The organism is Telluria sp. ZB4P36 (assembly GCF_059685865.1).
On record NZ_JCASIE010000004.1, the window covers coordinates 1 to 112,989 of the forward strand.

The 112,989-nt window shown below is 65.2% G+C and carries 103 protein-coding genes and 2 tRNA genes (1 of these 105 only partly in view); 44 read left to right on the forward strand and 61 right to left on the reverse strand.

Translation table 11 applies throughout. The features are described 5' to 3' along the window. Positions 1–441: 441 nt before the first annotated feature. Positions 442–1,443, reverse strand: a complete 1,002-nt coding sequence (locus AC56LK_RS07585) for a TRAP transporter substrate-binding protein (RefSeq protein ID WP_497183955.1) — start codon at positions 1,441–1,443, stop codon at positions 442–444. Positions 1,444–1,502: 59 nt separating this feature from the next. Here AC56LK_RS07585 and AC56LK_RS07590 point away from each other — a divergent pair, with 59 nt between their 5' ends. From AC56LK_RS07590 to AC56LK_RS07600, 3 genes are all read left to right on the forward strand, one after another. After that, complete coding sequence (locus tag AC56LK_RS07590; protein WP_497183956.1) at positions 1,503–3,506, forward strand: two-component system sensor histidine kinase NtrB; 2,004 nt, start codon at positions 1,503–1,505, stop codon at positions 3,504–3,506. 41 nt (positions 3,507–3,547) lie between these two features. Continuing rightward, a complete protein-coding gene (locus AC56LK_RS07595; RefSeq protein ID WP_497183957.1) occupies positions 3,548–4,138 on the forward strand; it encodes a response regulator transcription factor in 591 nt (196 codons plus the stop codon). Positions 4,139–4,311: 173 nt separating this feature from the next. After that, on the forward strand, positions 4,312–4,638 hold the full coding sequence (locus AC56LK_RS07600; protein WP_497183958.1) for a DUF3052 family protein: 327 nt from the start codon (positions 4,312–4,314) through the stop codon (positions 4,636–4,638). Here the strand turns inward: AC56LK_RS07600 and queG are convergent. Continuing rightward, complete coding sequence (queG, locus tag AC56LK_RS07605) at positions 4,609–5,724, reverse strand: tRNA epoxyqueuosine(34) reductase QueG (protein ID WP_497183959.1); 1,116 nt, start codon at positions 5,722–5,724, stop codon at positions 4,609–4,611. The genes AC56LK_RS07600 and queG overlap by 30 nt on opposite strands. A 51-nt stretch (positions 5,725–5,775) precedes the next feature. Between queG and tsaE the strand changes: the two genes are divergently transcribed. From tsaE to AC56LK_RS07620, 3 genes are read left to right on the forward strand one after another with little or no spacing between them, the layout of a single operon-like run. Beyond that, entirely contained in the window at positions 5,776–6,261 is a 486-nt protein-coding gene (gene tsaE / locus AC56LK_RS07610; RefSeq protein ID WP_497184269.1) for a tRNA (adenosine(37)-N6)-threonylcarbamoyltransferase complex ATPase subunit type 1 TsaE, read from the forward strand. Continuing rightward, on the forward strand, positions 6,225–7,640 hold the full coding sequence (locus tag AC56LK_RS07615) for an N-acetylmuramoyl-L-alanine amidase (RefSeq protein ID WP_497183960.1): 1,416 nt from the start codon (positions 6,225–6,227) through the stop codon (positions 7,638–7,640). The genes tsaE and AC56LK_RS07615 overlap by 37 nt, the downstream gene beginning before the upstream one ends. 2 nt (positions 7,641–7,642) lie before the next feature. Then, positions 7,643–8,437, forward strand: a complete 795-nt coding sequence (locus tag AC56LK_RS07620) for a D-hexose-6-phosphate mutarotase (RefSeq protein ID WP_497183961.1) — start codon at positions 7,643–7,645, stop codon at positions 8,435–8,437. Positions 8,438–8,468: 31 nt separating this feature from the next. Here the strand turns inward: AC56LK_RS07620 and AC56LK_RS07625 are convergent, their stop codons facing one another. From AC56LK_RS07625 to AC56LK_RS07635, 3 genes are all read right to left on the reverse strand, one after another. Then, positions 8,469–9,548 (reverse strand): carbonic anhydrase, encoded by a 1,080-nt coding sequence (locus tag AC56LK_RS07625; protein ID WP_497183962.1) that lies wholly within the window; start codon positions 9,546–9,548, stop codon positions 8,469–8,471. A 122-nt stretch (positions 9,549–9,670) separates the two neighbouring features. After that, positions 9,671–10,315, reverse strand: coding sequence for a VTT domain-containing protein (locus AC56LK_RS07630; protein WP_497183963.1), 645 nt, complete (start codon positions 10,313–10,315; stop codon positions 9,671–9,673). Positions 10,316–10,438: 123 nt separating this feature from the next. After that, positions 10,439–10,729, reverse strand: a complete 291-nt coding sequence (locus tag AC56LK_RS07635; RefSeq protein WP_497184270.1) for a hypothetical protein — start codon at positions 10,727–10,729, stop codon at positions 10,439–10,441. Between AC56LK_RS07635 and AC56LK_RS07640 the strand changes: the two genes are divergently transcribed. The 5 genes from AC56LK_RS07640 (at position 10,625) to AC56LK_RS07660 (ending at position 14,513) form a co-directional block, all read left to right on the forward strand. Next, a complete protein-coding gene (locus AC56LK_RS07640) occupies positions 10,625–11,350 on the forward strand; it encodes a peptidylprolyl isomerase (RefSeq protein WP_497184271.1) in 726 nt (241 codons plus the stop codon). The genes AC56LK_RS07635 and AC56LK_RS07640 overlap by 105 nt on opposite strands. A 7-nt stretch (positions 11,351–11,357) precedes the next feature. Beyond that, the gene (gene mutL, locus AC56LK_RS07645) at positions 11,358–13,262 is read left to right on the forward strand and encodes a DNA mismatch repair endonuclease MutL (RefSeq protein WP_497183964.1); all 1,905 of its coding nucleotides are present in this window, start codon (positions 11,358–11,360) and stop codon (positions 13,260–13,262) included. 23 nt (positions 13,263–13,285) lie between these two features. Beyond that, on the forward strand, positions 13,286–14,218 hold the full coding sequence (gene miaA / locus AC56LK_RS07650; RefSeq protein WP_497183965.1) for a tRNA (adenosine(37)-N6)-dimethylallyltransferase MiaA: 933 nt from the start codon (positions 13,286–13,288) through the stop codon (positions 14,216–14,218). An 82-nt stretch (positions 14,219–14,300) separates the two neighbouring features. After that, a tRNA-Met gene (locus AC56LK_RS07655) sits at positions 14,301–14,377 on the forward strand. Positions 14,378–14,436: 59 nt separating this feature from the next. Beyond that, a tRNA-Met gene (locus AC56LK_RS07660) sits at positions 14,437–14,513 on the forward strand. Positions 14,514–14,570: 57 nt separating this feature from the next. Here the strand turns inward: AC56LK_RS07660 and AC56LK_RS07665 are convergent. The 6 genes from AC56LK_RS07665 to AC56LK_RS07690 all read right to left on the reverse strand — a co-directional run bounded on the left by AC56LK_RS07665 (position 14,571) and on the right by AC56LK_RS07690 (position 19,952). Next, positions 14,571–14,729: a hypothetical protein gene (locus AC56LK_RS07665; RefSeq protein WP_177207840.1), complete on the reverse strand. Its 159-nt coding sequence runs from the start codon at positions 14,727–14,729 to the stop codon at positions 14,571–14,573. Between the two features lie 67 nt (positions 14,730–14,796). After that, a complete protein-coding gene (locus AC56LK_RS07670) occupies positions 14,797–15,111 on the reverse strand; it encodes a putative signal transducing protein (protein WP_497183966.1) in 315 nt (104 codons plus the stop codon). 30 nt (positions 15,112–15,141) lie between these two features. Continuing rightward, positions 15,142–16,410, reverse strand: coding sequence for a DUF445 domain-containing protein (locus AC56LK_RS07675; protein ID WP_497183967.1), 1,269 nt, complete (start codon positions 16,408–16,410; stop codon positions 15,142–15,144). A gap of 38 nt (positions 16,411–16,448) precedes the next feature. Further along, positions 16,449–17,600 carry a CaiB/BaiF CoA transferase family protein gene (locus tag AC56LK_RS07680; RefSeq protein ID WP_497183968.1) on the reverse strand — a complete coding sequence of 384 codons (1,152 nt, stop codon included), beginning with the start codon at positions 17,598–17,600 and terminating at the stop codon, positions 16,449–16,451. Between the two features lie 16 nt (positions 17,601–17,616). Next, the gene (locus AC56LK_RS07685; protein ID WP_497183969.1) at positions 17,617–18,759 is read right to left on the reverse strand and encodes an acyl-CoA dehydrogenase family protein; all 1,143 of its coding nucleotides are present in this window, start codon (positions 18,757–18,759) and stop codon (positions 17,617–17,619) included. Positions 18,760–18,770: 11 nt separating this feature from the next. After that, positions 18,771–19,952: a lipid-transfer protein gene (locus tag AC56LK_RS07690; RefSeq protein ID WP_497183970.1), complete on the reverse strand. Its 1,182-nt coding sequence runs from the start codon at positions 19,950–19,952 to the stop codon at positions 18,771–18,773. 96 nt (positions 19,953–20,048) lie between these two features. On the opposite strand from AC56LK_RS07690, the gene AC56LK_RS07695 reads away from it, so the two are divergent. The 3 genes from AC56LK_RS07695 to AC56LK_RS07705 all read left to right on the forward strand — a co-directional run bounded on the left by AC56LK_RS07695 (position 20,049) and on the right by AC56LK_RS07705 (position 23,510). Beyond that, positions 20,049–20,696 (forward strand): TetR/AcrR family transcriptional regulator, encoded by a 648-nt coding sequence (locus AC56LK_RS07695; RefSeq protein ID WP_497183971.1) that lies wholly within the window; start codon positions 20,049–20,051, stop codon positions 20,694–20,696. A 101-nt stretch (positions 20,697–20,797) separates the two neighbouring features. Further along, positions 20,798–22,492, forward strand: a complete 1,695-nt coding sequence (locus AC56LK_RS07700; protein ID WP_497183972.1) for a cation:proton antiporter domain-containing protein — start codon at positions 20,798–20,800, stop codon at positions 22,490–22,492. A 142-nt stretch (positions 22,493–22,634) separates the two neighbouring features. Continuing rightward, positions 22,635–23,510: a choice-of-anchor L domain-containing protein gene (locus tag AC56LK_RS07705; protein WP_497183973.1), complete on the forward strand. Its 876-nt coding sequence runs from the start codon at positions 22,635–22,637 to the stop codon at positions 23,508–23,510. A 55-nt stretch (positions 23,511–23,565) separates the two neighbouring features. Here the strand turns inward: AC56LK_RS07705 and AC56LK_RS07710 are convergent, their stop codons facing one another. Next, positions 23,566–25,533, reverse strand: a complete 1,968-nt coding sequence (locus AC56LK_RS07710) for an AAA family ATPase (RefSeq protein ID WP_497183974.1) — start codon at positions 25,531–25,533, stop codon at positions 23,566–23,568. 589 nt (positions 25,534–26,122) lie between these two features. On the opposite strand from AC56LK_RS07710, the gene AC56LK_RS07715 reads away from it, so the two are divergent. Further along, positions 26,123–26,392, forward strand: a complete 270-nt coding sequence (locus AC56LK_RS07715; RefSeq protein WP_436104336.1) for a hypothetical protein — start codon at positions 26,123–26,125, stop codon at positions 26,390–26,392. 125 nt (positions 26,393–26,517) lie between these two features. Here the strand turns inward: AC56LK_RS07715 and AC56LK_RS07720 are convergent, their stop codons facing one another. Continuing rightward, a complete protein-coding gene (locus AC56LK_RS07720) occupies positions 26,518–27,063 on the reverse strand; it encodes a DUF1697 domain-containing protein (protein WP_497183975.1) in 546 nt (181 codons plus the stop codon). A 169-nt stretch (positions 27,064–27,232) separates the two neighbouring features. On the opposite strand from AC56LK_RS07720, the gene AC56LK_RS07725 reads away from it, so the two are divergent. Next, positions 27,233–27,562, forward strand: coding sequence for a hypothetical protein (locus AC56LK_RS07725; protein ID WP_497183976.1), 330 nt, complete (start codon positions 27,233–27,235; stop codon positions 27,560–27,562). Continuing rightward, positions 27,559–28,395, forward strand: a complete 837-nt coding sequence (locus AC56LK_RS07730; protein ID WP_497183977.1) for an HDOD domain-containing protein — start codon at positions 27,559–27,561, stop codon at positions 28,393–28,395. The genes AC56LK_RS07725 and AC56LK_RS07730 overlap by 4 nt, the downstream gene beginning before the upstream one ends. A gap of 140 nt (positions 28,396–28,535) precedes the next feature. On the opposite strand, the gene AC56LK_RS07735 is transcribed toward AC56LK_RS07730, so the two are convergent. Then, positions 28,536–28,937 (reverse strand): hypothetical protein, encoded by a 402-nt coding sequence (locus AC56LK_RS07735; RefSeq protein ID WP_497183978.1) that lies wholly within the window; start codon positions 28,935–28,937, stop codon positions 28,536–28,538. A 624-nt stretch (positions 28,938–29,561) separates the two neighbouring features. Between AC56LK_RS07735 and miaB the strand changes: the two genes are divergently transcribed. From miaB to AC56LK_RS07785, 10 genes are all read left to right on the forward strand, one after another. Beyond that, complete coding sequence (miaB, locus tag AC56LK_RS07740) at positions 29,562–30,923, forward strand: tRNA (N6-isopentenyl adenosine(37)-C2)-methylthiotransferase MiaB (RefSeq protein WP_497183979.1); 1,362 nt, start codon at positions 29,562–29,564, stop codon at positions 30,921–30,923. Further along, positions 30,920–32,005 carry a PhoH family protein gene (locus AC56LK_RS07745; RefSeq protein ID WP_497183980.1) on the forward strand — a complete coding sequence of 362 codons (1,086 nt, stop codon included), beginning with the start codon at positions 30,920–30,922 and terminating at the stop codon, positions 32,003–32,005. Before miaB ends, AC56LK_RS07745 begins: the two co-directional genes overlap by 4 nt. Further along, positions 31,986–32,453, forward strand: coding sequence for an rRNA maturation RNase YbeY (gene ybeY, locus AC56LK_RS07750; protein ID WP_497183981.1), 468 nt, complete (start codon positions 31,986–31,988; stop codon positions 32,451–32,453). The genes AC56LK_RS07745 and ybeY overlap by 20 nt, the downstream gene beginning before the upstream one ends. Positions 32,454–32,578: 125 nt before the next feature. After that, positions 32,579–33,457 carry a CorC family transporter gene (locus tag AC56LK_RS07755; RefSeq protein WP_497183982.1) on the forward strand — a complete coding sequence of 293 codons (879 nt, stop codon included), beginning with the start codon at positions 32,579–32,581 and terminating at the stop codon, positions 33,455–33,457. Beyond that, positions 33,457–35,031, forward strand: coding sequence for an apolipoprotein N-acyltransferase (lnt, locus tag AC56LK_RS07760; protein WP_497183983.1), 1,575 nt, complete (start codon positions 33,457–33,459; stop codon positions 35,029–35,031). Before AC56LK_RS07755 ends, lnt begins: the two co-directional genes overlap by 1 nt. 95 nt (positions 35,032–35,126) lie before the next feature. Further along, positions 35,127–36,041: a glycine--tRNA ligase subunit alpha gene (glyQ, locus tag AC56LK_RS07765; protein WP_211528261.1), complete on the forward strand. Its 915-nt coding sequence runs from the start codon at positions 35,127–35,129 to the stop codon at positions 36,039–36,041. Positions 36,042–36,058: 17 nt separating this feature from the next. After that, a complete protein-coding gene (gene glyS / locus AC56LK_RS07770; protein ID WP_497183984.1) occupies positions 36,059–38,155 on the forward strand; it encodes a glycine--tRNA ligase subunit beta in 2,097 nt (698 codons plus the stop codon). A 16-nt stretch (positions 38,156–38,171) separates the two neighbouring features. After that, on the forward strand, positions 38,172–38,726 hold the full coding sequence (gene gmhB, locus AC56LK_RS07775; RefSeq protein ID WP_497183985.1) for a D-glycero-beta-D-manno-heptose 1,7-bisphosphate 7-phosphatase: 555 nt from the start codon (positions 38,172–38,174) through the stop codon (positions 38,724–38,726). A 40-nt stretch (positions 38,727–38,766) separates the two neighbouring features. Beyond that, the gene (locus AC56LK_RS07780) at positions 38,767–39,507 is read left to right on the forward strand and encodes a lysophospholipid acyltransferase family protein (protein WP_497183986.1); all 741 of its coding nucleotides are present in this window, start codon (positions 38,767–38,769) and stop codon (positions 39,505–39,507) included. Between the two features lie 44 nt (positions 39,508–39,551). Beyond that, entirely contained in the window at positions 39,552–40,454 is a 903-nt protein-coding gene (locus AC56LK_RS07785) for a M48 family metallopeptidase (protein WP_497183987.1), read from the forward strand. Here AC56LK_RS07785 and AC56LK_RS07790 read toward each other — a convergent pair whose 3' ends face one another. From AC56LK_RS07790 to AC56LK_RS07815, 6 genes are all read right to left on the reverse strand, one after another. Beyond that, positions 40,455–41,003: a YcxB family protein gene (locus AC56LK_RS07790; protein ID WP_497183988.1), complete on the reverse strand. Its 549-nt coding sequence runs from the start codon at positions 41,001–41,003 to the stop codon at positions 40,455–40,457. A 50-nt stretch (positions 41,004–41,053) separates the two neighbouring features. Beyond that, positions 41,054–42,322: a lipid IV(A) 3-deoxy-D-manno-octulosonic acid transferase gene (gene waaA / locus AC56LK_RS07795; RefSeq protein WP_497183989.1), complete on the reverse strand. Its 1,269-nt coding sequence runs from the start codon at positions 42,320–42,322 to the stop codon at positions 41,054–41,056. Further along, positions 42,319–43,299, reverse strand: a complete 981-nt coding sequence (waaC, locus tag AC56LK_RS07800; RefSeq protein WP_497183990.1) for a lipopolysaccharide heptosyltransferase I — start codon at positions 43,297–43,299, stop codon at positions 42,319–42,321. Before waaC ends, waaA begins: the two co-directional genes overlap by 4 nt. An 11-nt stretch (positions 43,300–43,310) precedes the next feature. Further along, positions 43,311–44,693, reverse strand: a complete 1,383-nt coding sequence (locus AC56LK_RS07805; protein ID WP_497183991.1) for a phosphomannomutase/phosphoglucomutase — start codon at positions 44,691–44,693, stop codon at positions 43,311–43,313. A gap of 221 nt (positions 44,694–44,914) precedes the next feature. Then, on the reverse strand, positions 44,915–45,244 hold the full coding sequence (locus AC56LK_RS07810; protein WP_497183992.1) for an H-NS histone family protein: 330 nt from the start codon (positions 45,242–45,244) through the stop codon (positions 44,915–44,917). A gap of 156 nt (positions 45,245–45,400) precedes the next feature. After that, on the reverse strand, positions 45,401–46,501 hold the full coding sequence (locus tag AC56LK_RS07815) for an MraY family glycosyltransferase (RefSeq protein WP_497183993.1): 1,101 nt from the start codon (positions 46,499–46,501) through the stop codon (positions 45,401–45,403). Between the two features lie 257 nt (positions 46,502–46,758). Between AC56LK_RS07815 and AC56LK_RS07820 the strand changes: the two genes are divergently transcribed. Further along, positions 46,759–47,616, forward strand: a complete 858-nt coding sequence (locus tag AC56LK_RS07820) for a symmetrical bis(5'-nucleosyl)-tetraphosphatase (RefSeq protein WP_497183994.1) — start codon at positions 46,759–46,761, stop codon at positions 47,614–47,616. A 28-nt stretch (positions 47,617–47,644) separates the two neighbouring features. Here AC56LK_RS07820 and ilvD read toward each other — a convergent pair whose 3' ends face one another. The 7 genes from ilvD to AC56LK_RS07855 form a co-directional block, all read right to left on the reverse strand. After that, entirely contained in the window at positions 47,645–49,519 is a 1,875-nt protein-coding gene (ilvD, locus tag AC56LK_RS07825) for a dihydroxy-acid dehydratase (RefSeq protein ID WP_497183995.1), read from the reverse strand. Positions 49,520–49,612: 93 nt separating this feature from the next. Further along, on the reverse strand, positions 49,613–50,350 hold the full coding sequence (locus tag AC56LK_RS07830; protein WP_497183996.1) for a lysophospholipid acyltransferase family protein: 738 nt from the start codon (positions 50,348–50,350) through the stop codon (positions 49,613–49,615). A 21-nt stretch (positions 50,351–50,371) separates the two neighbouring features. Next, positions 50,372–51,652 (reverse strand): dihydroorotase, encoded by a 1,281-nt coding sequence (locus AC56LK_RS07835; RefSeq protein ID WP_497183997.1) that lies wholly within the window; start codon positions 51,650–51,652, stop codon positions 50,372–50,374. Continuing rightward, entirely contained in the window at positions 51,649–52,626 is a 978-nt protein-coding gene (locus AC56LK_RS07840) for an aspartate carbamoyltransferase catalytic subunit (protein WP_497183998.1), read from the reverse strand. Before AC56LK_RS07840 ends, AC56LK_RS07835 begins: the two co-directional genes overlap by 4 nt. After that, positions 52,610–53,152: a bifunctional pyr operon transcriptional regulator/uracil phosphoribosyltransferase PyrR gene (gene pyrR / locus AC56LK_RS07845; protein WP_497183999.1), complete on the reverse strand. Its 543-nt coding sequence runs from the start codon at positions 53,150–53,152 to the stop codon at positions 52,610–52,612. Before pyrR ends, AC56LK_RS07840 begins: the two co-directional genes overlap by 17 nt. Positions 53,153–53,157: 5 nt before the next feature. Further along, the gene (gene ruvX, locus AC56LK_RS07850; protein WP_497184000.1) at positions 53,158–53,541 is read right to left on the reverse strand and encodes a Holliday junction resolvase RuvX; all 384 of its coding nucleotides are present in this window, start codon (positions 53,539–53,541) and stop codon (positions 53,158–53,160) included. A 15-nt stretch (positions 53,542–53,556) separates the two neighbouring features. Further along, positions 53,557–54,171 carry a YqgE/AlgH family protein gene (locus AC56LK_RS07855; RefSeq protein ID WP_497184272.1) on the reverse strand — a complete coding sequence of 205 codons (615 nt, stop codon included), beginning with the start codon at positions 54,169–54,171 and terminating at the stop codon, positions 53,557–53,559. Between the two features lie 251 nt (positions 54,172–54,422). Here AC56LK_RS07855 and AC56LK_RS07860 point away from each other — a divergent pair, with 251 nt between their 5' ends. Further along, entirely contained in the window at positions 54,423–55,877 is a 1,455-nt protein-coding gene (locus tag AC56LK_RS07860; RefSeq protein ID WP_497184001.1) for a cryptochrome/photolyase family protein, read from the forward strand. Between the two features lie 12 nt (positions 55,878–55,889). Here the strand turns inward: AC56LK_RS07860 and AC56LK_RS07865 are convergent, their stop codons facing one another. The 6 genes from AC56LK_RS07865 to AC56LK_RS07890 form a co-directional block, all read right to left on the reverse strand. Continuing rightward, the gene (locus tag AC56LK_RS07865; protein WP_497184002.1) at positions 55,890–61,010 is read right to left on the reverse strand and encodes an Hpt domain-containing protein; all 5,121 of its coding nucleotides are present in this window, start codon (positions 61,008–61,010) and stop codon (positions 55,890–55,892) included. A gap of 19 nt (positions 61,011–61,029) precedes the next feature. Then, positions 61,030–63,273, reverse strand: a complete 2,244-nt coding sequence (locus tag AC56LK_RS07870; RefSeq protein WP_497184003.1) for a methyl-accepting chemotaxis protein — start codon at positions 63,271–63,273, stop codon at positions 61,030–61,032. 49 nt (positions 63,274–63,322) lie between these two features. Beyond that, a complete protein-coding gene (locus tag AC56LK_RS07875; protein WP_497184004.1) occupies positions 63,323–63,865 on the reverse strand; it encodes a chemotaxis protein CheW in 543 nt (180 codons plus the stop codon). Then, entirely contained in the window at positions 63,862–64,248 is a 387-nt protein-coding gene (locus AC56LK_RS07880; protein WP_497184005.1) for a response regulator transcription factor, read from the reverse strand. Before AC56LK_RS07880 ends, AC56LK_RS07875 begins: the two co-directional genes overlap by 4 nt. Positions 64,249–64,287: 39 nt before the next feature. After that, entirely contained in the window at positions 64,288–64,683 is a 396-nt protein-coding gene (locus AC56LK_RS07885) for a response regulator (RefSeq protein ID WP_497184006.1), read from the reverse strand. A gap of 134 nt (positions 64,684–64,817) precedes the next feature. Further along, positions 64,818–64,970, reverse strand: coding sequence for a rubredoxin (locus AC56LK_RS07890; protein WP_029755924.1), 153 nt, complete (start codon positions 64,968–64,970; stop codon positions 64,818–64,820). A 92-nt stretch (positions 64,971–65,062) separates the two neighbouring features. Here AC56LK_RS07890 and thiD point away from each other — a divergent pair, with 92 nt between their 5' ends. The 3 genes from thiD (at position 65,063) to AC56LK_RS07905 (ending at position 67,972) form a co-directional block, all read left to right on the forward strand. Then, positions 65,063–65,884, forward strand: coding sequence for a bifunctional hydroxymethylpyrimidine kinase/phosphomethylpyrimidine kinase (thiD, locus tag AC56LK_RS07895; RefSeq protein ID WP_497184007.1), 822 nt, complete (start codon positions 65,063–65,065; stop codon positions 65,882–65,884). 17 nt (positions 65,885–65,901) lie between these two features. Further along, entirely contained in the window at positions 65,902–67,197 is a 1,296-nt protein-coding gene (hemL, locus tag AC56LK_RS07900) for a glutamate-1-semialdehyde 2,1-aminomutase (RefSeq protein ID WP_497184008.1), read from the forward strand. Between the two features lie 127 nt (positions 67,198–67,324). Further along, on the forward strand, positions 67,325–67,972 hold the full coding sequence (locus tag AC56LK_RS07905; RefSeq protein WP_497184009.1) for a PA4824 family protein: 648 nt from the start codon (positions 67,325–67,327) through the stop codon (positions 67,970–67,972). Positions 67,973–68,053: 81 nt separating this feature from the next. Here the strand turns inward: AC56LK_RS07905 and corA are convergent, their stop codons facing one another. From corA to mpl, 8 genes are all read right to left on the reverse strand, one after another. Continuing rightward, a complete protein-coding gene (gene corA, locus AC56LK_RS07910; RefSeq protein WP_497184010.1) occupies positions 68,054–69,019 on the reverse strand; it encodes a magnesium/cobalt transporter CorA in 966 nt (321 codons plus the stop codon). Positions 69,020–69,127: 108 nt separating this feature from the next. Next, on the reverse strand, positions 69,128–69,847 hold the full coding sequence (gene mtgA, locus AC56LK_RS07915; RefSeq protein WP_497184273.1) for a monofunctional biosynthetic peptidoglycan transglycosylase: 720 nt from the start codon (positions 69,845–69,847) through the stop codon (positions 69,128–69,130). A 17-nt stretch (positions 69,848–69,864) separates the two neighbouring features. Continuing rightward, a complete protein-coding gene (aroE, locus tag AC56LK_RS07920; RefSeq protein ID WP_497184011.1) occupies positions 69,865–70,674 on the reverse strand; it encodes a shikimate dehydrogenase in 810 nt (269 codons plus the stop codon). Continuing rightward, positions 70,671–71,525 (reverse strand): TonB family protein, encoded by an 855-nt coding sequence (locus AC56LK_RS07925; RefSeq protein WP_497184274.1) that lies wholly within the window; start codon positions 71,523–71,525, stop codon positions 70,671–70,673. Before AC56LK_RS07925 ends, aroE begins: the two co-directional genes overlap by 4 nt. Before the next feature lie 76 nt (positions 71,526–71,601). Then, positions 71,602–73,674, reverse strand: a complete 2,073-nt coding sequence (locus AC56LK_RS07930; RefSeq protein WP_497184012.1) for a ribonuclease catalytic domain-containing protein — start codon at positions 73,672–73,674, stop codon at positions 71,602–71,604. Position 73,675: 1 nt separating this feature from the next. Then, positions 73,676–74,257, reverse strand: a complete 582-nt coding sequence (locus AC56LK_RS07935) for a chorismate--pyruvate lyase family protein (protein ID WP_497184013.1) — start codon at positions 74,255–74,257, stop codon at positions 73,676–73,678. Next, positions 74,254–74,835 carry a YqiA/YcfP family alpha/beta fold hydrolase gene (locus tag AC56LK_RS07940; RefSeq protein WP_497184014.1) on the reverse strand — a complete coding sequence of 194 codons (582 nt, stop codon included), beginning with the start codon at positions 74,833–74,835 and terminating at the stop codon, positions 74,254–74,256. The genes AC56LK_RS07935 and AC56LK_RS07940 overlap by 4 nt, the downstream gene beginning before the upstream one ends. Then, positions 74,832–76,214 (reverse strand): UDP-N-acetylmuramate:L-alanyl-gamma-D-glutamyl-meso-diaminopimelate ligase, encoded by a 1,383-nt coding sequence (gene mpl, locus AC56LK_RS07945; RefSeq protein WP_497184015.1) that lies wholly within the window; start codon positions 76,212–76,214, stop codon positions 74,832–74,834. Before mpl ends, AC56LK_RS07940 begins: the two co-directional genes overlap by 4 nt. A 92-nt stretch (positions 76,215–76,306) precedes the next feature. On the opposite strand from mpl, the gene AC56LK_RS07950 reads away from it, so the two are divergent. The 8 genes from AC56LK_RS07950 to AC56LK_RS07985 all read left to right on the forward strand — a co-directional run bounded on the left by AC56LK_RS07950 (position 76,307) and on the right by AC56LK_RS07985 (position 83,259). Next, positions 76,307–76,936, forward strand: a complete 630-nt coding sequence (locus tag AC56LK_RS07950; protein WP_497184016.1) for a hypothetical protein — start codon at positions 76,307–76,309, stop codon at positions 76,934–76,936. Next, a complete protein-coding gene (locus AC56LK_RS07955; protein WP_497184017.1) occupies positions 76,933–77,493 on the forward strand; it encodes a TlpA family protein disulfide reductase in 561 nt (186 codons plus the stop codon). The genes AC56LK_RS07950 and AC56LK_RS07955 overlap by 4 nt, the downstream gene beginning before the upstream one ends. Positions 77,494–77,615: 122 nt before the next feature. Then, complete coding sequence (gene aroQ, locus AC56LK_RS07960) at positions 77,616–78,053, forward strand: type II 3-dehydroquinate dehydratase (protein ID WP_497184018.1); 438 nt, start codon at positions 77,616–77,618, stop codon at positions 78,051–78,053. 90 nt (positions 78,054–78,143) lie between these two features. After that, the gene (gene accB / locus AC56LK_RS07965; RefSeq protein WP_436104290.1) at positions 78,144–78,611 is read left to right on the forward strand and encodes an acetyl-CoA carboxylase biotin carboxyl carrier protein; all 468 of its coding nucleotides are present in this window, start codon (positions 78,144–78,146) and stop codon (positions 78,609–78,611) included. A 102-nt stretch (positions 78,612–78,713) separates the two neighbouring features. Next, positions 78,714–80,114 carry an acetyl-CoA carboxylase biotin carboxylase subunit gene (accC, locus tag AC56LK_RS07970; RefSeq protein WP_497184019.1) on the forward strand — a complete coding sequence of 467 codons (1,401 nt, stop codon included), beginning with the start codon at positions 78,714–78,716 and terminating at the stop codon, positions 80,112–80,114. Then, positions 80,111–81,067: a 50S ribosomal protein L11 methyltransferase gene (gene prmA, locus AC56LK_RS07975; RefSeq protein ID WP_497184020.1), complete on the forward strand. Its 957-nt coding sequence runs from the start codon at positions 80,111–80,113 to the stop codon at positions 81,065–81,067. The genes accC and prmA overlap by 4 nt, the downstream gene beginning before the upstream one ends. 13 nt (positions 81,068–81,080) lie before the next feature. Further along, the gene (locus AC56LK_RS07980) at positions 81,081–82,298 is read left to right on the forward strand and encodes a DUF3426 domain-containing protein (protein ID WP_497184021.1); all 1,218 of its coding nucleotides are present in this window, start codon (positions 81,081–81,083) and stop codon (positions 82,296–82,298) included. A 19-nt stretch (positions 82,299–82,317) separates the two neighbouring features. Continuing rightward, a complete protein-coding gene (locus AC56LK_RS07985) occupies positions 82,318–83,259 on the forward strand; it encodes a carbohydrate kinase family protein (RefSeq protein ID WP_497184022.1) in 942 nt (313 codons plus the stop codon). Positions 83,260–83,338: 79 nt separating this feature from the next. On the opposite strand, the gene AC56LK_RS07990 is transcribed toward AC56LK_RS07985, so the two are convergent. The 3 genes from AC56LK_RS07990 to AC56LK_RS08000 all read right to left on the reverse strand — a co-directional run bounded on the left by AC56LK_RS07990 (position 83,339) and on the right by AC56LK_RS08000 (position 86,618). Next, a complete protein-coding gene (locus tag AC56LK_RS07990) occupies positions 83,339–83,866 on the reverse strand; it encodes a YggT family protein (protein ID WP_436104285.1) in 528 nt (175 codons plus the stop codon). Positions 83,867–83,954: 88 nt separating this feature from the next. After that, positions 83,955–85,223: a transcriptional regulator gene (locus AC56LK_RS07995; RefSeq protein WP_497184023.1), complete on the reverse strand. Its 1,269-nt coding sequence runs from the start codon at positions 85,221–85,223 to the stop codon at positions 83,955–83,957. Between the two features lie 495 nt (positions 85,224–85,718). Then, positions 85,719–86,618, reverse strand: coding sequence for a LysR family transcriptional regulator (locus tag AC56LK_RS08000; protein ID WP_497184024.1), 900 nt, complete (start codon positions 86,616–86,618; stop codon positions 85,719–85,721). Positions 86,619–86,753: 135 nt separating this feature from the next. Between AC56LK_RS08000 and AC56LK_RS08005 the strand changes: the two genes are divergently transcribed. Further along, entirely contained in the window at positions 86,754–87,185 is a 432-nt protein-coding gene (locus tag AC56LK_RS08005) for a DoxX family protein (RefSeq protein ID WP_497184025.1), read from the forward strand. Positions 87,186–87,194: 9 nt separating this feature from the next. On the opposite strand, the gene AC56LK_RS08010 is transcribed toward AC56LK_RS08005, so the two are convergent. Then, positions 87,195–88,841, reverse strand: coding sequence for a glycosyltransferase family 4 protein (locus AC56LK_RS08010; protein WP_497184026.1), 1,647 nt, complete (start codon positions 88,839–88,841; stop codon positions 87,195–87,197). A gap of 160 nt (positions 88,842–89,001) precedes the next feature. On the opposite strand from AC56LK_RS08010, the gene AC56LK_RS08015 reads away from it, so the two are divergent. Beyond that, positions 89,002–89,403 carry a response regulator gene (locus AC56LK_RS08015; RefSeq protein WP_497184027.1) on the forward strand — a complete coding sequence of 134 codons (402 nt, stop codon included), beginning with the start codon at positions 89,002–89,004 and terminating at the stop codon, positions 89,401–89,403. Here the strand turns inward: AC56LK_RS08015 and AC56LK_RS08020 are convergent. The 13 genes from AC56LK_RS08020 to AC56LK_RS08080 form a co-directional block, all read right to left on the reverse strand. Further along, entirely contained in the window at positions 89,396–90,052 is a 657-nt protein-coding gene (locus AC56LK_RS08020) for a hypothetical protein (RefSeq protein ID WP_497184028.1), read from the reverse strand. The genes AC56LK_RS08015 and AC56LK_RS08020 overlap by 8 nt on opposite strands. Positions 90,053–90,164: 112 nt before the next feature. Continuing rightward, positions 90,165–91,868, reverse strand: coding sequence for a PQQ-dependent sugar dehydrogenase (locus AC56LK_RS08025; RefSeq protein ID WP_497184029.1), 1,704 nt, complete (start codon positions 91,866–91,868; stop codon positions 90,165–90,167). A gap of 75 nt (positions 91,869–91,943) precedes the next feature. Beyond that, positions 91,944–92,489 (reverse strand): DUF4256 domain-containing protein, encoded by a 546-nt coding sequence (locus AC56LK_RS08030; RefSeq protein ID WP_497184030.1) that lies wholly within the window; start codon positions 92,487–92,489, stop codon positions 91,944–91,946. A gap of 276 nt (positions 92,490–92,765) precedes the next feature. Further along, positions 92,766–95,837 carry a DEAD/DEAH box helicase gene (locus AC56LK_RS08035; protein WP_497184031.1) on the reverse strand — a complete coding sequence of 1,024 codons (3,072 nt, stop codon included), beginning with the start codon at positions 95,835–95,837 and terminating at the stop codon, positions 92,766–92,768. A 206-nt stretch (positions 95,838–96,043) separates the two neighbouring features. Next, positions 96,044–97,153 (reverse strand): ribonucleotide-diphosphate reductase subunit beta, encoded by a 1,110-nt coding sequence (locus AC56LK_RS08040; RefSeq protein WP_497184032.1) that lies wholly within the window; start codon positions 97,151–97,153, stop codon positions 96,044–96,046. 222 nt (positions 97,154–97,375) lie between these two features. After that, a complete protein-coding gene (locus AC56LK_RS08045) occupies positions 97,376–100,294 on the reverse strand; it encodes a ribonucleoside-diphosphate reductase subunit alpha (RefSeq protein WP_497184033.1) in 2,919 nt (972 codons plus the stop codon). A 475-nt stretch (positions 100,295–100,769) separates the two neighbouring features. Continuing rightward, positions 100,770–102,221 (reverse strand): sigma-54-dependent transcriptional regulator, encoded by a 1,452-nt coding sequence (locus tag AC56LK_RS08050; protein WP_497184034.1) that lies wholly within the window; start codon positions 102,219–102,221, stop codon positions 100,770–100,772. A gap of 42 nt (positions 102,222–102,263) precedes the next feature. Continuing rightward, positions 102,264–103,913 (reverse strand): sensor histidine kinase, encoded by a 1,650-nt coding sequence (locus AC56LK_RS08055; protein WP_497184035.1) that lies wholly within the window; start codon positions 103,911–103,913, stop codon positions 102,264–102,266. An 8-nt stretch (positions 103,914–103,921) separates the two neighbouring features. Further along, a complete protein-coding gene (locus AC56LK_RS08060) occupies positions 103,922–104,173 on the reverse strand; it encodes a PP0621 family protein (RefSeq protein ID WP_497184036.1) in 252 nt (83 codons plus the stop codon). Further along, positions 104,170–104,973: a cytochrome C assembly family protein gene (locus tag AC56LK_RS08065; RefSeq protein WP_497184037.1), complete on the reverse strand. Its 804-nt coding sequence runs from the start codon at positions 104,971–104,973 to the stop codon at positions 104,170–104,172. Before AC56LK_RS08065 ends, AC56LK_RS08060 begins: the two co-directional genes overlap by 4 nt. Positions 104,974–105,022: 49 nt before the next feature. Then, complete coding sequence (locus tag AC56LK_RS08070; RefSeq protein ID WP_497184038.1) at positions 105,023–105,841, reverse strand: ABC transporter ATP-binding protein; 819 nt, start codon at positions 105,839–105,841, stop codon at positions 105,023–105,025. Between the two features lies 1 nt (position 105,842). After that, positions 105,843–106,691, reverse strand: a complete 849-nt coding sequence (locus tag AC56LK_RS08075; protein WP_497184039.1) for an ABC transporter permease — start codon at positions 106,689–106,691, stop codon at positions 105,843–105,845. A gap of 10 nt (positions 106,692–106,701) precedes the next feature. After that, the gene (locus AC56LK_RS08080; protein ID WP_497184040.1) at positions 106,702–107,673 is read right to left on the reverse strand and encodes an ABC transporter substrate-binding protein; all 972 of its coding nucleotides are present in this window, start codon (positions 107,671–107,673) and stop codon (positions 106,702–106,704) included. 266 nt (positions 107,674–107,939) lie between these two features. Here AC56LK_RS08080 and ffh point away from each other — a divergent pair, with 266 nt between their 5' ends. Both ffh and AC56LK_RS08090 read left to right on the forward strand, forming a co-directional pair. Further along, positions 107,940–109,307 carry a signal recognition particle protein gene (ffh, locus tag AC56LK_RS08085; protein WP_497184041.1) on the forward strand — a complete coding sequence of 456 codons (1,368 nt, stop codon included), beginning with the start codon at positions 107,940–107,942 and terminating at the stop codon, positions 109,305–109,307. A gap of 232 nt (positions 109,308–109,539) precedes the next feature. Continuing rightward, positions 109,540–109,920 (forward strand): SWIB/MDM2 domain-containing protein, encoded by a 381-nt coding sequence (locus AC56LK_RS08090; RefSeq protein ID WP_436104262.1) that lies wholly within the window; start codon positions 109,540–109,542, stop codon positions 109,918–109,920. Positions 109,921–109,997: 77 nt separating this feature from the next. Here the strand turns inward: AC56LK_RS08090 and AC56LK_RS08095 are convergent, their stop codons facing one another. The 3 genes from AC56LK_RS08095 to AC56LK_RS08105 form a co-directional block, all read right to left on the reverse strand. Next, positions 109,998–111,368: an alkaline phosphatase gene (locus tag AC56LK_RS08095; RefSeq protein WP_497184042.1), complete on the reverse strand. Its 1,371-nt coding sequence runs from the start codon at positions 111,366–111,368 to the stop codon at positions 109,998–110,000. 10 nt (positions 111,369–111,378) lie between these two features. Beyond that, on the reverse strand, positions 111,379–112,839 hold the full coding sequence (locus AC56LK_RS08100) for an alkaline phosphatase (RefSeq protein ID WP_497184043.1): 1,461 nt from the start codon (positions 112,837–112,839) through the stop codon (positions 111,379–111,381). Between the two features lie 83 nt (positions 112,840–112,922). After that, on the reverse strand, positions 112,923–112,989 hold the 3' portion of the coding sequence (locus AC56LK_RS08105) for a lytic transglycosylase domain-containing protein (RefSeq protein WP_497184044.1). Its footprint extends 560 nt past the window's final position; the window shows 67 of its 627 coding nt (coding positions 561–627); its start codon lies off the right edge, out of view — the gene reads right to left on this strand; it ends in the stop codon at positions 112,923–112,925.

Consider the following 112,989-nt stretch of genomic DNA (forward strand, 5'->3'; position numbering starts at 1 on the left):
GCGGTGGTTTGACAGACTGATTTGTTTGGCGACTATCAATCTACCAACATCAAACCTCCGCCACCACCTCCCGCTCAGTTCGTCAATCCCGTCTTCCCCCATTTCCCGCGAAGAACCAAAAAAAAGCGCACCCTCGGGTGCGCTCCAATTTCGGGTCACGTTTCCGGCCGTTTAGCTGTGCTAACGGCTTCTGTAAAACGTGTGTCTCCTCAATGTGTCTCCGGTATGGATTACCGTGATTTTTATCTATGCTCCCCAAAACCGTGTGTGTTCTGTTCGCGTACGCACCATGTGAGTGCGAGAAGGCCCCATCATAACGCAAGGTTTTCTACGCAAGCGTATCTTTTTGACCACATTACAAAAATTATTTTAGTTATGAAGAAAACGCATGACCGTTCGCGCGCCTGTCATGCCGGTGTCATGCGGCCCTATGAATGGTTCTCAGCGCGCTACTTCGCGGCGGATCGCCTGCACCACGTCTTTGCCGATGCGATCTTCCATCTGTGCATATACCGGCTGCATGGCGCGCCGCCATTCGGTTTGCTGCTGCGGGCTGAGCGTATGGATGGTGGTGGTGCCGGCCTGCCGGATCGATTCCAGCGCCGCGTCATTGGTGCGCTGGGCAATGGTCTTCTCATAGGCGGTGGCGTCGAGCATGGCCCGTTCCAGCTGTTTGCGGATGGCGCCCGGCAGGCCGTCCCAGAACTTCTTGTTGACGATGACGGCATAGCCCAGGTAGCCGTGGTTCGACACCGTCAGGTGCTTCTGCGACTCGTGCATGCGCTGCGTAAACATGTTCGAGGGTGTGTTTTCAGTGCCTTCCACCACGCCGTCGCGCAGCGCCGGCGTGGTTTCCGAGAAGGCCAGCGCCACCGGCTGGGCGCCGAGCGTGCGCATCTGGACGTCCAGCACTTTCGAGGCCTGGATGCGCATGCGCAGGCCGCGGAAATCGGCGGGTTTCAACAGCGGCTTGTTGGCCGACATCACCTTGAAGCCGTTGTCCCAGTAGGCCAGGCCGGTGATGCCCTTCGATTCGAGCTTGCGCAGCAGGCCGCGGCCGATGCGGCCCTCGGTCACCGCGTACAGCGCCTGCTTGGACGGGAAGATATACGGCAGGTCGAAGGCCTCGAATTCCTTCACGCCCAGCGGCGAGAACTTGGCCAGCGAGGGCGCCAGCATCTGCACCGCGCCCAGCTGCAGGGCTTCGAGTTCCTCGCGGTCCTTGTAGAGCTGGCTGTTCGGGTAGACTTGCACCTTCACCCGGCCGCCGGTCATCTGCTCGGCCAGGGCCTTGAAGCGTTCGGCGGCACGCCCCTTCGGGGTATCCGGCGCGACTACGTGGCTGAACTTGATGACGATCGGCGCCTGCGCCCACGCGGCGCTGCCTGCGCAGGCAAGCAGTACGGCGGCCAGGGCTCGGATCGGGAAGGCGGTTCGGTTCATCCTGTAACGACGAGAATATTCCACAATAGCCGCACAGTGTAACGAATTACGGAGTCTTGATGAAATTTCCGTTCGCCCAGCAGCCGGCGCCATCCAGCGCCAACGAGCGCGCGCGCTCCTGGCGCTGGCTGGTGCCGGTGCTGCTGGTGCTGCTGTTCCTGGCAGTGCTGATCTGGCTGCCATGGCAGGCGCGCCAGATGGAAGCCACCGAACGCCAGGAACAGCTGATCGCCGATACGCTCTGGGTCGAGCAGACCCTGCGTTTCGAACTGGCGCGCAGCGAAGAGGCGCTGGCCGGGCTGGGTGCCGACCTGGTGGCGCGTCCGCCCTCCCCACAAGCCCTGCAGGCGCGCTTCAAGCAGATGTTCAACAACGGCCACGAGCTGGTGCGCATCGTCTGGTACGGCCCGGACGGCGGCATCCTTGCCAGCCACGGCCTCGACGTGCCGGCCGTCCTGCCCGCTCCCACCCGGCTGGCATCCGAGGTGGCCGGCGCCACCAGGCGCGGCCGCTACAGCGAAGCCTACGGCGCGACCAAGGCCTCGCCCGGCCTGCTCGACTACTACCTGCCTTTATATGCGGGCGGCAAACCCGCCGGCAGCCTGGTCGCCACCTACAGCCTGCAGGTACTGCTCGACGAGACCGTGCCCTGGTGGTTCGCCCAGGACAATGCCCTCACCCTGCTCGACCGCGACGATCGTGCCGTGGCGCGGCGCGCGGCCGGCGGCCCGGGACGCGGCGTCTACACGCACCGGCGCGAACTCGACCTGCCGGGTGCGCTGGTGGTGCTGTCCACCGACAGCGTCAAGCGTGCGCCCCAGCTGCTGCCGAACTTGCTGGTGGGCTCGGTCATCGTGCTGGCCCTCGGCCTGGTGCTGAGCCTGGGTTCGCTGTGGCGCCACATCTCGCGCACCCTGGCGGCCGAACGGGCGCTGCGCCAGCAGATGGCCTTCCGCACCGCGATGGAGAACTCCCTGATCACCGGCCTGCGCGCGCGCGACCTCGAGGGCCGCGTCACCTATGTCAACCGCGCCTTCTGCGAAATCGTCGGCTTGGGGCCGGAAGAACTGGTCGGCAAGAAGCCGCCGATGCCCTACTGGGCGCCGGAAGTCATGGCCGAGTACGAAGAGCGCTTCGCCGGCGTCCTGTCGGGGAACATCACGCCGCAGTTCGAGACCGTGTTCCAGCGCCCCGACGGCGTGCGCGTGCCGGTGCTGGTGTACGAGGCGCCGCTGGTGGATGCCGACGGCCGCCAGACCGGATGGATGAGTTCGGTCCAGGACATCACCGACCGCAAGCGCGCGGAGGAACTCAACCGCCAGCAGCAGGAAAAGCTGGAAACCAGCGCGCGCCTGGCGACCATGGGCGAGATGTCCTCGATGCTGGCGCACGAGCTGAACCAGCCGCTGGCGGCGATCTCCAGCTATACCGCCGGCGCGCTGAACGTGCTGGAGCGCACCGGGAAGTCGGGCGAGGCCGTCAACTCAGGCATGCTCAGGCATGCACTGGAACAGGCGCGCCAGCAGGCCCAGCGGGCCGGCCAGATCATCCGCAGCGTGCACGAGTTCGTGAAGAAGCGCGAGCCGCGCCGCGAGCCGGTCACGATCCACAGCGTGGTCGAGGGCGTGCGTGCGCTGGTCGAACTGCAGGCGCGCCAGGCCGCGGCGACCCTGCGCGTCGAGCTGCCGCCGCGGCTGCCCCCGGTACTGGCCGACCGCGTGATGCTGGAACAGGTGCTGCTCAACCTCACCCGCAACGCGATCGAAGCCATGGTCGATACCCCGCTGGAACAGCGCGTGCTGCGCATCGCCGCCACGCTTGACGCCGGCATGGTGTCGGTATCGGTGATCGACCGCGGCCACGGCATCCCGGCGGAAGTGGCCGCCGGACTGTTCTCGCCCTTCTTCTCGACCAAGGCGGAAGGCATGGGCATGGGCCTGTCGATCTGCCGCACCGCGATCGAGTTCCACGGCGGGACGCTGAGCCATGCGCCGAACCCGGACGGGGGCACCATCTTCAGCTTCTCGCTGCCGGCCCAAGCGGCGAGCGGGGCGCTGGGCTAAAATCCGTCTAGATAACAACACGCACGACCGGAGACCACCCTATGCTGCACATCGTCGACGATGAAGACGTCATTCGCGACGCCCTCGCCTGGCTGGCGCAATCGCGCGGCCTGCAAGCGCGCGGCTATGCGAGCGGCGAGGAATTCCTCGACGCGGTCAAGCTCCCCGGTGCGACCGGCACCGATGGCGACTGCGTGCTGCTGGACGTGCGCATGCCCGGCATGAACGGCATCGCGGTGTTCGACCAGCTGGTCAAGAACGGCCTGAGCGCGCGCCTGCCCGTGATCTTCCTGACCGGCCACGGCGACGTGCCGATGGCGGTCGATTCGCTCAAGCGCGGCGCCTTCGACTTCTTCGAGAAGCCCTTCAACGACAACGTGCTGATGGACCGGGTCGAGGAAGCGCTGGCGGCGTCGCGCAAGGCGCTTGATGCCGCCGTGGTGCAGGCGCGCCTGGCGACCCTGTCGGCGCGCGAACGCGAAGTGCTGGACCTGATCCTGGCCGGCATGATGAACAAGGTCGTGGCCGACAAGCTCGGCATCAGCATGCGGACGGTCGAGGTGCACCGTGCACATATCTTCGACAAGATGCAGGTCAAGACGGCCGTGGAACTGGCTGGCCTGCTCAAATAAACCGCTTATTCGCTTTCTTTGCACGCGGCAAGCGTCCCTGCGGTTTGGAGGAAGCCTTGTAAAATGAATCGGAACGCGAGGCGGCAGCCCGCGTTGCGGAGCTATTGCATTTAGGAATTCTCATGAGCGAAAAAACAGTTGCTGACAAGATGTTCCTGAGGACGGCGAAATCGATGCTGATCCTTAATGGGCAGGCCAACCCCGGCGTCGCGGCGCAGATGCCCGCCGACATCGTCAAGGAAGGCGACGGCCCCTTCGACGTGATCCTGACGTTCGCCCTCAACCGCAAGGAGCTCGAGCAATACCTGCCCGTGGCCAAGGAAAAGCTGGGTGAAAAAGGCTCGCTGTGGATCGCCTACCTCAAGCAGACCGCATCGAAGGCCACCGACATCAACCGCGATTCGATCAATGCCTATGCCAAGGAAAACGGCATCACCGCGGTGGCGATGATCTCGATCGACGGCGACTGGTCAGGCCTGCGCCTGAAGCGCATCGAATAGCACGCCATGCTGGGCCAGCGCCCAGGCCACATGCTCGCGCACCAGGCTTGAAGGATGGGCGGCACGCGCCTGCAAGGCAACCACGATCGCCGCATCACCCTTCATGTCGCCGGCCGCATTCCCCAGTCCCACCGCCAGGTTGCGCAGCCAGCGCTCGTGGCCGATACGCCGGATCGGGCTGCCTTCCATCCGGCGATTGAACTCCTCTTCTTCCCACCCGAACAGTTCGACCATGCCGGAATTGCCGAGGCTATTGCGTTCATCGAAGTCGGGCAGCGCCGCGCGCTGCGCGAACTTGTTCCACGGGCAGGCCAGCTGGCAATCGTCGCAGCCGTAGATGCGGTTGCCGATCAGCGGGCGCAGTTCTTCCGGAATGCTGCCCTTCAGCTCGATGGTCAGGTAGGAAATGCAGCGCCGCGCGTCCAGGCGTCCCGGACCGAGGATGGCCTGGGTCGGGCAGACCTCGATGCAGGCCTGGCAGCCTCCGCAATGGGCGCCGGTGGGCGGGTCGACCGGGAGCGGCAGGTCGACCAGGATTTCGCCGATGAAGAAGGTCGAGCCGGCCGCGCGCGACAGCAGCAGCGTGTGCTTGCCGCGCCAGCCCAGGCCGGCCTTTTCGGCCAGCGGCAGCTCCATCAGCGGCGCCGAGTCGGTGAAGACCCGGTAACCCAGCTCACCGACGGCCGCCTTGAGCTTCTCGGCCAGGGCCTGCAGACGGTTGCGCAGTACCTTGTGGTAGTCGCGGCCGCGCGCATACACCGAGACCACGGCGGCGCCGGGCTCGAGCTGGCGTGCATGCTCTTCGGCGCGCCAGTTGTCGCCGCGCGACATCGGCAGGTAGTCCATGCGCGCGACGATGGCGCGCACCGTGCCCGGCACCAGTTCGCTAGGGCGCGCACGCTTCATGCCATGGCTTGCCATATAATCCATCTCGCCATGGCAGCCGGCCTCCAGCCAGGCCTGCAAGCCCGCTTCCGCATGCGCCAGGTCGACGTCCGCGATGCGCACGTCGGCGAAACCGAGTTCCGCGCCCCAGGTCTTAATGGTGCGGGCGAGCTCGTACAGGTCGGGTGGGGATGGCAACATGGCAGGATGGAACAAGGGCGCGGTGCGCTAATCAACCCGGTATTTTATTCGATGCAGTCCTTCAAAGCCTATTTGCCCGACGAATCCGCCACCGCCGCATTGGGCCAGGCGCTGGCCAGGGCCGTCCAGCCCGGACTGGTGATCTACCTGCACGGCGACCTCGGCGCCGGCAAGACGGCGCTCACGCGTGCCCTCATCCAGGCGGCCGGGCACAAGGGCACGGTCAAGAGCCCGACGTACACGCTGTCCGAGCCCTACCGGGTCGAGCTGGATGGCCAGGCCGTCAACATCATCCATTACGACCTGTACCGGATGTCCAGCCCCGAGGAATTCCTCGACGCGGGCTTCCGCGAGGACTTCGACGGCCGGAACATCTGCATCGTCGAATGGCCCGAAAAGGGCGAGCCGGTGTTGCCGGCACCCGACGTCCGTGTGTTGCTCAACGTCAGCCGACTCGGGCGTGAGGTAGAATTGCAGGCGTTGTCTCCTTTAGGCCTGCTATGCCTCGACCATCTCGCCTACGCCCCGCCCTCTTGACCCCTGACGCCCCGCGCCGCCGTACCCTGCTCAAGGCCGGCGGCACGCTGCTGCTGTCCGTGATCGCCCCGCTGCCCGCCAGTGCCGCGCAGATCCTGGCCGTCCGTGTCTGGCCCGCGCCCGACTACACCCGCGTGACGCTGGAAAACGACAGCGAACTCAAGACCTCGCACTTCCTCGTGCCCGACCCGCCGCGGCTGGTCGTCGACATCGACGGACTGGGCCTGAGCGCGACCCTGAAGAGCCTGGTCGCCAAGATCGAGCCGAACGACCCCTACATCAAGCAGGTGCGGGTCGGCCAGAACCGCCCGAACGTGGTGCGCCTGGTGTTCGACCTGAAGGAAGAGATCAAGCCGCAAGTGTTCACGCTGGAGCCGGTGGCCGGCTACCAGCACCGCCTGATCTTCGACCTCTACCCGAACAAGCCGGTGGACCCGATCGCCGCGCTGATCGACAAGGGCGAGTGGACCACCGCCCCCTCGGCGGCCGCGGACAGCGCCAACCCGGCCTCGCCGCTGCCGGCGCCGCCGCCGGCCCAGACCGAAGCCGCGCCCGATGCGATCGCCAAGCTCGAAGCCGAGATGTCGGCGCTGAACGGCACCCCGCCGCCGCAGGCGGTGCAGCCGACGCCGTCGACGAGCATCGCCAAGGCGCCGCCGCAGAAGGTGGTGCGCATGGTGACGATCGCGCTCGACCCGGGCCACGGCGGCGAAGACCCCGGCGCGATCGGCGCCAACGGCAGCCGCGAGAAGGACATCGTGCTGGCCGTGGCCAAGCGCCTCAAGGCCAAGCTGGAAGGGCTGCCCAACACCCGCGTCATGCTGACCCGCGACGGCGACTATTTCGTCCCGCTCGGCCAGCGCGTGCAGAAGGCGCGCAAGGTGCAGGCCGACCTGTTCGTGTCGATCCACGCGGACGCCTGGATCTCGCCGACCGCGCGCGGCTCGTCGGTGTTCGTGCTGTCCGAAAAAGGCGCCAGCTCGAGCGCGGCGCGCTGGCTGGCGAACGACCAGAACAAGGCCGACCTGGTCGGCGGCGCCAATTTCGCGGTGCAGGACAAGCAGATCGCGAGCGTGCTGTTCGACCTGTCGACCACGGCCCAGATCAACGACAGCCTCAAGCTCGGCAAGGCCGTGCTGACCGAAATCGGGGGCATCAACCGCCTGCACAAGGCCTCGGTCGAGCAGGCCGGCTTCGCCGTGCTGAAGGCGCCTGACATCCCCTCGATTCTGGTGGAAACTGCATTCATCTCGAACCCCGACGAAGAAGCCCGGTTGCGCGACGACGGCTACCAGAACCAGCTGGCCGACGCCATCACCAAGGGCATCAAGCGCTACTTCGCCGACAACCCGCCGATGGCCAAGAGCCGCCAGACCTGATCATGACCCTAGCGATCCATACCAATGCCGGGCAACTGCCCGCAATCCGGATTCAAGCGCCGGACGGCGCCGAAGCCACCATTACCCTGTACGGCGCCCACCTGGTCTCGTGGAAGGGCGCGGACGGCAGGGAACGCATGTTCCTGAGCGAAAAATCGGTCCTCGACGGCAGCAAGGCGATCCGCGGCGGCGTGCCGGTGATCTTCCCCCAGTTCGCGGAACGCGGCAACGGCATGCGCCACGGCTTCGCGCGCGTGAGCACCTGGCGCCTGGAAGACAGCGGCGTGGAGGACGGCGCGGCCTGGGCCTGCTTCGACCTGGCCGCGGGCGACCTGAGCAACAGCGTGGCCGACGCCTGGCCGCACAGCTTCGCCCTGTCGCTGCGCGTGGCGGTACGCGCCAACGAACTGCGCATGGTACTCACCGTACGCAACATCGGCGCCGCGCCCTTCGCCTTCTCGGCGGCGCTGCATACCTACCACCTGGTGCCGGACGTGTGCGAAGTGCGCATCGAGGGCATCTCGTCGGACGAGATCTCGATCCTCGACAAGCTGGACGAGGTGTACCCGCACGTGACCGGACGCGCCCAGCTGGCGACGAGCGAGGGCACGCTGCTGCTGGAGCAGAACGGCTTCACGGATGCGGTGGTGTGGAATCCGGGCGCGGTCGATGCGGCGGGGCTGGCGGACATGGCGCGGGACGAGTACAAGCGCTTCGTGTGCATCGAGCCGGCGCTGCTGGAGCCGCACACCCTGGAAGCCGGCGAGTCCTGGACCGGACACTACCGCATCAGTTGAAACGGAAAGCCCCGCACTGCGGGGCTTTCTTTCAGTTCGATTCCTTGATCATCCTGCCGTTATTCTGCTGCACCGGCCGCGCATTCAGCGGATACAGCCGCGAGAACAGCGCCATCTGCGCCGGCGAAGCCTGCATGGTCTGCTTCATGACGATCCACAGCACGTCCTCGGTGCAGGGCGGCTCGGTCAGCGAACCCATGTAGGTGAAGTAGTCACGCTTCTCCGGCAGCGCCTCGCTCGGGTCGAGCAGGATGGATGGCGACACGCTCTGCTGCTTTTCCAGCGGCAGGTTGTTCCACACGGTCTGGATCATCGGGTTGGCCTGGCCGCGCTCGAGCAGCACGGCCAGCACCAGCAGCCTGCCTTCGAAGCTGCGGTGCACCATGTGGATCACCATCTCGGTGCCCCTGCCGTTGATACGCTCTTCCGACGGGCGGTGGAAGTGGAACTGCTGCAGCTCGTAGGCCGTGTTGCCGACCGTGAGGAAGTTGCCGCCGCCGACAGTCACCTGGATGGTGTGGCCATTGTCGATCTCGCTGAACGAGCTGGGACGGTAGTCGAAGGCGATCTGTTCGAGGTCGACCTTGATGCCGTCGCGCAGGTCGATCGGCGACTGGCGCTTGCCGGTATTGCACTTGGCCCAGCTCGCATTGATGTTCGACCAGTTGGCCGGGCCGTACTCGCCCTCATACGACCAATGGGTGCCGTTCTTCGGCTTGTTGGCGGCGGCGATCGCGGCCTCGGCTTCCTTGCGGCGCTTCGCCTCGAGCGCCTTCTTCGCCCTGGCGGCGGCAGCGGCGCGCGTGGCCTGCTGCTCGCGCAGCTGGGCCAGGCGTTCGGCAATACGGGCTGAGAGGTCGACTTCGGACTGTTCTTCGTCCGCGGCTGCGGGGCGGGCAGGCGCCGAGGCAGCCGTGCGCGCGTCCGCGGCAGCGGCCAGGGCCTTGATGTCCGGCTTGACCGAGCCGACGCTCGGTTTGCCTTCGAGGATGGCTTTGACGTTGGCCGTCTTGCCGTCGGCCTTGTCGGCGGACGGCTTCGGAGCGGGGTCGCTCGCGCTTGCGGAAGCCATGACAAGGCTGCAAGCTAACAGGGCGATGAGGTGGCGCATGAGAATCCAGAGAGTGGTCTGTCCTCATGCTTATCGGCAATAAGCGGGTGAAACTTGAGTGCGCTGGAACAAGAACGCCCCGAAAAAATCGGGGCGCTGCCAGGATGGCAAGGGGAGGCTGCTTAACGGCTGAGCATGTTGCGGCCGAATTTGACCAGGGCGGCGATCGCCAGCGGCACCATCGCCGCCGAAATACCGACCAGCACGATCTCGGTCAGGTGCTCCTTGACCACGGGGACATTGCCGAACAGGTAGCCGGCGGTGACGAGGCTGGCCACCCACAGCACCGCGCCGGTCACGTTGAACATCTGGAAGCGCGCCAGCGTCATCTCGGACACCCCGGCGACCAGGGGCGCGAAGCTGCGCACCACCGGCACGAAGCGCGCAACGATGATGGTCTTGCCGCCGTGCTTCTCGAAGAAATCATGGGTACGCTGCAGCGCGCCCTTGTTGATCCAGCGGTAGTTATGCGTAAACACCCGGTGGCCGATGGCCCGCCCGACATAGTAGTTCACGGTATTGCCCGTGACCGCCGCCGTGATCAGGAGCGCCGTTAGGAGCGGGAAATTCATCTGGCCGGTGGCGCAGAAGGCGCCCGCGATGAACAGCAGGGTGTCGCCGGGAAGGAAGAAGAACAGCACCAGTCCGGTCTCGCAAAACACGATCGCGAACAGCACGATATATACATAGGTTCCGTACTGGGCCAGGAGGGTACCCAGCGTTTTATCGACGTGCAGGAGCATGTCGAATAACTGCATCAGATCCATAATCTTCCTAAAGGTAGCCGCGCATCATACCACCTGGGCGGCCTTTACCTTCCGACCACATTGCCGCACAATCGGCTGGATAATCACATCCCTGGAGACCGCATGACCGCTTCGTTCACCGTTTCACGACGGGCCATTGCCGCATTGGCGCTGCTTTCGGGCGCCGCCGCATTTGCCGCGCCTGCCAAACAAGACAAGGAACTGCCGCCGAAACCCTCGGTGGCCGACGTGCTCAAGGCCTCCAAACCGGCCGACTGGCGCCCGCTCGATCCCGCCAACACCCTGTACATGGACCTGCCGACCGGCCGTGTGATCATCGAGCTGGCGCCCGCATTTGCCCCGAACACGGCCGCCAACATCCGCGCCCTGGTGCGCGAGAAGTATTTCGACGACCTGTTCATCATCCGCTCGCAGGACGGCTTCGTGGTGCAGTGGGGCGACCCGGACGAGGAAAACCCGAAGCCCTTCAAGGCCGCCAAGACCATCAAGGCCGAGTTCACCGCACCGATCAAGTCGGCCGGCGGCTTCACCCGCCTGAAGGATGGCGACGTCTACGCGCCCCAGGTCGGCCACGTGGGCGGTTTCCCGGCCGCGCGCGACCCGGCCAGCGGCCAGACCTGGCTGGTCCACTGCCCCGCGATGGTGGGCGTGGCGCGCGATACCGGGGCCGACAGCGGCAACGGTTCGCAGCTGTACGTGGTCACCGGCCACTCCCCGCGCCACCTCGACCGCAACATCACCGTGGTGGGCCGCGTCGTGCAGGGCATGCCGCTGCTGTCGGTGCAGCCGCGCGGCACCGCTGCCGCCGGTTTCTACGAGAAGCCGGAACAGCGCATGCCGCTCAAGCTGGTGCGCATGGCGGCCGACGTGCCGGAAGCCGAGCGCAGCAAGTTCGAAGTGATGCGCACCGACAGCGCCACCTACCAGGCGGTGGTCGAGGCCCAGCGCACGCGCGGCGGCCCCTGGGCCAAGTTCGCGGTCGGCAAGGTCGACCTGTGCAACGCCACGATCCCGGTGCGCGAGCAGAAGATATAATCGGAGAATGAACGCGCCCGCCCCCACCCACCGCCCGATCCAGCAGCTTCCCGATCAGCTCATCTCGCAAATCGCCGCAGGCGAGGTCGTCGAGCGGCCGTCCGCGGTGGTCAAGGAGCTGCTCGAGAACGCCCTCGATGCCGGCGCCACCCAGATCACCGTGCGCCTCGAAGAAGGCGGCGTCAAGCGCATCGCCATCACCGACAACGGCCGCGGCATCGAGCCCGAGCAGCTGCCGCTGGCGCTGGCCCGCCACGCCACCTCCAAGATCGCCTCGCTGCATGACCTGGAACACGTCGGCACCCTGGGCTTCCGCGGCGAGGCGCTGGCCTCGATCGCCTCGGTGGCCGCGGTGCGCATCACGTCGCGTACGCCGGGCGCGGCCCACGCCTTCGAGATCGTCGGCTCGCACGAAGGCACGGTGGCGCCCTCCTCCGGCGCTTTCGGCACCACCATCGACGTGCAGGACCTGTATTTCAACACCCCGGCGCGACGCAAGTTCCTGAAGTCGGAACAAACCGAGTACGGCCACTGCGCCGAAGTCGTGCGGCGCATCGCGCTGGCGCGCCCGGATGTCTCGTTCAGCCTGACGCACAACGGCCGCACCATCGACCACTGGAACGTGAGCGAGGCGGCCAAGCGCAGCGCCCAGATCCTCGGCAACGACTTCGCCGACGCCCGCCTGGCGCTCGACGAAGCCGCCGGTCCGCTGCGCCTGCACGGCTACGTCGGCCTGCCGACCGCCTCCAAGGCGCGCGCCGACGGCCAGTTCTTCTACGTGAACGGGCGCTTCGTGCGCGACAAACTGCTGGTGCACGCGGTGCGCGCAGCCTACCAGGACGTGCTGCACGGCGACCGTTTCCCCTGCTACGTGCTGTCGCTCGACCTCGATCCGGCCCTGGTCGACGTCAACGTCCACCCGTCCAAGATCGAAGTGCGCTTCCGCGACAGCCGCGCGGTGCACCAGTTCGTGTTCCATGCGGTGCAGCGCACGCTGGCCCAGACCTCGGCCACCGCGTACGGCAGCGCGCCGGCGCCGATCTCGGCCGCCGAGGTAAAACCGAGCGGCACGCCGGTGTGGGCGCAGCGCCCGCACGAGCAGACGTCCTTCGGTGCGCAGCTGGCGCCGAGCTTCTCGCCTTCGCCCTTCGCGCCGGGCAGCCGCTGGGACGATGCGCGGCCCCAGCCTTCCACCGGCGGCGTGGCCCAGAGCACCGCGGCCTACGGCGCGCTGTTCGCATCGAACGAGCCGGCGAAGACGGCGGCGCCCATGGGTGTGCCGCTGTCCGCCTCCGAACGCCCGCTGTCGAACGAGGATTTCCCGCTCGGCTTCGCGCTGGCCCAGCTGCACGGCATCTACATCCTGGCCCAGAACACCAAGGGCCTGGTGCTGGTCGACATGCACGCGGCCCACGAGCGCATCCTCTACGAGCAGATCAAGAACGCGCTCGACGCCCGCGCCGAGGGCGAGGAACTGCAGGTGCAGCAGCTCCTGATCCCGGTGACTTTCTACGCCGACGCGATCGAGGTGGCGACCGCCCAGGACCACGGCGAGACCCTGAAGACGCTCGGCTTCGACATCGCCGCGCTGTCGCCGACCACACTGGCGGTGCGCACCGTGCCGACCCTGCTGAAGAACGCCGATGCGCAAACCCTGGCGCGCGACGTGCTGCGCGACGTGCGCGAATTCGGCGGCTCGCGCGTGCTGATCGAACGCCGCAACGAGCTGCTCGGCACCCTCGCCTGCCACACGGCGGTGCGCGCCAACCGCATCCTCTCGATCCAGGAGATGAATGCGCTGCTGCGCCAGATGGAGATCACCGAACGCTCCGACCAGTGCAACCACGGCCGCCCGACCTGGGTCCAGCTCGAGATCGCCGCGCTCGACAAGCTTTTCCTGCGCGGTCAGTGATGGCGGCGGATCGCAAGAAACCGATGGCCGTGGCCATCATGGGCCCGACCGCCTCGGGCAAGACCGCGGCCGCGCTGGCGATCGCCAGGACGCGCCCGGTCGAAATCATCTCGGTCGATTCAGCCCTGGTCTACCGCGGCATGGACATCGGCACCGCCAAGCCGAGCGCGGAAGAACTGGCCAGCGTGCCGCACCACCTGATCGACATCATCGACCCGCTCGAGGCCTATTCGGTGATGCAGTTCCGCGAAGATGCGATCCGCCTGGTGGGCGAGATCAGCGCCCGCGGCGCGCTGCCGCTACTGGTGGGCGGCACCATGATGTACTTCAAGGGGCTGACCGACAGCCTGGACGACCTGCCGACCGCCGATCAGGCGCTGCGGGCAAGCATCGAAGCAGAGGCGGCGCAGATCGGCTGGCCCGCCATGCACGCCAGGCTGCGCACGCTCGACCCGGTCACGGCCGAGCGCCTGAAACCCAATGACGCGCAGCGCATCAACCGCGCGCTCGAGATCATCGCCCTGACCGGCAAGCCGATGTCCGAGCTGCTGGGATTGCGCGAGAAGCCCGAGCTGCCCTTCGAGTTGATTTCATTTGCGCTGGAACCGTCCGACCGCGCGGTCCTGCACAAACGGATCGCGCTGCGCTTCGACCAGATGCTGGGCGAGCGCGACGACGAGGGGCTGGTGGCGGAAGTGGCGCGCCTGCGCGCACGGGGCGATTTGTCGCCGTCGCTGCCCTCGATACGCTGCGTCGGCTACCGCCAGACCTGGGACTACCTGGACGGCAAGATCGACCGCGCCGAGCTGCGCGAACTGGGCATCATCGCCACCCGCCAGCTGGCCAAGCGCCAGATCACCTGGCTGCGCGCGATGCCGGAGCGGATCGTGATAGACTGCCTCGGTACGGACCCGACGGGCGAGCTGATGGAGCGCCTGGCTCAGTTGGAAAAATGACATTGGCGCGAGATTTTTGCGCCACGGAAGGTCGGCCGGCCTTGACAGGTGGCGCGGCGCCCCCGATAATGCCTGCCGTTGCGGTGATATAGCTCAGTTGGTTAGAGCACAGCACTCATAATGCTGGGGTCGGTGGTTCAAGTCCACCTATCACCACCACAGAATTCCATACGGATGGCCTGGCTCTCGCAGTCAGGCCATTTTGTTTTACCCCTTTTGGTGATATAGCTCAGTTGGTTAGAGCACAGCACTCATAATGCTGGGGTCGGTGGTTCAAGTCCACCTATCACCACCAGACAAGAAAACGGCCCGGTTCTCGCGAACCGGGCCGTTTTACTTTCCAGACCTGGAATCAGTGCTTCTTGCCGCCACCCGAGATCTTGTTCTCGGTGGCCCAGGCGCGCCGCTTCGCTTCATCCTTCGACACCCCCTTCTTCTCATAGCCTTGCTCGATGTGCTTGGCCTGGCGTTTCTGCTTGTCCGTGTAGGACGATTTATCACCTTGAGGCATGATGGTTCTCCGCTCAATGGTGGGATGGTCCACGTGATAAGTTCGCTACCTCACGCAAGAACGCGATCTACTCATCCGTAAACGACGCGTCCAGCGCATAGTCGCCGCGCGCCAGGCCCGCCAGGACCGCGCCGGCCTGCTGCAGGTATTCGGAGGGCACCAGGATGCGCACCCCGCCCAGCGCCGGCGCCAGCAGCAGGTCGGTCTGCATCAGGTGGGCATCCGCCAGCACGGCCGGGATGCCCGCCGCGACCAGGCAGCCCTGGGCCAGGGTCGCTTCCATCGGGACCAGGTACTTGGCGATGACGAACAGGTCGCGCCCCGGTATCTGCACGACGTCCGGATTCGCGGCCAGCCACGCATTCAGTGCGAGTTGCTCCATGTGCCCTCCCTTGATGAGGCTATCTTACGCTTACTGCAACAATGCCGGCACCTGCGACAGCAGGTAGAGCGTGACACCGATCAGCCCGCCCACGATGGTGCCGTTGATGCGGATGTACTGGAGGTCCTTGCCGATGTTGAGTTCGATCTGTTCCGACATTTCGCGGTCGTCCCACTGCTTCACCGTATCGGCGATGTGCCGGCTGAGGAAAGATGCGAACTCGGGCGCGACGCCGCGCACGGCCGATTCCAGGTTCTCGCCCAGCGACGCGCGCAGCTGCGGGTCTTCGGCCAGCACCTTGCCGACCCAGGCGCCGGTTGCCACCAGCCGGCGCCGCAGGCTCGAGTCCTCGCTGTGCAGGTCGTTCTTGAGCCAGCCCTTCAGCTCGGCCCACAGGGTCGCCAGGTAGCCGTTGAGCGTTTCGTCACCCAGCAGGTAGGCCTTGATCTCCTCGGCCTTCTCGGTCAACGACGGATCCGCCTTCAGGCGCTCGATGAACTCCAGGGTGAAGCTGTCGAAGCGCTGGCGCAGCGGGTGGCGCGGGTCGGCCGCCACCTTGTTCAGGATGCCCGAGGCCAGGCGCACCGCCAGGCCGGCGCCCTTGCGCCCGATGAGCTCGGACGGCAGCATGCTTTCGATGAAGGCGTAGTCCTCCTTGAGCCAGTCGACGATGCCCTGCGAGATCGTGGCCTGGGTGTCGGCATTGTCGAGCAGCCGCGCCAGCTGGGTGACGCCCTCGTTGAGCAGTTCCTGGTGGCGCCCGTCGCGGGTCAGGCTCTCGAGGATGGTGCCGGCCGACTTCGACAGGTCGACGCTGTTGACCATCGCGTGCACGGCGCGCCGGATGAAGCCCTGCACCGCCGCGTCCTCGATGAAGTCGAGCATCCAGGCGCCGACCCTCACCAGGTGCTGGCCCAGCAGTTCGGTGTTGGCCGGCTTGACCAGCCAGTCGGCCACCTTCTGCACCGGGTCGTGGCGCTGGATCAGGCGGATGATCGAGTCGGTGTCGAGGAACTTCTCGTGCACGAACAGCGCCAGGTTGTCGGCGATGCGTTCCTTGTTCTTCGGGATGATCTCCGTATGGCGCGAAACGATGGGAATCGGCACGCGCTTGAACAGGGCCACCACCGCAAACCAGTCGGCCAGCGCGCCCACCATCGCCGCTTCGGAGAAGGCGCGCAGCAGGCCGGTCCACCAGTTCTGCGGCAGGAACAGGGTCAGCACGAACAAGCAGGCCGCGCCCGCGAAAAACGCGAGCGCGAGCATTTTCGATTGCCGCAGTTCGGCTTCCTTGGTCATGCGCCGGGCCTCCTCCCCTGAAGAGCTACGGCGCCATGCTATATGACTTCGCCCGCCTTCAGCGTTTCGATTGACTGCCGCGTGAAGCCCCAGTCGGCCAGGATGGCGTCGCTGTCCGCGCCGGGACTGCTGGTCGGGCCCGGTGTCGGCGGCGCGCTGCGGCTGAAACGCGGCGCCGGCGCCGGCTGGGTGACGCCGTCGATCTCGACGAAGGTCTGGCGCGCCGCATTGTGCGGGTGGCGCGGCGCTTCTTCCAGGTCGAGCACGGGTGCGAAGCACACGTCGCTGCCTTCGAGCAGGCGGCACCATTCGTCGCGGGTTTTGGTGGCGAACAGCGCCGCGAAGCGCTCCTTCAACTCGGGCCAGTGCGTCTTGTTCCAGCGTTTGGTGAATATCGGATCGTTCTGGCCGGTCAGGGTCAGCAGGGTGGCGAAGAACTGCGGCTCGATGGCGCCGACCGAAATGAACTTGCCGTCGCTGCAGGCATAGGTGTCGTAGAAAGGCGCGCCGCCGTCCAGCAGGTTGCCTTCGCGCTGGCCGCTCCAGGCGCCGAAGCCGCGCAGGCCGTACATCATGGCGCCCAGCAGGGCGGCGCCGTCGGTCATGGCCGCATCGACCACCTGGCCCTGGCCCGACTTGCGCGCCTCCAGCACCGCGCAGACGACGCCGAAGGCCAGCATCATGCCGCCGCCGCCGAAGTCGCCCACCAGGTTCAGGGGCGGCGGCGGCGGGCTGTCGGCGCGTCCCGTCGAGTACAGCATGCCCGACAGGGCCACGTAGTTGATGTCGTGGCCGGCCGCCTGCGCCAGCGGGCCGTTCTGGCCCCAGCCGGTGACGCGCCCGTACACCAGTTTCGGATTGCGTTCCAGGCAGGCCTCCGGTCCCAGCCCGAGGCGCTCCATCACGCCTGGGCGGAAACCTTCGAGCAGGACGTCGGCGCTTTCCAGCAGCCGCAGCATGGTGCTGCGTCCGGCCGCCTTCTTGAGGTCGAGCGCCAGCGAGCGGCGCCCGCGCGCCATGACGTCGTGGCGGGTGCCGAGCATGGGATAGGGATTGTCCTCCCCCGTCCTGGCCTTGCGGTCGATGCGGATCACCTCCGCCCCCATATCCGCGAGCATCATCGCGGCGAAGGGGCAAGGGCCGATGCCCACCATCTCGATGACCCGCACCCCTGCCAACGGTCCTGCCATGGTCGAATCCTCCTCCTCAGAGCGAACGCGCAATGATCTCTTTCATGATCTCGTTGGCGCCGCCGTAGATGCGCTGCACGCGGGCGTCCACGTACATCTGGGCGATCGGGTACTCCAGCATGTAGCCGTAGCCGCCGAACAGCTGCACGCACTGGTCCACCACCTTGCATTGCAGGTCGGAGATCCAGTACTTCGCCATCGAGGCGCGCACGGTGTCCATGCGCCCGGCCAGCATGTCTTCGATACAGCGGTCGATGAAGATGCGCGCGACCGTGGCCTCGGTCTTGATCTCGGCCAGCACGAAGCGGGTGTTCTGCATCTCGATCAGCGCCTGGCCGAAGGCCTTGCGCTCGCGCGTATGCTCGACGGTGAGCTGCAGGGCGCGCTCGATGGCGGCCACGCCGCATACGCCGAGGATGGTGCGCTCGTAGGGCAGCTCGGTCATCAGCTGGGCGAAGCCCCTGCCCTCCTCGCCGCCCAGCACGTTCGCGAGCGGGACGTGGGCCTCGTCGAAGAACAGCTCGCAGGTGTCCTGGCCCTTCTGGCCGACCTTCTCGAGGATGCGGCCGACGCGAAAGCCGGGGTTGTCCCTGGTTTCCAGCAGCAGCAGCGACACGCCCCTGGCGCCCGCGGCCGGGTCGGTCTTGGCCACCACCAGGACCAGGTCGGCCATGTAGCCGTTCGAGATGAAGGTCTTGGATCCGCTCACACGGTAGCCGTCGGGACCGCGCACCGCCATGGTGCGGATGCCCTTCAGGTCGGAACCTGCGCCCGGCTCGCTCATGGCGATGGCCGCGATCATCTCGCCGCTGGCCAGCAGGGGCAGGTACTTGCGCTTCTGCTCCTCGGTGCCCTGGTTCAGCAGGTAGTGCGCGACGATGGCGTGGACGTGGATGCCGAAGGACGTGTCGCCACCGTACGAGAGCTCTTCGAACACCACCGCCATGTGGGCGAAGCTGCCGCCGGCGCCGCCGTATTCGTCGGGGATGTCGGCCAGCAGCAGGCCCATCTCGCCGGCCTTGCGCCACAGTGCGCGGTCGACGTGCTGCTGCTTGCGCCAGGTGTCCTGGTGCGGGGTGATCTCGCCGGCCACGAAGCGGCGCACGGCGTCGCGGAAGGCCGCCAGTTCATCGTTCATCCAGGGAGACGTCATATCCATGCGCTTCCCCTTCAGCCGTTGCGGTACATGGTGACGACGCAGGCGCCGCCCAGGCCCAGGTTGTGCTGCAGCGCCACGCGCGCGCCCTCGACCTGGCGCGCCTCCGCGCTGCCGCGCAGCTGGTGGGTCAGCTCGTAGCACTGGGCCAGGCCGGTGGCGCCGAGCGGATGGCCTTTCGAGAGCAGGCCGCCGGACGGATTGGTGACCACCATGCCGCCATAGGTGTTGTCGCCATCGCGGATGAACTTGTCGGCGCCGCCCTCCGGGCACAGGCCCAGGGCTTCATAGGTGATCAGCTCGTTGTGCGCGAAGCAGTCGTGCAGCTCGACCACGTCGAGGTCTTGCGGACCGAGGCCGGACTGCTCGTAAACTTGCTGGGCGGCGGCCCGGCTCATGTCATAGCCGACCAGGCGCATCATGTCGCCGGACTCGAAGGTGGCGGGGCGGTCGGTGGTCATGGCCTGGGCGGCGATGTGGACGTCGTGGCGCAAGCCGTGGCGCAGCGCGAATTCGCCCGACACCAGCAGGGCCGCGGCCGCGCCGCAGGTCGGCGGGCAGGCCATCAGGCGCGTCATCACGCCGGGCCAGATTGCGGGCGCATCGAGCACGTCCTGCACCGTGACTTCCTTGCGGAACAGCGCCAGCGGATTGTTCGCAGCATGGCGGCTGGCCTTGGCGCGGATGCGGGCAAAGGCCTCCATTGGCGTGCCGTACTTGTCCATGTGGGCCAGGCCGGCGCCGCCGAAGTAGCGCAGCGCCAAGGGGATCTCGGGCTTGCCGACCAGGCGGTCGGTCACCGCGTCGAAGGCGTCGAAGGGGGTCGGGCGGTCGGTGAAGACCGAGCCGAGCGCGCCGGGGCTCATCTGCTCGAAGCCGAGCACCAGCACGCATTCGGCGGCGCCGCTGGCGATCGCCTGGCGGCCCAGGAACAGCGCGGTCGAGCCGGTCGAGCAGTTGTTGTTGACGTTGACGATCGGGATGCCGCTCATGCCCACCGCATACAAGGCCTTCTGGCCGCTGGTCGAGTCGCCGTAGACGTAGCCCGCATAGGCCTGCTCGACCAGGTCGTAGACCACACCGGCATCTTCCAAGGCGGCGCGGGCCGCCTGCGCGCCCATCTCGTGATACGGGCTGCTCGCGCCCGGCTTGGCGAAGGGAATCATCCCGACGCCGCTGACATATACCTTCCTCATTCCGTCTCCCGATTCTTGATTAGGTCGCACGACCTACTATTAATCGATTATAGGTCAGTCGTACTATTTAATGTATGCCTCTGCGATAATCGTGCAATGGCCCTCATTTCCGACAGCTCCATCGACAATGCCCTGCGCAACAAGGCCTCGACGACCACCGAAAAAGGCTTCGGGCGCGCAGTCGAGATCCTGCTGGTCGCGCGCCGCCTGCTGGTCTCCGATGGCTATGCCGGGCTGTCGATGCGGCGCGTGGCGGTCGAGGCGGGAATGAGCCTGTCGAACCTGCAGCACTACTACAGCAGCAAGGAGCAGCTGCTCGAAGCCCTGCTGCTCACGACGATGGACGAGTTCCAGGCCAAGATGGACCGGATCGCGGTGGTAATGGCCGGACGGCCGCAGGTGGAACGCTTCCTGACCACGGTCGACATGTTCCTCGACGAGATCACGGATCCGGTCATGCATGCGATCTTCTTCGAGATCTGGGCGCTGGCCTCGCGCCACCCCTTCGCCTCCAGCCTGATGGGCAGGATGATGGGGCGCGAGCGCAAGGCCGTGTATGGCCTGATCCATGGCCTGAATCCGGCCATCGGCGACGAATTGTGCATGGAGCGGGCGGTCCTGATCGTGGCCCAGATCCAGGGCCTGATGCTGTTCCGCCTGGACCGCCATGCGCGTCCGGAGCAATACGAGACCATGCGCGCCTCGCTGCACAAGGTCATTCTATCGCTCGCAACCGTGCTGTGAATATCACGTAATTTGCGCGAAATCGGCGATAAAAATGCCGATGAGCATGCATCTGTCGCTTATACTCGTGGCGTTAACAACCTGCCACGGAGGCCGCACGGATGCACCATGAACTCAGCCTGATCACCACCATTGCCGCCGCACTCGGCTTCGGCCTCCTGTTCGGCATGCTCGCCATCCGCCTCAAGCTGCCCGCGCTGGTCGGCTACCTCGCCGCCGGCGTCCTGATCGGCCCCGCCACGCCGGGCTTCGTCGCCGATGTGCAGCTGGCTTCCCAATTGGCGGAGATCGGGGTGATGCTGCTGATGTTCGGCGTCGGCCTGCACTTCTCGCTGGGCGACCTGCTCGACGTGAAGAAGATCGCCCTGCCGGGCGCGCTGCTGCAGATCGGGGTGGCCACGGTGATGGGCATGGGACTGGCGCATTGGTGGGGCTGGAGCCTGGGTGCGGGACTGGTGTTCGGCCTGGCGCTGTCGGTGGCCAGCACCGTGGTGCTGCTGCGGGCGCTGGAGGCGCGCGGCGTGCTCGATTCCATGAACGGGCGCATCGCGGTGGGCTGGCTGGTGGTGGAAGACCTGGTGATGGTGCTGGTGCTGGTGATGCTGCCGGCGCTGGCCGGTCCGCTCGGCGGCAAGGGCGACGCCGGCGCGGAGCTGTGGCCGGCGCTGGGCAAGACCCTGCTGCAGGTCGGCGCCTTTGTCGCCTTCATGCTGATCGTGGGCCGCAAGCTGTTCCCGTGGTTTCTCTGGAAGGTCGCCAAGACCAATTCGCGTGAACTGTTCACGCTGTCCGTCATCGCCGCGGCGGTCGGCATCGCCTTCGCATCGTCGGCGCTGTTCGGCGTCTCCTTCGCGCTGGGCGCCTTCTTCGCGGGCATGGTGCTGCGCGAGTCGGAACTGAGCCACCGCGCGGCGGAAGAATCGCTGCCGCTGCGCGACGCCTTCTCGGTGCTGTTCTTCGTCTCGGTCGGCATGCTGTTCGACCCGATGGTGCTGGTCCAGTATCCGCTGGAGGTGCTGGCGACCGTGGCCATCATCCTGTTCGGCAAATCGATCGCGGCCTTCGTGCTGGTGCTGGCGCTGCGCTACCCGATCAACACGGCCGTGACGGTCTCGGCCAGCCTGGCGCAGATCGGCGAATTCTCGTTCATCCTGGCGGCGCTGGGCATGCAGCTCGAACTGCTGCCGGCGCTGGGCCAGAACCTGATCCTGGCCGGCGCCATCATCTCGATCGCGGTCAATCCGCTGATGTTCAGCCTTGCCACGCCGCTGGAAAAATGGCTGCGCTCCAGGCCGGAACTGGCGCGCAAGCTGGAACGCCCGGCCGACCCGCTGGCCGAGCTGCCGATGGAAACGGCGCACGAAAAGCTCAGCGGACAGGTGGTGCTGGTCGGTTTCGGGCGCGTCGGCCGCCGCATCGCGGACGACCTGGCCGCACACGGCGTGCACTTCGTGGTGGCCGAACAGAACCGCGAGACCGTGGAACAGCTGCGCGCGCGCGGCATCCCGGCGGTGGCAGGCAATGCGGCCGAGCCGGCGGTGCTGATCCAGGCCCACATCACCCATGCGGCCCTGCTGGTGATCGCGACGCCGGATACCTTCGACGTGCGCAGGATGGTGGAGATCGCGTGCATGCTCAACCCCTCGATCAGGGTGGTGGCGCGCACGCATAACGACAGCGAAGCCGCCTTGCTGCGCGAGGATACCGGCGGCAAGGTGTTCGTCGGCGAGCAGGAACTGGCGGCGAGCATGACGCGCCATGTGGTGCAAACGCTCAAGGAGCGGGCGGCGCACTGAGTGTCGGGATTTTTTACACCAGCCACATGAGGGCGGAGGCCTGCTGTCGTAAACGACTGAATACACACGCATTTTCCGCACGGAATTTATTGGCGCGTTTCTTGCTTACAGGAATGTATTCGCGCCCTTACCTGTCAAGATCATGCATACCTCAGTCAAACTCGGCCTCGCACTCGGCCTGGCATCGCTGTCCTTCAGCGCCTCCGCACTGACCATCAATGCCATCAGCGCGGGCGCGGGTGCTGGCTCCCAACTGACCGGCGCCCTGCTGGCGCCGGACAGCGGCATCACCGTCCTCGGCAATGCCAGCTACCGCGGCACCAACGACGGCAGCCTGCAGCAAAGCGGCACCTACAGCGGCTTCACGCTGGTGCCGGCCGATGGCGCCGCACCTACGCTGGCCATGGGCGACGGCATCCTGCTGACCACCGGCTCCGCCAATGTGGGGCGCAACAACACGCAGAACAACTTCGGCGCCCTCAGCTACAGCGGTGGCGATGACAGCCTTGCCGCCTTGCATGGCAGCAGCGTCTTCGATGCCAACCTGCTCGGCTTTTCCTTCTCGGTCGGCGCCGGCATGACGTCCGTTTCCGCACAGTTCGTGTTCGGCTCGGAAGAATTTCCGACCCAGCAGGTTCCCGACGTCTTCGGCTTCTTCGTCGATGGCGTGAACTACGCGGTCTTTGCGGACGGCAGCAGGATCTCGAATAACGGCGACAGTGCCAACTTCGTCGCCAATCCGGTCGACGGCGGCCGCTACGGCGTCGAATACAACGGCCTGACCAAGGTGTACACGGTCACCGGGCTGCTGAACAGCGGCCTGGCCAGCCACACGATCAGCATCGGCATCGCCGATACCTGGGACGGCAGTTTCGACAGCGGCGTGTTCCTTTCCTCGCTGAAAGCGGGCACCGCCAGCCTGGGCGGCATCGGCAATGATGTGCCGGAACCGGCGAGCTTGTCCCTGTTGGGCCTTGGCCTGGCAGGCCTGGCGGCATTGCGCCGCCGCCGGGCGTAAAAAAACCCGCCGGCTTGCGCACGGCGGGTCGAATAACAGCAAGGAACAACAAGACTTACGCGGCAACCTCTTCGACGCACAGCTTGAGGTTGGCATGGCGGCCGTGCAGTTGCGAGTGGATCAGCTCGCTGCGCTCTTCCAGCAGCGCGAACACCGCATCCTTCGACAGCACGTATTCGTCCATCAGGGTGTCCTTGAGCGATTCGATCACCAGCTTGTAGTCGCGGATCGCGTCCAGGGTGTAGCTGTACAGCTCGTCGGCCTTTTCTTCCACCATGCGCAGCGTGTGCTCGCCGCCCACTTCTTTCGACAGCTGGCTGTAGTCCAGCTTCGAGCGCGAGTACATCGACAGGCGGCTGACCATCAGGTTGAGCATCTTGGTGATCTTCTCGATGTCGTTCTGGCTGCCCACCGAGATGCCGCGTGCGCCGTAGAACAGCTCTTCCGCCGCCACGCCGCCGTACAGGCCGATGACGTCGCGCTCCAGCTCTTCCAGGGTACGCAGCGACATGTCTTCGCCCGACTGCAGGACGTAGCCCAGGGCGCCGATCTTCGACACCGCCTCGGTGCTGATCTTCAGCAGGTGCGACTTTTCCTTCACTTCGGCCAGGCTCATGCCTTGACGCAGGTAGGGATCGATCTGCATGAAGAAGTGACCCAGCTCGTGCAGGGCGATGCGCTCGCGCTGCTTGGTCTTTTCAGCCGTGGTGGCGCGGTCGGTCAGGCCGATGGTGGCGCGCTCGTAGGCACGGAACAGCAGGTCGGTATCGATGATCGCCTTTTCCTGGATCGAGATCATGCTGGCACGCTCGACCACGGTCTCCAGCAGCGCCGGACTCAGGTTCTGGGTGATTTCCGCCACCTGGTCCAGGTTCAGGTTGTTCCAGTCCACCAGGCCATCCTTCTTGCGCGACAGGAAGCTGCGCAGCAGTTCCTTGCGCTCGAGCTTGTTCGGCAGGCGGAAGTTGATCTTCACCGAGAAGCGGCGCAGCATCGCTTCGTCCATCTCGGTCGAGGAATCGTCGAAGTTCGACGCCACCACCCAGATCACGCCCTGGCCCTTGTCGCTCTTCACGCCGTCCAGCAGGCCCAGCAGGGTGTTGGCGGTGTCGTCTTCCCATTTCTTTTCGCTGCGGCCGCGCGGCATGAACAGGCTCTGGGCTTCATCCAGGAAGATGATGCACTTGCCCTTGGCGCAAGCCTTGCGGTACAGCGCGTTCAGCGCCTTCGATCCGCCGCCCACGTAGCCCGACTCCAGTGCCGACCCCGAGGCCGAGATCAGCGGCATGTTCAGGCGCTTGGCCAGGTAGCCGACCAGCTTGGTCTTGCCGGTACCGGCCGGACCGGTCAGCATCACGTTGAAGGGCTTGTCGATGTTGTGCGACTGGTATTCGTCGCGGTTGCGGATCATGTCTTCCAGGTGCAGGACTTCCTGCTTGATGTCGTCCATGCCGATCAGGTCGTCCATGCTGCCCTTGAGCTTGTCCGGGGTGATGACCGAGGCGCCGGCGCCCATGCCCGGGATGCCGAACTTCAGCAGGTAGAGCACCAGCAGCACGATGGCGATGTTCAGGCCGTAATTCTTGAAGAAGGTACCGGTCTTTTCCAGCGCGGTGGCGCCGTCGTCCATCACGGCCTCGTGGCTGGCCAGGTAGTCGTCCTTGGCGATCGAGTATGGAATCGCGTTCTTCAGCAGCACTTCACGCTCGAGCGACAGGTGAGAGGTGCTCGGCAGCTTGACCACGTGGATCGCGGCCGCGTCCTTGAATTTATAGACGTAGCGCGGCGATTCCGACAGCGGCTTGGCGATCAGGAGGTAATCCAGGCGGCCCTTTTGCGTGGCCAGCTCGGTGATCTCTGCAATATTTTGCGAATGCACGACAGGATTCGGATCCTGGGGCACATTCGATTTCCAGACTGCCACAGCCGCGATCATGCCGAGCAGCGCCGCGAGGGCGATGCGCACGGCCGTGCTCTTGAACGCGTTTTTGAAGGCAAGCTGAAGTTGGGCGAAATTCGGCATCGATTGATCTCTAAAGGTTGAGTCGGACAGCGGTGCTTCTGGGTGCCGTGCCGGCGTGGTCTCTCGCGGGATCGGCTGCGGCGCAGGGGCCGCTCTCGGGTCCAAACGTGTACGTTTGGTATTGTTTTGATGCCCGAAGGCAATGGGATAAGGAGACTATACCTGCAAAAAAAACCGAGGTGTATACCGTGCAGCGAAAAAAATGACGATCGCAACGATAGTGAATAAATAGATAAGCAAAAATATTGGCAGATGATTAGCAAAGATTATCGAACATTTAAAAATGCCCGATATCTTTGCTAAAACAGCATTACAAACCGATCATCGCATTGCAATACTGTCAGGATGGGTGCGAGGTTAATTTGCGACACTGCCGATTCTTTGATTGAGCGCAACATGTGCTCATCTGCCAGCATCCTGATGACTTCTTTACGCAACTCAGCAATTCAATTGGGCGCGGCAATTCATCTGTTTTTGATATGCTGATTTCAGGATGTTGCGACCCTCCTTATATAGGGTCGCCTGGGCTCGGCTGCAAGCCGTGCCCGCCACGTCGGAACGAGCAACAGGAAAAGTAAGAGGAACGGCTATGAACAGATATGCACTTGCAGCAGCATTGGCGATCTGCCTCGGCAGTCCCGCGCAAGCTGCCGTGATCGATCTCGCTGGCGCCAACCATGCCGTCGTACGGGTGCAGCAACCGGTACGCAACCTGTCGGTCACCCAGCGCCAGGACATCGTTGCCCCGCCGGCCAACATGTCGGAACTGCCTGAACCGGAAGTGTTCGCGATGATGCTGCTGGGGCTGATCCTGATCGGCTACAAGGCGGGCCGCGACAGCAGCGAGAAATTTAAGTGATGCGTCAAGTGATGCAGCATCGCCTCGTGCATCGGCATTGATGTCATGTGCGGCCGGGCAAGCTGTCCGGCCGCTGCTGAAGTTCCCGGCAGCCCTGCGTCCTCCGCAAAGGCGATGCCGGCCCTTCACGCCTCCCTGCACAGGGCCTGCAGCTTCATCAGGGTGTTCCAGTTCCGGGACGTGCTCCCATCCCCCAGCAGTTTCCCCAAAGACGTCGCCGCTGCGCTGTCCAGCATCCCTTCCGGACACCAGACATAGGCCGCGCGTTCGCCCAGCGCGAGCTGTTCGCAGCCCCAGTCGCGGCTGTCGAGTTCGGCCAGCTTCTCGCGCTGCGCCGTTTCACCCAGCAGGAAGACGATCAGGCGGGAATGGTCGGTCGCCACGCCGAGCAGCGGATTGCCATCGATGACGGCGTCCAGTTCCCCGTGCTCGAGCACGAACACGCGCGCCGCCACACCGAGCTTGAGCACCAACGCTTCCTCGATCGCGGCGGCGGCCTCTTGCGCGCTGGTGCCGGCGGCCCGGAACACCACGTTACCGCTGTTGAGCACGCTGCGCACGCCGGTATAGCCCAGGCCCTCGACCAGTACGCGCAGGTCGGCCATGGCAATCCGCTTGGCGCGCCCGACGTTGATTCCTCGCAGGAATGCGATGTAGCACTGGCTGGTCATGGGCGCGATCCTACCCGAGGCCGTGCCGGCGTGGCGCATTGCTCACACAGTTTCATAGTTTCCTTTCCAGATGGCTTGCAAGCGTACAACATTCGTCGCTTCGATGCGCCAGGACGGGCCCGCCTGAACACACGGGTGATAAGATCGTCTGGAATTAACAGGAGGAAAAATGAGCGATAGCTACGAACTGGTGCCGCTGGCGCACCTGTATCCGGGCATGGTGCTCGCCGATGCGCTGCTCGATGCGCATGGCCACGTGCTGCTGGCCGAGGGCGCCGTGCTGAGCGAGGCGACGATCCTGTCCCTGTCCCGCCATGGCGTCGGCGCGGCACCGATCGTGCGCGCCGTCGCGCTCGCCCAGCCCGATCCGGACGCGGTCCAGAAGCGCCTCGACCGTCTGTTCCGCCACAACGACCGCGACGACCACGCCGACTGGGCCACCGGCCTGCTGCGCCGCTACGTCGAGGATTACCGCCTGCAGCGCGAGGTGGCGCCATGAATCCCGCTGCAGACTTGCTTGGCGACGTAGACGACCTGCCCTCGTTGCCCGCCGTCGTGATGGAACTGCTCGGCAGCATCGATCAGGAAGACATCGACATGTCCGTGCTGGCCAGGAAGGTATCGAACGACCCGGCGCTGACCGCCAAGACCCTGCGCCTGGCCAACTCCTCGGCCTTCGGCCTGCAGGTCAAGGCAACCACCATCCAGCAGGCCATGACCTTCCTCGGCTTCCAGGCCACCCGTAAGCTGATCACCGCGGCGGCACTGACCGGCTGCTTCCCGGCCGGCCGCTGCCCCGGCTTCAACGACAAGGCCTTCTGGCGCCACTCGATCGCCAGCGCCGCCTGCGCCCGTGCGCTGGCGCGGCGCGTGCGCTTCAATGCGGATGTCGCCTTCACCGCCGGCCTGCTGCACGACATCGGCCGGCTGGTGCTGGTGTCGCGCTTCCCGGAGCGCTACCAGGCGGTGCTGTCGCTGCGCGACAAGAATGACAGCGAGCTGATCGATGCCGAACGCGCCCTGCTGGGCCTGGACCACGTCGACGCCGGCGTGGCGCTGGCCGTGCACTGGCAGTTTTCCGACACCCTGCGCCAGGCGATCGCCTTCCACCACACGCCGGAAGCGCCGGGCGCGGGCTTCCTGGCGACCATCGTGCACGTGGCCAGCGCGGTCGTGCATGCACTGGACCTGGCCGGCAATCCGGACGAGCTGGTGCCGCACGTGTCCTCGGTCGCCTGGACGGCGCTGGGCATGCCGGAAGACGCCTGGCTGCAGGTGTTCCACGAAACCGAACTGCAGTACGAGGAAATGTCGGCCATCTTGATGGCCTGAGGAAAAAAGCGCAGGGGATCAGCTGAACAGCGCTGCGCAGGAGGGATGCGGCCGAGCCGGCGCGGCACTGCGCTTAGCGCGCGGTGCCGCAGCCCGCTGGCGCCGAAGGCATGACAGGTGCGGCTGTCATGCCGACGGCATCAGTGGGCATAATTGCCGGTCGACGGGTTTGCTTCGTTAGCTTGCTGCTGTTGCGGCTGCTGTTGCTGCTGCGCTGCCGCTGCGGCGGCTGCCTGGGCTGCCTTCTCTTCTGGCTTCGGGCGGCCCTGGGCATCCGACAGGCGGTATTTGGTGCGGCGGTCGCCCATCAGGTCGCGCAGGTCACGGATGCTCATCCCCGTCACTTCGTGCATGCGGATCAGCAGCGATGCACCGACCGGCAGGCGGTGGTGGCGGATCTTGCTGATCACTGGCGGCGCAACTTCGAGCATGCGCGACAGCGCGGCGTCGTTCTTCAGCTGCATCTTTCCCAGCAGGATATCCAGCAGGTGGTTCGGGTTGTAGCTTTCTTGCGAAGACAGAGCATGATGCTGTTGTGCCATGATGTTTACCTCTTTAGTTTGGTTAAAATAGTTCCTTCACGAACTTTTGTTAAAGACCACTTCGTCAACATAAGTTCCCGGACAACCTTTCGGAAATTAAACAGGTCGCGCCTGAAGAACTCCTTAAGAAACGGTCCGGATTGCATGCCCCCGCGTACCCTCTCCGCATGCGCACTTGTCTTTCAAACAAATTATCAGGCTCATACGTCCACAGTACATCCGAGCGGCGCATGTGACTCCTTGTCAGAAATCAAGCTATCGTGCGGAAAGCTTGTCACATAGGCATTTCAGCACATGGGGATTATTTGTGGCGCACGCAAGAGATTTCCGGAATAAATTTTCCTACTTAGAAGTTACACCGAACTCGTTGATTCACAAGAAGAAAGAATCGAATCTGGCATGACATTTTTCAATGGATTTGATGCTTTTCTTAGTCAGCTTTTATTTAACAATCTGAACAGCCTGGCAACGACTTTAGGTTAAGAAACTTATAGTTCCAAACAGCATGAGAATTTCGTCCATGCCAGACCCGGTTTCGTCTCTTGCGGGGCCGGACGGGGATTTACGGTAAACTGAACACCTCTTTTGCCCAGGCATCAGCTCTCTCCTTTCATACAGCACTCCATGCAGAAAAAAGTATTCATCAAGACCTTCGGCTGCCAGATGAACGAATACGATTCGGACAAGATGGCGGACGTCCTCGGCGCTGCCGAAGGACTGGTCCGGACCGACTCGCCCGAAGATGCCGACGTCATCCTGCTGAACACCTGCTCGGTGCGCGAAAAGGCGCAAGAGAAAGTGTTCTCCGACCTGGGCCGCTTCAAGGCGCTCAAGCGCGACAAGCCTGACCTGGTGATCGGCGTGGGCGGCTGCGTGGCCTCGCAGGAAGGGCAAGCCATCGTCAGGCGCGCGCCGCACGTGGACGTGGTGTTCGGTCCACAAACCCTGCACCGCCTGCCGCAACTGATCCGCGAACGCCGCAGCAGCGGCACGGCCCAGGTCGACATCAGCTTCCCGGAAATCGAAAAGTTCGACCACTTGCCGCCAGCCAAGGTGGAAGGCCCGGTCGCCTATGTCTCGATCATGGAAGGCTGCAGTAAATATTGCAGCTACTGCGTGGTGCCCTATACCCGCGGCGAGGAAGTCTCGCGTCCCTTCGAGGACGTGCTGACCGAGTGCGCCGGTCTGGCCGCCCAGGGCGTGAAAGAAATCATGCTGCTGGGCCAGAACGTGAATGCCTACCGGGGCACGATGGAAGGCGGCGAAGTCGCGGACTTTGCCCTGCTGCTGGAATACATTGCCGACCTCCCCGGCATCGCGCGCCTGCGCTACGTCACCAGCCACCCGAAGGAATTCACCCAACGCCTGATCGACGCCTACGCGCGCATCCCGCAGCTGGTGAACCATATTTACCTGCCGGTGCAGCACGGTTCCGACCGCGTGCTCGGCGCCATGAAGCGCGGCTATACCGCCCTCGAATACAAGTCGATCATCCGCCGCATCCGCGCGCTGCGTCCGGACATGAGCTTCTCGTCCGACTTCATCGTCGGCTTCCCCGGCGAAACCGATGCCGACTTCGAGGCCATGATGAAACTGGTCGAGGACGTCGGCTTCGACAACAGCTTCAGCTTCATCTTCAGCAAGCGCCCGGGCACCCCGGCCGCCAATCTCGAGGACGACACGCCGCATGAAGTGAAGCTGGCGCGCCTGCAGCGTTTGCAGGCCCTGATCGACGCGAATACCCGCAAGTACAGCGCCGCCATGGTCGGCAGCGTCCAGCGCGTGCTGGTCGAGGGTCCGCCGAAGAAAGACCCGGGCCTGCTGCAGGGCCGTGCCGAGAACAACCGGGCAGTCATTTTCGAACCCGGCATGGCGGGCGACTCCCTGGTCGGCCAACTGGTCGACGTCCGGATCACTGCCAGCCATGACTACTTCCTCCGCGGCGAACTCGTCGCCAACTCAGATACGATTGCCAAAGCCAGTTGAAAAACACACCTACCCAGCCTTCGTACTTCATCCCCGAGCCGCTCGACAACTCGCGGCTTGCCCATCTGTGCGGCCCGCTCGACGAGAACCTGCGCCAGATCTCGGCCGCGCTTGACGTCACCATCTTCCGGCGCGGCGAGAAATTCATCGTCAGCGGCAGCAATGCCGAGCGCGCCGTCGAACTGCTGGAACGCTTCTACGCGGTGGCCAACAAGGTCGTGCCGATCGAGGAAGTGCAGCTGGCCCTGGTGGAGCAGCGTTCCGGCCTGAAGCCGCGCATGCCCGGCGAGGCCGATGCGCAGGAGCCGGCCGCCAAGGAAGTGAAGGAGGACGACACCGAAGGCGAGGAAGCCTCCGAGCTGGTGAGTCCCACCCTGAAGACCCGCCGCAGCGACCTGCGCGGCCGCACCCCGCACCAGATCCAGTACCTGAAGGCCGCGCTCGAGCACGACATCAGCTTCGGCGTCGGCCCGGCCGGCACCGGCAAGACCTACCTGGCGGTGGCCTGCGCGGTCGATGCGCTGGAGCGCGACGCGGTCAAGCGCATCATCCTGACCCGCCCCGCGGTGGAAGCGGGCGAACGCCTGGGCTTCCTGCCGGGCGACCTGAGCCAGAAAGTCGATCCCTACCTGCGCCCGCTGTACGACGCCCTGTACGACCTGCTCGGCTTCGACCGCACCCAGAAGCTGTTCGAGAAGCAGGTGATCGAAATCGCCCCGCTGGCCTATATGCGCGGCCGCACGCTGAACCACGCCTTCGTGATCCTGGACGAAGCCCAGAACACGACGGTCGAGCAGATGAAGATGTTCCTGACCCGGATCGGTTTCGGCAGCAAGGCCGTGATCACCGGCGACGTGACCCAGGTCGACCTGCACAAATCCCAGCGTTCCGGCCTGGTGGACGCGATGCACGTGCTGAAGAACGTGCGCGGCATCGCCTTCACCCAGTTCGCGAGCGAGGACGTGGTACGCCATCCGCTGGTGGCGCGCATCATCGACGCCTACGAAACCAATTCCTCGGTCGAGGAACTGGCCGCCCTTCCCAAACCGACCCCCGTGAAAAATGCAAGAAAAAAAACATAGGCTCGATCTCGAAGTCCAGTACGCCGACACCCGCCTCGCGCAGGAGCTGACCGAAGACATGCTGCGGCGCTGGGTGGAAGCCGCCCTGCTCGGCCCGGCCGAGCTGTCGATCCGCTTCGTCGACGCCGAGGAAGGCCAGGCGCTGAACCGCCAGTACCGCGGCAAGGACTACGCGACCAATGTCCTCACCTTCGCCTACAACGAGGGCGAGGAACTGGGCGAGGACGACCCGACCCAGGCCGACATCATCCTGTGCACCGACGTGCTGCAGCGCGAAGCCGAGGAGCAGGGCAAGACGGTCGAGGAACACGCGGCCCACCTGGTGGTGCACGGCGTGCTGCACGCCCAGGGCTACGACCACGAGCACGACGAGGAAGCCGACGAGATGGAGCAGTTCGAGCGCGACATCATGGAAGTGCTCGGCTATCCGGACCCGTACGAAGAGTGAACGGAAGGGCGGGAATCCGCATCCCGCTCTTTCCGTACGTCAACATGCCGTGAACGGCATGCATTATGGGCCATCGCCCTTTTGGTGTATCCTATACCCATCGCAACAACGGCTTCACGCCAACTATGCCCGAGTATCCCAGTGACGTCCGATCGGACGCCAAACCCCACCGGTCGCTGTTCGAACGGCTGACCGCACTCATCTCCCCCGAGCCTGAAAACCGCGCAGAACTCCTCGAAGTCCTGCACGAAGCCCACGAGCGCAAGCTGATCGATGCCGACGCACTCTCGATGATCGAGGGCGTGTTCCAGGTATCCGACCTGTCCGTGCGCGACATCATGGTCCCGCGCTCGCAAATGGACGTGATCGACATTACCGACCCGATCGAGCAGTGGCTGCCGATCGTGCTCGAGACCCAGCACTCGCGCTTCCCCGCCATCGAAGGCGAGCGCGACAAGGTGGTCGGCATCCTGCTGGCCAAGGACCTGCTGCGCTACTACGCCGAGGATGCCTTCGACGTGCGCAAGATGCTGCGCCCGGCGATCTTCATCCCGGAATCGAAGCGCCTGAACGTGCTGCTGCGCGACTTCCGCGCCAACCACAACCACATGGCCATCGTCGTCGACGAGTACAGCGGCGTCGCCGGCCTGATCACCATCGAGGACGTGCTCGAGCAGATCGTCGGCGACATCGAGGACGAGTACGACTTCGACGAAGACGAAGACAATGTCCTGTCGATCAAGGAAGGCCAACTCGGCCCGCGCTGGCGCGTCAAGGCGCTGACCGAGATCGAGCAGTTCAACGAAGAAGTCGGCGCCGACCTGCCCGAGGACGATGCCGACACCATCGGCGGCCTGGTGGCCAGCCACCTCGGGCGCATGCCGCACAAGGGCGAAGTGTTCGACCTCCAGAACCTGCGCTTCGAAGTGCTGCGCGCCGATGCGCGCCAGATCCACGTGCTGCTGGTCGAGAAGCTGCCCTACGCCGAAGACGACCACGACTGATGCTGCGCCGCCGTACCCAGTCCACCACTGCCCCCGATCCAGCAATCCGCGGCACCAGGCCTTCGCCGAAGGCGCAGGTAGCGATGGCGCTGGCAGGCAGCAGTTCCCTGCTGTCCTTCCAGCCCTTCGGCTGGTGGCCGCTTCAGTTCCTGGCGCTGGCCTACTTCTTCTACCAGGTCGGCATGGGCACCTCCACGCGCCGCGGCGTGTGGCTCGGCTGGGCCTTCGGTTTCGGCTGGTCGGTGGCCGGCATGCACTGGCTGTACATCGCCGTCACCCGCTTCGGCGGCCTGCCCGCCATCCTGGGTGCGATCGCGATCGCCCTGCTCGGCCTGTATATGGGCCTGTTCGGCGCCTTTGCCGGCGGCGTCGCCAGCTGGCTGCGCCGCAAGTGGTCGCTGCCTGTCAGCGCCTTCGTGCTGCTGGTGCTCCCAAGCGTGTGGGGCGTGTCGGAATGGATGCGCGGCTGGGTCTTCACCGGGTTCCCATGGGCGGCCTCGGGCTATGCCCACAACGTGTCGCCACTCAGCGGCTACGCGCCGCTCGTCGGCGTCTACGGTCTCGGCGTGCTGGCGGCCGTCTGCGCCGGCTGCCTGGTCATGCTGACCCAGCGCGCGCGCTGGCCGGCACTGGGCCTGTTCGCGGCCGTGATGGCGGCCGGCTTCGGCCTGCAGCACATCACATGGACCCAGGAAGTGGGCCAGCCGATCACCGTGCGCCTGCTGCAGGGCGACGTCAGGCAGGACCAGAAGTTCGACATGGCCTACCTGGTCGACATCGTCGGGCGCTACCAGGGCATGATCACGGCGGCGCCGGCCGATCTGATCGCCACGCCGGAAACCGCGATTCCCGTCACGCCGCAGCAGCTGGCGCCCGAGTACCTGGCCGGTCTGCGAAACTTCGCCGCGCAGACGCGCAGCCACCTGATGATCGGCATTCCGACCGCGGACAGCCCGACGCAGTATTCGAACAGCGTGATCGCCTTCGGACCGGGCTCCCCGCCCTACCGCTACGACAAGCACCACCTGGTGCCCTTCGGCGAATTCATCCCGCCGGGCTTCCGCTGGTTCACCGACCTGATGCACATCCCGCTGGGCGACCAGACCCGCGGCCCGGCCCTGCAGGCGCCCTTCCCGGTGAAGGACCAGCTGGTGCTGCCGAATATCTGCTACGAGGATGCCTTCGGCGAAGAGATCGCCGCCCAGCTGCGCAATGCACCGCGCCCGGCGACGCTGCTGCTGAACGTGTCGAACCTGGCCTGGTACGGCGATTCGGTGGCGATCCCGCAGCACCTGCAGATCTCGCAGATGCGCGCGATCGAGACCGGACGCCCGATGCTGCGCTCGACCAACAACGGCGCCACCGCCGTCATCGACGGCCGCGGCAACGTGGTGCAACGCCTGCCCTTCTACGAGCGCGGCGTCCTGTCGGCGACCGTGCGCGGCACCGAAGGCCTGACCCCGTATGTCCGCGCCGGCAACCTGGCCTTCCTGCTGCTCTGCGGCCTGATGCTGCTCGGCGCCTGGCTGGCCGGCCGCCGGTACAAAAATAACAGCACCAATTCAAACGGCTGAGTTGAATCGCCCCCAGAGGTGCGGTAAAACTTAGTAGAATTGGTTATTTGGCAAACTATCGTGACCGCGGCGCCCGGCGCCGCAGCCCCCTACACATGCTCACATTCCAACAAATCATCCTGACCCTGCAGTCCTACTGGGACAAGCAGGGATGCGCACTGCTCCAGCCCTACGACATGGAAGTCGGCGCCGGCACCTTCCACACCGGTACCTTCCTGCGTGCGATCGGCCCGGAACCCTGGCGTGCCGCCTACGTGCAGCCTTCGCGCCGCCCCAAGGATGGCCGCTACGGCGAGAACCCGAACCGCCTGCAGCACTATTACCAGTACCAGGTGGTGCTCAAGCCGGCGCCTGAAAACATCCTCGACCTCTACCTCGGTTCGCTCGAGGCGCTGGGCCTGGACCTCAAGAAGAACGACGTGCGCTTTGTCGAGGACGACTGGGAAAGCCCGACCCTGGGCGCCTGGGGCCTGGGCTGGGAAGTCTGGCTGAACGGCATGGAAGTCACCCAGTTCACCTACTTCCAGCAGGTCGGCGGCCTCGATTGCAAGCCGGTGCTGGGCGAGATCACCTACGGCATCGAGCGCCTGGCCATGTACCTGCAGGGCGTCGAGAACGTGTACGACCTGGTCTGGACCGAGTGGGAAGAGAACGGGGTCAAGAAGACCCTGAGCTACGGCGACGTCTTCCACCAGAACGAGGTCGAGCAGTCGACCTACAACTTCGAGCACGCGAATACCGAGCTGCTGTTCCAGGCCTTCGCCAACCATGAAGCCGAGGCCAAGCGCCTGGTCGAGCTGCAGCTGACGCTGCCGGCCTACGAGCAGATCATGAAGGCCTCGCACAGCTTCAACATGCTGGATGCGCGCGGCGCCATCTCCGTGACCGAGCGCGCCGCCTACATCGGCCGCGTACGCACGCTGTCGCGCCTGGTTGCGCAGGCTTACTACGATTCGCGCGAGAAGCTGGGCTTCCCGATGCTCCCCGGTGCCGACAAGGCCGCAGCCTGATTAGAACAAGACCGAATATGAACCAGACTCTCCTCGTCGAAATCCAGACCGAAGAACTGCCGCCGAAGGCCCTCGTCAAGCTCGGCGCCGCATTCGCCACCGGCATCGCCAACGGCCTGAAGGCGCGCGACTTCCTTGAAGCGGGCAGCGCCGTCACCACCCACGCCACCCCGCGCCGCCTGGCAGTCACCATCACGAACGTGCGCGGCACCTCGCCCGACAAGAGCATCCGCGAAAAGGTGCTGCCGCTCTCCGTCGCCCTGGACAAGGACGGCAATCCGAGCGCGCCGCTGGCCAAGAAGCTGGCCGCGCTGGGCTTCCCCGACCTGAAGATCAGCGACCTCGAACGCGCCCAGGACGGCAAGGCCGAATCCTTCTTCTACACCTACACCGCGAGCGGCAGCGCGCTCGCCGGCGCCCTGCAGGACGTGCTGGCCGACACCGTGGCCAAGCTGCCGATCCCGAAGGTCATGAGCTACCAGCGCCCGGACGGCGCCACCGTGCAGTTCGTGCGCCCGGTGCACCTGCTGCTCGCCCTGCATGGCGAAGCGGTGCTGCCGCTGACGCTGCTGGGCCTGGAAGCCGGCCGCCAGACCATGGGCCACCGCTTCCTGTCGCACGGCGAGAAGATCGCCATCCCGCACGCCGACCAGTATGCGACCGTGCTGGAAAACGAAGGCAAGGTGCTGTCGTCCGCCGAAGCGCGCAAGGAAAGCATCCGCCGCCAGCTGCTGGAAAAGGCTGCCGGCGACCAGGTCTTGATGCCGGAATCCCTGCTCGACGAAGTGGCCGCCCTGGTCGAATGGCCGGTGGTGTACGAATGCCGCTTCGAGGAAGAATTCCTGGCCGTGCCGCAGGAATGCCTGATCCTGACGATGCAGACCAATCAAAAATACTTCGCGCTGACGGATAGCGCGGGCAAGCTGCGCTCGCGCTTCCTGATCGTGTCGAACCTGCAGACCGACGATCCGTCCGCCATCATCGGCGGCAACGAGCGCGTGGTGCGTCCGCGCCTGTCGGACGCCAAGTTCTTCTTCGAGCAGGACAAGAAGAAAACCCTCGAGTCGCGCCTGCCGCAGCTGTCCAACGTGGTCTACCACAACAAGCTGGGCACCCAGGCCGACCGCAGCGACCGCGTCATGACCCTGGCCGCCGCCATCGCGCGCCGCCTCGGCTTCGACGTGGCGCTGGCCGAGCGCGGCGCGCGCCTGGCCAAGGCCGACCTGCTGACCGACATGGTGGGCGAGTTCCCTGAGCTGCAAGGCATCATGGGCACCTATTACGCCCGCCATGACGGCGAGCACGAGGAAATCGCCCTGGCCGCCTCCGAACACTACCAGCCGCGCTTCGCCGGCGACGCCCTGCCCTCGACCAATACCGGCCTGGCGGTCGCGCTGGCCGACAAGCTGGAAACCCTGGTCGGCATCTGGGGCATCGGCCTGCAGCCGACCGGCGAGAAGGATCCGTTCGCGCTGCGCCGCCACGCCCTGGGCGTGATGCGCATGCTGGTCGAGAAGCGCCTGCCGCTGTCGCTGTGGGACCTGGTGAACGATGCCTGCGAGGTGTTCAATAACCAGCCTGCGTTCAAGGACTCGCGCGCCGAAGTCATCCCCTTCATGCTCGACCGCCTGCGCGGCATGCTGCGCGAGCGCGGCTTCTCGCCGAACGAGGTCGAGGCCGTGCTGGCCCAGAACCCGGACCGCGTCGACGACGTCGTCCAGCGCCTGGAAGCGGTGCAGGCTTTCGCCGCCCTGCCGGAATCGAGCTCGCTGGCCGCCGCCAACAAGCGCATCACCAACATCCTGAAGAAGAACGAGGACGCCCTGCCCCAGGACGCTTCGGTCAGGCAGGAGCTGCTGGTCGAGCCGGCGGAAAGCGCGCTGGCCGCCAAGATGGGCGCGCTCGAGGGTGAAGTGAGCAGTGCCTTCGACAAGAGCGATTTCACCGGCGCCCTCAAGACCCTGGCGCTGATGAAGGAAGAAGTCGACGCCTTCTTCAACGACGTGATGGTAATGGCCGACGATATCTCCTTGCGCAACAACCGCCTGGCGCTGCTGTCGAAGCTGCACGGCATGATGAACCGCGTTGCCGATATCTCGAAGCTGGCAACTTAAGTATTAAGGTAGTGCCATGAAACTCATCATCCTCGACCGGGATGGGGTCATCAACCACGATTCGCCGGACTTCATCAAGTCGCCGGCGGAGTGGATTCCCATCCCCGGCTCGCTGGAAGCAATCGCCCGCCTGAACCAGGCGGGCTACCGGGTCGTGATCGCATCGAACCAGTCGGGCATCGCGCGCGAGCTGTTCGACATCACGACCCTGAACGCGATCCACCAGAAACTGCACGCCAGCGCCCAGCTGGTCGGCGCCGACATCGACGCCATCTTCTTCTGCCCGCACGCCGCGATCGACAACTGCGACTGCCGCAAGCCCAAGGCCGGCATGTTCGAGGAGATCAGCAAGCGCTATAAGCTGAGCCTGAAAGGCGTGCCGACCGTGGGCGATTCGCTGCGCGACCTGCAGGCCGGCTTCATCATGGGCTGCCTGCCCTACCTGGTCCTGACCGGCAAGGGCGAGAAGACGCGGCAGACCGGCGGCCTGCCGCCGGGCACCCAGGTGTTCCCCGACCTCGCCTCGATGGTGAACGCCTTCCTCAAGACCGCGGCACAGCGGCCCGAGTAACAAAAACAGATCCAGAACCAGTCCATTGTCCGGAGCCCCTTTGCATACCATCAGCCTGTTCCTGCGTTCCCTCCTCTTCAAGATCGTCATGATCGTGGCCACCGTGGTGTGGGCCTGCGTGTGCTTCCTGGCGGCGCCCCTGCCCTACAACAAGCGCTTTTGGGTGACCTCGCGCTGGAACGTCTTCATCATCTGGGCTGCCCGCGTCATCTGCGGCATCCGCTACGAATTCAAGGGCTACGAGAACCTGCCGGACGCCCCGGCGATCGTCCTGTCCAAGCACCAGTCGGCGTGGGAGACCATCTTCCTGCTGCCGAACCTCACGCGGCCGCTGGTCTACGTCTTCAAGAAGGAGATCCTCTACATCCCCTTCTTCGGCTGGGGCATGGCGCTGCTGCGCATGATCCCGATCGACCGCTCGCAGGGCAAGAACGCCTTCGCCCACGTGGTCAGGCACGGCAAGCGCCGCCTGGCCGACGGCCAGTGGATCATCATGTTCCCGGAAGGGACGCGCATCCCGGTGGGCCAGAAAGGCAAGTACAAGAGCGGCGGTACGCGCCTGGCTGTCGAAACCCAAACGGTGGTCGTCCCGATCGCGCATAATTCAGGTGAGTGCTGGCCGAAAAATTCGTTCATCAAGCGCCCGGGCCTGATCACGGTCTCGATCGGCAAACCGATTTCGCCAGACAACCACACCCCCGACAGCATGATGCAAGAGGTCGAAAATTGGATAGAATCCGAAATGCGCGTTATCTCGCCCCACGTCTACAGAGGTGGCTGAGCGACGTCAGCGCCCAGATCAGGAATTCGAAGCCGCAGCACGACATGAGCGCCACCAAGATCGACGGGCAGCAGCTGGAACTGTTTGCACAGGACTTCTTCGCTGCGCTCAAGCCCTCGGATAAACCGGCGCCGCCCTCGCAGCCTCTCTTCAAGGCGCCGCCTCCGGCGCCGCGCAATCTCATCCCCAGTCCGCCCGTCGGCGAGGGCGCGCCGCCGCTCAGGCGCATCGTCCTCGGTCCCCACACCGTCGACTACGCCCTGCGCCGTTCGACGCGCCGCTCGATCGGCTTCATGATCGACGACGACGGCCTGCGCGTGACCGCGCCGCGCCGCTGCACCCAGATCGACATCGACAACGCGATCCGCGCCAAGCAGCGCTGGATCCTGACCAAGCTGCTGGAGCGCGGCGAGCGCCGCGCCCAGCGCCAGGAACGTGCGCCGGTCGAATGGAAGGATGGCGCCTGCCTGCCCTACCTGGGCGGCGAGATCACCCTGCGCCTGGAAGAAGCTTCCCGCAGCCACTGCCAGTTCGATGCCGAAGCACGCGAGCTGTGGATCGGCGTGGTGCCGGGACTGTCGGAATGGCAGCTGAAGGAACGCGTCAAGCTGTGGTTCCAGGCCGAGGCCAAGCGCCTGTTCAAGGAGCGCCTGGATTTCTTCGCGCCGCAGCTGGGCGTGATCTACCAGGCCTTCGCGCTGTCGTCGGCCGGTTCGCGCTGGGGCTCCTGCACGATCGAGGGGAACATCCGCCTGAACTGGCGGCTGATGCACTATCCGCCCTCGCTGGTGGACTACGTGGTCGTGCACGAACTGGCGCACCTGCGCGAGATGAACCACAGCCCGCGCTTCTGGGCCACGGTGGCCGAGGTGTATCCGGATTACGACGGGGCGCGGCTGGCGCTGAAGAAGCGCTCGCTCGAGATGCCGGTGTTGTTCAGCGATTGATTACAACAGCGAATCGCGGCGCGCCGCGGCCAATTCTTTCATCGCCTCCATCTGCGCATCCGACAGGGCCCGGTACGGAATCGGCAAGGTCCCGCGCTTGAGCACCATCATGAAGCCGCGCGTATAGGTGCGCACACCGACCACGTCTTCCCAGCCGATCAGGGTCACGCCCCCGCTGGTGCGTACGATGCCGTGCTGGTCGATGGTGAATTCGTAGGTGCGCCGTCCGCGGCCGGCCATGACGAAATGGAAGGCCGCACCGAGCGTGCTTTTCAGGCGCAGGTAGAGACTGGCCGGGAAGCGGATGCGCCGGCGGCGGATGAGAAAACCGCCGTGCTGCCACATGAAGCTGACGTATTCACCGAGCGTGTAGCGCACGACGAAATGCAGTTCGGATAAGGGAACCGGCGGCGTGGCGGATGGCAGCGGCAGGTCCAGAGGACCTTCGCTGACGGGCAGGTGCAGCACCTTGTCGTCGGCCTGCTGTTGCACCAGCATGGCGACGGGTTTATTGCTGTTGACCGGTCTCGGGTGATTAAACGACAACATTGCGCATCCCCTGGTTATTATCCGAGCTCGAATCGGAATGGTAGCAAAAGCTACCGGATAAGTCGCCGCAGGAGTTCAACCGTGCGCAGGGTGGCGCCGCGGTGGCGCCCTGCGAACGCGAGCGCGTGCGCCCCCATCCTGGTGCGCGCGGCATCGTCTTCCAGCAGGCGCAGCGCGGCCGCCACCAGGGCGTCGGCGTCGGGCAGGCGCAGTGCCGCGCCATCCTGTACCGCTTCCTCGGTCGCCTGGGCGAAATTGAAGGTGTGCTCGCCCACCAGCACCGGCTTGCCGAGCGCGCAGGCCTCGATCAGGTTCTGGCCGCCGAGCGGCATCAGGCTGCCGCCGATGAAGGCGCAATCGCAGGCGGCATAGTAGGCGAACATCTCGCCCATCGAATCGCCCAGCAGGACCTCGGCCTCGCCCATGCCGGCGTCGAGGCGCGAGCGCCGCTGCACGCGCAGGCCGCGCGCGGCAACCAGCTTCTCGACTTCATCGAAGCGCTGCGGGTGGCGCGGCACGATCGCCAGCAGCGCGCCGGCCGGCTTGTCGGCCGCGCGCAGCCAGGCGTCCAGGATCAGCGCTTCCTCGCCCTCGCGCGTGCTGGCGCACAGGAACACCGGACGCGCGCCGAACTGCGCGCGCAGCCAGTCGCCCTTCTCCAGCGCAGCCTGCGGCGGCACGACGTCGAACTTGATGCTGCCGGTCAGCTCGACCCGGGGCGCGCCGAGCGAGCGGATGCGCGCCGCGTCGGCCCCGGTCTGCGCCGCTACCAGGGTGATGGCCTGTGCGGCGTCCGTCATCAGGGCGCCCATCTTCTGTCCGCGGCGCAGGGAGCGTTCCGACAGGCGCGCATTGACCAGCGCCACCGGCACCCCGGCCCGGGCGCAGCCGGCAACCAGGTTCGGCCACACCTCGGTCTCCATCAGGATGCACACGCGCGGTGTGAAGCGGCGCAGGAAGCTTGCGACCATGAAGCCGGTGTCGTAAGGCAGGTAGGACTGGACCACGCGCTCGCCATGGTGGCCGAACAGCGATTGTCCGGTCGCGCGCCCGGTCGGCGTCATGTGGGTCAGCAGGATGCGGGAGTCGGGATAGGCCGCCAGCAAGGCCTCGACCAGCGGCTCGGCGGCGCGGGTCTCGCCGACCGAGACGGCGTGCACCCACAGGGTCGGGCGCGTCGACGGCGCGGCGTGCGGAAGGCCCAGGCGCTCGGCCCAGTGGGCGCGGTAGCCGGGCTCCTTGCGGCCGCGCCACCACAGGCGGCCCAGCACGAGCGGCAGCGCCAGCCACCAGGCCAGCGAGTACAGCCACCTGCTCACACGGCCTCCAGCAGGCGGCGCGCGGCCGCGATTACCTCGGCCGCGGATGGCGGCGCGCCCAGGTCGCCCAGGTTGACGATCTTGTCCGACCAGTTGCCTTCGGTCTTCCACTTCGGCGAATCGCAGTAGATCTCGACCGTCGGGCGCACGAAGGCGGCAGCGATGTGGGTCAGGCCGGTGTCGACGCCGACCGCCAGGCGGGCATGCTGGGCCACGGCGACCGCGTCCATCATCGACAGTTTCGGCAGCACGCGCGCGTTCGGCAGGCCGGCCGCCAGGGCATCGGCCTCGTCGCGCTCCTGCGGCGAGCCCCACGGCAGCAGCACCGGCATCGGCGCCAGTGCGCGTCCGAGTTCGATCCAGTGCTCGCGCGGCCACTTCTTGGCGGCGCGCGCGGTCCCGTGGAAGAAGACCGCGTAGTCTTCAGGCGGCAGGAAAGCCGGGCGCGCGGCCGTCTGCGGCGCCGGCAGGCCGAAATCGGGCGGGACGTCGACGTTGTAGCCGAGCGCGGCCCCGGCCACCTTGCGGCCGCGCGCCACCGCATGGGTGCGCGGGTTCAGGGGAATGCTGTGGGTATGGAAGATACGCGAGATGCCCTCGTAGCCCGAACCTTCGCTGCCGTTGGCCAGGCCGACCTTCCTGCCGCCGCGCACCGTGCGCGCGGCGCCCATGATGATGCCGGTCTTGAGCAGGCCCTGGGTATCGAACACGATGTCGTATTCTTCCTCGCGCAGGCTGGAGAAGAAGGCCTTGATCTCGGCCCGCGTCTCGGCCTTGCCGAGGCTCTTGCGCCAGCGGCGCAGCGCCCATGGAATGATCTTGCGTACGTGCGGGTTCAGGCGCACCAGGCTGGTATAGCCCTCTTCCACCACCCAGTCGATGGTGGCGCCGGGATGGTGGCGCAGGATGTCGGCCACCATCGGCAGGTTGTGCAGCACGTCGCCCAGCGAGGAGACGCGCACCAGCAGGATCTTCAAGGACGGCTCACTTAGAAAGGCAGTTCGGCGTCCGGCTTGGCGGCCAGGATCACCTGCTTGAACTCGGCCTGGATGCGGGCCAGGGCGTCCGGGTTCTCGCCCTCGAAGCGCAGGACCACCACCGGGGTGGTGTTCGAGGAACGGGCCAGGCCGAAGCCGTCCGGGTATTCCACGCGCAGGCCGTCGATGCCGTTGATGCTGCTGGAGCTCGGGAACACCGCATTGGCGCGCAGGCTGTCGATCAGGGTAAAGTTCTCGCCCTCCTTCAGGTGCAGGTGCAGTTCCGGGGTGCTGCTGGCGATCGGCAGGCTGTTGAGCAGCGCCGATGGATCCTGCTCCCTGGTCAGGATCTCGAGCATGCGCGCGCCCGCGTACAGGCCGTCGTCGAAGCCGTACCAGCGGTCCTTGAAGAAGATGTGGCCGCTCATCTCGCCGCCCAGCGGGGCGCCGGTTTCCTTCAGCTTGGCCTTGACCAGCGAGTGGCCGGTCTTCCACATCAGGGGGCGCCCGCCGGCTTTCTCGATCCAGGGGGCGAGGTGGCGGGTGCACTTGACGTCGTACAGGATCTCGGCGCCCGGATTGCGCGACAGGACATCGCTTGCGAACAGCATCATCTGGCGGTCCGGGAAGATGATCTGGCCATCCTTGGTGACGATGCCGAGGCGGTCGCCATCGCCGTCGAAGGCCAGGCCGATCTCGGCGTCGGTATCCTGCAGTGCCTTGATCAGGTCCTGCAGGTTTTCCGGATGCGCCGGGTCCGGGTGGTGGTTCGGGAAGTGGCCGTCGACTTCGCAAAACAGTTCGACGACCTCGCAGCCCATGCCGCGGAACAGGTCCGGTGCGAAGGCGCCGGCCACGCCGTTGCCGCAGTCGACCGCGATCTTGATCGGGCGGGCGATCTTGACGTCGCCAATGATGCGCTCGAGGTAGGCGGCACGGATGTCGTGGGTGCCGTAGCCGCCGCGCTGTTCGGCGATAGCGCCGTCGTAGGCGGCGATGCTGTCGTGCAGCGCCAGGATGGCGTCGCCATAGATCGCCTCGCCCGCCATCACCATCTTGAAGCCGTTGTAGTCCGGCGGATTGTGGCTGCCGGTGACCATGATGCCCGAACGGGTGTCGAGCACGTTGGTGGCGAAGTACACCATCGGGGTGGCGACCATGCCCAGGTCGATCACGTCGACGCCGGCGTCGCGCAGGCCTTCGCCCAGCGCCGCAGTCAGGCTCGGGCCCGACAGGCGGCCGTCGCGGCCGATCACGACCTTGCGCTCTCCCTTCGCCAGTGCGGCGGCGCCGAATGCGCGACCGATATGGCGGGCAATGCCTTCGTCCAGGGTCTTGTCGATGACGCCGCGAATGTCATAGGCCTTGAAGATGGTTTTGGAGAGAGCAAGCATGGTTTCCTTGGAAAGCTGGGGCGCGGGCATGCGAAAGCAGCGGCTGGTGAGAACCAGACCTCGGCGCCGAATTATCGGGATGGCAACTTAGAGGAATGACAAATGAAGCTATTGTAGCGGCAAGCGGCGTCCCGTGTGAACGGGACGAACCGCTTGCGCGGAAGAGCGTAACAGTCGGCGGTGCCGGCTTTTACGGCCGGCTCTGCCGGCTTGGGAAGGAATTAAACGCGCAGCTTGTCGAGCGACTTGCCGCCTTCGACCCATTCCTTGACCCATTTCGGCTGGCGGCCACGGCCGGTCCACTGCTGCGATTCGTTATCCGGATGGCGGTAACGCACGGCCACCGTATTGCCCTTGGTCGAATTGGCTTTGCCGGCGCCACGGCCACCGGTCGCCAGCAGGTCCTTGAGGGGCACGCCGACACTCTGCGCGATCGCCAGAATCTGTTCGCGCGCCTTTTGTACTTCCTGGACTTCGCGCTTCTTCATCTCCTGCTTGATTTGCTCTTGCAGGTTGCGCAAATCGCCTACGGACATATTGGACAGATCCATCTTTATTCCCTCGTTAGTGAAAGGTTGAAACCAAGAGCGCCTACCCTCATTGCTGCGTTGTATCGTCTTGCCCTGAGGGCTTTGTTAAACGTTCTAAAGCTTGAAACGGCACGGCGAGATACTCACCAAATGTCGCAATATACTAACATTAATATCTTAATTCCGCTTTTTCTTATGAAGAAAAAGCCAGCGTGGCGACTTAAATCGAACAATACGCGCATATAACCAGAGGTAACTGATTATAAACAACAAACTGAAGAAGATGAGCACCGCTGTGTTTTTCCAGAACACCGTCGCCGGAATGACGGCCATCAGGGAAAACAGCCATAAATAGGGCGAGGTGCGCGCGTTCCGTTTCATCAGGGCGCGCGCTTCGCGCGGCCCCACCGTCCATTGCACGATGCGGCGGAATATCAAACTGTGCAGGTGAATTCCATCCGGCAGTGCCGGCGATTTACCGCGCACGAACATGCGCCGGTAAGCGGAGAATATCGTTTCGAATGCGGGATAAATCAGGAGCAGCGCGGCATACCAGGTGGACACGCCGGGATTGCGCATCACCAGCAGCAGCGCGAGTTCGCCGAGCATGAAACCGAGGAAGTAGGCGCCGCCGTCACCGAGGAAAATCAGGCCGACCGGATAATTCCAGATCAGGAAGCCGGCGGTGGCGCCGGCCACGATCAGCGCAGTCACCAGCACGAACATGTCCCCCACCTGCAAGGCCACATACGCAAGCGACAGCAGCATGCAAATGCTGACCATGCTGGCCAGGCCATTGAAGCCGTCGATGATGTTCACGGCATTCGCGATGCCCGCCACCGCAAGCACCGTCAGCGGCAGCACGACGAGATTCAATTGCAGCGGCAGCACGCCCCAGGGCAGATCGAGGCGCACGAGTTTCGCGCCCAGCAGGTAATACGCGAATAGCGCCGCGAGCATCGTGAGCAGCAGGCGGCGCGCCGGCGAAACGCGGCCCGTATAGTCTTCGACGATACCGCCCGCCATGGCGACGCATGCGCATCCGAGCAAAGCCGCGAACCAGGAGCCGAACGCGGGTTCGCGCAATGTCGACACCGCGGCGCTGAATAAGACCGCGAGAAAGATCGGCACGCCGCCGATGCGCGCTACCAGATGCGCATGGAACTTCTGCACGCCCTCATAATCGGAGTCGAGCGCGCTGCCATTGTGCTTCGCATGTTTAATCACCAGCAGGGTCAGCAGCGCACAGGATACGAAACTGACGAAAAAGGAGAACATTTATTATTCTTTCGGTGCACATGTGGAGTCGTTTCCGGCGACTCCGCGGAAAAAGCCACGGCACTCTTATCGTTGGAATGGTGACCCATTGTACCGGAATAGATGGGGCATTCCGGGCCAGAATCCGATTGTGCACGGCGTCCTTCGGCTGGATCAAATGCGCGCATGTTCGAATGCCGGCGCCACGTTTATCCGATACGCTGCGGCCCCGCGCGAAATCATTTAGTATCCGCAAATACCCCATCGATAAGAACAACATGCGAACCTACGCCATCGGCGACCTGCAGGGCTGCGCCCATGAAGCCCAACTCCTGATCGCGCGCATCGCCGAGGACGCGCAGCGTCACGGCCAAGCGCAGCCGCGCATCCTCTTCGTCGGCGACCTGATCAACCGCGGCCCGGATTCGCTGACCGCATTGCGCCGCATGAAGGCGCTGTCCGAAGCGAACCCCGGCCGCGTCGAAGCCCTGCTCGGCAACCACGACCTGCACCTGATCGCGGTGGCCGTCGGCGCGCAGCGCGCCGGCCGCTCCGACACGCTCGACGAGATCCTGGCCGCGCCCGACCGCGATGAACTGATCCAGTGGCTGCGCCACCGCCCGCTGGCGATGTTCGTCGATGCGCACCTGCTGGTGCACGCCGGCGTCGCGCCCGAGTGGGATGCGGCGCAGACGATGGCGCTGGCGCACGAAGTCGAATCCGTGCTGCGCGGCGAGGACTGGATCGGCTTCCTGGCCGAGATGTACGGGAACCAGCCGAACCAGTGGGGCGACAGCCTGACCGGCATGGCGCGCCTGCGCTGCATCGTCAATGCGCTGACGCGCATGCGCCTGTGCGCGCCCGACGGCAGCATGGATTTCCTGCACAAGGAAAGCGAGAATGGGCCCGAGGGTTCGGGGCTGCTGCCCTGGTTCGATCTGCCGCAGCGGCGCACCGCCGACGTCACCGTGGTGTTCGGGCACTGGTCGGCGCTGGGACTGGTGCTGCGGCCGAACCTCGTGGGGCTCGACAGCGGCTGCGTGTGGGGCGGGAAGCTGACGGCGGTATGCCTGGACGACCGCTCGCTGCTGCAGGTGGATTGTCCCGAGTACCGGGAGCACAGCGGGAAGAAGTAGATGGCCGGCGAACCGGCCATCGTAGGGATCAGCGATGCAGCTGACTGAGATCGCGCACCGCGCCGCGGTCCGCCGAGGTGGTCAGCGCCGCATACGCCTGCAGCGCCTGCGACACGTAGCGCTCGCGCGCCACCGGCTTCCAGGCAGCCGCGCCGCGGTCTTCCATCTTGCCGCGGCGGTGCGCCAGTTCCTCGAAGCTCACGCGCAGGTTGATGGTGCGCGCGGGGATGTCGATGTCGATCATGTCGCCCTCTTCCACCAGCCCGATCGCGCCGCCTTCGGCCGCTTCCGGCGAGGCGTGGCCGATCACCAGGCCCGAGGAACCGCCCGAGAAGCGCCCGTCCGTAAACAGGGCGCAGGTTTTACCGAGACCCTTGGACTTGATGTACGAGGTCGGGTACAGCATCTCCTGCATGCCCGGGCCGCCCTTGGGGCCTTCGTAGCGGATGATGACCACGTCGCCGGCATGGACCGGGTTTTCAACATTCGCGCCCAGGATGGCTTCGACGGCCGCGTCCTGGCTTTCGAACACGCGCGCCTTGCCGGAGAACTTCAGGATGCTCTCGTCCACGCCGGCGGTCTTGACGATGCAGCCCTTCTCGGCGATGTTCCCGTACAGGACCGCCAGGCCGCCGTCCTGCGAATAGGCGTGCTCGCGGTCGCGGATGCATCCGAGGCTGCGATCGAGGTCGTTGGTATCGAAGCGCTCGGACTGCGAGAACGCGACCTGGGTCGGCACCCCGCCCGGGGCGGCGCGGAACAGCTGGTGCACGCTTTGATCGTCGCTGCGCTTGATGTCGTACTTCTCGATCGCCTCACCCATGGTCGGGCTATGCACGGTCGGCAGCGAGGTATCCAGCAGGCCGGCGCGCGCCAGCTCGCCCAGGATGGAGATGATGCCGCCGGCACGGTGCACGTCCTCGATGTGGTACTTGTCGGTCATCGGCGCCACCTTGCACAGGCAGGGCACCTGGCGCGAAATGCGGTCGATGTCGGCCATGGTGAATTCCACCTGGGCTTCGTGCGCCGCCGCCAGCAGGTGCAGCACGGTGTTGGTGGAACCGCCCATCGAGACGTCGAGCGCCATCGCGTTCTCGAACGCGGCCTTGGTGGCGATCGAACGCGGCAGCACAGAATAGTCGTCGCCTTCGTAGTGGCGCTTGGCCAGGTCGACGATCAGGCGGCCGGCGCGCAGGAACAGTTCCTTGCGGTCGGCATGGGTGGCGACGATGGTACCGTTCCCCGGCAGCGACAGGCCGAGCGCCTCGGTCAGGCAGTTCATCGAATTCGCGGTGAACATGCCGGAGCAGGAGCCGCAGGTCGGACAGGCCGAACGCTCGATCTCGGCCACGTCGGCATCGGACACCGTGCTGTCGCCGGCCTTGATCATGGCGTCGACCAGGTCGAGCTTGATGATCTTGCGGTCATTGTTGACCACCTTGACCACCTTGCCCGCTTCCATCGGGCCGCCGGACACGAACACCACCGGGATGTTCAGGCGCATCGCCGCCATCAGCATGCCGGGCGTGATCTTGTCGCAATTCGAGATGCACACCATCGCGTCGGCGCAGTGGGCGTTGACCATGTACTCGACCGAGTCGGCGATCAGGTCGCGCGAGGGCAGCGAATACAGCATGCCGCCATGGCCCATGGCGATGCCGTCGTCCACCGCGATGGTATTGAATTCCTTGGCCACGCCGCCGGAAGCCTCGATCTCGCGCGCGACCAGCTGGCCCAGGTCCTTCAGGTGGACGTGGCCGGGCACGAACTGGGTGAAGGAATTCACCACCGCGATGATCGGCTTGTCGAAGTCGCCGTCCTTCATGCCGGTGGCGCGCCACAGGGCACGGGCGCCGGCCATGTTGCGGCCCTGGGTGGTGGTGTGGGAACGGTAGGTGGGCATGCTGGTCTCCTCGGGAAGCGATGGTGCAAAGCACCAGCGTGACGCCAAGGCTGTGAGTTGTCCAGTATATTATTTATTGCTCTGTGATATGTTTTACATATCACGGCGGAGCGCCGCCGCCACGGCGTCTTCCGCGGCCTGCGCCAGCTCGCGGCGATGCGCGCCGGTGGCGTCGATCGGCGCCAGGCATTGCAGGCGTGCGATGACCGGCCGGCCTTCCAGGATCGTGAACAGGCTGTCGACGAAGCTGGTGTCGCCGACATAATCGACGGACGGGTGGAACGCGCCGGCCGCGTCGACATAGGACAGCGCATAGGGCTGCACCGCTACTTTCGCGTCAATGGCGGCCTCGAACAGGTTGGCGTGGAAAGGCAGCACCTGGCCCTGCATGGACGTGGTCCCCTCGGGGAAGAAGGCGACCCGCTGGCCCTGCTCCAGCACCGTGACCAGGCCCTTGAAGATGTGGCGCAGCTCGCGCCGGTTGCCGCGTGCGATGAAGACCGTGCCGGCGGCGGCGGCCAGCCAGCCCAGCACCGGCCAGGAACGGATCTCGGCCTTGGCCACGAAGCGGCAGGGGTGCAGCGCGTTGATAACGAAGATGTCGAGCCAGGACACGTGGTTGGCGACGATCAGCGCATGCTCGAGCACGGGCGCGCCGTCGGGCTGCTCGACCCTCACCCGGCACAGGCCGAGCAGCTTGCGCGACCAGCGCCGCGTGAGGCGCTCGCGCATGCGCAGCGACGCCAGCGGGAACACCAGGGCGCAGGTCGCCAGGCCCGCCACCAGGTGGACCATGACGCGCGCCAGGCGCAGGGCAAGCCTCAGCTTCACGGAGACGGCCGCCCGCCCCGCTTATCGCTGGAAAGCCACGCGGCCGCGCACCAGCGTCGCACGCACCTGCCCGGCCAGTTCGTAGCCGAGGAAAGGCGTGTGCTTGCCCTGGCTGGCCAGCGCCTTGCGCTCGACCTTCCAGCGCGCATCCGGGTCGAACACCACCACGTCGGCCGCCGCGCCCACCGACAGCGTGCCGGCCGGCAGGCCGGCGACACGCGCCGGCTCGACGGTAACCTTGGCCAGCGCCTGCGACAAGGCCTGGTCGCTGCGCTGCTCTTCCGCCCACTTGAGGCTCAGGGCCAGCAGCAGCTCCAGGCCGGTCGAGCCGGGTGTGGCTTCGGCGAAGGGCAGCAGTTTCTCGTCGTCGTCCACCGGGGTGTGGTCCGAGCAGACCGCGTCCACGGTGCCGTCCAGCAGGGCGTTGCGGATCGCATCGCGGTCGCGCTGGCTGCGCAGCGGCGGGTTGAAGCGCGCGTTGGGGTCGAAGAAGCCGATGTCGGCATCGGTCATGTGCAGGTGGTGCACGCCGACGTCGCAGGTGACCGGCAGGCCTTCCTTCTTGGCGGCGGCCACCAGGGCCAGGCCGGCCGCGGACGACATGCGGCACAGGTGCACGCGCGCGCCGGTGGCGCGCACCAGTTCGAAGATGGTGTGCAGGGCGATGGTCTCGGACATGACCGGCACGCCCGACAGGCCCAGGCGCGAGGCCAGCGGCCCGCTATGGGCCACGCCGCCGCGGCCGATGTGGGCATCCTGCGGGCGCAGCCACACGGTGTAGCCGAAGGTCTTGGCGTACTGCATGGCGCGCAGCAGCACGGTGGTGTCGAGCACCGGCACCTCGGCCTGCGAGAAGCCGATGCAGCCGGCCTCGGTCAGCTCGGCCATCTCGGTCAGCGACTGGCCCTTCAGGCCCATGGTCAGCGCGCCCAGCGGGTGCACGTTGGCCTGGTCCAGGATGCGTGCGCGGTGCTTGAGCATCTCGACCAGGCCCGGCTCGTCCAGCACCGGGTCGGTGTCCGGTGGGCAGACCAGGGTGGTCACGCCGCCCTGCATCGCCGCTTTCATCTCGGATTCCAGTGTCGCCTTGTATTCGTAGCCCGGCTCGCGCAGGCGCGCTGACAGGTCGACCAGGCCGGGGGCGACCACCAGGCCGGAGGCATCGAAGGTCTGGTCGGCCGTGAAGCCGTCCGGGGCCTGGCCGATGGCGGCGATGACGCCGTCGGCGATGAACAGGTCCATTACTTGATCGATGCCGTTCGCCGGGTCGATCACCCGGCCGTTCTTGATATGGTGTTTCATCCGTGGGTTCCCGCCAAAATGCTCATCACTGCCATGCGTACCGCAATGCCGAAGGTCACCTGCGGCAGGATCACCGCCTGGCTGCCGTCGGCCACCGCCGAGTCGATCTCGACGCCGCGGTTCATCGGACCCGGGTGCATCACGATCGCGTCCGGCTTGGCCAGGGCGAGGCGCTCCGGGGTCAGGCCGTAGCTCTTGAAGTATTCCTGCGCCGAGGGCAGCAGCGCGCCGCTCATGCGTTCGTTCTGCAGGCGCAGCATGATGATGACGTCGACGTCCTTCAGGCCCTCATCCATGTTGGTGAAGGTGCGCACGCCCATCTCGGCCAGGCCGCCCGGCAGCAGCGTGTGCGGGCCGATGGCGCGCACTTCCGGCACGCCCAGCGTGGTCAGGGCGTGGATGTCCGAACGCGCCACGCGGCTGTGCAGGATGTCGCCGACGATCGCCACCCGCAAGTTGGTGAAGTCCTTCTTGTAGTGGCGGATCGTGTACATGTCGAGCAGGCCCTGGGTCGGGTGCGCGTGGCGGCCGTCGCCGGCGTTCACGACGTGCACGTGGGACTGGTTGGTCTCGATCAGGTGCTTGGCGATCAGGTAGGGCGCGCCCGACTGCGCATGGCGCACCACGAACATGTCGGCGTGCATGGCCGACAGGTTGTCGATGGTGTCGAGCAGCGATTCGCCCTTGCTGGCGGACGAAGCCTGGATGTTCAGGTTGATGACGTCGGCCGACAGGCGCTTGGCCGCGATTTCGAAGGTGGTGCGGGTGCGCGTGCTGTTCTCGAAGAAGAGGTTGAACACGCTCTTGCCGCGCATCAGCGGCACCTTCTTGACCTCGCGGTCGGAAATGCCCACGAAGCTCGAGGCGGTATCGAGGATGTGGTTGATGACCGACTTGGGCAGGCCTTCGATGGTGAGCAGGTGTTGCAGCTCGCCGTTCTTGTTCAGTTGCGGGTTGTTAAACAGTTTCGGCATGGTCGGCAGGGGACGGGTCTTCTTCAATGGTCAGCGAGAGTTGGCCGGCATCGTCGCGCTGCAGGCACAGCGACTGGTGCGGCGCCAGTTCGGCATGGGTGCCGACGTAGTCGGCGGCCACCGGCAGCTCGCGCCCGCCGCGGTCGGCCAGGGCCGCCAGGCGGATGCAGGCCGGGCGGCCGTAGTCGAACAGCACGTTGATCGCGGCGCGCGTGGTGCGGCCGGTCTGCAGCACGTCGTCCACCAGCACCACCGTGGCGCCGTCCACCGCGAAGCGGATGTGGGTCGGCTTCACGTCCGGGTGCAGGCCCTTCTTGGCGTAGTCGTCGCGGTAGAACGAGACGTCGATGGTGCCGAAGCGGTGCGTCAGGTCGAGGTCGCGCGCGAGGCGTTCGGCCAGCCAGGCGCCGCCGGAGTGGATGCCCACGATGGCGGGCTCCAGCACGCCGTCCAGGCCCGCGCGGACCTGGCCCAGCAGCTCGCGGTACAGCGCCTCCGCGTCGTAGACGTGATTAGATGTTGGCATGAGGGTCAATGAGCGTCAAAGTATTGTTGCAAAATGATGGCGGCCGCCTTGGCGTCGATGATCTCGCCGCGCATTTGCGGGATGACGGCGGACGAATAGCGCTCGTCGACGAGTTCGACGGGCAGGCTGAAACGGCCGTGCAGCTGGTTGGCGAAGCGCCGGCTGCGCAGGGTCATGTCGTGTTCGGCGCCGTCGGGATGGCGCGGCTCGCCCACGATGAGGCGAGCCGGCTTCCATTGCTCGATCAAGTCGCCGATGACCTGGAAACGGGTGGCGTTGTCGACGGCCTTGATGACCGTCAACGGTTGGGCTTGTCCGGTCAGGGTGTTGCCCATGGCAATGCCGATTCGTTTGACCCCGAAGTCAAAACCAAAAACGATGTCGACCATCAGGGTTCGAACCCCTTATGCATGGCCGGCTTCAGTCGCGAGCATGAGTGGATCGATTCCCAGCAGTTTGATGGCGGCGGTATAGCGCTCCTCGATCGGCAGGTCGAACAGCACACGGGCGTCGGCGCCCACGGTGAGCCAGCCGTTGCGCGAGAGTTCTTCCTCGAGCTGCCCCGGGCTCCAGCCGGCGTAGCCGATCGACACCAGCATGCGGGCCGGACCGGCGCCGCTGGCGACGGCTTCGAGCACGTCGATCGAGGTGGTGAAGGCGACGTCGTCGGTGACGGTCAGCGAGGACGAATAGCGTCCGCCCGGCGAATGCAGCACGAAGCCGCGGTCGTCCTGGACCGGACCGCCGAACATGATCGGCTGGTCCACCACCGAGGAGCGCAGCCCGGGGGACAGCTTCAGGTCGACGCGGTCGAACAGCACTTCCATCGTCATGTCGGTCGGCTTGTTGATGACCACGCCGAGCACGCCTTTCTCATTGTGCTCGCAGACGTAGACCACGGTGCCGCCGAAGATCGGGTCCTGGATCGAGGGCATCGCGATCAGGAAATGGTTGGCAAGGTCCAGCCCGGAAGGTGAGGGGCCGATCTTTCCGAGCGCTTTGTCCTGTTCCGGTGGCATGCCGGGCATCGGTAGAGTGCTGCCAACTTTGCTTTTCTTCATACGCTTACTCTCACATGGGCCCACTCTGGTTAATGAAGTGTCCACAAAACAACATTACGCTTTTCGATAGTTTACACCGAATCGGGGCGGGACCCCATGGAAGCACCCCGATCACCGACCCGGCTCTGTCCCGCGCAAGGCGAACCCAGAACCGTTAGGAGGAATCCTACCCAGTAAAATCCTTCGCCACCTTGACCCCGCACACGATGATGAATATGAGCAACTCTTTGGTCTGGTTCCGGCGCGACTTGCGGGCATTCGACCATGCAGCCCTGCACCGGGCATTGAAGTCGTCCAATTGTGTGTATTGCGTTTTCGTGTATGACAGCGACATTCTCGACCCGCTGCCGCGCGACGACCGCCGTGTGCGGTTCATCCACGCCAGCCTGGCCAGCCTCGACGCCGAGCTGCGCCGGCTCGGCGGGTATCTGATCGTGCGGCAGGGCCGCCCTCTTGAAGTGATCCCTGCGCTCGCCACCGAACTGGGTGTCGACGCGGTATTGGTTTGTACCGATTATGAACCTGAGGCGGTGGAACGCGACGCACGGATGAACGAGCGTCTTGCCTGCGACGGTAGGAAATTTCTGAGTTTCAAGGACCAGGTCATTTTCGAGCAGGACGAAGTACTGACCCTGGCCAAGGGACCGTTCTCGGTGTTCACTCCCTACAAGAACGCCTGGCTCAAGCGCTTGGCCAGCATGCCGGAAACCCTGGCGGCCTATCCGGTCGATCCTTACGCGCATGCGTTCGCGCCGCCGCCCGCCAACACGCCGGCCCTGTCCTCGCTGGCCGAGATCGGCTTTCAAGATGGCGAGCCGCCCTTGCCCGCCGGAATGGAAGGCGCAGAGGAGTTGTTCGAAGGCTTCATTGCGCACCTGGCGGACTACGGCCGGGCGCGCGATTTTCCTGCGGAGGACGGCACTTCACGCCTGTCGACCCACCTGCGCTTCGGCACCACCTCGATCCGCCACCTGGTGCGCACGGCGCGGCAGATGATGGAAAACGGCGCCGGCGGCAGCGGCGCCTCGGTCTGGCTGTCGGAACTCATCTGGCGTGATTTTTATTCGATGATCCTGGCGCGCAATCCGCAGGTCGTGACGCAATCCTTCAAGCCGGCCTTCGACGCCCTGGCGTGGGAAAGCGGCGAGGAAGCGGAGGAACTGTTCGCGGCCTGGTGCGAGGGGCGCACCGGCTACCCGCTGGTGGATGGGGCGATGGCGCAACTGAACCGCACGGGCTTCATGCACAACCGGCTGCGCATGGTGACCGCGAGTTTCCTGACCAAGGACCTCGGGATCGACTGGCGGCGCGGCGAACGCTATTTCGCCCTGAAGCTGAACGATTACGAGCTGGCCTCGAACAACGGCGGCTGGCAGTGGGCGGCGTCGACGGGCTGCGATGCCCAGCCGTGGTTCAGGATCTTCAATCCGGTGGCGCAGTCGCAGCGCTTCGACGCGCACGGGGAGTTCATCCGGGCGTGGGTGCCGGCACTCAGGCGCTTGAGCGCGAAGGAGATCCATGCGCCCTGGCTGGTGGCGCAGGATGTGCTGGCCGACAAAGGCGTGGTGCTGGGGAAGGATTATCCGCTTCCCGTTGTCGAGCATGACGTCGCGAGGAAGCGGACCCTGGAACGGTTCGGGGCGGTGAAAAAGGCCAAGGGCTGAGCCCTCGGCCTCTCAGTTCTTCTGCTTGTCCAGCAGGCTCTCGATCGCCGCCAGCAGCACCGGTTCCTGGTACGGCTTGCCGAAATAGGCATTCACCCCCAGCCCCAGCGCCACATTGCGGTGCTTGTCCGCCGTGCGCGAAGTGATCATGATGATCGGGATGGCCCGGGTGAGCTCCCTGCTGCGCACTTCGCGCGTCAGGTCGAATCCGTCCATGCGCGGCATCTCGATATCGACCAGCATCAGGTCGGGCCGCGCCAGTTCGATCTGCTCGAGCGCGTCGACGCCGTCCTTGGCCAGCATCACCCGGTAGCCTTCGCGCTCCAGCAGGCGCTGGGTCACGCGGCGCACCGTGATCGAATCGTCCACCACCATGATGGTCGGACGCTCCGGCTGCGGCGCCTCCTCGGCGGCAAGGACAGGCTGGGCGGCGGGACGCTGGGCCAGCACCACCGGATCCAGGATCAGCACGATCTCGCCCGTTCCCAGCACCGTGGCGCCGGCAATGCCCGGCACCCGCGACAGCTGCGGGCCGATGTTCTTGACCACCACCTCGCGGTTGCCCAGCACCTCGTCCACGCGCAGCGCGATGCGCCCGCTCGCCCCATGCACGACCAGCACCGGATTCAGGCGCTGCATCGCGCCGCCGCTGCCCTCGCCGAGCAGCACCTCGAGCGTGTGCAGCGCATGCGGCTGCCCCGCCACGGCAATCGTGCCGGCAGCCTGCGCCGCGGCCAGGTCGGTATCGCGCACCTGCAGCACCTGCTCGACCAGGGTCGAGGGCAGCGCATAGGTACGGCCGGCGCTCGCCACCAGCACCACCTGGGCCACCGCCAGTGTCAGGGGCAGGTGGATCGAGAAGCGCGTACCCTTGCCCGGCTCGGTCGTCACCACCACGCGGCCGCCCAGGGCCTGGGCTTCGGAACGTACCACGTCCATGCCCACGCCGCGGCCGGCCAGCTCGGTCAGCGTGTCGGCGGTCGAGAAGCCCGGCTCGAAAATCAGTTCGGCCGCGTCCATGTCGGACACGGCCGCATCCGGCCCGACCAGGCCAAGATCGCGCGCCTTGGCGCGGATCCGGTCGAGGTCCAGCCCGGCCCCGTCGTCGCCGAACACGATCGCCACCTCGTTGCCGTGCTGGCTCACCTGCACCAGCACTTCGCCGGTCTCCGACTTGCCGGCCGCGAGACGGTCGGCGCGCGGCTCGATGCCGTGCACGATCGCGTTGCGCAGCAGGTGTTCGAAAGGCGCGGCCATCTGTTCCAGCACGCTGCGGTCGATTTCCACCGATCCGCCGCGGATGTCGAGGTTGACCCGCTTGTCGGTTTCCTTGGCGGTCTGGCGTGCTATCCGGAACAGGCGTTCGGACAGGCTCGCGAAGGGCACCATGCGCACGCGCATCAGGTCGCGCTGCAGGTCGCGCGTCATGCGCGACTGCGCCGCCAGGTCTTCCGCCGCGCTGTCCACGGTGCGCGACAGGCCTTCGTGGAAGGCTTCCACGTCGTTCACGCTTTCGGCCATCATGCGCGTCAGTTCCTGCAGGCGCGTAAAGCGGTCGAACTCGAGCGGATCGAATTCGCGCTCGCCGGCGATCGACAATCGCGATGCGATCTGCGATTCGGCCTGCATCTCGATCTCGCGCATCTGGCGGCGCAGGCGGTCGAGGTTTTCCGAGAAGTCCGACAGCGCGCCCTTGAGCGAACCCACCTGGTTTTCCAGGCGCGAGCGCGAGATCGACACTTCGCCCGCCTGGTTGACGACGCGGTCGAGAAGGTCGGCGCGCACGCGCACCAGCGGTGCCCGGCCGCCGGCCGGCTCGGGGGCTGCCGGCGCCGCGGCCCGGGCCGGACTCGCCGGTTGCTGCAGCTGCTCGAACAGCAGCAAGGCCTGATCGTAGTTGGCCAGCAGTTCGTCGAAGGCGGCCGGGGTGGTGGTCCCCGCATGCACCATGTTCTCGATCTGGGTTTCCAGCTCGTGGGTGTGCTGGCCGAGGCGCATCGCGCCGGCCATGCGGGCGCTGCCCTTCACCGTGTGCAGCGCGCGCTGCAGTCCCTGGGCGACGGCGTGGTCCTGCGGATGCTGCTGCCACTGGCGCAGGCCGTTGCCGATCTGCGGGAACAGGTCGGCGCCCTCTTCCAGGAAGACCGGCAGCAGGTCGGGATCGAGTTCGTCGCTGAAGACCGGGCCGGCGGCCAGCACGCTGCCTGCCGGCGCGGGCGCCGCGGCTTCCGGCGCCGCGTCGAGCACCGCCTCGTCCGGCGTGACCGGCACGAAGGCCGGCGCCCCGGTGGACGGCGCGGCCTGGTCGAGCGACGGCGCGGCGAACAGGTGGTCCAGCGAGGCGTCGAACAGGTCGTCGATCTCGCTCACCGCACTTGCCAGCGCCTGTTCTTCCGGCTCGGCGGGCGCGACTTCGATGGCCGGCGGTGCCGCGAGCAGCTCGCCGTAGGCGCTGGCGAACAGGGCGTCGAGCTGCTGGGCCAGGTCCGGGTCGACTTCGCCGTAGACGGCGGCGGCCTGCTGGCTGGCGAGGCGTTCCAGCAGGCTGCCGAGCTGGGCGACCAGGTCCGGCTGGGCCGGGGCCAGTTCGCCGAGGGTGAACACCTGCAGCATGGTGCGCACGCGCGACAGCGTCGCGTCCAGCAGATCGCGCCCATTGTCGTCGAGCGTGGGGCCGGGCGCCGCCAGCTTTTCCAGCACCAGTTCGAGCGCATGGGCAAGCTCGCGCAGCGCGGCGTAGCCGACCGTGGACGAGGTGCCGCCCAGCGTGTGCGCCGCCTTCAGCGCTTCCGGCGATGCGCGCCGCTGCGGCTCCGCGCGCCAGGCGTCGAAGTCCTGGGCCAGCAGTGCCACCAGGGCTGCGGTTTCTTCCAGGTAGATCGTGTACAGGCCGAGCGGAATCTCCAGCCCGTCGACGCGTTCGGTGCCGGGCTGCGGCGCCGGCACGATAATGTCCTCGAGCGTCGGCACCTGGAGGTCCTCGGCCGCACCGCCCTCCTGCACGCGCGCGGCCGCGGCCACCAGGGACGCGCTGTCGCGGTCCGGGCTGCCGCCGGCGACCAGGTCGGCCACCCAGCCGGAGAGTTCCGCATGCGCCTGGCGCAGCAGCGCCAGCAATTCCGGCGTGGCGCTGCGCGCCTCGGCCAGCCACAGGTTCATGGTGCGCTCGACGGCGGCGGCGGCCTCGGCGAAGCGCTCCAGGCTCACCATGCGGCTGCTGCCCTTGAGCGTGTGGAAGGCGCGGCGCAGCAAGGTCAGGGTCTCCTGGCTGTCGGGATGGCTTTCTGCCTGCGGCAGCGCCTCCAGCACGAAGCCCAGCACTTCCTGCGCTTCGAGGATGAAGATCTCGAGCAGCTCGGATTCGATGCTCGCTTCCTGCGCCGGCACCTCCTGCACGGGCTCCGGCTCGGGCGCGGCCTCGACGAACTCGAAAGGCAGCTCGCGCAGCAGGCGCTTTTCCAGGTCGAAGCTGAAGCGGCTGCGCGCCGCCTCGCTGTTCTGGGCCAGCAGGTCGCTGAAGAAACCGAGCGCGCCGATGTTCTGGGCGATGTTGTGCAGCACGCCCGACTGCGCCGTCACGTCTCCGTCGCTGCCGGCCAGCAGCCGCACTTCGCCGGCCACGTGGCGCACCGCCTGCACCGCTTCTTCCTGGTCGAGGATGGACAGGGCGCCCTGCAGCTGGTGCAGCACCGGCTCGGCCTGGACCAGCACTTCGCGCTTGCCCGGCTTGTCGTAGTAATCGTCGAGCAGCTTCTCGACCTGGCGCAGGCCGGCCTTGATCTCGCCGGCCAGCACCGCCACGGTCTGGCCCTGCTGGATCTGGCGCGCCAGCTCGCCCTGCCACTGGGGCGCGTCCGGCGGGGTTTCGCCGGCGGCCAGGGCCAGCAGGCGCGCGCCGACGGCTTCCGCGTTTTCGGCGAAATCGTCCGGCAACTGGCGCAGCTGGTCCAGGCCGTTTTCGACGAACAGCATGGCGGTCGCCATCTCCAGCCCGAAGTCCTCGCTGCGGCCCGCCTGCATGGCGTCCGTGGCGGCGCGTCCGAGCTCGCGCATCAGCTGGGCCAGCGCGGGTGCGCCCAGCTTTTCGCTGGCGCCGGCCAGGCGCGACAGCTGCTCGTTGAAATCTTCCTTGACCGCGAGGTCGCCCTCGCTGGCAATGCGGTCCCAGTCCGACTTGCTGCGGGCCAGCGCCTCGCGCGCTTCCTTCAGCGTGGCCTGGTCGATGCGGCCGTAGCGGCGCGCGGCGTAATCGTGGGGCACCAGGCCGTCCAGGCCGCAGGCCTGGCGCAGGCGCTGGGCGTCCGGATTGGGTTGGCTTGCCGCCGCGACGAAGAACAGCGCATCGCGCAGCATCGCGTCGGGCGTGCCGCCCTGGCCCTGCGACAGGCGGCGCAGCTGCAGGTTGACCTGGCCGAGCAGCTGCTTGACGTACAAGTCGCTCTCGACCTGGCCGTCGGCGACCACGCCGGCAAAGGCGTGCAGCGCGGCCCAGAACAGGCGTGCGCGCGGCGCTTCCTGGGCGGCCGCTACCGGCTCCAGCGCATCGCGCATCCCGACGGCATGCTGCGCATCGCCGCTCTTCAGGTAAGGCAGCAGCGCTTTTTCAAAACGCGCACGGCAGGCCGCGATATCCGGCGCCTCGGCCGCGACGGCCGCATGCAGCTGGACGTCCTTGCCGAGCTCCGCCGGCAGCAGATCCGAGGGGTGGATGCGCTCGACGCCGAGCAGCTCCTGCAGATCGCGGTAATAGGGGAACAGGCGCGCCGGCTGCTGCGGCGCCCCGCCCAGCAGCTCGTCGAGGTATTCGACCAGGGCCTGGTAGGCGTCCTGCACCGGCTTCACCGTCTCCGGGGTGCAGGCCAGGCCGCCATCCTTGAGGCGGTCGATCAGCCGTTCCGCCGCGCCGCCCAGCACGCCCACGCCCTCGACGTCCACCAGCTGCAGCGCGCCGTGGGCCTGGTGCAGGTGGGTCTTCGCGTGCAGCAGCAGGGTCGGCTGGGCTTCCGGGCTGCGCCCGGCCGCATCGCGCAACGCCGTGCCCGAGCGTCCCAGCGCATCGCGGATCTCGCCGATCACCCAGGACAGGGGGCCGGTATCGAAGGCTGGCATGCGCGGGGAAGCTTGGGTCGTCATTGGTTCGTCATGGTTGTATTCAGGCCGCCACGCGGAAGCGCGACACGGAATCCTTCAGTTCCTGGGCCAGCAGCGCCAGTTCGCGGATCGACTGTGCCGTCTGGCGCGTGCCGCCCTGGGTGTGCTCGGTAACCGACAGGATGTGCTGCATATTATGGGCCACACCGTTGGCGGACGTCGCCTGCCGTTCAGCCGCGCCGGAAATCCCCTGGATCAGCTCCGCGAGGCGGTTCGACACGCGCGAAATATCGCTCAGCGCCGCGCCGGCCGCGTCGGACAGGCGCGCGCCCTCGACCACGCCCTGGGTCGACTTTTCCATCGCCGCCACGGCGTCGTGGGTGTCGGCCTGGATGGTGCGCACCAGCGCGCCGATGCCCTTGGCCGCTTCGGCCGAGCGTTCCGCCAGGCGCTGCACCTCTTCCGCCACCACCGAGAAGCCGCGCCCCGCCTCGCCGGCCGACGCGGCCTGGATCGCGGCGTTCAGCGCCAGCACGTTGGTCTGTTCGGTGATGTCCGAGATCAGGTCGGTGATCTCGCCGATCTCCTGCGAGGATTCGCCCAGGCGCTTGATGCGCTTCGAGGTTTCCTGGATCTGTTCGCGGATCTCGTTCATGCCGATGATCGCGTTCTGCACGGCTTGCGCGCCCTGCTCGGCCGCCGCCACCGACTGGCGCGCCACGTCGGCCGATTCGGTCGCCGAACGCGACACGTCGGCAATCTGCGCCGCCATCTGCAGCACGGTGCTGGATGCTTCCTGGATCTCGCGCGACTGCTGCTCGGCCGCGCCCAGCAGCTCGGTCGACACGGTCTGGGCGCCGTTCGAGGCGCGCGTCACCTGCTCGGTGGTCTTGATGACCCGCAGGACCAGCTCGCGCAGTTCCTCGACCGTGTAGTTGACCGAGTCGGCGATCGCGCCGGTGATGTCTTCCGACACCGTGGCATGCACGGTCAGGTCGCCGTCCGCGACTTCCTGCAGTTCGTTCATCAGGCGCAGGATCGCCGCCTGGTTCTGGTCGTTGGTGGCCTTGGCTTCTTCTTCCTTGGCCTGGGCCAGCTGGCGCATCGCCTCGGCTTCGCGGCGGCGCGCCTCGGCGCCGCGGGTGCGGTTGCGCGAGTCCTGCAGCATCACGCGGCTCAGCGAGCCACCCATCGCCAGCGTGAAGATCGCCGCTCCCACCAGCATCCAGAACCAGCCGCTCCTGGTTTCCAGCTCGCCGCGATAGCCCGACTGCACCCGCGCCAGCGTCGAACGCAGGCCCTCGTTGTCGCGCGCGATGACCGCTTCGGCGGTGCGCGCGGCGCTGAAGTTGTGCTGGTTGGTCGAAAGCGGCGCCAGCCCTTCCTGCCAGGTCTTGAAGGCGGTGCGCGCATCCAGCACGCGCTCGCGCAGTTCGACGTCGGCGATGGCGGCCGGGGCGCCGGCCAGGCCGTCCAGCAGCGCGCCCAGTTCGGCGCTGTCGCGCAGGATGGTCCTGGCGGCGTCGCGGTAGGCCGCGCCCGGGCTTGCGAAGGCATGGGTGGACACCGACAGGCGCTCGGCCAGCGCCGCCAGGCGGCCGAAGGTGGGGTTACCGGACTGCCTGTCGGCGATCGCGCCCAGCTCGGCGGCGAGCGGTTCGAACTTGGCGACGCTGGCGCCGAAGCCGACCAGGTGGCGCTTGTTGCCGACGATGGTGGTGGCGGCCGCGTTCGAGGCCGACCAGGCGGAACGCGCCTTGGCCAGCATGGTCGTCACCTCGCCCGAGGACGCCGGAATCGTCTTGCCGCCGGCCTGGCCGCCGCGTGCCAGCAGCTGCAGCAGGCGGCCGACTTCGGCGCGGCTCTCGTCCAGTTCGTTGAAGGCGCCCATCTCGCCGCGCAGGGCGTTCGGCGCGGCCTTGGCCACGCGCTGCGAATGCATCAGGGCGTCCGCCGCGGTCTGGCCCTGGGTCGACACCACGTCGGTGCGCGCGGCGTTCTGCCACATCGACAGCACCGTCAGCAGGATGCCGGCCACGAAGGCGGCCAGCACCACGCGCAGCTGGCGCGACAGCGACAGGTGGCCGATCAGGGGCAGGCGCAGGTCTTCACCCTCGCTGGCGGCATGCAGGGGCTTGCGCGGCCGGGTGTTGCCGAGGCGGCGCGCGGCTGCGTCGGCCGAGCCATGCACCGGCACGCTGCCGTCGTGCGCGGGCTGCGGCGGCAGCACGCCGGCGCCGAACTGGGTGTCGGGCGAGGCCAGCATGGTGTCGTCGTCCACGCTGTCCTTCGAGAATACGTTCATGCTGAGTTTCGAGGCGAATCCCATACCGGCTCCTGGTCCTGCCATGTGGTTAGCTGCGTGTGTCTGCTTGTTGTGCGACGTGCAGGAAGCGTTCTTCCCGCACCAGGGCCGCGAGCGAGAGCGGCGTCCACAGATTGTCGTCGGCGTCGCGCAGGACCTCGCCCTCGCGCCGCATGCTGCCAGCCTGGCGCAGGCCGAACACGCGCTCGGCCAGCAGCGCGCAGTTGAAGCCGAGCGCGGGGGCGAAGGTGACGAGACGTGCGGAGGGGCCCGGTGGCGCGCTCTCCTGGCCAAGGTAGCGCGCCAGGTCGATCACGCCGACCAGGGTGCCGCGCACGTTGGCCAGGCCCAGGTACCAGGGCAGGGTCAGCGGCACCCGCGCCAGCGGCACGGGCGGGACGATCTCGCCGGCCTCCAGCAGGTCGAGCAGGTAGCGGGTGCCGCCCACCTGCATGCCGAGCTGCTGGATCGGCGCACCGCCGCCGCCCTTGGCGGCCTGCATGCGTTCGAGGAGCTGCTCCTGGTATTCGCGCAGGCGGGTACGGCGCGCGGCCGGGTCGAGCCTTGCCCCCTCGCCAGCTGCGTCGCTCACGCCGCAGCCGCCGGCTTGGCGTCGAGCGAGGCGATGCTGGCCAGCAGCAGCGCCGGATCGACCGGCTTCACCAGGTAATCCCTGGCGCCCTGGCGCATGCCCCAGATGCGGTCGGTTTCCTGGTTCTTGCTGCTGCAGATGATCACGGGGATCGCCGCCAGCTCGGGGTCGCGCGCGATCGAGCGCGTCACCTGGAAGCCGTTCGCGCCGGGCATGACCACGTCCATCAGGATCAGTTGCGGGCGCTCGGCGCGGATCTTGTCGATCGCTTCCTCGCCGTTGATGGCGGTGCTCACGGCATAGCCGGCGCGCGCCAGGATGTCGGTCAGGTAGAAGCGCTCGGTCGGGGAATCGTCGACGATCAGGATGTTTTGTATGGCCACCTTGGGCTCCGGGATTTCGGTCGGTTAAGCGGGTTCAGGTCAAGCCTTCGGCGCCGTGTGCTCGCGCACGGCGGCCAGCAGGCTGTCCTTGGAAAACGGTTTGGTGAGATAGGCGGCCGCGCCGACCATGGCGCCCCGCGCGCGGTCGAACAGGCCGTCCTTGGACGACAGCATCAGCACCGGCGTCGCATGGAAGCGTGCGCTCTTCTTGATCAGGGCGCAGGTCTGGTAGCCATCCAGGCGCGGCATCAGGATGTCGCAGAACACCAGCGCGGGGTGGTGGTCGTTGATCTTGGCGAGCGCGTCGAAGCCGTCGTCAGCCAGCACCACCTGATAGCCGGCCTGGGTCAGGAAGATTTCGGCGGAGCGGCGGATCGTGCTGCTGTCGTCGATCACCATGATGGTCAGGCCGGTTGCTTGCGGCGATGTCGTCATTTTCGTTTCACTTCAGCATGAAGCGCCACGATAGCACAGGCCTTTACCCTTTTGGCGTGAAGTGTTGCAACACGTCAACTGTCACATCCATATTGGCGTGACGTTTTGCAAACAGACGTGCCAGCTCGACAAGATCAGATGGCGGTCATCTCGAAATCGTCCTTGCGGGCGCCGCATTCCGGACAGGTCCAGTTCATCGGCACATCGGCCCAGCGCGTGCCGGGGGCAATGCCGTCGTCCGGCGCGCCGGCGGCCTCGTCATACACCCAGCCGCAGATCAGGCACATCCAGGTCTGGAAGGGGGCCGTCGAATCAATACTCACAATATGCGTCCTTCTATCTAGTAAAATGGAGAGTCAGGTATCTTAATCTAGGCGTCGTGCAAAACCAACCGTTACCCCTCATCCTGACATTTGGCGTGTCCGATCCGGTCGGCGCCCTCGGCGTGCAGGCCGACCTGGCCGCCTTTGCCGCGCACGGATGCCACGGACTGTCGGTGGTGGCCGGCCTGCTGGTCGCCGACAGCGCCAAGGTCGAAAACCTGCACGAAGTCGACAGCGACTGGATGGCCGACCAGGCCCGCGTCCTGCTCGAAGACATGCCGATCGCCGCCTTCAAGGTCGGCGCCGTCGCCACCGTGCTGCAGCTGGCGGCGATCGCCGAGATCGTGTCCGACTACCCGGATGCGCCCCTGATCCTCGATCCCTTCCTCACCGCCCTGCCCGATTCCGGCCTGGCCGACGAAGAGATGCTGTCGGCGATCCGTTCGATCCTGGCGCCGCAGACCACGGTCCTGATCCTGTCGCAGTCGGAGCTGGGCCGCATGGCCGAGACCTGGCGCGAGGTGGGCGAAAACGGCGACGACGGCGGCGCCGACGACCTGCTCGCGGACGTGGCCGAACTGACCAATGCCGGCTGCCAGTACGTGCTGGTGACCGGCACCCGCGACGACAAGGGCGCCTGCTCGAATACCCTGTTCGATGCCGACGGCGTAGTGGCCCGGGTCGAATGGCAGCACCTGCCGGGCCCCTTCGTCGGCGCCGGCAACACGTATTCTGCCTCGTTCACCGCCCTGATGGCATGCGGCATGGAAGCGCCGCAGGCGCTGTTCGCCGCCCAGGAATACACCACCGGCGCGCTCGAACACGCCCAGCGCTTCGGCATGGGCAAGTTCATTCCCAACAAATTCTACCGGGGCTGATCCGGCCCCTCGCTACCATGACCATTGAGAACACCTCGAAGAACGACCAACTGTTTGCCCGCGCCCAGCAATCGACCCCGGGCGGCGTGAATTCGCCGGTGCGCGCCTTCCGCTCGGTGGGCGGCACCCCGCGCTTCATCACCCGTGCCGAAGGCCCTTATTTCTGGGACGCGGACGGCAAGCGCTACATCGACTACATCGGCTCCTGGGGCCCGGCCATCGTCGGCCACGCCCACCCGCAGGTGGTCAAGGCAGTGCAGGAAGCCGCAACGCGCGGCCTGTCCTTCGGCGCGCCGACCGAAGGCGAGATCGAGATCGCCGAAGAGATCTGCCGCCTGCTGCCCTCGATCGAGCAGGTGCGCCTGGTCTCGTCGGGCACCGAGGCGACCATGAGCGCGCTGCGCCTGGCGCGCGGCGCCACCGGCCGCGACAAGATCGTCAAGTTCGAAGGCTGCTACCACGGCCACGCCGACTCGCTGCTGGTGAAGGCCGGCAGCGGCCTGCTCACCTTCGGCAACCCGACATCAAGCGGCGTGCCGGAAGACTTCGTCAAGCACACCCTGGTCCTCGACTACAACAACGTCCCGCAGCTGGAAGACGCCTTCGCCTCGATGGGCGACACCATCGCCTGCGTGATCGTGGAGCCGGTGGCCGGCAACATGAACCTGATCCGCGCCACCGCGGAGTTCCTGACCCGCATGCGCGAGCTGTGCACCGAACACGGCGCCGTGCTGATCTTCGACGAAGTCATGTGCGGCTTCCGCGTCGGCCTGGGCGGTGCCCAGGAGATGTACGGCATCGCCCCGGACCTGACCGCGCTCGGCAAGGTGATCGGCGGCGGCCTGCCGGTGGCGGCTTTCGGCGGCCGTGCGGAGCTGATGCAGAAGATGGCGCCGCTCGGCCCGGTCTATCAGGCCGGCACCCTGTCGGGCAACCCGGTGGCGGTGGCGGCCGGCATGACCACGCTGAAGCTGGTGCAGGAGCCGGGCTTCTATGACAAGCTGGGCGCGGCAAGCGCACGCCTGGTGCAGGGCCTGACCGAGGCGGCACAGGAAAACGACATCCCCTTCTGCGGCGATGCGGTGGGCGGCATGTTCGGCTTCTACTTCTCGAACAGCGTGCCGAGCACCTACGCCCAGATGATGGCGGGCGACAAGGAGCGCTTCAACCGCTTCTTCCACGGCATGCTGGACGAGGGCGTGTACTTCGCGCCGGCCATGTTCGAGGCCGGCTTCGTATCAAGCCAGCACACGGATGCGGTGATCGACGAGACCATCGAGGCGGCGCGCCGGGTGTTCAAGCGCATCGGCTGACCGCGTCCGGCAGACAGGGGCTCTGCCTGCGGACCCGACACGGATCGAAAGGAGCAAGCGCATGTTCGATGAGCCTGGCTTGTCGCATCCCCTTCTCCATGCGCTGCTCCTTGCGCTCGGCGCTGCCATGGTCCTTCCGGTACAGGCGGGCCGCCCGCTCGCGACCGACGATGCCGCCATCCTCGATGCCGGAGCCTGCCAGCTCGAGACCTGGACCGAACACGCGCGCGGCAGCCGCGGCGCCTGGCTGAATGCTGGCTGCAACCCCTTCGGCCACACCGAATTTTCGCTGGGCGCCGCCCGCGTTCGCGCGACAGGCAACCCCGCCTCCACGGTTCACCCATGGCAGCTCAAGCACCTGCTGCGCGCCCATGACGATGCACGTTACGGCCTGGCCGTGGCGCTTGGCGGCCAGGGAATGCGGCGCAGCCTGGCGAGCGAGACCTTCCTGAACGGCATTGCGACCCTGCCCGTGGCCGGGCAGGCGCGACTGCTGCACCTCAACCTGGGGGTATTGCGTGTCCGGAACGAGGACCGTTACCGTACCCGCGCCACCTGGAACATTGCCTACGATGCGGAGCTGGCGAGCGCGACCCGGGCTGCGCTCGAAACCTTCGGCGCTTCGGGCGAACGGGCGAACTGGCAGTTCGGCCTTCGTCATGCGCTCGTGCCCGGCCGCGTCCAGATCGACGGCAGCGTCGGCAGTGCGATCGGACGCTGGCGCGGCACGCGCGTCTTCACCGTGGGCCTGGTGTTCGCCGCTCCCGTCTTTTAATCCCGAGTCTGCCAGTAAAAACGCCCGGTGAAATACTCTTTCATCGGGCGTTCTTTTCTGAAATTTTATTTCAATATGGGTTCAACGCAGCCAGCCGCGGCGGCGGAAGTACCACAGCGGCGCGATGCCGCAGGTGATCATCAGCCCGACCGCGAACGGATAACCGAAGGTCCAGTTCAGCTCCGGGAACACGGTGAAGTTCATGCCGTAGATACTCGCGATCAGGGTCGGCGGCAGGAAGGCGACCGAGGCCACCGAGAAGATCTTGATGATCTTGTTCTGGTTAATGTTGATGAAACCGACGGTGGCATCCATCAGGAAGTTCACCTTGTCGAACAGGAAGGACGTGTGGCCGTCCAGCGATTCGATGTCGCGCAGGATCTGGCGCGCTTCCTCGAACTGGTCCGAGTTCAGCAGCCGGCCGCGCATCAGGAAGCTGACCGCGCGGCGCGTGTCCATCATGTTGCGGCGGATCCGGCCGTTCAAGTCTTCCTCGTGCGCGATCGCGTTCAGCGCGGCGGCCGCGTCCTGGTCGGTGAATTCCTTCTGCAGCACGCGGGTCGAGACTTCTTCCAGCGCCTCATAAATGCCCTCGAGCGCGTCCGCCGAATACTCGGCGTCGGTCGCGTACAGGTCGAGCAGCACGTCCATGTAGTCTTCGATCGAGCCGGGACGAGAGCGCGCGCGCAGGCGCACCAGGCGGAACACCGGCAGGTCGTCGTTGTGCACCGAGAACAGGATTTTCCCGGACAGGATGAAGGCGACCGTGACCACGCGCGAAGGCCCGTCTTCTTCCTCGAGCAGGAAGTCGGTGCGCAGGTGCAGGTCGCCGTTCTCGGCTTCGTAGTAACGGGCCGAGGCCTCGATGTCCGACACCTCGTCCTCGCCCGGCAGCGTCACCCCATAGGTCGTCTTGACGAGGATGCGCTCCTCGTCGGTGGGCTCGTTCAGGTCGACCCAGACCGGCGTCACGTTCTCCAGGTCTTCGCGCGAGTCGACGCCGACCTGGTTCAGGCGGCCATTTTGTAGGACAAATACGTTGATCATGCGCTTCTCTCGGGCCGGGATTCGAAAACTGCGGCAAGTGTAACCGACAGGCCCGGCAAGCGGCCACCCCGTCACGACAATTTCATGGCCGGCGGCCGGCCCGGTCGCTCAGGGCAGGTCGGCGAAGCGCATCCGGCGCTGGATCAGGGCGGTACGGCGCACCAGGTAGCCCGTGGAACGGTGCTTGTCGTAGTAGCGCGGATTCGGCAGCATCACGGCCAGGCGCGCGGCCTGCTGGGCGTTCAGGTTGGCCGCCGAGGTGCGGAAGTAATGGCGCGCCGCCGCTTCGGCGCCGAACACGCCGCGCCCGTATTCCACCACGTTGAGGTAGACCTCGAGGATGCGGCGCTTGCTCATCACGGTCTCGAGCATGAAGGCGATGATCATCTCCTGCCCTTTGCGCAGGTAACTGCGCGAGCCGGACAGGAACAGGTTCTTGGCCAGCTGCTGGGTGATGGTCGAGCCACCGCCGACCACCTTGCTGCGCTTGTTATTGCGCTCATACGCTTTTTCCAGCGCCTCCCAATCGACGCCGCCGTGCTCGGCGAAACGCGAATCTTCCGAGGCTACCACGGCCCGTTTCAGGTTGGTCGAGATGCGCTCGTAGGGCACCCACTCGTGCTTGAGCTTCGCGTTCGGGTTCTTCTCGCGCAGTTCCGACAGCTGCTGGCGCATGAAGCTGGTCGAGCCGGGATTGAACACCGAATACCAGCAGACCATGATGAAGAAGTAGAGCTGGACCAGCAGCACCAGCAGGATCGGGCCCAGGATCAGCCATTTGAGCCAGCGGCGTGAGCCCTTCTTGGCCGCCTTGCGGGTTTTGCCCATGGCGAGGGTCGCTGTGCTCATGGGCGCATCTTCCTGAACACTTCCGCCGTGTCGGGCCGCACACCGCGCCAGATCGCGAAGGCTTCGGCCGCCTGTTCGATCAGCATGCCGAGGCCGTCGCGGGTGGCGGCGCCATGGCTGGCCGCGAAGTCCATGAACACGGTCGGCTGGCTGCCGTACATCATGTCCAGTGCGAGGGAACCCGGTGCGAACACGCCGGCCGGCAGCGGCGGCAGCTCGCCGGCCAGGCTGCTGGACGTCGCGTTGACCACGATGTCGAAACTGCCGGCGATCTCGGCGAATCCGGTGGCCTCGATCGGAATGCCGTAGCGCGCGAAGTCCCGCGCCAGCGCCCCGGCCGTGGCCACGGTGCGGTTGGCGATGACGATCTCGCGCGGGCCCTGCTGGATGATGGGCAGCAGCGCGCCGCGCGCCGCGCCGCCGGCGCCCAGCAGCAGGACGCGCTTGCCGGCGATCGCCACGCCCGCATTGCGGGTGATGTCGGCCACCAGGCCGGGGCCGTCGGTGTTGTCGCCGACGATCTCGCCCTGGTCGAAGCTCAGCGTGTTGACGGCGCCGGCGGCCCGCGCCCGTTCTTCCAGGCGGGTACAGACTTGCGCCGCCTCGATCTTGAACGGCAGGGTGACATTGGCGCCCCGGTAGCCCTCCGCCACCAGCCGCTGCACGGTCGCCGCGAAGCCGTCGAGCGGCGCCAGGCAGCGTTCGTAGACCAGGTCCTGGCCGGTCTGGGCCGCATACACGGGATGGATCTCGGGCGATTTGCTGTGGGCGATCGGGTTGCCGATCACGCAGTACCTGTCAGTCAACCTTTATCTCCTCGCAGTTCGGTCTGCATTTTTTCTTCGCGCGTGAAGCGGAAGCGCGTGATCACCTCCCACAGGTCGTCCTTGCCCTGCGTGCGCATGTTGGCCGGGAAGTTCCCGAAGGGCGCGGCCTGGCGCACGATGCGCAGGGCCGCCGCGTCGAGGGCCGGGTTGCCCGAGCTCTGTTCGATACGCGGTCCGCCGTCCCGCATATAGATGGTCCCGTCCTGGAACACCGGGATGTAGACCACCAGTTCGCCGTACAGCTTCTTGCCGTTCTGCTGGGGGAAGTTGAGGGTGCCAACTTCCTCGATCCGCTTCTGCATCTCTTTGTAGTAGAGCGCATAGCCGACCTGGCGCGTGCTGGGCGTGATCTGGGTGCGCTTGGGACGCTTGTTCTGGTCTTCGATGCGGTCGATGACCTCGGCCGCGGCGCGCGAGATGGCGCGGCTGGTATCGAAGGCGTCGCTGCCCGTGCGGGTGGGGTCGGGCTGGTCCTGCTCGGTCTTGGGCGGCGCGCTGAACGCGGAGCTGCGGACCTTGGTCAGCACGTTTTCCTGGCGCTGCTCCAGTTCAGCGATCTTGCGCTGCAGGGCCTTGATGCTTTCGCCGTCCTCGATCTTGCGCAGGTCGGGCAGCGGGGAGCGGACGCGGCCCGCATCGGCGGTGCCGCCGCCCTCCAGGTTGGCCTGCGCCAGCGCCTCGGCTTTGGTGGGCGCGTTGGCGTGCTTGGCATTGACCAGGATGACTTCGAGCCCCGGGTCGGCCGGCGTCTGGCGGAAGGCATCCGGCGCGGCGAAACGCACCGCCAGCAGCGCCCCGTGCGCGAGCACGGAGACGCCGAGGGCGATCATCAGGGGACGGTTGTTCTGCAAATACTTCACGTGCTGCTTGCGCCCTGGCGGGCGCTTGGGTCAGGGATGGGGCATTCTAACCTGCAACTTGGGCCGGCGGTGTTGTTCCGGCGTTGGCGGGAACCTCGACACCTTCCTCGGTTGTCACCGCAGCAACAACACCCTCGGCTTCCACCACTTCGGCCAGCGCCGCCTCGCCCGTATCGCCCTCTTCCTCTTCCTCGAGTTCGACCGAGGCATCCGGCGCCACCGCCGCCACCTCGAGCAGGCGGGCTTCGAGCGTCAGGTCGACTTCGTCCCAGCGCACGACGTCGAGCTTGACCTGGGCGCCGCGCGCCAGCTGCGGCATGCCGGCCAGGCGCGCCACCAGCGGGATCTCCACCAGGCGCACGATCTCGTCCTTCAGCACCACGGCATCCACTTGCTTCGCGCCTTCCTGGCCCAGCCAGCGCAGGCACCAGTAGCGTTCCATGTTTTGCTGGAAGTCGTTGTAGGCCGCATAGGCCGCATCGAAGCTCGACACGATCGCGAACAGGGTCGCGTCGCGGTGCTTGAACGGCGCCACCAGCGGTGCGGTCACGCCGTTCGCGGCGCAGGCCAGGATCTGCCACTGGTTCACCAGGTCGGTGTAGCGGCGCAGCGGCGAGGTGCTCCATGCGTACTGGTCCACGCCCAGGCCCTGGTGCGGGGCCGCGTGGGTCACCATGCGCACCTGGATCTTGGCGTTCCAGCCGCCCGCGCCCGGTCCCTGCGAGCGGTAGATGCCCGGCACACCCGAGTCGTGCAGCAGCTTGCCCCAGGTGCTGTTCGCGAAGATCATCAGCTCGGCCACGATCTTGTCGAGCGGCGCGCCGCGCTTGCGGCGCACGATGGTGACCACGTCGTCGTCGACGTAGAAATTGAAGTCCACGCGGTTGGCCTGCTCCGGCTTGAGGCCGAAGGCTTCGCGCTTCCTCATGCGGCCGGCTTCCAGCTGCAGCGCCCACTGCCACAGCAGGCCCAGCTCTTCCTTGTGCGGATACTCGCCTGCGCCGCTGGCCAGGGTTTCTTCGTTGACCAGCGCGTCGAGATCGTTGTGGCGCAGGTTGCTCTTGATCGGCACGCGCTCGGCGCGGGTGGTGGTCGAGAGCACGGTCCAGTCTTGCGGGTTCAGCACCGCGTACAGCGACAGCGCCGGGCAGTCGCTGCCTTCGGCCAGGGTGAAGGCGTTCACCACCTCGTCCGGCAGCATGGTGATCTTATCGCCCGGCATATAGACGGTGGACATGCGCGCGCGGGCGATCTTGTCGATCGCATCGTCCGGGCGGATGCCCAGGCCCGGCGCCGCGATGTGGATGCCGACGCGCACCGTGCCATCAATCAGCTTCACCACCGAGAAGGCGTCGTCGATCTCGGTCGTGGTGACGTCGTCGATCGAGAAGGCCGCGACGTCCGCCAGCGGCAGGTCGCCCGGCGCCTTGGGGACCTCGACTTGCGGGAAACCGGCGCCGCGCGGGAAGTGCTCGAACAGGAAGCGCGACATGTGCAGTTCCTTGGGCGAAGCGAGGCCGCCCGTGCTCAGCATCAGGCGCTGGGCCGTGGTCTGCAGCTCGTTGGCCGCGGCCTCCATGGCCTTGTATTCGATGGTGTTCTTGTCCGGCTTGAACAGCAACTGGTGCACCAGCGGCTGCATCGATGGCGGCAGCTTGCCGGCCTTGAGTTCCGCGACGTAGCCCGCCTGCACGATGGCCTGCTGCTTCTTCTTTTCGATGCCGGCCAGCGCCGCCTTCAGGGTCTGCTCGGGGGCGGCCTTGTAGCGCCCGCGTCCTTTTTTATGGAAGTAGACCGGCGCGGCGTGCAGGGCCAGCACCAGGCCGGCCGCTTCATGCGGCAGCGGCGCGTGGCCGAAGTATTCGGCGCCCAGTTCGGCGAAGCCGAATTCTTCGTGGCCCGCGACTTCCCACAGGAAGTCCAGGTCGACCTCGGCGGCGATGCCCTTGGCGGCGGCCAGCAGCGCTTCCGGCTCGGGCTTCTCGAACTGGATCAGCACGTCCTTGGACTTGACCTTGCTGCGCTTGCCGCTGGCCAGCTCCACCTGGTAGGCCTCGCCCGCCTGCGACAGCACCGTGCCGACCTTGAAGTCGCCCGACTCTTCAAAAAATACGTTCATGTTATTTCGTGTTCTGTAATAGTTTGGCCGGCTTCAGGCTGAGCACCTCGGGCAAGAATACCTCGGTGACCAGGAGCAGGCCTTGATGGCGGCGGTAGACGCAGCGCCGCGCATAATAAAGTGAGTCAGTGCGTCCGCCGAGAGCCGTGTGCACGCGCTCCATCAGCGGATGGCCCGCGCGGATGCGCGCGTATTCCAGCTGGCCACGGCGCACCAGCGGGTCGTAGAACAGCGTGGTGCCGAGCGAACGCTCGCCCAGGACCGAAAACAGCGGCCAGTCGCTGGCGGTGCAATCCGTCGGCACCACCGTGTGGCCGAATACCCTTGGGACGCCGTCGCACTCCAGCAGCACCTCGCGTTCCCATACCCGTCCCGGCCGCGGCAGGCCAATGGCATGGGCCTCGTCCGCCAGACACAGGGCGGGGTTCTGGTGCAGCCGGCGCACGCGGAAGGCACGGCTGTGCGCCATCAGGCGCGCCGTCAGCGAGCCATCGGTCGTGAGCCAGTCACGCATCGCGGCCGGCGCGCGCACGGCCCCGGCGTGCGGCTGCCAGGCCGCCAGTCGCAGCGAAGCCCCCCTCACTGAACGATGCTCGCGTTGCTGCAGAAAGCCAGCACCTCGTCCACGTACTGCGGAAACTCCGAAATCGCATGGTCGCTGCCCTGGATCACGCGCTGCTTCGCGCCAGCGTAGTGCGCCACCATGTCGCGGTAGTCCAGCACTTCGTCGCCGGTCGCCGCGACCAGGAAGTAGCGCTCCGGCCTGGTGATCTTCTCGACCTTCAGCGCCGCCAGCTCGTCGATGTACTCGCGGCGGAACTCGAAGGCTTCGTCCGAATGCCAGGCCGTGGTCACGCCGACGTGGTGTTCCAGGTTTTTCAAGGGATTCACGGACGGGTTGAGCAGCACCGCCGGGACGTCCAGGCGCTCGGCCAGCCAGGTGGCGTAGAAGCCGCCCAGCGAGGAGCCGATGATGGACAGATTGTCCGGGGCATGGCGTTCGGCCAGCAGCAGGGCCAGCGCCATCGCCTCTTTCGGCGAGGCCGGCAGCTGCGGGCAGATCAGCTCATGCGCGCGCCCGGCGTCCGCCAGCGCCTGCTGCACCACCCGCGCCTTGAAGGACTTGGGCGAGGAACGAAATCCGTGCAAGTACAGAATCATGGAGCCAGCGCGTCCAGCAGTTTCTGGTGCACGCCGCCGAAGCCGCCATTGCTCATCACGAGGATGTGGTCGCCCGGCTGGGCGGCCTGCACGACGGCCTGCACCATGTAGTCGAGCTGGTCGAAGCTGTGGGCGATGGCGCCCAGCGGCTTGAGGGCGTCGGCCAGGGACCAGCCCAGCGCCTGCTGGCTGCCGAAGCCGAACACCAGGTCGGCGTCCTTCAGGCTGCCCGGCAGCGCATCCTTCATGGCGCCCAGCTTCATGGTGTTCGAGCGCGGCTCCAGCACGGCCAGGATGCGGCCCGAGCCTGCTCCATTATTGCCGATCTTCTGGCGCAGGCCAGCAACCGTGGTGGCGATCGCGGTCGGGTGGTGGGCGAAATCGTCGTAGACGGTGATGTCGTTCACCTTGCCGCGCACTTCCATGCGGCGTTTGACGCTCTGGAAACGCGACAGCGCGGCGATCGCCTGCGAGGTCGGCACGCCGACGTGGCGCGCCGCCGCGATCGCGGCCAGCGCGTTCGAGCGGTTGTGGTGGCCGGTCAGCTCCCAGTGGACGCTGCCCTGCAAGTCGCCGTTGAACAGGACGTCGAAGCTCGAACCGCCCGGGTGCTCGACCATGGTCCAGTTGACGCCCTCGGCGGAACCGAAGCTCTCCTTCTCGCTCCAGCAGCCGCGCTTGATCACGCGGGCCAGCGAGGCTTCGTCGCCATTGACGACCAGGCGGCCCACGCCCGGCACGGTGCGCACCAGGTGGTGGAACTGGGTCTCGATGGCGCCGATGTCCGGGAAGATGTCGGCGTGGTCGTATTCCAGGTTGTTCAGCACCGCGGTCTTGGCGTGGTAGTGGACGAATTTGCTGCGCTTGTCGAAGAAGGCGGTGTCGTACTCGTCGGCTTCGATCACGAAGAAGTCGGAGGGCTTGTCGCCGTGCAGGCGCGCCGAGATGCCGAAGTTCATCGGTACGCCGCCGATCAGGAAGCCCGGCGCATAGCCGGCGTCTTCCAGGATCCAGGCCAGCATCGAGGTGGTCGTGGTCTTGCCGTGGGTGCCGGCCACGGCCAGCACCCACTTGTCGCGCAGGATGTGCTCGCCAATCCACTGCGGGCCGGAGACATAAGGCAGGCCGCGGTTCAGGATCTCTTCGATCAGCGGATTACCGCGCGTCATGACGTTACCGATCACATACAGGTCGGGGTTCAGCGATACCTGTTCCGGACCATAGCCCTGGATCAGCTCGATGCCCTGGGCTTCCAGCTGGGTGCTCATCGGCGGATAGACGTTGGCGTCGCAGCCCGTGACGCGGTGGCCGGCTTCCTTCGCCAGGACCGCCAGGCCACCCATGAAGGTGCCGCAAATACCGAGGATATGAATGTGCATGGTCGTAGAAAAATAGCTGCGGTAAATGGTCCGAAAGCGCGATTCTACCCGACCCGCTCTGATTTTCCGCTTAAGAGTATGATTCGGACATCATGCCGACTCCGAATATAGACGTACTCCAGCTGCGCGCCGAAATCGCTGCCTTTGCTGCGCGCATGGTCGCCCAGGACGGCGCCGACTACGACACCGCACGCCGCAAGGCGGCCCGCCAGGTGCTCGGGGTGGACCGCCCGGCGCCGAACCTGATGCCCGACAACCTGCAGATCGAGGACGAAGTCCGTAAATACCAGGCCTTGTTCGGCGGTCCCGGCCAGGCCGCGCGCCTGAACGCCATGCGCGAGACCGCCCTGCAGGTGATGGACCAGCTCGCCGACTTCCGCCCCTACCTCACCGGCGCGGTGCTCAATGGCACGGCGGGCGAGCACGACGAGATCCACCTGCAGCTGTTTGCCGACAGCGCCAAGGAAGTCGAGATCTACCTGCTCAACCGCAACGTCAATATAGAGATCTCCGAGACGCCCCATTTCAAGGGCGGGCGGCACGATCCGGTTGAAACGGTCAGCTTCATGTGGCATAAGGAAACTATTCATGCCGAGTTATACGACTTTCATGACTTGCGCGGGGCCTTGAAGCCGCGCGCCGATGGCCGCCTGCAGCGGGTCGACGCAGCTGGGCTGCGCGCGCTGATGGCGAACGATGAGACTTTGGAACAGGACGAATGAATAAGAAACACGTGGCTGCGTATGCAGCCGTTGCCGCCATGTTCGGCATCATGGGCGCGTTGGTAGCAATCAACAAGAAGGACCCCTCCCCCATCACCACCACGATCGCGCCGACCGGCGGCAAGCCGCACACGGCCGTGGATAATCTGTTTGCACAGTCGCTCAACGACCTGCAGGGCAAGCCGCAGCCGCTGGCCAAGTGGCGCGGCAAGCCGCTGGTGGTCAATTTCTGGGCAACCTGGTGCGCTCCCTGCGTGCAGGAGATGCCGGAACTGTCCGAACTGGCGGGTGCGGACGGCGGCAAGACCTTCAATGTGATCGGCATCGGCATTGATTCGCCCTCGAACATGAACGAATTCGCGGCCAAGCTGAAGATTGCCTACCCGCTGTACGTGGCGGGGATGGGCGGAACCGAACTGTCGCGCGAGTTCGGCAACAGCGCAGGCGGGCTGCCGTATACAGTATTGATTGGCGCGGATGGGCAGGTGCGCAAGACCTATCTGGGTAAATTGAAATTCGACGAACTGCGCGCGGACCTGGCAAAACTGCAGGGATAACGAACGATCGTTCTTTTCCGAACTGCATCGAACGTGCCCCCATCGCCTGACAATTTTACTGCTTGCCAATAGTCGAGCTTGGCGGCACAATGCCTTCCTTTCGGGCGTTCAGACTCTTCAACATGGCGAAAAAGCTACTGCTGCTTAATGGCCCCAACCTCAATTTATTGGGGACCCGGGAGCCGGCGGTGTACGGCGCGACGACGCTGGCCGACATCGAGCAGGCAGCACGGGCACAGGCGGCAAGCGCGGGCGCAAGCCTCGACTGCTTCCAGAGCAACCATGAAGGAGCCCTGATCGACCGCATCCACGCCGCGCGCGGCGAAGGTGTGGAGGCGATCGTCATCAATCCGGGCGGCCTGACCCATACCAGCGTGGTCCTGCGCGATGCGCTTGCTGCGGTGGCAATCCCGTTCGTGGAGGTACACATCTCGAATGTCCATGCCCGCGAGCCCTTCCGGCACCACTCGCTCCTTGCCGCAATTGCGCAAGGCGTGATCTGCGGCCTGGGGCCGGACGGATACCGGTTTGCCATCGACTTCGCGCTTAAATCGCGTTAATCTACGTCAACTTCATGTATCAGCGGCCGCAGGTTACCCACCACCGCGTTGCCAGCTCTCTTAAAAACGAATAATTCCAAGGGGTTTCACATGGATCTCAGAAAACTCAAGACTTTGATCGACCTGGTCGCCGAATCGGACATCGCTGAACTCGAAGTGACCGAAGGCGAAAGCAAGGTCCGCATCGTCAAGTCGTCCGCGAACCCGCAAGGCCAGATGATGATGATGCCGCAGCAGGCCGTGCAGCACTACGCCGCCCCTGCCCAGCACGCCGCCGCGCCGGCACCGGCAGCTCCGGCCGCCCCGGCCGCCGTCGAGCATACCGGCCACGTCGTCAAGTCGCCGATGGTGGGCACCTTCTACCGTTCCTCGGCCCCGGGCGCAGCCGCCTTCGTCGAAGTCGGCCAGAGCATCAAGCAGGGCGATACCCTGTGCATCATCGAAGCGATGAAGCTCCTGAACGAGATCGATGCCGACGTCGCCGGCACGGTCACCAAGATCCTCGTGGAAAACGGCCAACCGGTCGAATTTGGCCAGCCTTTGTTCGTGATCGGCTAAGCAGCCTTGCCCGGCGGCGTCCTGCCGCCAGCCCATCCATGTCGTGTCCGGCGCCCTGTCAACAAGAGAGGCGCCGGTTTTCACAGAAACACCGAACCTACCATGTTTGAAAAAATCCTCATCGCCAACCGTGGTGAAATCGCGCTGCGTATCCAGCGCGCCTGCCGCGAGCTGGGCATCAAGACGGTCGTCGTGCACTCCGAGGCCGACAAGGACGCCAAGTACGTGAAGCTGGCGGACGAATCCGTCTGCATCGGCCCGGCCCAGTCGGCGCTCAGCTACCTGAACATGCCGGCGATTATCAGCGCCGCCGAAGTGACGGACGCCGAGGCTATCCACCCGGGCTATGGCTTCCTGTCGGAGAACGCCGACTTCGCCGAGCGCGTCGAGAAGTCGGGCTTCGTCTTCATCGGCCCGCGTTCCGACTCGATCCGCCTGATGGGCGACAAGGTCTCGGCCAAGCAGGCAATGATCAAGGCCGGCGTGCCCTGCGTGCCGGGTTCGGACGGCGCCCTGCCGGACGATCCGAAGGAAATCGTGCAGACCGCACGCAAGATCGGCTACCCGGTCATCATCAAGGCCGCCGGCGGCGGCGGCGGTCGCGGCATGCGCGTGGTGCATACCGAAGCGGCGCTGCTGAACGCGGTGCAGATGACCAAGACCGAAGCCGGCACCGCCTTCGGCAATCCGGAAGTCTATATGGAGAAGTACCTGGAGAATCCGCGCCACGTGGAGATCCAGATCCTTGCCGACGAGCACAGGAACGCCGTCTGGCTGGGCGAGCGCGACTGCTCGATGCAGCGCCGCCACCAGAAGGTCATCGAGGAAGCGCCGGCGCCGGGCATCCCGCGCAAGCTGATCGAGAAGATCGGCGACCGCTGCGCCGAAGCCTGCCGCAAGATCGGCTACCGCGGCGCGGGCACCTTCGAATTCCTGTACGAGAACGGCGAGTTCTACTTCATCGAGATGAACACCCGCGTGCAGGTGGAACACCCGGTCACCGAGATGATCACCGGGATCGACATCGTGCAGGAACAGATCCGCATCGCCTGCGGCGAGAAGCTGCGCTTCCGCCAGCGCGACATCATGCTGTCGGGCCACTCGATCGAGTGCCGCATCAATGCCGAAGACCCGTTCAAGTTCACGCCTTCGCCGGGCCGCATCACCGGCTGGCACCCGCCGGGCGGTCCCGGCATCCGTGTCGATTCGCACTCGTATGCGGGATATTATGTTCCACCTCATTACGACTCGATGATCGGCAAGGTAATTTCCTACGGTGCGACACGCGAGCAGGCAATTCGCCGCATGCAAATCGCGCTCTCGGAAATGGTGGTTGAAGGTATTCTCACCAATATCCCGCTGCACCGTGAGCTGATGGTCGACGCCCGCTTCATCGAGGGCGGCACCAACATCCACTACCTGGAGCAGAAGCTGGCCGCCAAGCCGGACCTGCCGAAGGAAACGGGCATCGGCGCCAAATCGGAAGCCAAGGTAGACGCATGAGCTGGACGGAAGTCGTCATCGAAGTCGCTCGCGACCACGCGGAGGCCCTGTCGGACGCCCTGATGGAAGCGGGCGCCCTGTCGGTCTCCGTGGAAGACGCGGATGAAGGCACGGACGCGGAAAAGCCGCTGTTCGGCGAACCGGGCATGGAGCCGAAAGAAGCCGCCTGGGACCATTCGCGCGTGGTGGCGCTCACCGACACGGACGCCGACCAGTTCGCGATCGTGCAGGAAGCCGCCAACGCCATCAAGCTGCCGGTCGTGCCCTCCTTCACCACCCGCGCGGTGGAAGACGCCGACTGGGTGCGCCTGACCCAGTCGCAGTTCGAGCCCATCCACATCGGCAAGAACATCTGGGTCGTGCCGAGCTGGCACGAAGCACCGGACCCGAATGGCCTGATCCTCGAACTCGATCCGGGCCTGGCTTTCGGCACCGGCAGCCATCCGACCACCCGCCTGTGCATGGAATGGCTGGAAGCGCACCCCAAGCCCGGCAAGTCGGTGCTGGACTACGGCTGCGGCTCGGGCATCCTGGCGATGGTCGCCAAGAAGCTCGGCGCCCTCGATGTCGCCGGGGTCGACATCGACCCGCAGGCGATCGAATCGGCGCGCGCCAATGCCGAGCGCAATGGCTGCGCGATCGACTTCTACGTGCCGGACGAGCTGCCGACGACGCCGAACGAGCGCCATGCCAAGGGCCAGTTCGACATCGTCGTGGCCAACATCCTGTCGAGCCCATTGAAGCTGATGGCGCCGATGCTGTCCGGCCGCGTGGCGCCGGGCGGTTCGCTGATCCTGTCGGGCGTGCTGGCGCGCCAGGCCGAGGAAGTGGCCGACGCCTACGCACCTTTCATCAAGCTGGGCGTCTGGGCCGAGCAGGACGGCTGGGTCGCCCTTCACGGGACGCTCGGCCAGGACACCGCACCCGCGCCGCGTTCCGCCATCACCGGCTAAGGGACATCCAGGCATGGCGCTCGCCACCCAATGCCCCCACTGCGGCACCATGTTCCGCGTCGCCGCGGACCAGCTGAAGCTGCGGGGGGGCATCGTCCGTTGCGGCGCCTGCACCCAGGTATTCGACGGCAGCGCCGCACTGGTCGACCTGGCCGTCGCGCCGCCTTCCGCTCCCGCTGTTCCCCTGCCGGTTCCCGAGCCGGAAGTGCCTGCCGCTCCCGTCCAGGAAACGGACGAAGATCCCATCTATACCCTCGAGTTCGACCGCACCTTCGCGCCCTTCGGCATCCTGCCGCAGGTGAGCAGCGACGACGACGTCATGGTGGCCGAGCCGCAGCCGGAACCCGAGCCCGAGCCCGAGCCGATACCCGAACCTGAACAAGCCATTCCTGCCGACGACCTGCAAGTTGACGAAGCGCTGGTCGCCGCCCCGGCCCCGGACCATGTCGACGAGCCGGAGGAAGCTGCGCCCGCCCCCGCCCCCGCGCCGGCTGCACCGGCTGCGCGGCCCGCCAGGACCGCAGCCTCCGCTCCGCCGCTGCTGCTGCGCGAATCCGGCCCGGCCACCGTCACCATGCCGCTGCCGCCCAGCGCGCCGCCGGTCGCACCGCGCACGCCGCGCACCAAGGCCGCGGAAGCGCGCGCCGCCCGCCGTTCCAAGCTGACGCCCACGAAGATCGAGCCGCCCAAGCTGCGCGTGCCGGAACCCGACGAGCCCGAATTCGTGCGGCGCGGGCGCCGGCGCGAACGCTCGGGCAAGGCGCTGCGCATCGCCATGGGCGTCGGCAGCCTGCTGCTGCTGCTCGTACTGGGCGCGCAGCTCCTGCGCAGCTTCAGCAGCGCGCTGGCGGCGCGCTACCCGGACATGCGGCCCGCGCTGGTCAGCGCCTGCGCCACGCTGGGCTGCCGGGTCGAGCTGCCGGCCCGGATCGAGAAACTGGTGATCGACACCGGCGAACTGACCACGCTCGGCGGCAACGCCTATACCTTCAGCACGCAGCTGCGCAACCAGGGCGATTCGGCCCTGGCCTGGCCGAGCATCGAACTGACGCTCTCGGACGCCGACGACAAGCCGCTGGTGCGGCGCGTGTTCGGCCCGCGCGACTATCTGCCGGCCGGACCCTTGCTGGCCGCCGGCTTCGGCGCGCACGCCGAGCAGCCCGTCAAGCTGCACTTCCGCGTCGAGGAACCGGCGCCGTCCGGTTACCATATCGCGGTGTTCTATCCCTAATTTCCCCTGAAAGCATCCCATGACTAAAACCGCCCTGATTTGCGGATCGATCGCCTTCGACAAGATCATGCAATACCACGGCCGCTTCGCCGAGACCCTGCTGGCCGACCAGCTGCACCGCGTGAACGTCTCCTTCCTGGTGCCGACCATGCGCCTCGAGTACGGCGGCTGTGCGGTGAACATCGCCTACAACCTCAAGCTGCTCGGCGGCGAGCCGCTGGTCATGGGCACCATCGGCCAGGATGGCGGCGACTACCTCGAGCGCATGAAGAAACAGGGCATCGAGACCCGCGCGATCCGCAGCATTCCCGATGCCTACACCGCGCAATGCTTCGTCACCGCGGACCAGGACAACAACCAGATCAACGCCTTCCACCCGGGCGCGATGCAGTACTCGCACGAGAACAACGTCGCCGACCAGGGTCGGCTGCGCGTAGCGATCGTCTCGCCGGACGGCCGCGACGGCATGATCAAGCACGCCGCCGACTGCGCCGCGCAAGGCATCCCGTTCATGTTCGATCCGGGCCAGCAGCTGCCGATGTTCTCGGGCGAAGAGCTGATCCGCTTCATCGACCAGGCCAGCTACCTGGCGTGCAACGACTATGAATTCGAAGTGGTGATGGACCGCACCGGCCTGAGCCTGGCGGACATCGCCGCGCGCCTCGACGCGCTGGTGGTCACGCGCGGCGGCGAAGGCTCGGACATCTACGCTGGCGGCGAGCACTATCGCATCCCGGCGGTGAAGGCCGAGGAAATCGTCGACCCGACCGGCTGCGGCGACGCCTACCGCGCCGGTCTGCTGTACGGGATCACCAATGGCTACGACTGGCCGACCACCGGCCGCATCGCCAGCCTGATCGGCGCGATCAAGATCGGCAGCATCGGTGGACAGAACCACAGCTTCACGCCGGAAGAGATCGAGCAGAAGTTCGAGGCGGCGTTCGGGTACAAGTTCCGCTAACACTGCGCACAAAAAATTGGGTCCCGGCCTGCGCCGGGACCCAAGTTCATTAGCGCGCCACTACAGCACGCCTACACCATCATCCGTAAAACACCTGGCGCAGCACGAACTGGATAATCTGGATCAGCACCAGGGCCACCAGCACCGATAAATCGACCCCGCCGATCGGCGGCACCACGCGCCGGATCGGCCGCAGGATCGGCGTATTCAGGGCATGCACGAAGGGCGCCAGCGGCGCATTCGGGTTCACCCAGCTGAAGATCGCGTCGATGATCAGGAGCGCCATGAAGCCGTACAGGATCCAGCTCAGGAAGCGGAACAGCGCGTGCCGCAGCACCATCTCCGCATCCGCTCCCGCCACCAGCAGCAGTGAGCTGGCCAGCAGCACCACCACGAAGGCGCCGATCAGGCTGGCCCAGTCGTAGCCCCCCATGCCCGGCACCAGGCGCCGCAGCGGCAGCACCAGCCAATCGGTCAGGGTGAAGGTGAACTGTCCGATCTGCTGCGGCGGACGCACGCGGGTCGCCTGCATCCAGAAACGCAGCAGGAGCAGCGCGCCCAGCAAAGTGGCAGCGGTATCGACGATAAACTGGAGAATAGACAGCACGAAGGCTCCTCAAAAAAAAAACCGCCGTGTGAACGATCACACAGCGGTATTTTGCCTGAACCAGGCAAGACTCGCTATCGAGCCTGGATTACGGACGGCTGCTGGTCGGGAACGGCCATGCGGCTGCCGGCGACAGCGTGGTCTTTGCTGCCGGAGCAGGCGCTGCCGCCTTGCTGTCCGCTTTCGAATCGGATTTCGCTTCCGGCTTCGCCTCGGCTTTCGATTCCGACTTGGTATCGGCCTTCGAATCCGCCTTGGTATCGGCTTTCACTTCCGGTTTGGCTTCAGCTTTGGCTTCCGGTTTCGCTTCCGCCTTCATTTCCGGCTTGGCTTCGGCTTTTGCGGCCGGCTTTGCAGCAGGCTTGGCAGCGGCCGATTTGGTAGCGGTTTTAGCGGGAGCGGCCGCTTTTGCCGGAGTAGTGACTTTTTTTTCGGCCGATTTTGCCGGAGCCGCGGCTTTCGCCGGAGCTGCAGCGCTCGATTTCGGCATTGCCGAAACTCGCTTGGCAGCCGATTTAGCCGGTGCAGCGGCTTTAGCCGGCGCAGCAGCTTTCTTTGCAGCAGGTTTAGCGGCGGTTTTGGTCGCGGTCGCTTTCTTTGCTGCCGGCTTTGCAGCCGGCTTTGCAGCCGATTTGGTAGCGGTCGATTTGGTCGCAGCGGTTTTGGTTGCAGCCGCTTTCTTGGCTACTGGCTTAGCGGCGGCTTTCTTTGCTGCTGGCTTCGCTGCGGCTTTCTTGGCTGCTGGCTTGGCTGCTGCTTTCTTTGCGGCCGGCTTGGCTGCCGATTTGGCTGCTGCTTTCTTTGCTGCCGGCTTGGCTGCCGATTTGGTGGCGGCCTTGGCTGCAGGTTTAGCGGCGGCTTTCTTTGCTGCCGGTTTAGCGGCTGCCTTCTTTGCTGCCGGCTTGGCAGCGGCTTTCTTTGCTGCAGGCTTAACTGCCGACTTGGTAGCGGCTTTGGCTGCCGGCTTTGCAGCTGCTTTCTTAGCGGCCGGTTTAGCAGCAGCTTTCTTTGCAGCAGGCTTTGCTGCCGGCTTGGCAGCGGCTTTCTTTGCTGCTGGCTTGGCTGCCGGCTTTGCAGCTGCTTTCTTCGCTGCTGGCTTGGCTGCTGCTTTCTTCGCTGCCGGCTTTGCAGCGGCCTTCTTGGCTGCTGGCTTGGCTGCCGGTTTGGCTGCCGACTTGGTAGCGGTGGTCTTGGTCGCTGCAGCTTTCTTTGCAGCAGGCTTGGCCGCGGCCTTGGCTGCCGGTTTAGCGGCTGCCTTGGTGGCGGTGGTCTTTGCTGCCGGTTTCGCGGCGGCGGCTTTCTTAGCAGCTGGTTTCTCGGCTGCAGCTTTTGCTGCTGGTTTCTTAGCGGTTGCCATTTTGATTCTCCTTCATCTGCGATGAGAAATACGCTCAAGGTTTAAAACCCGCCCCACCCGGTCTGGCGGGCGAATTATTCATCGGCCCACACCGCCTGGCGATTTGGGCCAATGAATCCGGCACCGGCTGAACTGCTGCAACTCCTCACAATTGCAGCGCTTCAGCCAACGTCGACAGGTAACCGACTCAATGCGTTTTCACATCGCTACCCTTGCGGGCGCGAAAAGAAAAAGCCGCCTTGCCTGATCACGGTCAGGCAGTGCGGCTTGTTCTTTTCGCTTCGCTTACGTGCATACTGATTGAATCAGTGTCCCTATTATTCGATCGATTACTGCCCGGATGGACGCGACAATATCACATGTTCACGTTTTGACAAATTCAAACACGTAAAGTACACGAAAACTTTGTGAGCGCGCAACCCGAACACCTCAAATTGAATCAGCTTTTGCGCATTAAAACATGCGGCTGCGCATTCGTCCGCGAAGCAGCGCACCTTATCGCAGCGAATCGCATTTCAACTGATCGACAAACCATCGTCCCGCCGGTCCGGGCGGCTGGTCTTTCAGCCAGATCGCGTGCATTGAAAATGCCGCTCCCAACAATGGATGCGCCTTGAGCCGGAGCCGCACCAGCGACCCATCCGCGATATCGCCTTCCACCATATGCAGCGGCATGCTGCCCCACCCGAGTCCCGCGCGCAGGAACGCGTGCTTGGCGCCGAGATCGGCGAGCCGCCAAACCTGCGGCGACATCACGCCGAATTCGCGGCCCGTGGTCAGCGCGGAACGGTCGGTGAGCACCAGCTGCACATGCTTGGACAACTCGACACGCGAAACAGTGCCTTTGATTTTTGCGAGCGGATGTCCGGGAGCGGCGACGGTAATCGAGGGGACCGCGGTCAGGTAGTCGGATCCGCAGCCCTGCGGAATGTCGGGCAAGGAACCGATTACCGCGATGCGGCACTGGCCATCGAGCAGCGGCTGCACCACCGCACCGAGCGCCTCGACGTACAGTCGCAGCGGCGTGGTCGGAAACGTGCGGTGGAAGGCCTGCACGGCCTGGGTCAGCGTCGCGATCGGAAACATCACGTCGACCGCGACCGCGAGTTCGGGCTCGAGTCCTTCGGCGAGCGTGCGCGCCCGCGCCTTGAAGGCGTCCATTCCGCCGACGGCGTCGCGCGCCTGTTCGAGCAATGCGCGTCCCGCTTCGGTGAGCTGCGGATAGCGTCCGCCGCGGTCGAACAGCGCGAAGCCAACCTGCAGCTCCAGGTTGGCCAGCGTGTGGCTCACGACGGACTGCGCGCGCCGCAGCTTGCGCCCGGCGGCGGAAAAGCTGCCTTCGTCGGCCGCCGCGATGAAGGTGCGCAGCTGGTCCATGGTCAAGGCGTCGAGCATCCATCTACTCCTTCGATAGGTTACATCGAATTATATAGGCTTCCCCGATCGATCATGCTTGCCTAAGATGACTCCATCGCAGCGAAAAACGTTGCGCTGACCAACCATATTGATCATCTACGAAAAGGAGCTGTCATGAACACCATCGCCAACCAGGCTGCCAATCAATCCGCCGTGCCGGCCATCGGCCGCGTGCTGCTCGCCGCGATCTTCGTCTTCAGCGGTCTCGGCAAGGCGCTCGCGCCGGCCGGCACCATCGGCTACATCGAATCGGTGGGACTGCCGTTCGCGACGCTCGGCCTGATCGCCGCGGTGGCGATCGAACTTGGCGGCGGCGTGATGCTGGCGCTGGGGATCAAGACGCGCCTGGTGGCCGCCGCGCTGGCCGCCTTCTCGGTGGTGACCGCGCTGGTGTTCCATAATGCGCTCGGCGACCAGAACCAGCTGATCCACTTCATGAAGAACATCGCGATGGCCGGCGGCCTGCTGCAGGTGGTGGCCTTCGGCGCCGGCGCCTATAGCGTGGATGCGCTGGGTGCGCGCAAGCCGAAGCTGCGCGCGGCGTAAGCGGTCGCCCTACTCGACGACCCTGAGCAAGTCCATCTTGCACAGCCAGGCCAGCCCGCGCAGCAGCGTCGGGCGGTCGCAGGGCCCCAGCGTATCGATCAGTTCCTCCACTTCCACCGGCCGCGGCCCGATCGCACCGAACAGCCGGCCGAAGTCCTCGAGCGTCGGCAGCGATGCCGACGCGAAACGGTTGATCGCCAGCTCCCGATAGTGATTGACCAGCGCCAGCGAGGCATCCGGCGCCAGCTCCACCAGCGAGGCCGCCGTGATGGGGCGCGTCGGGTAGCTGGCGAACAGCCGGAAGGGATCGGGACGGTCCGGCGCGCGCGAGGGCAGCGGCGGCGCCAGTACCGGATCGGCGCGGCGGCGTTCGGCCAGCTCGTCCCACAGCGCGCGGTAACGCCGCAGGATCACGCCCCAATCGAATTCCGTCTGCGCCCGCTTGCGCGCCTCCTCCCCCATCCGGCGCCGCAGCTCGGCGTCGCGCACCAGGCGGCCGTAGGCCTGCGCCAGCAGCGCGCCGTCCAGCGCCACCGCCTGGCTGGTGTGGCCGCAATACATGTCGAAGCTGTCCACCCCGTCGTCGTAGCGCAGCGCCAGGTCGAGTCCCGCGCCCGGCCCCGGCATCAGGGTCGGGATGCGGTAGCCGTCGACGCCGTCGCGCACCGTGTCGCGGTAGCCGTTCCAGTCCGACACCACGCAGGGCAGCCCGGCCGCCATCGCCTCCACCGGGGTCAGGCCGAAGGTTTCCTGCACATTGTCGGCCAGCGAGGTGAACACGTCGGCGGCGGCCCAGGCATCGAGCTGGTTGGCGGGCGTGCGGCCGTCGAGTTCGACCAGGCGCACCGAAGGGCACAGCAGCGCGGCCGCCTCGCGGAAGGCGGCTTCGATCGCCTCGCCCCCATACCAGCCCGCGATCACCAGGTGCACGCGCCGCCCGCCCTTCTCGGCACGCTCCAGCGCGCTGAACATCTGCTGCGGATGCGACTTGGCATGCACCGACAGCCGGCCCAGGTAGAGGAAGGCGACATCGTCGGCGCCGATGCCGAGGCGCGCCCGGGCCTCCTGGCGCCGAGCCGCATCCGGCTGCAGCTCGGCGCAGTGCACGCCGAGCGGAATCAGTGGCAGCTGCGGCAATTCGAAGCGCTGCGCCGCGAGCCGGCTGCGCAGGTAGTCGGCCTGCTCCTCGACCAGCACGCGCAGGCTGTCGCGCACCACGCGCGAGGTGCAGATGATGGCGTCCCAGCCGCGCACCGGCGCCACCAGCAGGTCGGTCACCATGCTCATCATCTCGTGCGAGGCGATCGCATGGGTGATGCCGCACAGGCTGTAGCGGTGTTCTCCCGCCGCCAGCCTGCGCCAGGCCAGCCGCTCGATGCCGGGCCCGGGGTGGACCAGGCAGCCGAAGCGCGCGAGCCGCTGCGGCGCCGAAGGCGGCACCCAGGCCACCTCGCCGCCGAAGCCCTGGGCGCGCAGGGCGGCCTCGCAGGCGTCGGCATGCGAGCGCTCGGCGGCGAAGCAGCCGAGCTCGCGCCAGCCATCGTGGCGCGCGATCGCCTGCAGCAGGCCGACACCGGCCGACTGGCGGCCCATCAGCTTCTGGCCGGCCACGGAATAGGATTCGGGGATGTAATGCAGGGCGAAGCTGTCGGGCATGCGCTCTCCTGTGGCCCGGCCCGTCCGCGGCGCGGCGGTTCTGCCGGCTGGTCGGGACCATGATAGTGGCATCGACCGAGGCATGGCGCAGGCGTGAACGCGCTCCAGTCTCATCAATTGTGCGCGGCGGTTTTGTCAGTAAGGCTACTATTTTCGGCTTATGTCCGACAACATCCTGCTGATCGAAGACCGCCCCCTGGACGCCGAACTGACTGTCCACGCGCTGCGGCGCTGCGGCATCCACAATCCCGTGGTCCACGTCCATGACGGCGATGAAGCGCTGGCGCTGTTGCGCGGCGCCGAGGCCGCCGGCACGGCAGGAAAATTCGGATTGATCCTGCTGGACGTGCGCCTGCCGAAGGTCGATGGCTTCGGCGTGTTGAAGCACATCCGCTCTTCCCCCTGCCTGCAAGCCATCCCGGCCGTCGTGCTGACCGCCCTGCCGGTGGAATCGGACCGGGTGCGCGCCTCGCTGCTGGGCGCGTCGAACTACATCTCCAAGGCGATCGACCTCGACGAGTTCGCGGTCCTGCTGAAGATTTCGCTCAGGCACTTCATCTGACGGCAGCCGGCCCCAGGCGCGCGGCTTCATCGTATTCGGTTTCACTGACCAGGCCGGCGAAGTAGAGCGCATGCGGCGTCAGGTCGGCCGGGAAGCTGAGCTTGTCCTCGAGGTTCCCCAGCTCGTCCAGCAAGCAGCAGGCGACCAGTCCACCGATGATCCGGTAGCCGACGCCGCACGGCATGCCCAGCTGGCTGTCCAGCGGGAACAGCCGCGGAAGGTGGCTGCCGGCGGCAGGCTGCGACGCGCGCCGGCGGGCCTGCACCAGGCACACCGCGAGCGCCCGCTCCATCTCCCCTTCCCTCATGCGCGCCCGTTCGAGATAGGGGATGCCGCCGCCGAAATGGCGGATGCAAAAGCGCTCGAGGCCGGCCGCATCCATGCGGTTCCAGGCATGCCAGACCGAGTCCGCCGCGCGCGAAGGCAGCGCGCAGGCCTTGCCGGCGGCGGCCACGCAATCGAAGAACATCATCAAACCTTCGGCCGACAGGGCAAAGAAGGCGGCGTCGCGCGGGACGCCGGGGAATTCTTCGTGCGCAGTGCGCGCCCAGTGGGAGAACAGCGCGGCGGGTACATCGGCCAGCACGGCCGCATAGGTCGACTGGGCGAATTCCCATTCGACGGCACGCGGGGTTTCCCGGACATTCATCGCTGTTCTCCGTCGTGGGTCATCCGCCTGGCTTAGTGTCGGCGCCACTTCCGGATGATGACCGAGCTCAACAATGAAAAAACCCGCCTTGCAGCGGGTTTGACGGGAGGCTTCAGCGCTGCGGCGCGATGCGCCAGACGGTGCCGCCGGCATCGTCGACCACCAGCAGCGCGCCATCCGCCGCCACCGCGACGCCGGCCGGGCGGCCCCAGACCTCGCGGTCGCTCAGCACCATGCCGCTCATGAAGTCCTGGTACTGGCCGGTCGGCACGCCATTCTTCATGAAGACGCGCACCACCTTGTAGCCGGTACGCACGCCGCGGTTCCAGGAACCGTGCAGGGCCACGAACACGTCGCCCTCGTACTCCTTCGGGAAGGCGTGCTGCGCGCCCTTCGGCGCCTGGTAGACCGCCATGCCGAGCGGCGCCGAGTGCGACTGGATCAGCACGTCCGGCACGATGCTCTTGCCCTTCAGGTCGGGGCGCTGGCCCTTCAGGCGCGGGTCTTCGTTGTCGCCGATGTAGTACCACGGCCAGCCGTAGAAACCGCCCTGCTTCACGCGGGTGAGGTAATCCGGCGGCAGGTTGTCGCCCAGCGCGTCGCGTTCGTTCACGGTGCACATCACGTCGCCGCTGCCCGGGTAGACCAGCATGCCGACGCAGTTGCGCAGGCCGGTGGCATAGGTGCGGCGGTTCTTGCCGTCCGGGTCGAAGGCCATGACGGTGGCGCGGTCGGTCTCCACGCCCCAGCTGGCCCCGACACCGTGCTTCGCTTCCCATTGCGCGAGCGGCTCGGGCGGCTGGGGACCGATCTCGGTCGCCACGTTGGTGGCCGAGCCGATCGACAGCAGCATGGTCTTGTCGTCGTTGGAGAACACCAGGCTGCGGGTGGTGTGGCCGCCGCTGGTCTCGGACAGCTGGGCCACCACGGTCTCCGGCGTGGCGCGCGCCATCAGGTCGCCGTTGCGGTAAGGGATGCGCACGATCGCATTGACGTTGGCGACGTACAGGTATTGCGGGTTCGCGCCCGACGGCCAGAAGGCCATGCCGTAGGGCCGATTCAAGCCGCTGGCGAAAACTTCGGGCGTGGCAGTCTGCTGGCCATCCTTCGCGCGCAGCACTTTGATCTCGCCCTTGGCGGTGGCAGCCAGAAAGATGTCGCCGTTCGGCGCGCGCAGCGGCAGGCGCGGCTTGTCGGCATCGCTGGCAAAGACGCTGACCGTGAAACCCCGCGGGACGGTCGGCATGCTGCCGTTCGGACGCGCCTCGACGCGCGGGCCGTTGCCGGCACTGCTCGTGGCGAAGGGCGGCGGCATGTCGCTGGCCTTGATGTGGTGGATGCGGCCGGGCTGGTTGTCGTCCCAGGAGCCATTTCGGTCGGCCGGCGTGGCGGCCTTTGCAGGCGCCGCTGCCGCGGCGGTGGCGGGACCTTGCAGGCTGGCCAGGTAGTCGACCAGGGCGGCGCGGGTCTGCTTGTCCGGCACGCCGACCGGCATCGTGGTGCCGGGGACGTTCTTCGCCGGATCGGCGAGGAAGACGTCCAGTTCCTGGCGGGTCCAGGTCTTGCCAGCGGTGCCTGCCTTGATCAGGGCCTGTGAATAGTTATAGCCGGGGACGCCGGCCGCCTTGCGGCCGAGGACGCGGAACAGGCCGGGGCCGGCGCGCGAGGACAGGGTCGGGTCGACGCTGTGGCAGCTGGCGCAGTTGTTCTGGAAGGTGGTCTGGCCGGGGCTGATCTGGGGCGCGGCATGGACGGCGGGCAGCGCCGCCAGGCTGGCGAGCAGCGCTGCATGCAGCGTCAGGGTCTTGGCGTGCAAAGGGAGTTCTCCTGTTATTCGGACTGGACAGTCCGTCATCATAGGACAACTCGGCCGCCTGCGCCGCCTATTGCATCAGACCGTCAGCAGGCCGCGGAAGCCGCGCGCCGCGTAATACGATTCAGCGCCGTTGTGGTAGGTGAATACCCGGCCGTAGCGGCGGTCGCAGAACAGCGCTCCGCCTAGCGCACGCACATCCGACGGTGTGGCGATCCAGCTGGAGGTCTTGCGGTCGAATTCGCCCAGCTCTTGCAAGGCGCGGTACTGGTCTTCCGTCAGCAGCGTGATGCCGATGTCGGCAGCCATCTCCTCCGCACAGCCGCGCGGCTTGTTTTCCTTGCGCGCATCCAGGGCGGCGCGGTCGTAACAGATGCTGCGGCGCCCTTGCGGGGTCTCGGGGGAGCAGTCGCAGAAGACCAGGGCGCCGCTCTCTTCGTCGCGGCCAATGACGTCCGGTTCGCCGCCGCTTGCCTCCATCGCTGCTAGCGACATCAATACTGCTAGGTTCGCGTCCAACTTAACCCGAGTTTCTGCCCATGTGAGCCCTTGGTGCCGGTGCATGTTCTTCACAAAGCGGGACTCTAGAGTGGAAAGTAATTCAACCTGGTTTTGAAAAGTCATAATAGGTTCTTTCGTTTGCGAAAAGAATCACTCATCATTACTGATTCGAAACTTGACCACTTTTAGCCAGTTTACAATGCGCCAAGTTGCGGCTACCGCCACGCAGGTAATTGACTTGCGCGTGATTATGTCAAAGTACCAATTCAATGAAGAAATGCCGACCTTTATTCGAATATGAATGCTTCAAGATGTTGCACTTTCATAATTCAGTCGTTTTCGGTAAAGTAATTCGATTAATAAAATTTACCTTGGTTGACATCAATAATGGGCATAAAATTATGGCGACGCAAATATTTTTAACTCAGCATCCAAATCAGCAGCTGCAGCGATCCACCCTTGCACCAACTGATACGCTTGAAGTGATTCCGGTCTGGCTTTAGCACCTAAAGTCATTTGATTCTCGAAGTCCGAAACCGAAAAACTATTTGCTGCCACGATCCATATTTCCTTACGAACACCGATATTCCTCCGACGCATAGCCAAAATATTCCACAATTTTTCTAGCGCCGGCTCAACTGGAGTTACTGAACCATCGAATCTCGCTTTTGCATATAGCCTTATCCTATTGGGCAATTTTTGGACAGAATTTGACGTAGGCCATTCAGTTAAAAGTTGCGCCCAGTTCCCAGCTTTTAGATTCTTATCCCTAGTAACCAACATTTCGAGATTCTTGGTAGCTTGAGAGCCAACTTCTGCAAGTGCACCTGCCGATGATTGTGGCCTCTGAGCCGACGTACCGCATTTCACATGGACATAGATTAATTTCTCGGGCGAAGTCAATATGAAGTCAGCTGGTTCAGTCCCCATATCTGAGCAAAGAATGTAGTCTACTGCGCCAACATACGGGTAAAATGGTCCGAGATCAGCAACTGTCGCACTCGGATTTGAGCAGTTCTTGAGTTTATCAATAAGATAAAATACGGAATCATAAGAAAACTCATCATTGGATGTTTGAATAACGCCGTGTAGATCGCCTTTCTCAGTCAAGTCAGACTTAAGCAACTCTGGAAAAGGGATAATTACCCCAGCAAGTTCAGAATTCGCTACGGAGAAGCCTTTATGGGTTGGAAGATTCATCTCGAAAAACCTCCCACCTGAGTAGGCCACGCCGTTTCGGAATAAGATTTTATGCAAACATTTTGTTAGAAATTTACAAAAATCGTCTTCATCACTTGCCGAGGTGAACTCAACAGAAAATGCACAATTAAGTTCTATATACGGAGCCTCCGCCTTAAGACTAAGAATGATTTTCGAATCCGGAATAGCCGCGTTCAACAAGAAGCCGGAGCGGTATTCATAAAATATAAAATCATTATCCAAACTAAAGCTGTGCCCATTGACAGTTATTTCTACGGGCGCCTGCTCACCAGTCAAATCCAAAATCAGTGAGTCAGCTACCATCGAGATATCGACCGCAATAGGTTTAGCGAATGCTCGCATTACCCTGCTATCGACTTCTGCATTCGACTCGAGACATTTTTCGATTATTTTGAACCACTCATCCAAATCGGCCAAACTGAAATTCCGATCCTTTTGATCGGAAATTCGCCCTGAATCGACCCCGACATAATAACTGCCAGACTTTTCACCTAAATTGTCTAAGGTGTCGCACTTGATCGTAGACATACGATAAGATGAAAATTGCTGTTGCCCGCCCAGATTGTCTAGGTTTTTACCTTTTATATGCATTGATTCTGGACGCTTATAAGCAGAGCTTATCGACCGGGTACTAGCTTCTTTAGGTCTTACAGATGCACCCAGCGTCATTACTTTAAGCAATTGCTCTTGCTTCAACGGCGAATCAATGTGTAATTCAGGATCAAAAGAAAATGAACGGCCACGACTGTCGAACACTGCAACAACAGAGTTTTCTAACTCCCGAAGAAGAGTTAGCTCCAGAGATGGCTCGAAAAATAATTCATTTAATAGAAATCGTGATTTCCGGAATGAAATCGAAAGAACCAAAATTATTTTTGTCGAGGTTGATTTGAATACTTTGCTAAGTTCGCCTTGATTTGCGGAGCGCCAATATAACGTATCCGCTGCTTTTTCAATTACAAACTCAGGCTTGAATTTGAAGAAGCAGACCGACGCTGTTGGAATACTAAGGGCAGTGTCTGGATCAAAATCATTTAAATCAAATTTTTCAACAAATCGGCTTTCGTGATAACTATGTGTTGGAAATGCGTCTAAATAGAGCTCAATGAGCTTTGCGGTATTTAATGACGCTAGAAATTTCTCAACGCCCTTTTGTGACCTTAAAGACAAATCGAACTCTCGGTAGCTCGACCACATAGAAAAATTTGAGTTATTAGAGATTTCTAAAACTAGCGGTGTGAAATCCTGATACTTTCGTACAACTCTACCAACCGTTTGCACGAGTTCTCGACCGCTTCCAACCGGATATGTCAACAGTAGCAACTTAGCCTCAGGAATATCAATCCCCTCATCAAGCTTATGTTGGTGAACCAAGACCTTATACTTATCTTTTGAAACGTTTTTTGGAACTGAAGTTTTTACGTCTTGACGTGGATCATTTACATATCTCTCATGTATAGCAAGAGTTGGAACGTACGCGGAAAACTTGGTGAAATATCGATCAACATCTTCAAATGTCTTACATTTTACAATACACTTCAAATCCGGATTTGATTGTAAGAAATCGAGTATCTTTTGCACGCACTCCTGCTCGTTACCAGACTCCCAATTCGGCTCTGATAGTATCTGATCCTCTAATGCTTGAGCAAACGTATATATATAGCTAGAAGTTGCTGATATATCAAATTGAAAAAGATCATTCCGATAAGGAGTAGCAGTTATGACAACTTTATGCGCTAACGACCCTCTTACGAGGGTGCGCCAAACTGGAGATGGCTCAGAATGTCCTTCATCAATGATGATAAGGTCAATGTTTGCTCTCAGTGCTGCAAGCGCGGCTGCATCAAGGGACATGAGCTTTTGAAAAGTTGTTACATATATTCCGTCAGCAGATGTGGAAGTTACATCAGAATAAACATCTTTTCGGGGAATAGATGTTCCTGATCGGTCTAAGAACGCTCCTGCAATATCGGTTTTTAGTTGATTGCATACTGCTCTTCTATGACAGAGCACCAAAATTTTTTCCTGCTTAACTAGATGAGATAAGACGGCGATAACTCCCGACTTTCCTGCACCTGTTGGCAAGCTTACAAGGCATGACTGAGGAGACAAAGCAGTAATTGGCGTGCGAGAATATAGAATTGCCGACCTAACACTCTCCTGCTGACAAGTGCGTAGATAATTCCATAAAGGAGCATCAAACCCAAGCGACATTCCGTTTTTACCAATTGCAAGTCCGCTGTTACTCATGCCCGCTCCTTGAAAATCTATTTATTGACATACCTTGCTTTAGCTAGAACTTAATCCTTAAGCCTACTCAGTCAGCAGGCCGGCGACCTTCTGCAGAGATCTACATTCAACTTATTGGTCGCCGCTAATATGCTAAGAGCATAAAAAAAGCCTGATGAGGGTCATCAGGCTTTAGTTGCTTTTCGAAAGATAATTATTATTTATAATTAATCCCAGCTCAGCGCACCGCCGGTCTGGTACTCGGTCACGCGGGTCTCGAAGAAGTTACGCTCCTTCTTCAGGTCGATCATCTCGCTCATCCACGGGAACGGGTTCTCTTCGTTCGGGAACAGCGGCTCCAGGCCGATCTGCACGGCGCGGCGGTTGGCGATGAAGCGCAGGTAGCCCTTGAACATCGGGGCGTTCAGGCCCAGCACGCCGCGCGGCATCGTGTCTTCGGCGTAGCGGTACTCGAGTTCGACGGCCTGCAGGAACAGGGCCTTCAGCTCTTCACGGAAGGCCGGGGTCCACAGCTGCGGGTTTTCCATCTTGATCGTGTTGATCAGGTCGATGCCGAAGTTCACGTGCATCGACTCGTCACGCAGGATGTACTGGTACTGCTCGGCGGCGCCGGTCATCTTGTTCTGGCGGCCGAGTGCCAGGATCTGGGTGAAGCCGACGTAGAAGAACAGGCCTTCCATCAGGCAGGCGAAGACGATGATCGACTTCAGCAGCTGCTGGTCGGTCTCCAGGGTGCCGGTCTTGAATTCCGGGTCGGTCAGCACGTTGATGAACGGGATCAGGAACTGGTCCTTGTCGTGGATCGACGCGATCTCGTTGTAGGCGTTGAAGATCTCGCGCTCGTCCAGGCCCAGCGACTCGACGATGTACTGGTAGGCGTGGGTGTGGATCGCTTCTTCGAAGGCCTGGCGCAGCAGGTACTGGCGGCATTCCGGCGCGGTGATGTGGCGGTAGGTGCCCAGCACGATGTTGTTGGCGGCCAGCGAGTCGGCGGTGACGAAGAAGCCGAGGTTGCGCTTGACCAGGCGGCGCTCGTCTTCCGACAGGCCGTTCGGGCTCTTCCACAGCTCGATGTCGCGCTGCATGTTCACTTCCTGCGGCATCCAGTGATTCGCGCAGCCGGCCAGGTACTTGTCCCATGCCCACTTGTACTTGAACGGCACCAGCTGGTTGACGTCGGTCTGGCCGTTGATGATGCGCTTGTCGTCGGCGTTGACGCGCTTGGCGACTTCGGCGGCGGGAGCTGCGGCGTCAAGGCTGGTTTGCGGTGCGCGCGGTGCCGGCGCGGTGGTTTGTTCGTCGTCCCAAGAGAGCATGTCTTCAATCCTTCTGTCGGGACCTCGTCGCGGGAAATGCGCTTGAGGTCACGGGTAATGTTTGATATTCGTCGGTCTTTGGCGACCCGCAAGCGGCAGCAGCATGCTGGCGAACTTGGGTTCCGGCCTTCGCCGGAACGACGGTTTTAAAGTTAACGGTGCAAGCCAGCTTCGCGGCTGGCTTGCTCCTCATTTGCCGATTACTGGCAGCTTATTGGCAGCTTATTGGCAAGCCTCGCACTCGTCGAAGCCGGCGTCGCCCGGACGCAGGTAGCAGGCGGCGCCTTCCACCACGTCTGCTGCTGCCGGAGCTGCTGCCGCTGGAGCCGCTGCCGGAGCAGCGTGGCCGCCCGTCAGGCCGCCCGAGACCGAGACGGCGTTCAGTGCGCCGGTGCGGGTGGTCGACTTCTCCATGTGCGTTGCGGCGATGGTGCGCAGGTAGTAGGTGGTCTTCAGGCCGCGCAGCCAGGCCAGTTTATAGGTCTCGTCCAGCTTCTTGCCCGAGGCGCCGGCCATGTAGATGTTCAGCGACTGGGCCTGGTCGATCCACTTCTGGCGGCGCGAAGCCTGTTCGACCAGCCACTTCGGCTCGACTTCGAAGGCGGTGGCGTAGATGTCGCGCAGGTCTTGCGGCACGCGGTCGATCTTGCTCAGCGAACCGTCGAAGTACTTCAGGTCGGCGATCATCACTTCGTCCCACAGGTCGCGCGCCTTCAGGTCGCGCACCAGGTAGGAGTTGATCTCGGTGAATTCGCCCGACAGGTTCGACTTCACGTACAGGTTCTGGAAGGTCGGCTCGATGCAGGCCGACACGCCGATGATGTTCGAGATGGTCGCGGTCGGGGCGATCGCCACGCAGTTCGAGTTACGCATGCCGAACTGCTTAATACGCTCGCGCACCGGGGTCCAGTCCATGGTCTCGCTGGTGTCCTGCTCCAGGTAGCCGCCGCGCTCTTCCGCCAGCAGCTTGATCGAGTCCTGCGGCAGGATGCCGCGGTCCCACAGCGAACCTTCGTACGACTCGTAGCGGCCGCGCTCTTCGGCCAGCTCGGTCGAGGCCAGGTAGGCGTAGTAGCAGACGGCTTCCATCGAGGTGTCGGCGAACTGCACGGCTTTTTCCGAGGCGAAGGGCACGCGCATCATGTGCAGGCAGTCCTGGTGGCCCATGACGCCCATGCCCACCGGACGGTGGCGCATGTTCGAGTTGCGCGCCTTGTCCACGGCGTAGTAGTTGATGTCGATGACGTTGTCCAGCATGCGCATCGCGGTGCGGATGGTCTTCTGCAGCTTGGCGTGATCCAGGCCGTCGCCCTTCATGTGCTGCGGCAGGTTCACCGAGCCCAGGTTGCAGACGGCGATCTCGTCGGCGCTGGTGTTCAGCGTGATCTCGGTGCACAGGTTCGACGAGTGCACCACGCCCACGTGCTGCTGCGGCGAGCGGATGTTGCATGGATCCTTGAAGGTGATCCACGGGTGGCCGGTCTCGAACAGCATCGACAGCATCTTGCGCCACAGGTCGAGCGCTTCGATCTTCTTGTACACGGTCATTTCGCCGCGGGCGGCCTTGGCTTCGTAGGCGACGTACGCTTCTTCGAAGGCCTTGCCGACCTTGTCGTGCAGGTCCGGGGTTTCGCTCGGCGAGAACAGGCTCCAGTGGCCCTTTTCCATCACGCGCTTCATGAACAGGTCCGGAATCCAGTTCGCGGTATTCATGTCGTGGGTGCGGCGGCGGTCGTCGCCGGTGTTCTTGCGCAGGTCGAGGAATTCCTCGATGTCCATGTGCCAGGTTTCCAGGTAGGCGCAGACCGCGCCCTTGCGCTTGCCGCCCTGGTTCACCGCCACGGCGGTGTCGTTCACCACTTTCAGGAACGGGACCACGCCCTGCGACTTGCCGTTGGTGCCCTTGATGCGCGAACCGAGTGCGCGGACCGGGGTCCAGTCGTTGCCCAGGCCGCCGGCGAACTTCGACAGCAGCGCGTTTTCTTTAATCGCGTCGTAGATGCCTTCCAGGTCGTCGCCGACGGTGGTCAGGTAGCACGAGGACAGCTGCGAGCGGCGGGTACCCGAGTTGAACAGGGTCGGGGTCGAGCTCATGAAGTCGAAGGACGACAGCAGGTTGTAGAACTCGATGGCGCGCGCTTCGCGGTCGGCTTCGCGCAGGGCCAGGCCCATCGCGACGCGCATGTAGAAGGCCTGCGGCATTTCGATGCGGGTTTCGCGCACGTGCAGGAAGTAACGGTCGTACAGGGTCTGCAGGCCGATGTAGCCAAACTGCAGGTCGCGGTCGGCAACGATGGCCTTGGCCAGGCGCTCGAGGTCGTAGGTGCCCAGCGCTTCGTCCAGCAGTTCGTTCTGGATGCCTTTGGCGATGTACTGCGGGAAGTAAGTGACGTACTCGGCGGCGGCGCCGGCTTGCGGCACTTCCTTGCCGAAGACTTCCTTGCGGATCGTGTGCAGCAGGATGCGTGCGGTGACCTGGCTGTAGGCCGGGTCTTTTTCCATCAGGGCGCGGGCGGCCAGGATGGCCGACTTGTGCAGCTCTTCGACCGGCACGCCGTCGTACAGGTTCTTCAGGGTCTCGGCGACGATGGCGTCGGCGTCGACGTGCTTTTCCAGGCCCGAGCAGGCGGCGTTGACGAGGGCGTAGACGTCGTTCACGTCCAGCGCGCGGCGCTGGCCGCCGTCGACCACGTGGATCTGCGGCGCGGCCACGGCGGTGCCGCCGGCGGCTTCCTTGGCGGCCTTGCGCTCTTCCATGCGCTTGGCGCGGTACAGCACGTATTCGCGCGCGACGTCATGCTCGCCCGAGCGCATCAGCGACAGTTCGACCTGGTCCTGCACGTCTTCGATGTGGAAGGTGCCGCCGTTCGGCTGGCGGCGCACCAGGGCGGCCACCACGTTGCCGGTCAGCTGTTCCACCAGCTCGCGGATGCGGGCCGAGGCAGCGCCCTGCCCGCCGGCGACGGCGAGGAAGGCCTTGGTCATGGCGACCGAGATCTTGTGCGGCTCGAAAGCGACTACGGCGCCGTTGCGGCGGATAACCCGGTAGTCACCGCGTGCGACGATCTCTGCGGGCGTGGCCGTGGCCGTAGCGCCTTGGGTGACGTGCGGATTGATCGAAATGTCTTGTGCTGTTTGCATTGAGCCTCCAGTGAGCAGCGGGTACCTGCCGTCGTTTGTCTTGAGCCGGACTTGTCAACCCGACAAAATTTTAAGCAAAGCGATACCCTGCCAGCCAGTAAGCCTGAAGGCAACCAGATTACGCAGGGTAGAAATCGCTGTTGAATCAGTGGCTTGCAGAGCAAGCTTCAAGTCGAACCTAAATCCTCGTTGCTTTCGGTTCACTACCACTACATCTAGTGTTCGATCTTGATATGAGACTAATTGTAGTACCTGACCCAGGTCACGGCAAGTAAAGAACTTCCTAATTTTTTACGTTTTTTTTGGTGCATGGGCTTGACAAGCAAGCGTGGCCGGATCGGCGGGGAGTCTGAAGTGAGTGAGCGCTAACCTTGTCATCCCGCGCTGCGTAAAGCGTAATCAACGCAATGCGCGACGCATCATTCTTGTGCATTTTGCACTGGCGAAAAGACAACATGATGACAGCCCTGCGGCCTCAGGCGCTGTCATCCGGCGCGCAGATCTCCAGCTTCTGCATCTGGTAGCGCAGCTGGCGCACGCTGATGCCGAGCAGGGCCGCGGCCTGGGTGCGGTTGAACTGGGTCTGCTGCAGGGCGCGCCCGATGATGTCGCGCTCGACCTGGCTCAGGTACTCGGGCAGGTTGCCGGGCAGGCCGTTCGGGCCGAGCATGCTGGATGCGGGCACCGTCTCCACCGCAGCAGGCGCAAGTGCGGGCGCAGGCGCGGGTTCCGCTGCCGGCATCGGCGCAGGCGCCGGCTCGCGCGGCGCCGCCTCGCCCGGCCGCGCCGCCTTGAGCGACAAATCTCCCACTTCGATCACGCCGTCGTTCGCAAAGGCCAGCGCCCGCTCCAGCACGTTCTCCAGTTCGCGGATGTTGCCGGGGAAGGAATAGGCGCGCAGCGCCTCGAGCACGCCCGGGCCGAGCGTGGCCTGTCCGGGCCCGGCCAGGCGCGCCAGGATCGCATCCACCAGCGGCGCCAGGTCGTCGATCCGTTCGCGCAGCGGCGGCAGCGACAGCTCGATCACGTTCAGGCGGTAGAACAGGTCTTGCCTGAACCTGCCCTGCTCCACGCATTGCGCCAGGTCCTGGTGGGTGGCGCTGATGATGCGCACGTCGACCGGCTCCTCGGTGGTGGCGCCGATCTTGCGCACGCGCCGCTCCTGGATCGCGCGCAGCAGCTTGACCTGCATCGGCAGCGGCAGGTCGGCCACCTCGTCCAGCATCAGGGTGCCGCCGTCGGCCGCCTGGAAGAAGCCGTCGCGCTCCTCGGCGGCGCCGGTGAAGGCGCCCTTGCGGTAGCCGAAGAACTCGGCCTCCATCAGGGTTTCGGGAATCGCGCCGCAGTTCACCGCCACGAAGGCCTTGCCGGCGCGCGAACTCTGGGCGTGGATCTCGCGCGCGGCGAGTTCCTTGCCGCTGCCCGACTCGCCGGTGATCGAGATCGGCGCGTTCGAGCGCGCCAGCCGGCCGATCTGGGCGCGCAGCGACTGCATCGCCGGGGAGTTGCCGATCATGCGCGACGGCGGCGCCGCGCCATCGGCTTGCGCCGCCGGCGCATCAAGCAGCTTCAGGGCCGAACGCACCATCACGCGCAGCGCATCCAGCGCCACCGGCTTGGAGATGTAGTCGAAGGCGCCGGCCTTGAGCGCCACCACCGCGTTCTCGGCGCTGCCGTAGGCGGTGATGACGGCGATCGGCGTGCCCTTGTGCGATGCGGCGACCTCGCGCACCAGTTCCAGGCCCAGGCCGTCCGGCAGGCGCATGTCGGTCAGGATCAGCGCGTAGTCGTGCTCCTCGAGCAGGCCGCGCGCCTGGCGCAGCGTGGCGGCGCTGTCAACGTCCAGGCCCATCTTGAGCAGGGTGATCTCGAGCAGTTCGCGCAGGTCGGCTTCGTCGTCGACCACGAGGATGCGGGGTGCGGTCATGGGTTTCTCTGTATTTTTCTCTCTATATAGGCAGACGGCCTGCTAGGCCGGCTGCGAAAAGCTGATCACGAAGCGCCCGCTGGCGCGGCGCGGCCCCATCGCCGTGGCGTCGAAGCGGTATTCGTAATCGAGCTTGGCCTCGTTGTTCAGGCACAGCTCGCGCGCCAGGTACAGGCCCAGGCCGGTGCCCTTGCTCGAGGTCGTGTAGAAGGGCTCGAACAGGTGGGCGCGCACTTCCGGCGTGATGCCCGGGCCGTCGTCCTGCACGTGCAGCTCGATGCGGCCGGCGGCGTCGCGCGCCGGGAAGATGCGGATGCTGGCGGCTTCCTTGCTGGCATAGCGCACCGCATTGTTGAGCAGGTTGAGCAGCACTTCGTGCAGGTGCAGCGGATCGAAACGCACCGTATTCTCCCCGGCGTCGCCTATATAAACTATATCATCCGCCAGCCCATGGGTTTCGCAGAATTCGGCCTTCAGCTCGGCCAGGAAGGCCGCCACCCGCAGCGGCTCGCCGTTGGGCTGCACCTTGCGCGACAGCTGCAGGATGTCCTCGACCATGCGGTTCACCCGCGTCACGTTGTCGCCCACGATCTTCAGCAGCCGCAGCTCGGCCGGGCCATGCAGGTCTTCGGCCAGCAGCGCGGTGGCGTGGCCGATCGCCGACAGCGGGTTGCGCACCTCGTGCGCGATGCTGGCGGTAAGGCGGCCCATCGAGGCCAGCTTGAGTTGCTGCGCCTGGTTTTCGATGGCGCTGACGTCCTGCATGAACACCACGCTGCGCCCCTGCGCCACCCCGGCCGTGTCCACCCGCGCGAAGCGCAGCTTGAGGTGCACCGGCTGGTCGCGCCGTCCGCGCAGCGGGCCGGCGTCTTCCCGGTAGGGCTTGACCGTGACGAAGGAGGCGCCGTCGACCGGCGCGCGCAGCCAGGCGCCGAAGGCCTGCGCCAGCGGCTCCAGGCCCGGCGCCTCGCCGAGCACGAAGCCGGCCGCCTCGCCCTCCAGACCCAGCATGCGCCGCGCCGCCGGATTGCCGGTGAAGACCGTGCTGTCGTCGCCCACCACCAGGATGCCGTCGCCGACGTCGGCGATCACGATCTGGTTGATGGTCTGCTGGATGCGCAGGTCGAGGCCGCGCTGGGCGGCCAGGTCTTCCTGCTTGATCAGGCGCGCCGCCAGGCGGTTCACCAGCAAGGTGCCGGCGAAGAAGGCGGCGCCGTACATGCCGGCCTGAATCAGCGAGGGCTGGCGCTCCTGCATGAAGACCTGCCAGGTGCTTTCGGCCAGCACGAACAGGGTGGCGATCGCGCTCGAGAACAGGGCCAGCGTGAGCGGCGCCAGGATGGCGGCGCCGCCCAGCGGGAACAGGTAGAGGATCGCCAGGCCGCTGCGCATGCCGCCGGCTTCCAGGTAGAGCAGCGAGATCGCGGCCAGGTCGGCGGCGATCTGGCCGCCCAGCTGCCAGGCGAAGCGGCGCTGCCACCAGGTGGCGAGCGCGCCGAACACCAGCGCCGCCGCCAGGTAGGACAGGCAGGTGACGGTGCCGGCCGCATCCAGGCGCAGGCCGCCGCCGATGTCCAGGCCCAGGTAGAGCAGCAGCACCAGGGCGATGACGATGCGGGTGACGGTGAAGGTCTGGAGCGAGCGCCACAGGGTCGTGCGCGCTTCGCGGGACAGCACCTGCAGCGGCGACATCGGCCGGCTTACTGCGGCGGCAGGCGCACGTGGCCCGGCGAGCAGTAGTCGTGGCCGTCGGCGTGGACCGCTTCGGAGGCCGGGAAGTGGATGCCGCAGTGCGCGCACTGGGTCATGGTTTCGATCTCGGCCACCGGCTGCTGGCGCGGCGGCTCGCGCTGCAGGGGCGGCTGCTGACGCGCCGACAAAGCCTTGAGCTTGGCGCGGATCGCGAAGCCGACCAGGCCGATCAGCAGGATCCAGAACAGGATGCGGCTCATGCCAGCCCCCGGTGCAGGACGACTTCGAGCACGAAGCGGCTGCCGACATAGGCCAGCGCCAGCGTGGCGAAGCCGGCCAGCGTGAAGCGCAACGCGGTCTTGCCGCGCCAGCCCTGCCAGCGGCGGCCCGCCAGCAGCGCCGCGAACAGCAGCCAGGACAGCAGCGCGAACACGCTCTTGTGGTCGAGGCGCAGGGCGCTGCCGAACAGCTGTTCGGAGAACACGACGCCCGACAAGACGGTGAGGCTGAGCAGGATGAAGCCAATCCAGATCACGCGGAACAGCAGCTTTTCCATGGTCAGCAGGGCCGGCAGCTGGTCCAGCGCGCTGCCGAACCAGCCGCCGCCGGCCGTGCGCGTGTGCAGCCGCGCTTCCTGCAGGGCCATCAGCACCGCGTGGAAGGCGGCGATGGTGAGCGTGCTGTAGGCCAGCACCGCGACCGCGACGTGCCAGCCGAAGGCCGGCGACTGGCCCTGCAGTTCGAGCAGGCTGCCGGGGAAGACCAGCGGCAGCAGCGTCGCCACGAAGGCGAAGGGCATCACCAGCCGGCGCATGCCGTCGAGGGCGAAATTGCGGTTTTCCAGCCAGTAGGCGGCCACCGAGACCCACAGGGCGCTGGACAGCATGATGGCGAAGCCGACCCGCAGGCGGCCCGGTTCGGCCACGTCGAGTCCGAGCGCGGCGCCATGCACCGCCCAGGCCAGGGCGGTGACGCCTGAAATGACGGCGCCCCGGCGCGACGGCAGCAGGGCGCACACCGCGTACAACAGGGCCGCGGCGAGGAAGAGGGAGTTCTGCATACTAAGAGTCTACACCATCGGGAAATGCTGGGGCAGGCCCTCCTCTGCCCTAGTCCACCGCCGCCAGCCGCAACTCGTCGGTATGATGCCTCCGCTGCTCCTCCATCACCAGCACCCCCAGCTCCCGCTTGAGCGCATTGAATTCCGGCGCCGCCGGGTCGCGCATGCGCGGGATGTCCACCAGCAGGTCGCGCTTGACCGTGCCCGGCCGGTAGGTCATCACGACGATGCGGTCCGCCAGGTAGACCGCTTCCTCGATGCTGTGGGTGACGAACAGGATGGTCTTCTTCAGCTCCGACCAGATGCGCAGCAGCTCGTCCTGCAGGTTGCGCCGGGTGAGCGCATCCAGCGCGCCGAAGGGCTCGTCCATCAGCATGATCGGCGAGTCCAGCGCCAGCACGCGCGCGATCGCCACCCGCTGGCGCATGCCGCCCGACAGGTCCTTGGGAAACCGCTGGCGGAAGTCGCCCAGCGACAGCATGAACAGCAGCTCGCCCACCCGGCTGCGGATCGCGCTCTTGCTCATGCCCTTAAGGTGCAGGCCGAAGGCGATGTTGTCCTCGACCGTCATCCAGGGGAACAAGGCATACTCCTGGAACACCATGCCGCGGTCCGGTCCCGGCGCCGCCACCTGCCTGCCCTCGACCGTGACGGTTCCGCTGCTGGGCAGCGAAAAGCCCGCCACGGCATTGAGCAGCGTGGACTTGCCGCAGCCGGAAGGCCCGAGCAGGCAGGTGAACTGCCCGCGCGGGATCTCCAGGTGGATGTCCTGCAGCGCGGTGACGGTCCGGCCGCCGGTTTCGAAGCGCTTGTTGACGCCGTCGATGCGGATATGCGGCTCCAGCGGCGCTGCGTGCGGTGCATTCATGTCAGTGCTCCAGGCCGCGGTGCCAGCGCAGCAGATAGTTGTTGAGGCGGTTCATGGCGATGTCGATCGCCAGGCCGAGCATGCCGATGCTGATCATCCCGGCAATGATCTTGTCGGACCAGAAGTACTCGCGCGCTTCCAGGATGCGGAAACCCAGCCCGTTGTTCACCGCGATCATCTCCGACACGATCACCACGATGAAGGCGGTGCCGATCCCGATCCGCACGCCCGACAGGATGTAGGGCACGGAAGCCGGCAGGATCACGCGCAGGAACAGGGTGAGGCCGCCGGCGCCCAGGTTGCGCGCCGCGCGCAGGTAGATGCCGTCCACGTGGCGCACCCCGGCGATGGTGTTCATCAGCACCGGGAAGAAGGCGCCCAGCGCGATCAGGAAGACGGCCGGCGGGTTGCCGAGCCCGAACCACAGGATGGCCAGCGGGATGTAGGCGATCGGCGGGATCGGCCGCAGGATCTGCACCAGCGGGTTCATCCAGGCATACACGATGCGGCTCGCCCCCATCGCCAGCCCGAGCGGCAGGGCCAGCCCGGCGCCGATGGCGAAACCCACCGCCACCCGGACCATGCTGGTGCAGACGTCCACCGGCAGCTCGCCGGACAGGGCCCAGGACCACCAGCCGCCCTCGGTATAGTCTTCGAAGGGCACCAGCGGCAGCAGGTAGGCCACCCACTTGCGCCCGACGTCGAGCGGCGCCGGCAGCACCTGCGGGTTGACCCAGCCGTTCATGGCGACCCATTGCCACAGCAGGATGGCTGCCACCGGCACCACCGCGCCGATCGCGATCTCGCGCCAGCGTCGGCGCGACTGCCTGCGACTGTTCTGCGTGCTCATGTCCGCGCCCTCACTTCACGTCCAGGCTCTTCTTGGCCGCCGCCAGCAGGTCGGTGCGCACCCAGTCCCTGGCCAGCGGCGGCCTGGCCATGCGCCCTACCCCGGTTTTCACCATGGTGTCGGTGGTGACCTGGATGTGCTCGGGCGTGATGTCGTAGGAATACGGCGAATTGCGGATCGCGTCGTGGAAATCGTCGGCCGTGATCTGGTTCTTGAAGATCACCTCGCGCACGTATTTCTCGGCCACGGCCGGCTGCTCGATGAAGGTCCTGGTGGCCTCGACGAAGCAGCGCATGAACTTCTCGGCCACCGGACGGCGCTCGCGGTAGAACTTCTCGGTCATGACCATGGTGCGCACCGGTTCGCCGATCGCGGTGTCGTAGGGTTTCAGGACCTCGGCGCCGAAGCCCTTGTTGATGGCCTGCGAGGACTGCGGCTCCGACTGCATCATGGCGTCGATCTGCTTGCCCAGCAGCGCCCCGTTCAGGTCGGCGTAGGGCAGGAACACCAGCTGCACGTCCTTGCCGGGATTGGGATCGCCCTTGAGGCCGTGCTTGGCCAGCTGCGCCATCAGGAGCACTTCCTGGATCGCGCCGCGGGTCACGCCGACCCGCTTGCCCTTGAGCTGGGCGACGCTGCGGATCTCCAGCTCGGGGCGCGCCACCAGCCGCGCCCCGCCCTTGGCGAAACCGGCCACCACGACGATCGGCGCACCGCCGGCGCGGCCGGAAATGGCCGCTTCCGAAGCGGTGGCGCCGACGTCCAGTTCGCCGGCGATGATTGCCTGCATCACGTCCAGTCCCTTGGGGAAGACCTTCTCCTCGACCCGGATGCCGCAGTTTGGCGCGATCTCCTTGATGTACGACACCGCGCCGAAATGCGCGAACTTGAGGTTGCCGAGCCGGACCACCTCCTGGGCCCCGGCGCCGCCTGCTGCCAGCAGGGCGGCTGCTGCGAGAATGCTCTTGACTAGCTTGGTCATGCCTGTTCTCCCTTATGCATTACAAATGGTGTCACCAGCGCTTGCCGCGGCCGAAAACATGCGCGGCACAGATGGTGATGCTGACGGGAAATGGCCTATAGGTACGTGAGGTGTGTCAAAAACGGCAAGCTTTCCATATGATCGAACGCATCACACTCGATGAAAAAACTGCGCTATATCACTGCCGCGCTCGAACTCGGCGGCTTGTGCAAGGTAAAATGGCGGTTTGTCGAATCCGACGTGCCGTCATATATATCAGGTAGAACATGCTAGATAATCTTACCCAACGCCTGGCCAAGGTCGTCAAGACGATGCGCGGCGAGGCGCGCCTCACCGAGGCGAACACCGCCGAGATGCTGCGCGAAGTGCGCATGGCCCTGCTCGAGGCCGACGTGGCGCTGCCGGCGGTGCGCGAGTTCATCGCCAAAGTGAAGGAAAAAGCACTGGGCGAAGAAGTCATCGGCTCGCTCAGCCCGGGCCAGGCCCTGGTCGGCGTGGTGCAGCGCGAGCTGGCCGCCCTGATGGGCGCCGACCTCGGCCCCGAAGCCACCCAGCTGTCCTTCGCCCAGCAGCCGCCGGCGATCATCCTGATGGCCGGCCTGCAGGGTGTGGGTAAAACCACCACGGTCGGCAAGCTCGCCAAGTACCTCAAGGAACAGAAGAAAAAGAAGGTCCTGACCGTCTCGGCCGACGTCTACCGCCCTGCCGCGATCGCGCAGCTGGAATCGGTGACCAAGCAGGTCGGCGCCGATTTCTTCCCGTCCTCCGCCAGCGACAAGCCGGTCGACATCGCGCGCAACGCGCTCGACTGGGCCAAGAAGCACTACCACGACGTCCTGATCATCGACACCGCCGGCCGCCTCGGCATCGACGAAGCCATGATGCAAGAGATCGCCGCGGTGCATGCCGCCGTGAATCCGGTCGAGACCCTGTTCGTGGTCGACGCCATGCTGGGCCAGGACGCGATCAATACCGCCAAGGCCTTCAACGATGCGCTGCCCCTGACCGGCGTGGTGCTGACCAAGCTCGATGGCGATTCGCGCGGCGGTGCGGCCCTGTCGGTGCGCCACGTGACCGGCAAGCCGATCAAGTTCGCCGGCGTGTCCGAAAAGCTGGACGGCCTGGAAGCCTTCGATCCGAGCCGGATGGCCAACCGCGTGCTGGGCATGGGCGACATCCTGGCGCTGGTGGAAGAAGCGCGCAAGGGCGTGGATGCCGAAGCGGCAACCGAACTCGCGAACAAGATCAAGAGTGGCGGCAAGTTCGACATGAACGACTTCAAGGCCCAGCTCACCCAGATGAAGAAGATGGGCGGCATGTCCGGCCTCCTGGATAAACTGCCGGCCCAGTTCCAGCAGGCGGCGGCCGGCGCCAACATGGACCAGGCCGAAAAGCAGGTGCGCCGCATGGTCGGCATCATCGACTCGATGACACCGCTCGAACGTGCCAAGCCGGACCTGATCAAGGCCAACCGCAAGCGCCGCATCGCGGCCGGCGCCGGCGTGCAGGTGCAGGAAGTGAACCGCATGCTGAACCAGTACGACCAGATGCAGACCATGATGAAGAAGCTGAAAGGCGGCGGCCTGATGAAGATGATGCGCGGGATGAAGGGCATGATGCCCGGCCTGCGCTAAGCGCCAGTCAGCTTCAAGGAAACCGCGCAGGCACGGGCTTTGCGCGGTTTTTTACATTCTGGCGCGCGGTTTTTTCATTTGCAGCGGTCCTAGTGTGCGATAGCTCGCATATCGGGGCTTATAAGAATGAAAAAATTTCGAAAAAGACTTGCATGAACAGTAAAAGGCCACCAATATAAGCCCGTGCGTCAATAGCGCAACTTTCCCCGTGATCGTTTTAGGAGGCTCGAAGATGGCAACAGCCAAAAAATCCACCGCAGCGCCGGCCAAGAAAGCAGCTGCCAAGCCAGCCGCAGCGGCCAAGCCTGCAGCAAAAAAAGCAGCAGCTCCAGCAAAAGCAGCAGCGAAGCCGGCAGCCGCACGCAAGCCGAATGCCGCTTTCATGAAAGAGATGACCCCGTCGGGCGAACTGGCAGCAGTGGTCGGCAACAAGCCGCTGCCACGCACCGAAGTCACCAAGAAGGTCTGGGACTACATCAAGGCCCAAAACCTGCAAGACGCAGCGAACCGCCGCATGATCAACGCCGACGACAAGCTGAAAGCTGTCTTTGGCGGCAAGGCACAGGTCTCGATGTTCGAAATGACCAAGCTCATTTCGGACCACCTGAAGTAAGCACTGGCCGGCTGTCCAGTAGCCTTGTCAATGAAAAGCCCCGGGTGACCGGGGCTTTTTGTTTTGGTGCCGGAGTTTTACAAGTCCGCCGCCGCCTTCATCAGGTGGAACACCTGGGTATTCTCGATCGTCCCCTTGAACGGCGCCGATCCTGCGCCGGTGGCATACAGCTTCACGTCCCCGCCGCCGTGCGACTCGTACAGCGCGCGCACGCCGGCTTCCTGCTGGTACTTGTCGCCCTGCGCGGTGGCGCTGTCGACGTCGGCGCGCACATCCGGGCGCACCTTGCCGTTGCCGAACACGAGCGCGGTGAAGGTCTTGCCGTCGGCGTCCTTCTTCGGCTGGCCGGTGGCGTAGTCGTGCACGATGTCCAGCACCTTGCTGCCGCGCTTCGGGTAGCCGTTCAGGACCATCGTGTGGTCATGGTCGGCCGTCACCACGATCAGGGTGTTCTCCAGGCCCGGGTCGAGCTGGCGCATGCGCTCGATCGTGGCCTGGATCGCCTCGTCGAAGGCCACCGTGTCGGCCAGCGCGTTCTTGGCATTGGTGTCGTGCAGCGCGTGGTCGATCTTGCCGCCTTCGACCATCAGGAAGAAGCCGTCCGGATCCTTGGCCAGCAGCTCGATCGACTTCAGCGCCATCTCCGTCAGGGTCGGCTGCTCCGGGCGGCGCGCCAGCGAATAATCCAGGTGGTCGTCCTTGCTGTAGATGCCGACGAACTTGCGGCCCGGACGCGCCGACATCATGTCCGCGCGGGTGGCCCCGACGGCATAGCCCTGGGCCGCGAACTCCGCCATCAGGTCGCGGCCGTCGGCGCGCCCCTTCGGATTGGCGGCCTTGTCGAAGGGCGTGAAGTGGTGGCGTCCGCCGCCCATCAGCACGTCGACGCCGTCGCCCAGCGCGTGGTTGTAGCCCTCGCCACCCGGCACGATCTGGCGCGCGATGGCATAGGCCGCGTCGCGGTGGCAGACGTGCGAGAAGGTGGAGGCCGGCGTGGCGTGGGTCAGTTCGGTGGTGGTGACGGCGCCGACGGCCTTCCCGCGCGCCTTGGCCAGCTCCAGGATGGTGGGCACGATCGTGCCGTCGCCCGGCGCACATTTGTTAATCGTGCGGTTGCCGTTGGCGTCGCGCTCCGGATCGATGGCGCGCGCATCCTTGATCGAGATGCCGTCCTGGTTGATCTTCACGCCGGTCATGTAGGCGCCCATCGAGGGGGCGCTGTCGGTGGTCTGGAAGTCGTTCGAATAGGTCTTGATGCGCGCGGTGCGCTCCAGCTTTTCGAAGTTCAGCAGGCCCTCTTCGCCGTGCCTGAAGATGCGCGCGGCGGTGATCGTGGTCGGGCCCATGCCGTCGCCGAGGAAGAAGATGATGTTCCTGGCCTGCGGGGCTGCCACCGCGCCGGTGCTGAAAGTGGCGGCGGCCAGCAGGATCGAAAGTCGTTTGTTCATGGTGCTCTCCTTACAGGCCGGCGGCCGTCTTGATCAGGCTGAAGACGCGGGTGTTGTCGATGGTCCCGCGGAACAGCTCCGCACCGGCGCCGGCGGCGCCGAGGTAGACGTCGGCGCCGCCGTGGGTTTCGGCTCCCGTGCGCGTGCGCACCACCGCTTCCTGGTGGTAGTCGTCGCGCGTCACGAGCTCGTCGGTCAGCGCGGGCTGGCTCGCGCGCGGGCCGTTGATCCGGTTCTCGCCGGTGCCGAAGCCGATGATGGTGAAGGGACGGCCTTCGCGGTCCAGTTTCGGTGTGCCATCCAGGTTGCGCACCAGGCCCAGCACGCCCGGATTGGTCGGCGTGGTCTTGCCGGTGCGGACCGTGTAGCCGTTCAAGAGCAGGGTGTGGTCATGGTCGGCGGTGGCGACGACCAGGGTGTTCTTCAGGCCCGGATCGAGCGCTTCCATCTTGTCGAGCGCGGCCTGCATGGCGGCGTTGTAGGACACGGTTTCCTGCAGCGCGCGCTTGCCGAGGGTGGCGTGCAGCGCGTGGTCGATCAGGCCGCCCTCCACCACCAGGAAGAAACCCTTGCCCCCACTGCCCGCATGCGGCGCCAGCAGGTCGATGGCCTTGCGCGTCATTTCGGTCAGGCTCGGCTGCTTCGCCTGATCGCGGATGGCGTCGTAGTCCATGTGGTTCGGGGCGAACAGGCCGATGGCCGGCTGTTGCGGGGTGACGCTGAGTGCATTCAAGCCCGCCGTATCCGCCACCACGCGAAAGCCCTGCTGTCCCAGTTCGGCCAGCAGGTCTCGGTTGTCCGCGCGCTTGCCGCCGCGGGCGAAGGGTGTGAAGAACTGCGTGCCGCCGCCGAACAGGACGTCCAGGCCGCGTGCGCCGAGGGCGCTGTTGTAGCCGGCGCCGCCCGGCACCAGCATCGCTGCGAAGTCGGTCTCCAGCTTGCGGTGGCAGCCGTGGCCATAGGCGGATGCGGGGGTGGCGTCGGTGACGCTGGTATTGGTGACGACGCCAAGCGCCATGCCGCGGCGGCGCGCCAGTTCCAGCAGCGTCGTGGCCGGTGATCCGTTCTCGCATTGGCTGACCAGGGCGTTGCCGTTGGCGTCCTTGCCTGGCGCGACCGAACGGGTGCCGAAGGACATCGAAATCACGCCGTTGTTCTGCTTCACGCCGGTCATGTAAGCGGCCATGCCGGCGGCGCTGTCGGTGACCATGGCGTCGTTCGAGAAGGTCTTCACGAAGGCCGATTCGGGCAGGCGGTCAATGGTGAGTTCGCCCTCTTCGCCGGCGTGGAAGATGCGCGCGGCGGTGAGCGTGTTCAGGCCCATGCCGTCGCCGAGGAAGAAGATCACGTTCCTGGCGCGCTGTTCGACCGGCGCCTGCTGTGCCGCGAGCGGCCGGGAGGCGGGCGGCACGGCGGCGCAGCCGGCCAGCGCGGCGATCATGGCAGCGCCGGCAAAGGTGGACAATCGCATGGGAACCTCAACGTTCGAAAAGCGTGAAGTTTACACCTTGCCATGTGCATATGGCGGGCGGATTTGTTGCGGGATTGTTAGTGTCAGGCGGCGGGTTTGAATTCCCACTTCTTCCACGCCGCCAGCACCGCGTTGGGATACTGCGGCTTG

What these genes read in the sequence shown, in the direction of transcription:
- AC56LK_RS07940 (WP_497184014.1), bottom strand. Translation starts at nt 74,835, where the DNA reads ATGATTCTGTACTTGCACGGATTTCGTTCCTCGCCCAAGTCCTTCAAG.
- AC56LK_RS07835 (WP_497183997.1), bottom strand. Translation starts at nt 51,652, where the DNA reads ATGAAACACCATATCAAGAACGGCCGGGTGATCGACCCGGCGAACGGC.
- AC56LK_RS07985 (WP_497184022.1), top strand. Translation starts at nt 82,318, where the DNA reads ATGACTAAAACCGCCCTGATTTGCGGATCGATCGCCTTCGACAAGATC.
- AC56LK_RS07905 (WP_497184009.1), top strand. Translation starts at nt 67,325, where the DNA reads ATGGTCCTTCCGGTACAGGCGGGCCGCCCGCTCGCGACCGACGATGCC.
- pyrR (WP_497183999.1), bottom strand. Translation starts at nt 53,152, where the DNA reads ATGCCAACATCTAATCACGTCTACGACGCGGAGGCGCTGTACCGCGAG.
- AC56LK_RS07720 (WP_497183975.1), bottom strand. Translation starts at nt 27,063, where the DNA reads ATGACCAGCCAGTGCTACATCGCATTCCTGCGAGGAATCAACGTCGGG.
- AC56LK_RS07585 (WP_497183955.1), bottom strand. Translation starts at nt 1,443, where the DNA reads ATGAACCGAACCGCCTTCCCGATCCGAGCCCTGGCCGCCGTACTGCTT.
- AC56LK_RS07805 (WP_497183991.1), bottom strand. Translation starts at nt 44,693, where the DNA reads ATGCTTGCTCTCTCCAAAACCATCTTCAAGGCCTATGACATTCGCGGC.
- AC56LK_RS08095 (WP_497184042.1), bottom strand. Translation starts at nt 111,368, where the DNA reads ATGAACAAACGACTTTCGATCCTGCTGGCCGCCGCCACTTTCAGCACC.
- mpl (WP_497184015.1), bottom strand. Translation starts at nt 76,214, where the DNA reads ATGCACATTCATATCCTCGGTATTTGCGGCACCTTCATGGGTGGCCTG.
- AC56LK_RS07925 (WP_497184274.1), bottom strand. Translation starts at nt 71,525, where the DNA reads ATGATCGCCCTCGGCGTCTCCGTGCTCGCGCACGGGGCGCTGCTGGCG.
- hemL (WP_497184008.1), top strand. Translation starts at nt 65,902, where the DNA reads ATGACCATTGAGAACACCTCGAAGAACGACCAACTGTTTGCCCGCGCC.
- AC56LK_RS08100 (WP_497184043.1), bottom strand. Translation starts at nt 112,839, where the DNA reads ATGCGATTGTCCACCTTTGCCGGCGCTGCCATGATCGCCGCGCTGGCC.
- AC56LK_RS07590 (WP_497183956.1), top strand. Translation starts at nt 1,503, where the DNA reads ATGAAATTTCCGTTCGCCCAGCAGCCGGCGCCATCCAGCGCCAACGAG.
- AC56LK_RS07675 (WP_497183967.1), bottom strand. Translation starts at nt 16,410, where the DNA reads ATGACCAAGGAAGCCGAACTGCGGCAATCGAAAATGCTCGCGCTCGCG.
- AC56LK_RS08010 (WP_497184026.1), bottom strand. Translation starts at nt 88,841, where the DNA reads ATGCCCGACAGCTTCGCCCTGCATTACATCCCCGAATCCTATTCCGTG.
- AC56LK_RS07670 (WP_497183966.1), bottom strand. Translation starts at nt 15,111, where the DNA reads ATGGAGCAACTCGCACTGAATGCGTGGCTGGCCGCGAATCCGGACGTC.
- accB (WP_436104290.1), top strand. Translation starts at nt 78,144, where the DNA reads ATGGATCTCAGAAAACTCAAGACTTTGATCGACCTGGTCGCCGAATCG.
- AC56LK_RS08060 (WP_497184036.1), bottom strand. Translation starts at nt 104,173, where the DNA reads ATGAGCCGCATCCTGTTCTGGATCCTGCTGATCGGCCTGGTCGGCTTC.
- AC56LK_RS07615 (WP_497183960.1), top strand. Translation starts at nt 6,225, where the DNA reads ATGCCTCGACCATCTCGCCTACGCCCCGCCCTCTTGACCCCTGACGCC.
- AC56LK_RS07665 (WP_177207840.1), bottom strand. Translation starts at nt 14,729, where the DNA reads ATGCCTCAAGGTGATAAATCGTCCTACACGGACAAGCAGAAACGCCAG.
- AC56LK_RS07725 (WP_497183976.1), top strand. Translation starts at nt 27,233, where the DNA reads ATGAGCGATAGCTACGAACTGGTGCCGCTGGCGCACCTGTATCCGGGC.
- AC56LK_RS07930 (WP_497184012.1), bottom strand. Translation starts at nt 73,674, where the DNA reads ATGAACGTATTTTTTGAAGAGTCGGGCGACTTCAAGGTCGGCACGGTG.
- prmA (WP_497184020.1), top strand. Translation starts at nt 80,111, where the DNA reads ATGAGCTGGACGGAAGTCGTCATCGAAGTCGCTCGCGACCACGCGGAG.
- AC56LK_RS08080 (WP_497184040.1), bottom strand. Translation starts at nt 107,673, where the DNA reads ATGACCAAGCTAGTCAAGAGCATTCTCGCAGCAGCCGCCCTGCTGGCA.
- AC56LK_RS08020 (WP_497184028.1), bottom strand. Translation starts at nt 90,052, where the DNA reads ATGAATGTCCGGGAAACCCCGCGTGCCGTCGAATGGGAATTCGCCCAG.
- lnt (WP_497183983.1), top strand. Translation starts at nt 33,457, where the DNA reads ATGCTGCGCCGCCGTACCCAGTCCACCACTGCCCCCGATCCAGCAATC.
- mtgA (WP_497184273.1), bottom strand. Translation starts at nt 69,847, where the DNA reads ATGGGCAAAACCCGCAAGGCGGCCAAGAAGGGCTCACGCCGCTGGCTC.
- AC56LK_RS07620 (WP_497183961.1), top strand. Translation starts at nt 7,643, where the DNA reads ATGACCCTAGCGATCCATACCAATGCCGGGCAACTGCCCGCAATCCGG.
- AC56LK_RS07980 (WP_497184021.1), top strand. Translation starts at nt 81,081, where the DNA reads ATGGCGCTCGCCACCCAATGCCCCCACTGCGGCACCATGTTCCGCGTC.
- AC56LK_RS07625 (WP_497183962.1), bottom strand. Translation starts at nt 9,548, where the DNA reads ATGCGCCACCTCATCGCCCTGTTAGCTTGCAGCCTTGTCATGGCTTCC.
- mutL (WP_497183964.1), top strand. Translation starts at nt 11,358, where the DNA reads ATGAACGCGCCCGCCCCCACCCACCGCCCGATCCAGCAGCTTCCCGAT.
- miaB (WP_497183979.1), top strand. Translation starts at nt 29,562, where the DNA reads ATGCAGAAAAAAGTATTCATCAAGACCTTCGGCTGCCAGATGAACGAA.
- glyQ (WP_211528261.1), top strand. Translation starts at nt 35,127, where the DNA reads ATGCTCACATTCCAACAAATCATCCTGACCCTGCAGTCCTACTGGGAC.
- AC56LK_RS08035 (WP_497184031.1), bottom strand. Translation starts at nt 95,837, where the DNA reads ATGAGTAACAGCGGACTTGCAATTGGTAAAAACGGAATGTCGCTTGGG.
- AC56LK_RS07840 (WP_497183998.1), bottom strand. Translation starts at nt 52,626, where the DNA reads ATGCCGAAACTGTTTAACAACCCGCAACTGAACAAGAACGGCGAGCTG.
- accC (WP_497184019.1), top strand. Translation starts at nt 78,714, where the DNA reads ATGTTTGAAAAAATCCTCATCGCCAACCGTGGTGAAATCGCGCTGCGT.
- AC56LK_RS07705 (WP_497183973.1), top strand. Translation starts at nt 22,635, where the DNA reads ATGCATACCTCAGTCAAACTCGGCCTCGCACTCGGCCTGGCATCGCTG.
- AC56LK_RS08075 (WP_497184039.1), bottom strand. Translation starts at nt 106,691, where the DNA reads ATGAGCACGCAGAACAGTCGCAGGCAGTCGCGCCGACGCTGGCGCGAG.
- AC56LK_RS08055 (WP_497184035.1), bottom strand. Translation starts at nt 103,913, where the DNA reads ATGTCGCCGCTGCAGGTGCTGTCCCGCGAAGCGCGCACGACCCTGTGG.
- gmhB (WP_497183985.1), top strand. Translation starts at nt 38,172, where the DNA reads ATGAAACTCATCATCCTCGACCGGGATGGGGTCATCAACCACGATTCG.
- AC56LK_RS08005 (WP_497184025.1), top strand. Translation starts at nt 86,754, where the DNA reads ATGAACACCATCGCCAACCAGGCTGCCAATCAATCCGCCGTGCCGGCC.
- aroQ (WP_497184018.1), top strand. Translation starts at nt 77,616, where the DNA reads ATGGCGAAAAAGCTACTGCTGCTTAATGGCCCCAACCTCAATTTATTG.
- AC56LK_RS07810 (WP_497183992.1), bottom strand. Translation starts at nt 45,244, where the DNA reads ATGGATCTGTCCAATATGTCCGTAGGCGATTTGCGCAACCTGCAAGAG.
- ruvX (WP_497184000.1), bottom strand. Translation starts at nt 53,541, where the DNA reads ATGGTCGACATCGTTTTTGGTTTTGACTTCGGGGTCAAACGAATCGGC.
- AC56LK_RS07995 (WP_497184023.1), bottom strand. Translation starts at nt 85,223, where the DNA reads ATGGCAACCGCTAAGAAACCAGCAGCAAAAGCTGCAGCCGAGAAACCA.
- AC56LK_RS07700 (WP_497183972.1), top strand. Translation starts at nt 20,798, where the DNA reads ATGCACCATGAACTCAGCCTGATCACCACCATTGCCGCCGCACTCGGC.
- ybeY (WP_497183981.1), top strand. Translation starts at nt 31,986, where the DNA reads ATGCAAGAAAAAAAACATAGGCTCGATCTCGAAGTCCAGTACGCCGAC.
- AC56LK_RS07865 (WP_497184002.1), bottom strand. Translation starts at nt 61,010, where the DNA reads ATGACGACCCAAGCTTCCCCGCGCATGCCAGCCTTCGATACCGGCCCC.
- AC56LK_RS07630 (WP_497183963.1), bottom strand. Translation starts at nt 10,315, where the DNA reads ATGGATCTGATGCAGTTATTCGACATGCTCCTGCACGTCGATAAAACG.
- AC56LK_RS08030 (WP_497184030.1), bottom strand. Translation starts at nt 92,489, where the DNA reads ATGACTTTTCAAAACCAGGTTGAATTACTTTCCACTCTAGAGTCCCGC.
- AC56LK_RS08040 (WP_497184032.1), bottom strand. Translation starts at nt 97,153, where the DNA reads ATGCTCTCTTGGGACGACGAACAAACCACCGCGCCGGCACCGCGCGCA.
- AC56LK_RS07735 (WP_497183978.1), bottom strand. Translation starts at nt 28,937, where the DNA reads ATGGCACAACAGCATCATGCTCTGTCTTCGCAAGAAAGCTACAACCCG.
- corA (WP_497184010.1), bottom strand. Translation starts at nt 69,019, where the DNA reads ATGATCAACGTATTTGTCCTACAAAATGGCCGCCTGAACCAGGTCGGC.
- AC56LK_RS07715 (WP_436104336.1), top strand. Translation starts at nt 26,123, where the DNA reads ATGAACAGATATGCACTTGCAGCAGCATTGGCGATCTGCCTCGGCAGT.
- AC56LK_RS07710 (WP_497183974.1), bottom strand. Translation starts at nt 25,533, where the DNA reads ATGCCGAATTTCGCCCAACTTCAGCTTGCCTTCAAAAACGCGTTCAAG.
- miaA (WP_497183965.1), top strand. Translation starts at nt 13,286, where the DNA reads ATGGCCGTGGCCATCATGGGCCCGACCGCCTCGGGCAAGACCGCGGCC.
- AC56LK_RS07755 (WP_497183982.1), top strand. Translation starts at nt 32,579, where the DNA reads ATGCCCGAGTATCCCAGTGACGTCCGATCGGACGCCAAACCCCACCGG.
- ffh (WP_497184041.1), top strand. Translation starts at nt 107,940, where the DNA reads ATGCTAGATAATCTTACCCAACGCCTGGCCAAGGTCGTCAAGACGATG.
- AC56LK_RS07870 (WP_497184003.1), bottom strand. Translation starts at nt 63,273, where the DNA reads ATGAACGTATTCTCGAAGGACAGCGTGGACGACGACACCATGCTGGCC.
- AC56LK_RS07690 (WP_497183970.1), bottom strand. Translation starts at nt 19,952, where the DNA reads ATGAGGAAGGTATATGTCAGCGGCGTCGGGATGATTCCCTTCGCCAAG.
- AC56LK_RS07860 (WP_497184001.1), top strand. Translation starts at nt 54,423, where the DNA reads ATGAATATGAGCAACTCTTTGGTCTGGTTCCGGCGCGACTTGCGGGCA.
- ilvD (WP_497183995.1), bottom strand. Translation starts at nt 49,519, where the DNA reads ATGCCCACCTACCGTTCCCACACCACCACCCAGGGCCGCAACATGGCC.
- AC56LK_RS07955 (WP_497184017.1), top strand. Translation starts at nt 76,933, where the DNA reads ATGAATAAGAAACACGTGGCTGCGTATGCAGCCGTTGCCGCCATGTTC.
- AC56LK_RS07680 (WP_497183968.1), bottom strand. Translation starts at nt 17,600, where the DNA reads ATGGCAGGACCGTTGGCAGGGGTGCGGGTCATCGAGATGGTGGGCATC.
- AC56LK_RS07790 (WP_497183988.1), bottom strand. Translation starts at nt 41,003, where the DNA reads ATGTTGTCGTTTAATCACCCGAGACCGGTCAACAGCAATAAACCCGTC.
- AC56LK_RS08045 (WP_497184033.1), bottom strand. Translation starts at nt 100,294, where the DNA reads ATGCAAACAGCACAAGACATTTCGATCAATCCGCACGTCACCCAAGGC.
- AC56LK_RS07685 (WP_497183969.1), bottom strand. Translation starts at nt 18,759, where the DNA reads ATGGATATGACGTCTCCCTGGATGAACGATGAACTGGCGGCCTTCCGC.
- queG (WP_497183959.1), bottom strand. Translation starts at nt 5,724, where the DNA reads ATGTTGCCATCCCCACCCGACCTGTACGAGCTCGCCCGCACCATTAAG.
- AC56LK_RS07950 (WP_497184016.1), top strand. Translation starts at nt 76,307, where the DNA reads ATGCCGACTCCGAATATAGACGTACTCCAGCTGCGCGCCGAAATCGCT.
- AC56LK_RS08090 (WP_436104262.1), top strand. Translation starts at nt 109,540, where the DNA reads ATGGCAACAGCCAAAAAATCCACCGCAGCGCCGGCCAAGAAAGCAGCT.
- AC56LK_RS07885 (WP_497184006.1), bottom strand. Translation starts at nt 64,683, where the DNA reads ATGACGACATCGCCGCAAGCAACCGGCCTGACCATCATGGTGATCGAC.
- AC56LK_RS07815 (WP_497183993.1), bottom strand. Translation starts at nt 46,501, where the DNA reads ATGTTCTCCTTTTTCGTCAGTTTCGTATCCTGTGCGCTGCTGACCCTG.
- AC56LK_RS07600 (WP_497183958.1), top strand. Translation starts at nt 4,312, where the DNA reads ATGCTGATCCTTAATGGGCAGGCCAACCCCGGCGTCGCGGCGCAGATG.
- AC56LK_RS08000 (WP_497184024.1), bottom strand. Translation starts at nt 86,618, where the DNA reads ATGCTCGACGCCTTGACCATGGACCAGCTGCGCACCTTCATCGCGGCG.
- AC56LK_RS07695 (WP_497183971.1), top strand. Translation starts at nt 20,049, where the DNA reads ATGGCCCTCATTTCCGACAGCTCCATCGACAATGCCCTGCGCAACAAG.
- AC56LK_RS07595 (WP_497183957.1), top strand. Translation starts at nt 3,548, where the DNA reads ATGCTGCACATCGTCGACGATGAAGACGTCATTCGCGACGCCCTCGCC.
- AC56LK_RS08070 (WP_497184038.1), bottom strand. Translation starts at nt 105,841, where the DNA reads ATGAATGCACCGCACGCAGCGCCGCTGGAGCCGCATATCCGCATCGAC.
- AC56LK_RS07820 (WP_497183994.1), top strand. Translation starts at nt 46,759, where the DNA reads ATGCGAACCTACGCCATCGGCGACCTGCAGGGCTGCGCCCATGAAGCC.
- AC56LK_RS08015 (WP_497184027.1), top strand. Translation starts at nt 89,002, where the DNA reads ATGTCCGACAACATCCTGCTGATCGAAGACCGCCCCCTGGACGCCGAA.
- tsaE (WP_497184269.1), top strand. Translation starts at nt 5,776, where the DNA reads ATGCAGTCCTTCAAAGCCTATTTGCCCGACGAATCCGCCACCGCCGCA.
- AC56LK_RS07855 (WP_497184272.1), bottom strand. Translation starts at nt 54,171, where the DNA reads ATGCCACCGGAACAGGACAAAGCGCTCGGAAAGATCGGCCCCTCACCT.
- glyS (WP_497183984.1), top strand. Translation starts at nt 36,059, where the DNA reads ATGAACCAGACTCTCCTCGTCGAAATCCAGACCGAAGAACTGCCGCCG.
- AC56LK_RS08065 (WP_497184037.1), bottom strand. Translation starts at nt 104,973, where the DNA reads ATGCAGAACTCCCTCTTCCTCGCCGCGGCCCTGTTGTACGCGGTGTGC.
- AC56LK_RS07785 (WP_497183987.1), top strand. Translation starts at nt 39,552, where the DNA reads ATGAGCGCCACCAAGATCGACGGGCAGCAGCTGGAACTGTTTGCACAG.
- AC56LK_RS08050 (WP_497184034.1), bottom strand. Translation starts at nt 102,221, where the DNA reads ATGACCGCACCCCGCATCCTCGTGGTCGACGACGAAGCCGACCTGCGC.
- AC56LK_RS07890 (WP_029755924.1), bottom strand. Translation starts at nt 64,970, where the DNA reads ATGTGCCTGATCTGCGGCTGGGTGTATGACGAGGCCGCCGGCGCGCCG.
- AC56LK_RS07730 (WP_497183977.1), top strand. Translation starts at nt 27,559, where the DNA reads ATGAATCCCGCTGCAGACTTGCTTGGCGACGTAGACGACCTGCCCTCG.